This window comes from Ruegeria arenilitoris, from assembly GCF_013035425.1.
Lineage (GTDB): Bacteria > Pseudomonadota > Alphaproteobacteria > Rhodobacterales > Rhodobacteraceae > Ruegeria > Ruegeria arenilitoris_A.
In genome coordinates this window covers 1-114,080 of record NZ_WQHX01000001.1, presented here as the reverse complement: position 1 = coordinate 114,080, position 114,080 = coordinate 1, and the positions used below count along the sequence as shown (strand labels likewise).

The window sequence follows — 114,080 nt, the reverse complement described above, 5'->3', positions numbered from 1 at the left end:
CCTTGTTCGGTCTGCCGCTTTGGGGCTAGAAGACTTGCATGCGTCTCAATGAAATCATCTATAACAACGCAACCCCGGTTGACGGTTACGGACATGGCTTCTTCCGAATAGGCGGCCAGGTCCACGAGGGATCAATTTTGACCAGCGCTGAGGGCACTATAGGTTGGGGTGGTTATTCTGACATGGACCCGCTGCTGGCCCTTTCCGAAATTGTAGACGTTTTACTGATAGGAACAGGGGCAGAGTTGACGCATATTCCTGCTGACTTGCGCCATGCGTTGGAAACCGCTGGCATAGGAGTCGAGATCATGAACTCGCCAGCTGCCTGTCGAACATACAACGTACTACTATCCGAAGGACGTCGCATCGCGCTGGCCTTGATCCCGACATGACTGAACGTCTTTGTTCGCCGTTAAGAATTGTAGATTTTGTTTGGGTCAAAAATCATTCATGATGGCTCGTCTAAATGCCCTGCGGCAAATCCCTCCTTTTGCCACTGACCGCAATGGGATAATCGGACGTCATGACTCTAACCGTGACCGACCTTGCCATTGCCCGAGGGGGGCTTGCCCTGTTGGAAAGGCTGAACTTTGTTTTGGAACCCGGTAAAGCGCTGATTCTGCGTGGCCCCAACGGGATTGGCAAGACAACTCTGTTGCGTACGCTTGCGGGTCTTCAAGCGCCGTTGGCTGGCCAAATTCAAGGCGCCGAGGACCGGATTGCCTATGCTGCGCATGCCGACGGGCTAAAGCCGACCCTGACTGTGGCGGAGAACCTTTCGTTCTGGATGTCTGTATTCGGAACGCACAGCATCCAACCTGCGTTGGATAGATATGACCTAAATGAGCTGGCAGATCGCCAAGCTGGCAACTTGTCGGCTGGGCAAAAACGCCGTGCGGGACTTGCACGGCTGTTGGTTACAGGGCGTCCTATCTGGATGCTCGATGAACCCACAGTCTCATTAGACCGCAATGCCGTGACTATGTTCGCTGAAGCTGTTGAAGACCACCTGAAGTATGGAGGTTCGGCGCTAATTGCCACACACATCGACCTGGGCTTGGAAGCCAAAGTTTTGGACATAAGCTCGAACAAAGTCAAACCGAGACCAATCGAAGACTTTGACGGGGCCTTTCTATGATTGCCTTGTTGCTCCGAGATTTGAAACTGGCGTTTCGCGCTGGCGGTGGATTTGGCCTTGGGTTAGCTTTCTTTCTTATAGTCACGGTACTTGTTCCATTTTCGGTCGGTCCGCAGTCGTCCTTGTTGTCCATTATCGCTCCCGGCGTATTGTGGCTAGGGGCGTTACTTGCGTGCCTGTTGTCGCTTGATCGACTGCTGGCGCTAGACTGGGAAGATGGCTCGTTAGATCTATTGGCTACTGCGCCTCTTCCCTTGGAGGCAGTTGTGGCAGTCAAATCATTGGCGCATTGGCTGACGACCGGTTTACCCTTAGTCTTGGTGGCGCCATTGCTTGGTGTAATGCTCAATTTGCCGGAAACTGGTTTTACTTGGTTAGTTGTATCATTGCTGATTGGTACTCCGGCCTTGAGTGTGATCGGGACATTTGGTGCAGCCATCACAGTTGGACTGAAACGAGGCGGACTGCTTTTGTCTCTTTTGGTTTTGCCGCTATACGTCCCAACGCTTATTTTCGGTGCCGAGGTTGCCCGACGAGGAGCGACTGGGACGGAATTAGAGACGCCGCTATTATTGCTGGCAGGAATTACAACGGCCACAATTGCGTTGCTGCCTTTTGCCAGCGCAGCAGTATTAAAGATCAACCTGCGATGAAGCGCCACAACTTTGACTGAGGTCAATTGAGAACGACTCTGATACGGACTAAATAAGCCCCATGACGATCACAGCCAAAGCCAATTCACTGTGGGAATACGCTAACCCGCGCAAGTTTCTTGCAACAAGCGAGCGATTGCTGCCTTTTTTTTGGTTGGCTTCAACAACGTGTTTGGTCGTGGGGTTGGTCTGGGGGTTCTTTTTCACACCGGATGACTACAAACAAGGCTCAACCGTAAAGATCATCTATTTGCATGTGCCTTCGGCGTTGATGGCAATCAACTGCTGGCTAATGATGTTGGCGGCCTCGCTCATTTGGCTTGTACGGCGCCATCATGTAAGTGCTTTGGCGGCTCGTGCTGCGGCTCCGGTAGGAATAGTTTTTACGCTTGTGGCCTTGGTAACCGGCGCAATCTGGGGGCAACCCATGTGGGGTAGCTGGTGGGCTTGGGATCCGCGTCTGACGTCGTTTCTAATCCTGTTTTTATTTTACCTTGGATATGTGGCCTTATGGGAGGCGATAGAAGATCCGGACACAGCAGCCGACCTGACTTCGGTTTTGTGTCTGGTGGGATCTGTTTTCGCTATCCTAAGCCGTTATGCGGTGAATTTTTGGAACCAAGGCCTGCATCAGGGCGCGTCAGTTATGCGGGTCGCTGCCGTTACAGGATCGGATACTGAAGAGAAAGTAAGCAACATCTACTTTTTCCCTTTGATGTTGTGTATTGTCGGGTTCGTTTTGCTATTCATCGCGTTGGTCTTATATCGCACGTGTACTGAAATTCGCGCGCGCCGGATCAAGGCGTTGTTGGCGCGGGAAAGGGCAAATGCATGATCCCTGATTTAGGCAAGTACACTGAAACCGTTCTTTCGGCTTATGGGATTTCTATCGTCCTTTTGGTCGCGTTGGTTGTGTTGAGTGTGATGCGCGGTCGAAGGGTGCGGACTGAATTGAAGAGTGTCGAGCAAAGGATGTCGCGCGATGGCTAAAATCTCTCCTTTGATGATTGCGCCGCCTCTAATCTTTGCTGCCTTTGCTGTATTGGCTGGAATTGGAATGTTCCGCGATGACCCAGATGCTTTGCCATCTGCGCGCGAAGGCCAGCCTGCTCCGCCCGTTGCTCTGGTCGAATTTCCCGGAAAGCCGCTGTTCGACGATGCGACTTTGCGTGACGGGGAGGTAAAGCTGGTCAACTATTGGGCCAGCTGGTGCGCGCCATGTCGCGCTGAGCACCCAAACCTCGAAGCACTGTCTGAGGAAGGCGTTCCAGTCTATGGGATCAACTACAAGGATAATTTAACCAATGCCGAGGCTTTCCTGACCGAGCTGGGCGACCCATATCAAGCCATAGGACGGGACGAGCAGGGTCGCATGGCGTTGGACTGGGGCCTTTATGGCGTCCCGGAAACCTATGTAGTTGACGGTGAAGGCACAATTGTTTTGCGCTTTGCAGGGCCAATCACTCAGCGTGTAATCGAAAGCACTATCCGGCCTGCGTTGGAAAAGGCAGCAGAAAACTAAGCACGCGCAGTGAATAAGAAATAACCAACTGTTCCAAAAACACTTCGATCGCGGGCGAGAGCTTCCAATCCGTCTGACCAACTGCTCAATTCTGTATCCGTTACGGCTCCTGCCGTGTACGCTCTTTTTCCGACACTGTCGAAATATCCGTACGCCAATTCTTGCGGCATGACCACAACGCGGGTTGCAATGGAATAATCCGGCAGGTTCCGTAGTGAAGCATCAATTGTTCCGGGTAAGGCATTGTGTTCAACGGCGGTCTCGACCTCATATGTTAAAATCTTTCGGGCCAATTTGCGATCGGGATGGTTGATGTTTGTAGAGGAAAAATCGGGTTCGATTACCGCGAGACAGGCACCGTCGGAGGCGACTCGTTGAATTTCACGCAACGCCAATTCGGGATCTTTAAGGTAAATCAGGACGCGCTCCGCTCGCACATAATCAAAGGAGTTGTCAGCAAACGGCAACCGCTGCGCATCACCCTTTTCAAAAGCGATTTTTAAGCCGGCCTCATTGGATCGCCGCTTAGCTTCCGCCAAGAAATTGGCGCTGACATCAAGCCCGCAAACTTTAGCTGAGGATGCAAGGCGTCGTGCAATTCTGAGTGTTTCCAACCCAAATCCACAGCCTACATCCAGAACTTTTGGGGCCTGCGGCAGCACGAGGCTTTTTTGTTCGAGTTGTTTTAGTTCCTGAATTTGGACAGCACTATCAAAGGCCTCAAGCGCCGCTATATATGCGCGGGTGTCAGCGTCGACCGAGTGGCCCTTGAATTTGCTTAACGAAAAACTGTCCACAACACCTTCCTGTTCGACCCTTTTTGAAATTTAGTGCCGCAATGCGCTCTCGTCCAAAAAAAGACTTTCATAGTCTATAACCACCTGTCACGCCCAAAACTTCCCCAGTAATAAATCCCGCGTCATCAGAGACCAAGAATCGCACCACTTTGGCTATTTCTTCGGGAGTGCCTATGCGGCCCAGGGCAGTGTCTTTGACGAAAATCTCCGTCAGGTCGTCGGAACGCGGTGCTTCCGGGATGTTTATCGCGCCGGGTGCGACGGCGTTGACCCTTATGCCCGCAGGGCCCAATTCTTTGGCCATTGCGCGGGTCCACAGATTGAGCGCGGCTTTGCTGGCGCCGTACGTAGCTGCGTCCCGAGGGGGCACGTTGCATTCATGGAAGAGATGCTGACAATTGATGCCCCAGTGTTCAGATGGGGCAGGGCCGCCGCCAGCAGTGCTGCTGGTGCCAAAAGGTTGAGATTCAATATCGCTGTGTGATCCTCCGCAACGAATGTGTCTTTGGGTGTCGAGCGTACAAGGCCAGCATTATTCACAATCGCGTCCAGACGCCCAAAACGGGAAATGACTTTTTGAATGACGCGTGCCGGTTCGCCGTTTTCTCTTAGGTCAGATTGAACCGATAGGGTGCTGCATTGCTTCAACTCTGCTGACGGTTCAGTTGCCAGCCAAGTAAACGCAATTTGGTGATCTCGCCTCAGGTTCTCTACAATCGCGCGCCCGATCCCACGCGCGCCGCCAGTTATCAATGCTACTTTATCCATGGCGCTCACAAGATCGGCAATTTCAGCGTTGTTCAATGCTGATTTTGTTGAAAGGCAGCACTGTGTAGGCGCTTGCTGTTCGTTATCTGCGCACCAAAATCCAAATCATTGCTGCGATGAAAGCAAAAGTGACCAGATTCATCAAAGTGTCGGTAAGATCACCGATTAGCATTGCTTTTTCCTTCCTCCCTTAATGCTCGGAAAAGGCAAACCATCAGCAGTACCGAGATGAACACAAAGGGCAAAGCCCCAAGCGAGATTAAAATTTTTACCGAGTCGACTGAGCCTGAAAGGATCATTGCAACACTCAATAGTCCTAGCAGTGCCCCCCATATCAGGCGAACCCTTGGAGGCGGGTTTTCGTTCCCTCCCGAAGAGAAAGTCCCTAGAACGAAGGCTGCGCTTACAACGCTTGTCACTATGAAAAGAAACGCGGCAAGTACCGTCGCCAACGTGGTGATCAGGGAAAGTGGCAACCGTTCGAGAAGCGCGAACGTGACACGTTCGATATTTGATTGGGTCAGTAACAAAAGCTCACCCGCGCCGTTAAGGGCCTCGAACAGTCCAATGCCGCCGAATGCTCCAAACCATAGAATAGAAAATAAAGTAGGGGCGAACAGCACCCCAATAACGAACTCACGGATGGTCCTGCCCCGAGAGATGCGGGCGACGAATACGCCAACAAATGGACCCCACGCTATCCACCAGACCATATACGTTAGGGTCCAATCGCTGAACCACTTGGCAACATCGTCGCCAAAGAAGGTGAAGGTTTGAAAGCCCCTTGGAATGACATTTGTAACGTAATCACCAAACCCCTGGACCACCGTGTTCAATAAATATTCTGTCGGGCCAAGGACCACCGTGTATGCCACAAGGCTGATGGCAATTAACATTGCAGCGTTTGAAAGGCGTGCCATACCCTGACCCAGATCGATGAGAAGCGCCGGTATGTAGGCTGCGACCATGGCTGCGAAAACCAAGCCAATCAGTAGGGCCCCGACCGTGTCGCTTCCACCTAGTACAGCGATACCGTCTGCTACCTGGAAAACGCCCATGGCCATCGAACCACCGACACCGATCGCAATTGCCACGATGGCCATGAAGTCGGACAGCCATCCGACACGCTCGGCCCATCGCTCACCGGGAAACAAGCTTTTAATAGGTGCGCTGACCATCATTCCGGTGCCGCGACGAAAGCTGAAGTAAGCGATCGTCAATGCGGTAGAGCCGTATATAGCCCAAGCATGCAACCCCCAGTGAAAATTCGTTGCAAGCATTGCCTGCTGAGCGGCCAGAAAGTCCGGCGCCATGCCCGAAATGAAATTGAAGTGGGTCAAAGGCTCTGCCACGGCCCAAAACAACAATCCGACACCCATGCCAGCAGAAAACAGCATCGAAATCCAAGTGACGGTTGAGAACTCTGGTTCTTCATCATCCCGACCAAGGCGAATGTTGCCATAGGGAGAAAAGGCCAGAACAAGGCAGCCAATCAGCATACCCGAGGCTGCGAGCATCACAAACCAACCTCTGCTGTGGAAGGTTTGCTGAACTATGCCATTTGCCCAGATCACCAAACTCTGAATATCAACAACGCCCCAAATCCCGATTACCGCGATCACACTCAACGAACAAACAAGCAGGGCGTTGGGTTGTTTCATGACTTTGTTCTTTCGCACTGAGCCTGAACCAAACAGTTTCAGAATTTCGAATGAATGGCCAGAAAACAAAAAACCCCCGGCCGTTTGGCCGGGGGTTCTATCAGCTTGTTTTGCGTTCGATTTACGATGCTTTTGCCAAGTTCCGCAGAACGTATTGAAGAACGCCGCCATTCTCGATGTACTCGATCTCGGGCGCTGTATCGATGCGGCATTTCAATGTGATGGTCTTTTCAGTTCCGTCACCGTAGACGATTGTGCAGGGTACTTCCTGAAGCGGTTCAACCGAGTCCAGACCGTCGATCGATACGGTTTCGTCCCCTTTCAAACCCAATGTCTTACGGGTATCGCCTCCGGTGAACTCGAAGGGGATAACGCCCATGCCAACCAGATTCGAACGGTGGATACGTTCAAAACTTTCGGCGATAACGGCTTTTACACCTAGCAAAGCGGTACCTTTGGCGGCCCAGTCACGCGAGGAGCCTGCGCCGTACTGCTCACCACCAAACACGACCAGCGGGGTGCCTTGTTCCTGATAGGCCATCGACGCTTCGTACACCGATGTTTGTTGTCCATCTGGGCCTTTTGTATAGCCACCTTCAACGCCGTCCAGCATCTCGTTCTTTACGCGGATATTTGCGAAGGTGCCGCGCATCATGATCTCGTGATTACCTCTGCGAGAGCCATACGAGTTGAACTCACGCGGCTGAACCTGTCGATCAGTCAGATACTTACCCGCGGGGGTTGTTGTCGCAAACGATCCAGCAGGCGAGATGTGGTCGGTTGTGATCATATCACCAAGGATAAGCAGAACCTTCGCGCCTTCGATGTTTGAGATTGTACCGGGTTCCGCACCCATACCTTGGAAGTAAGGCGGGTTCTGAATGTAAGTCGATGTTGGAGGCCAATCATAGGTCTCCTGCTGAGGCACCTCGACGTCTTGCCACTTCTCGTCGCCTTTAAATACGTCGGCATATTTCGATTGGAACGCTTCGCGTGTCACAGTCTGTTCGACCAGCTCGGCGACTTCCTGGCTCGAGGGCCAAATGTCTTTCATGTAAACATCGTTGCCGTCTTTGTCCTGACCGATCGGTTCTGAAGTCAAGTCAATATCGAGGGTTCCGGCCAGAGCGTAAACCACGACCAGAGGCGGCGAGGCAAGATAGTTTGCCCGAACATCCGGTGAAATACGGCCTTCGAAGTTTCGGTTGCCCGACAGAACCGAGGTGGCGACCAAATCGCCTTCGGCAATTGCCTCCGAGATTTCCTGCTGTATCGGGCCCGAGTTACCAATGCATGTTGTGCATCCATAGCCCACCAGGTTGAAGCCAATTTTGTCCAGATCTTCTTGCAGGCCGGCGGCCTCAAGATAAGCGGACACAACCTGCGAACCCGGCGCCAGCGAGGTCTTAACCCAAGGCTTGCGGTTCAGACCCAGTTCGGCGGCCTTACGCGCCACAAGGCCCGCGCCGATCATTACGTAAGGGTTCGATGTGTTTGTGCATGATGTGATCGAGGCGATCACGACCTTGCCCGATTCCATGGTGTAATCTTCGCCTTTGACGGCGACTTCTTTGCCCATCGGACGTTTGAAGGTCTGCTCCATCTCACGCGTAAATGCAGCTTTGGCATCTGTCAGGGCAACATAGTCCTGAGGACGTTTCGGGCCAGAGATCGCGGGAACAATTGAACCCATGTCCAGCGACAGTGTGTCGGTGTAGACAGGTGCATAGTCAGCGCCGCGCCAGAAACCGTTTTCTTTCGCATACGCCTCGACCAGCGCAATGCGGTCTTCGTCTCGACCAGTATTGCGCAGATAGCGCAGCGTTTCATTATCGATCGGGAAAAAGCCGCAGGTTGCGCCGTATTCAGGTGCCATGTTGGCGATGGTTGCGCGATCTGCCAATGGGAGGCGATCGAGACCTTCGCCATAGAATTCGACGAATTTGCCCACGACGCCTTTTTCTCGCAACATCTCGACAACTTTGAGAACCAAGTCGGTGCCTGTTGTGCCTTCGACCAGTTCGCCAGTCAGTTCAAAGCCGATAACTTCCGGGATCAGCATCGAGATCGGTTGACCCAACATCGCGGCTTCGGCCTCGATGCCGCCAACACCCCAACCCAGAACGGCCATACCGTTGACCATAGTGGTATGGCTGTCGGTGCCGACAAGCGTGTCGGGGTAGGCGACTTCTTCTCCACGCTGGTCAGTATCAGTCCAGACAGTCTGCGCCAAATACTCAAGGTTCACCTGGTGGCAAATTCCAGTTCCGGGGGGCACAACGCGGAAATTATTGAATGCGTTTTGGCCCCATTTGAGGAACTGATAGCGCTCCATATTACGTTCGTACTCACGGTCGACGTTCATCTGAAAAGCGCGCGGGTTACCAAACTCATCGATCATGACTGAATGGTCGATAACAAGATCAACCGGGTTCAGCGGGTTGATCTTTTGCGCATCGCCGCCTAGCCCTTTGATGCCGTCACGCATGGCTGCCAAATCGACCACTGCAGGCACACCTGTAAAATCCTGCATAAGAACACGGGCAGGGCGATACGCAATCTCGCGTGGGTTCTTGCCACCGTTCGCTCCCCATTCACCAAAGGCTTTTATGTCATCAATCGAGACTGAAAAGCCGTTGTCTTCGAACCGAAGCATGTTTTCCAGCACCACTTTAAGCGCTGCTGGCAACTTCGAGAAATCGCCCAGACCGGCCTCTTGCGCGGCGGGGATCGAGTAATAGGAAATGGACTTACCATTCACGCTCAGGCTGCGGCGTGTCTTGGCGGTATCCTGTCCGACTTTGATGGGCATCTGTGGCCTCCCTCTCAAATGACGTGGATTTTGGGATTCGCTGAGGGCTATCTGCATTACCAGCGGCTTTGGTTCAAGGTCCAAGAGGCAGGGTGCGGCAATTTTTGTATACCATTGCACACATTTTTGCCGATTTGAACGAACAAGGTCTCAAGAAACCTTGATTGGTGATTTGAATATTTCCGGACTAAACACTCAGGACACTCTGTCAGTTAGAGATGATTCAATGTTCAAATCTTCCTTATTAGGAACTGCTCTTTCTGTGTCCATCGCCGCTTTGGCCATTGCTGACGATGATCCGGTCGTGGTCGAATTGTTTACGTCGCAGGGATGTTCGTCCTGTCCTCCGGCTGATCGCATCATGCACGAATTAGCCAAGCGTGAAGATGTAATTGGTCTGGCCTTGCACGTGGACTACTGGGACTACATTGGGTGGAAGGACGAATACGCTAATCCAGACCACGCACTGCGCCAGAGAGCCTACGCGCGCCAAGGCGGGCGATCAATGATCTACACTCCTCAGATGGTGATTAATGGGCAGCATGATGTTGTCGGCGCTAAATCGAGGGATTTGGATAGGATCATTGACTTGCATTTGACCTCTGAGCCCGAAGCCCAAGTCAAAGCCAATCGTTCTGGCAACGAAATAGATGTGGAAGTAAACCCGATCGAATTGCCCGAAGGCGAAGCGTACGACATACTTGTTGTTCAATATTCCCCTCTGCGACACGCGTCTATCCGCCGCGGAGAATTGGCGGGTCACGAACTGGATTACGCAAATGTAGTCGAAAACTGGCAATTTGCCGGTCAATGGAACGGCAGAACACCTGAAAATTTCCGAGTATCATTGCCACTTGACCTACCGGCCGTTGTGCTGGTGCAGAAGGCTGGTCATGGCCCGATAGTCGCGGCAACTCGTGTCAAATAAACTATTGCGATCGCAAGCCTTCGATCAGGGCATATCCTCTGGTTGAACGCCAAGACCTTTCCAGGCTTTCCAGCGACGGTGTATCCAGAACCATTGTCCCATATGTTTGCGCACCATGACCTCAAGATCGTCGTTGGTATATTGTGTCATTGTCTTGGGATCAGAATGTGGGACCGGCTCGTGTAGTACGATTTCGAAATCGATTCCGTTGGGTTGACGCACAGCATAGCAAGGGATCATTACGGCTTTGTACTTTAAAGCCAGTTCCGCGTTCAGAACGGATGTCACCGCCGGTTTGCCGAAAAAAGTCAGCTCTTCACCGCCTATTGCGTGCAGATCGGACACAATGGCGATAATTCCGCCGCTCTTCAAGGTGCGGACCATTTCGACCATACCTCTGCGTCCCTGTTCAAACATGGGCGAACCGGTTTCATAGAAAGCTTCGACGTACATGTCGTTGAAATACGGATTGGCCATACGGCGATACAGACAACCAATTGGCTGACCGCTTCTGTGTTGCAGGGCAATGCGAGCCGCAAGGTAATGTCCAAAATGAGCCGTTATCATCATTACCGGCTTTCCCTCAGCGACGGCGGTATCAAATGACGCGACCCCTTCGCCTGAAACCTTAGCCGTGCTCTGCCGAGCAATGAAATCCTCTGGTGAAAAATGCTCCATAATTGCGCGCCCAGCGTTGTCTGGAACCGCACGGCAAATACGGTTGATCTCGTTCTCGGGAAGATCGGGGCGCGTGAGTTTTAGATTACGACGCACGCGGGCGCGGAATCCGACAATCGGAGCGAGCCCGCGCACGATCGCGCCCATCGTGGCGATCCGTCGCTCGTAAGGTAGCAGACGCATTCCACCAATGACGCCCCTAAGAAAAAGATTAGCAAGATAGTATTTCCCAAGCTCGAAACGACTTAGCTTGGACTTTTTGGCTGGCATGGACGTCTAACCGGAATCTGTGAGATGCCGGATCACTCATACTACTGCGACCTTTCGATCTCAAGTACCTGCCCAAGCCAGATGAATGCACAGAAATTTCAACCTTATACGTTACGGTTCGTCGCTATCTTCCTGTTCGACCAGGGTTAATGCGCCTGCGTCCTGCAAAGTCCGGATCGCTCCGACGATCTGGGACATTGCTTCTTCCGCTTCAGGTTGTTTAACGCGTCCGCGCTCTTCCATTTCGTCGCGCAAGCTGTCAGCCATTCGCGAGGAAATACTTCTCAAAATGAAATCTGCGGCTGCTCGATCTTCACCACTTGTCGCACCGGCAAGGGCGTTCACAAGAACGGGTTGTTCCACTTCACGCAAAATGGCCTGAACGTCGCGGGACATAATACGCTCTGGGATATGAGCAAATGTAAAGATCGACTGGCGGACAACCGTTGCGAAGTCTGCGTCTTCTTCGTCAAGTGCCGTCAATAGTCCGTCTCTGGTCGTGGCTGCCGATCGGTTCAGAATCGCCCCAATACGTTCGCCGGGTTCGTCCTGAAATGCTGGGATCGGACGTTGATCCAGTTGGGCCGCCAGTGACCATCCGATGCGTTCGACGGCTTCGGGGGTGACATTCGCCGTTTTTGATACTGCGTAAGTAATCCTGCGCGCGACTGGGCCAGGTAAATTGCCCAACAGTTGAGCAGCCTTCGCAGTCTCCAATTTGGAAAGCATTACCGCAGCCACCTCGGTACTTTCGGCTTGGGCCATTTTTGCTAGGTCTTGGGCCGGAACTTCGCGCAAACGCTCCCAAGGGTCGCCGACCTGCCTGACACCGGCCACCTTGCGTAAACGGGCCGCTGTTGAGGGCGCTATTTTACCGTTCACGGCATCCAGAGCACCGGCCAATCCATGTGGAAAAGACAACCCAACGCTGTCAAGTGCGTCTGCAAATTCGCCGGCTACAGCCGCCAAAGTCACACGGTCAACAAGCCCCATTCGGCCCAATTGATGCGTGAGTTTTTCTTGTAATGCATCCGGCAGTTCTTCGAGCGGGATGTCTGCCCCTTCGTTCAGTAGAAGCCGAACGATAACTGCGGCCTTTTCTTTATTGGACAATGCGCGCGGGACAACCCGTGCCGGTTCATCAATTGTGTCTACGACTGGCGCTTGCGCGCCAGGCGTCATCTGTATCAGTGCCTGAGGGTCCTGCATATGCCTGCCATGCCAATATCTTAAGTCCCAGGCAGAATAAGGAGAGTCGGGTAAAGAAACCCTGAAGCCTAGTAATTGTAAGTCAAGCCGGTGCTAATCGCTTCGCGTAGTGAAACCTCAGCCCAGGTTCCTTCACCACCACGAGCCTTGATTTCGCGCCACTGTTCAATGGCCTGATCTGTCTTTCCTTCGGTAACAAACCCCTGGCCCATGTAGCTGCGCGCCAGAATGTTATTGGGGTTGGTTGAGATTGCGTTTTCGTAAAAGACGTTCGCAAGCTCAAGTTCACCTAATTTTCGGTAGGTAAAGCCCCAATAGGTTAGAACGCGGTCGTCATCCTGATCCATTATGCGAAGAATTTCCTGCGCGTGCTCGAACTGACCGTCGTAGGCCAATTCCCGAACCGCGTCGTATAGTTGATCATCTGTAAAGTTTGTTCTGTTTGGCTTTACGCACCGTCCCGCGGCTTCGTCGTAGACTCGACCAAATAGGCATTTCTTTGTCGTATTGGTGGGTTTTGGAGGGTTACTGTCGCCACCCGCGGCATGCACGATTGGGGCAAAGGCAAACGCTTGGAATGCGATTGCAGAAGCTAGTACGAGACGCATTTTCCTACTCCGTTTTCTAGGCTGCTCGACATAACAATAGTGCGGTCTACGAAAAATCTAACGTCGAACCGCCCCATATTATTCACGAGTAGGAAACTTTTCGTCAGCTATTGACCAGTTTCACGCAAGTTTGAGCTTCGCTGTCCCAAATTGTACCGGGTGCGCAGGACTGATTTTGACTTGCATGGCCAGTGCATGCCAATCCGGCTGATGCTGTCATAAGCAGCGCGAAGCTGCAGAGTAGGGCGCGGATCATTGCGTTTCTCCCATTAGGAAATCCATGAGCACCATAGCTGAAAACAGCGATTCAGGCAAAGAAACTCAACCCGGGTCCGAAACACGGGCAGAGCCTTTCCAGAACAAATTGAATTCAGAAGTTATTCTCCGAAAACGCGTTCGAATATCGTATCGACGTGTTTGGTGTGGTAACCCAAATCGAACTTTTCTTCGATCTCTTCTTTGGTGAGCGCAGCAGTGACTTCGGCATCGCCCAGCAATTCGGTTTTGAAGTCCTTGCCTTCTTCCCAAACCTTCATGGCGTTACGCTGGACAAGGCGATAAGCATCTTCTCTGCTGACGCCGGCTTGGGTAAGGGCCAATAGAACACGCTGGCTCATGACCAAACCACGAAACTTGTTCATGTTGGCCATCATGTTCTCAGGATAGATAACCAGCTTGTCTACGACGCTAGTCAGCCGCGACAGTGCGAAATCCAGCGTGATGGTGGCATCGGGGCCGATGTTTCGCTCGACCGAGCTATGGCTGATATCGCGTTCATGCCACAACGCCACGTTTTCCATGGCGGGAACCACAGCCATACGTACCAGTCGCGCCAGACCGGTCAGGTTTTCGGTCAGAACCGGGTTGCGTTTGTGCGGCATCGCGGACGAACCTTTTTGACCCTTTGAGAAGAACTCTTCGGCCTCGAGTACCTCGGTTCGCTGCATATGGCGGATTTCGATGGCGATGTTCTCGATGCTGCTGGCGATGACGCCTAGTGTGGCAAAGAAGGCAGCGTGGCGGTCGCGCGGGATTACCTGAGTACTGATTGGCTCGGGCACCAGACCTAGCTGGTCGCAGACATGCTCTTCGACACGCGGATCGATATTGGCAAACGTGCCAACCGCGCCGCTGATTGCGCCGGTGGCGATCTCGGCACGAGCATCGCGCATGCGGGACAAGTTGCGGTCCATCTCGGCGTAAAACCGGGCGAAGGTCAGACCCATTGTTGTGGGTTCGGCGTGGATACCATGGCTGCGGCCAATGCGAACAGTTTCCTTGTGTTCGTAAGCACGACGTTTCAGGGCGGTCAATAATCCTTCAAGATCTGCAATGAGTATGTCTGCGGCACGGGTCAATTGCACGTTGAAGCATGTGTCCAAAACATCGGAACTGGTCATACCCTGATGCACGAAACGGGCTTCTTCGCTGCCGATGTGTTCGGCTAAGTGGGTAAGAAAAGCGATGACGTCGTGTTTGGTCACAGCCTCGATCTCGTCAATGCGGGCGACGTCGAAATCAACATCCTTTGCCTTCCACACTGCTTCGGCGTTTTCGCGCGGAATAACACCCAAATCTGCCATGGCGTCACATGCGTGAGCCTCGATTTCGTACCAAATCCGGAACTTGGTTTCCGGCGACCAAATGGCAACCATATCGGGGCGGGAATAACGTGGAATCATTGGCAGCGGCACCTTATTGTGTTTTGGCATGAGGCGATGCGGCGGGGTTTAAACCCGCTCAGCCAAAGGAACAAGGCGTGAGTGCAAAGATGAGACGGTTTGCCCTGATTTTGGGTCTTGTGCCCAGTTGGTTGGGGGCAGAAGAATTTAAAACTCTAACAGGTGACGAGATTCTGTTAGTGCTTTCCGGACAAAAGCTAAATTACGGTGAGGGAGCCTGGCAGACTTTTGATGACACGATGTTGACCCAATATTTTTTTGGGCAGCCGTCCTCTGGTCGTTGGACAGTGCGCGAGGATCAATATTGTTCATTGTTGCCACCATCGGATTTGTGGGTTTGTTACGATGTGCTCCAAGCCGGCCAGACCATACGATTTGTTGATGACCGGGGTGGCGCCACCGACGGAGTCTTCGAATAGTGATTTTGCCAGGTAAAATTTCCGATTTTGCTGGTGAATGGATACTGTTCCGCACCATACGCGACGCAAAGGCTGGGCAGGTCGTCGAGGCAGATGGAACCGCACGCCTGCGCCCCGATGGTAACGGGCTAATCTATGATGAAGAGGTTATCCTGCGAATCCCCGGTCAGAAGGAAATGAAAGGAACCCGGCGATATCTTTGGCGAGCAATTGGGGATAACATCGAAATCCAATTTGACGACGGTCGGTATTTTCATTCGCTGAACTTAGGTCTGCCAAATGCCTCTGACCATCATGATTGTCCGCCTGACAGCTATGATGCGGCTTATGATTTTTCGGCTTGGCCAGTGTGGTCAGTTAGATGGATTGTTTCCGGACCACGAAAATCCTATGAGATGGACACCAAATATAGGTTACGATAGCGTAATCATCTTGCAGCCGAGGCCCGAAACGGGCATTTCTGCAGCCGCAAAAAGTCCGAACACGGAGAAAAATGAAAATGAGTGCGAATGTTCTGGTCGAAGCAATCGGCCCGCGTGAGGGAACTGCGCTGCGTCTCAAACAAGTTGCCTTGGTTGCCCTGGGTATTTTGGCGCTTGCCATTGCCGCAAAAATCAAGGTTCCCATGTGGCCGGTTCCGATAACAATGGGCACTTTTGCCGTTCTGACCATTGGTACCGCGTATGGCGCCCGTTTGGGTCTGATCACCATGGTAGGTTATCTGCTGATTGGTGCGCTTGGCTTTGATGTTTTTGCCGGTTCTTCGGCTGAAAAATTTGGCCTGACCTATATGATGGGTGGCACTGGCGGTTACCTGGTTGGGTACCTTCTTGCGACAATCCTGCTGGGCGCGTTGGCCGCACGTGGTTGGGACCGCTCGGTTGGGAAGCTGGCATTAGCACTGTTTTTGGCAAATGTGGTCATTTATGTACCGGGCCTCTTTTGGCTTGGCCAGCTTTACGGCTGGGACAAACCGATTCTGGAATGGGGTTTGACACCTTTCCTTATTGGGGATGCGATCAAACTGGCTATGGCGGCGTTGTTGGTGCCCGCCCTCTGGAAACTTGTGGGTAGCGCCCGCACTTAACCAGCCAAGTTTTGCGAAACTTCAACCCGCGTCAGGAGGAACCCCGGCGCGGGTTTGTCGTTTTTGGCCAAAGCGAAGCTGGACAAACCCAGTTCGTACAGGCCAACCTGATATGGAAGAAATCATCAGGTTATTTTGATATGCGCGTTTTGTTTTCAAAGATATTTTTCATCTGTCTCGCGGTTTGGTTTGGCTGTGCGCTTCCCGCGGCTTCAGATACCCCCGTCACGTATACTGATCGTGGTCAAAAGTTGTTCCGATTTGTTGTTCCCGATTTCTGGGCTCTTCGTGTCGGCGGACCTCGGAGTATTGAGGATACGAATGTTGGCGATCCTCGAGCGGTTGCGCGTGTGATGGGTATGCGCCCAGTTACGGATGATGCGGTCTGGATGGGCTTCGTCTCACCCGAAGGGGTAGAGACAATTGAGGACGGTGTTCAATACTTGCAGGACATTGACAAATTTCTGGTCAAGGACGCGAAGCTAACTGAAAGCGTCAGGCAATCGATTGGAGGATTGCCGGCGCATGTGTTTCGCGGAACCGGTCGTAGGGATGGGCGCGGGGTGAACTTTACAGCAACTGTAATTGACCTTCCACGAGGCCGTGTAGCCGTAGCGGTAGCGGTTTTGCAGGATGGCGCTGATCCTGCCTACGTCGAAGACCTGAACGCGATATTCGACTCTTTCCGAGCGATGCAGTGAGGATAAGTTTATGACATTTAAGATTGTTAAGCGGACTTTGCTGGCATTTGGCCTTGGGGCAACGGCACTTACCCTGTCGGCATGCGACGGTGTAACGGTTGGAGTGGGGTACGGGTACGATCCGTATTATGACTCAATGCTTTGGAATGACTACTATCGGCGCGATGTCGATGTCGACATTGATGTCGACCGACCGGACCGTCCGGATAGACCCGACCGGCCTGATAGGCCGACCAGACCAGACCGCCCTAAACCTCCGGCTGGTAAACCGCCATCGCGTCCGCGCCCACCTGCTGCAAGACCGCCGACAGCCAGACCACCGATACACCGTCCCGCACCGCGACGTTGAATACTCGGGTGCTTACCCAGAAGGCAAAAGCTCGGTCGTGATGTGAGCGGAACCTTCCAGTGTGCGGTGGACAGGGCATTTGTCGGCGATTTCCCGCAATTTGGCTTGTTGGTCCTTGGATAATGGCCCGGAAAGCCTGATTTTGCGGCGGAAGTGATCCACTTTGCCTTCGCTGGCCAGCCCTGCGTCCTGAGCGTGAACTTTGTTGTGGCAGACATCGACGGTTATTCCGTTCAGAGGCCAACCCTTGCGACGCGCATACATTCGGATCGTCATCGACGTGCATGCCCCCAACCCCGAAGATACAAAGCCATAAGGCGACATTCCTCGGTCTGTTCCGCCGTAAGAGATCGGTTCATCGGCCACCGCATGATGTCGCGGACCGGATTGAATATCTTGCAGGAATCCTTCTGGGTCTGCCTCAGTCACGCGTACTACTCCTTCGGGTGCGCCAGGAGGCGGGGCCGGAGGGTTCAGTTCAACGTATCGTGAGACCCATGCAGCGATGACATCAGCAGCGTATTCCGCGTCCGCCGCGCGAGTGATCAGGTGATCGGCGTCATCTAGCGTTACAAAACTCTTCGGATGTTTGGCCGCCAGATAAATCGTGCTGGCGTTGTTGATACTGACGGTTTCGTCCCGTGGTGCGTGGAGGATCAGCAACGCGGCACGAAGGTCGGCGATTGCGGGAATTAGGGCTGTTTCTGAAATATCGTCAACAAATGCTTTGCCGATACGAAACGGACGACCGCCAAGTGTCACCTCTGCTGCCCCTTGTCGTTGAATATCGGGCAGCGCATCTTCGAAATGGTGCGAGACATGACTGGGATCAGCCGGAGCGCCCAATGTAACGACCGCCTTGACTGACGGGATGTCCGCGCGAGCCCTAAGAACGGCAGCACCGCCGAGCGAGTGGCCGATCAGCAAGGCAGGTGCCATTTTCCTCCCGGTTAAGTATTTCGCTGCTGCGATCAAATCCTCGACGTTCGAGGTAAAGGTTGTATTGGCGAATTCTCCAGCCGAATGGCCAAGGCCGGTGAAGTCAAAGCGCAAAACCGCAATTCCCATTGCCGCAAGCCGCGCGGAAATTCGCCTTGCGGCCGGAATGTCTTTGGAACAGGTAAAGCAATGAGCGAATAGAGCGGTTGCCAGTACGGGCCCATCAGGCAAATCAAGTCGCGCTGCAAGTTGGCTGCCGTCATGTCCGGCAAAGGTGATGCGTTCCGTGGGCATGGCGGCTCCTTCAGCTACTTAGGGTCCTCCAATACTGTGTGCATCAACGTTCTGTCTCAACCCATGTGTCAGAAGCGTCACGGTAAGGTGAGCATGTGAGTGAAAGTGGAACATGCTTCAAATCGCTCAAGCGAAAACAATGTAATCGCGGATGTTCCAATTATTTTCTTTATTTTCGGTTTCTCAGAAGTGCATTTTGATCAGCATAGGCCAAAGAGTGAAGTCACCGGCGTCGAACATGCCGAATCCGCGACTGAGGGCTGGCACGGCAATGTGATGCAGTCCGGGTCGTCGCGCTGAGCTGATAATTCAAGCTAATCCCATCAGGGCACTATCAAACGGGTATTTGGTCAGGTTTTCATAGCCGTACTCGGTAATCAAAACCTGATCTTCCAACTTGATCGAAAAATCCCCGCCTACTTCACCAACAGCTGCCTCGACGCACAATACCATCCCGGGTTCCAATGGGTAATCATAAGCACCTTCGACCGCTTTGTCTGGGTAAGCCACCAGCGGCCACTCGTCACACAATCCGACGCCGTGCATCAGGCAGCCATATTTTTGGGCCTGATATTTGTCGTCAAGCTTGTGCGCGTTGGCCGTCAACTCGGGGATTGTTACTCCGGGTTTGAGCATTTCCATGTTGGTCATGATGTGTTCATGCGCATGCTGCATGGCATAAATCATATCTGGGCGTGGCTTCTGATTTCCAATCCACCAAGTCCTAGAAATATCTACACAAATACCATAACAGCCGATCAAATCGGTATCGAACGCTACAATCTCGTTCCGCTGCGTGATGCGTGGGCCGCATTCTTGAAACCAAGGGTTTGTGCGCTGTCCCGATGCCAACAACCGGGTCTCGATCCATTCACCGCCGCGGCGTATATTTTCGGCATGCAGGACGGCCCAGATGTCATCCTCAGACGTTTTGCCGTCACCCACATTTGCTCGGGCAAAATTTTCCATCGCTGCAACTGCCGACTCGCAAGCGTGGCTCGCACAGCGCATTGCGAGTATTTCGTCTGCGCCCTTTATGGCGCGGGTCTTTTCGGTGACCTCCTCGCCATCCATAATTTCAAAATCTTGGGCCTCAAGAGCGCGAAGGCCGTGCAACATTATCTTGTCCACAGCCAACCTTTTATTACCGCCGGCATGTTCTTCAATAAGAACGCGCACTTCGTTTGAGAACACGTCTGCAGCCACATCAATTTTGTCACCACGGTCGAAATAAAACAGGTCCGCACCTGAACGCTGTTCGCGCACCAGCGGGTTGAAGGTCGTCAGGAACGGAGAGTTTTTGTAGTCCCAAATCACCATGTGACCGTCTGCACACAACAGAACAGCCCGGAATGGGTTATGGGTGTTCCAAAGCTGCATATTAGTGCTGTCGGTGGCATACCGGATGTTCAGCGGATCAAACAGTAAAAGCCCACCATAGCCGCGATCCACAATCGCTTTGGTTAGACGCGTCCAGCGAAATTGGCGCATTCTTTCTAGGTTAGGCAAACTCAGTCCTGCCCCCGCCCATTCGTCAAACGCAAGTTGGGTTGGGCCGATCTCTATCCGGTCATTGTCATTGGGGGAGCCGTCGCCCAGTGTGGCTCCGCGCGTCGGGTCAATCTTACGGCTTTCACGATAGGGTATATTCACGTTTTGCCTCCCTGCTTTAAATTTCAGATTGATGCGCCCAAAACGTTGCGTCGCAATGATTTGCGACTGTCGTCACGTCGCTTTTGGACCGACATATCCTGACCCGGGTGATACATGGAGCCAATGAACATTATTTTGCAGGAAAACATACCCTACGATCCACTGGTCCATAACCCCCTGCCTGGGATCAAACCTGCCAGCATGGAAGACTGGCTGCAACGAGATGACGCCTTTGACGCGCAAATGGCATATCGAAGCAGGTTGTTGGCGGAAAGACCTGGCGAAGTATTGGCAATGGATCAAATGGCACTAGCCCCCGCACAAGAGCTTTTGGAGCTAGTGTTGGAGCAGGCCTATAATGGCCAGAGCGAGCGTGTCTATAGGCCTGATGGCTTGAAAATTGATGTTGATCGCTCGCGACCTTTGGAAACGCTTTGCAATCTTGTGCAAGAGGACTTGTGCATACTGCAAAAAGTCGAAAATGAACACGTCTTGACCGGAGCCATTTTGTGTTTTCCTGCGAGTTGGAGGTTATCCGAGAAATTCATGCGGCCGCTTGTCGCCATTCATGAACGCATTGCCCCCTATGATTCCAATGTCGCACGTCGTGTCCAAAGGTTGTTTGATGGTATACAAGCTGACCGCCCTTTGTGGAGGTTCAATGCTCTTTGGTATGACGACGCTCAGTTATTTCAACCGAGTAGTATTCAGAACCCGCGCAAAGTTCGTGATCGTGGAAATGCGAAGTACTTACGCAGTGAACGACAGACATTGTTGCGTTTGCCAAATTCACGGGCGGTTGTTTTCTCTATTCACACCTATGTTTTGGCCGTTGAACGCCTGCTGGAAATGGAAAACCCCGCCGATTAGCGGGGCCTTCCTAGGAGGGTCTTTAGTGGGGTTTTACATTCCTATAGCGCTTGCTACTCCAGCAAATGCATTTGTGGCATTCAGAGCGAATATCGCAACGGTCAGTGACAGAACCTGGGTATTCAGACGGAAGTCTTCACCGCGAATGAGGTTCACGGCCGCCAACGAAACGGCGACTGGACCCGAAATGCTGGCAATTGCCCCTGTCATGCCCCAACTAGTCAATCTAAGTATGTCGCTTGGGGTTTCTTCCGCCTCGGGGGCCGCGTTTTCGCTGTATGCCTCGGCTGTCGGTTTTGTATCTTCTCGGAATGCGAGGCTTAGTAACTGCTCATCAGTTAGTTTGATTGGGCGTGCTGTAGTTTCGGATTGATCGATATCGCCATCGTCAGATAGGTCAAGACCTGTAAACTGTCCCGAGATAGCATCAAAAGCTTTCTTACGATCCCGCGGCTTGCGCGGCGCGATGGAATCGAAGGCACTCATGAATTGCTCGACGGTAAGTACTGTATTGGGTGACAGCCATTCGATCCGCAAGGTCGAACAAATGTCAACCATGCGATATAGTATCACTACCAGCATAAGCTCTGAAATTTCACTGTCATCCATCAGGTCCGAAACCGGACAGATCGTTATCTTCAAACGGTTTGGCGGCAGTGTCGTGCTTTTTCGACTGATCGTTTTCAGGCCTACAGTTCTATCAAGAGTTTCATAACGGTCGCATGCGACTTCCTCTTTGACCTCCAAAGTCAAGCGAACCAAATACTGGCTGGTTACAATGCTCGCTTCTTGCGGGCTTAGTAACTTCTTGCGCTCAATAAGGTGCCCGTAATCCTGCAACGTAGTTGCCGCGATATGACCGAACCGCTCCAGCGCGCCATCCGGCTTGCCGTTGAATTGAAGACCACCATGGTAACTGCGCTTTGCCGTCACAGCGTGTTCCTTTTAAGTACAGGTTCCGAAATCAATTTTACGCATTGATCTGGGATGAATTTTGACGGAACGGAAAAAAACCAAGAATTCCGGAGTATTGATTACGCTTTGGAAACCAAGCAGCTATGAGGTCGATTAAATCTGTGTGGCGAGAATGTGGCCAAAATTCGGTTGTTTAGTCGCGCCGTTCCTCTGAGGTCAGTTGTCGATTCGCCAACCCATTATCGCGATGGATTGTTGATAAACCGAAGCTGCGTTCCACTGTTGTATAACGGCGAAATTCGGCTCTCCTGGTTGGTAGCCGCGGCCTGGTTTCCAGCCTTTCTTGCGCAAGAAGTTGGCGGTCGAGGCCAGAGAGTCAGTCATATTGTAAAAGTCCACCCTACCATCGCCGGTTGCGTCCACACCGTAGGTTAACGCATTGCCAGGCAAGAACTGGGTGTGTCCCAACTCGCCATGTTTTGCCCCTTTTGTCGCCACCGTGATGCTGCCATTGTCGACCAACTTTAAGGCACCGATAGCGTGCGGAATGAAAAACTCGGATCGTCGGCAGTCATAGGCCAAAGTGGTTATGGCGGAAACGACTTGACTGTCTCCCATGAAATTTCCAAACCCGGTTTCCATGCCGTGTATTGCGATAAGTACACCAGCCGGGACGCCATATTGCCGTTCCAACGCAGCGTAGAACTGTGGATTGCGTGCTTTGCGCTGACGTCCTTGGGCGACAATTGTGCTCGCGCCACGCACTTGCATGAATTTGTCCAAAGAATACTTGAAGCTCTTTTGGTTTCGGTCTGCAGTAATTGTGCGATTGGCGTATTGAGTTTGAGCCAGAGCTTGTAACCCTTTTTTCTTAACTCCAGCACGTTTCGCGGTTTTGGCAAAATCGGCTTTCCACGCCTCGAAACCGGCGCTTGTGTTTCCGCAAGGTGCAGTATGACCTATCGCGGGCAGTGATAATGCAATGGCTGTTATAAGAACAGTGCGCAGCATGAAGTTAAACCTGTCCAACAATTGACGAGCTCAGAGTAGGCCGCAAAATCAAAACCGCAATTCCTTTAACTCTTATCAATAAAGATCCAACTCACCTGTTTCTTTTAAGTGTTCGAACCATTCATCCGGAGTAGCTTTGATTTTGGCGTGTTTGACCATCATTGCATTCATGTTGGGTAGATGCGAAGAGTCCGGCCATTCGCCTGGTTCCCACAGGTGAGAACGGATCACACATTTGGGACAATGTGCAAACACTGTCTGCACGTGTACGAGCATGGCAAGTTTGGGAATGTGTCCATCAACTGACATATCGTTCAATAATTTTTTGTCTGTGCACAGTTTGGCGGTTCCACGTATGCGCAGTGTTTCCATCTTGCCGGGAACTATGAATATCAAGCTGACTCGTGGATCATTTAGAATATTGTGAAATGTGTCCACTCTCTTGTTGCCCGGACGGTCAGGCAAGGCGATAAGATTGTCCGTTAGGACGTGTACAAATCCTGCCGGATCGCCACGTGGTGAGATATCCAGATAACCGGATGGGTTGGCTGAAGCGATCAGGCAAAAGGGCGATGCGGCAATGAAGTCCCGGCACATCTGATCCAGCGAAGTCAATTCTTTGGCGATAATTTGAGGCAAAGGTTGGCCACAAATGCTCTCCAACTGGTCTGCGGAAGTCACAAAATTTGAGTATCCGGAAAAAGGTGAAGTGCTAGTTGGCATGCTGTTTCTCCGACCGGTAACCATTGTGAAAGTCTGAAAGATTAGGCGCGATGGGTCAAACCCAGCTTGCTCAACAAAAAAAGGGCGCCGACACGGGCGCCCTTTCGATTATAACATTACCGCTCTGATCAGCAGCTATAGTACATTCCGTATTCAACCGGATGCGGGGTGTGCTCGTAGGTCTCAACTTCTTCCATCTTCAGAGCGATGTAGCCATCGATCTGGTCTTTTGTGAACACGTCGCCCTGAAGCAGGAAGTCGTGATCTGATGCAAGAGCTTCCAGAGCTTCGCGAAGCGAACCGCAAACTGTTGGGATGTCGGCCAGTTCTTCTGCCGGAAGATCGTACAGGTTTTTGTCCATCGCTTCACCCGGGTCGATCTTGTTCTTAATACCGTCCAGGCCAGCCATCAGCAGAGCGGAAAACGCCAGATAAGGGTTGGCCGCCGGATCAGGGAAGCGAGCCTCAACGCGCTTGGCTTTAGGGCTTTCAGTCCATGGAATACGAACACAGCCCGAGCGGTTGCGGGCTGAGTAAGCGCGCAGAACGGGTGCCTCAAAGCCAGGGATCAGACGCTTATAGCTGTTGGTCGAGGGATTGGTGAAGGCGTTAAGGGTTTTGGCGTGCTTTAGAATGCCGCCAATGAACCACAGCGCCTCGTCCGAAAGATCTGCGTATTTGTCGCCGGCGAACAGCGGCTTACCGTCTTTCCAGATTGACATGTTGCAGTGCATGCCGGTTCCGTTGTCACCAGCAATCGGTTTCGGCATGAAAGTGGCTGATTTGCCGTAGGCGTGCGCCACGTTGTGAATGACGTATTTGTACTTCTGCAGTTCGTCTGCCTGACGGGTCAGACTGTCAAAAATCAGGCCGAGTTCGTGCTGACAAGACGCAACCTCGTGGTGGTGCTTGTCAACCTTCATGCCCAAACGCTTCATGGTGCTGAGCATTTCTGAGCGAAGGTCCTGGCTCTCGTCGACGGGGTTGACAGGGAAGTAACCACCCTTAACGCCCGGACGGTGACCCATGTTGCCCATTTCGTATTCGGTGTCGGTGTTCCATGACGCGTCAGTTGCATCAACTTCGTATGATACTTTATTGATACTGTTGGAGAAACGAACATCGTCAAACAAGAAGAACTCGGCCTCAGGCCCAAAGTATGCGACGTCACCAACACCCGAAGATTTAAGGTAGGCTTCGGCTTTTTCCGCTGTGCCGCGTGGGTCACGCTCATAAGCCTCGCCGGTGTCAGGTTCCACGACCGAGCAATGAAGGCAGATTGTTTTTTCAGCATAGAACGGATCGACATATACGCTTTCAGTGTCCGGCATCAATTTCATGTCGGATGCTTCGATCGACTTCCAGCCCGCGATGGACGAGCCGTCAAACATAAAGCCTTCTTCCAGAAAGTCTTCGTCGACCTGATCGGCCATGACGGTCACGTGCTGAAGCTTGCCGCGCGGATCGGTAAAGCGGATGTCGACATATTCGGCATCCTCATCCCTGATCAGCTGAAGAACTGCGTCCTTGCTCATTCTAATATTCCTCTGATTTGCAGATTTGACTTTTAAAGCGCGTCCGAGCCGGTTTCCCCGGTTCTGATGCGAATGGCTTGTTCAACCGGCGAGACAAAAATTTTGCCGTCGCCAATTTTGTCGGTTTTTGCTGCCGAAACGATAGCGTCGATCGCAGCGTCAACTTGATCATCGTCCAGAACGACCTCGACCTTTACTTTGGGGAGGAAGTCGACGACATATTCGGCGCCTCTGTAAAGCTCGGTATGACCTTTCTGACGACCGAAACCCTTGACTTCGATCACGCTTAGGCCTTGCACGCCCACGTCCTGCAATGCCTCTTTAACTTCGTCCAGTTTGAACGGCTTGATGATCGCTTCGATCTTTTTCATCCCGGCTTACCTCGCATGGTTGTCAGAAGTGGACTGATCACGTCTAAGATCGGGCGGCAATCCGAATGCAATATTCGGCTAAATCGGAACGGGCAAAAAGGGGTAGTCGGTTAAATTTTGACCGAATTGCACAAAAAGTAATCGAAATTGAATCGCGAGGGTGAAGGATGATTGAATTGCTGACAGCGGGGCAGATGCGGACCATCGAACAGACAGCAATTGCTTCAGGTCAGGTTTCGGGACTTGAATTAATGGAGCGCGCCGGACAGGGCGTTGTCGACGCAATTTTTGAAAAGTGGCCGGATCTGAAGCAGGTGCCAACTTTGTTAGCCTCTGAAGTAACTGGACCAGATCATCTTAGTTCGTCGCGCGCTGTGGTTCTTTCTGGTCCAGGGAATAATGGCGGCGATGGTTTCGTTGTGGCCCGAATTTTGCGTCAGCTTGGTTGGGATGTTGACGTTTATCTTTTTGGAGATCCAAGAAAGTTACCCCCAGATGCACGAACAAATTATGATCGGTGGACAGAAGATGGTGCGGTCAGGAATGTTACTGAATTCTCCGCGACTATTCCGACAGACGCTCCGACTTTAATTTTGGATGCGCTGTTTGGAACTGGGCTGGTTCGGCCAATTGATGGTTTGCTTGCGGATGTCGTTGCCTGCATCGATAACCAACGAAATCAAAGCAAATCCAGAGTTGTCGCGATCGACATCCCTTCCGGCTTGTGTTCGGACAGCGGTAAAGCGCTTGGGGCGTGTGTCACTGCGGACCTGACTATATCATTTCACCGGGGCAAACGAGGCCATTATCTTGAGCGCGGCCCTTCACGATCAGGGTGCCTTGTTGTCAAAGGGATTGGGCTGGATACGCAAGGGCAGGCGCCTTTCGAAAACACTGCTTCGCTTTTAGTGAGTGCCCCCGCGGGAGATCTTGGAAAAGGTGTTGATTTAAATAAGTATTCCTTTGGTCACGCGCTTGTTCTTTCGGGTGGGCCCGGTAAAACGGGGGCGGCGCGTCTGGCCGCTAGGGGGGCATTGCGTATTGGTGCCGGGCTGGTAACGCTGGCCACTCCTCTGGCGGCACAGACAGAGGTTGCGGCGCAGATCACATCCATAATGCTCAGTTCGGTCGAAGGTGGCAGTGACTTTTCTGATACACTTTTGGACAAGCGACTTAATTCCTTCTGTCTGGGTCCTGGCATGGGGATACAACGCGCGAATGATCTTGTCCCAATTGCGTTGGCTGCCAAACGTGCGACCGTCTTGGACGCCGATGCCATCACAGCTTTTGTCGAAAACCCGTCGAACTTGTTCAAGCAGCTACATGAACGCTGCGTGCTGACCCCCCATGGTGGAGAGTTTGCCAGATTGTTTCCGGACATCGCGGAAAAGCTGGCGGCGAAACCTGTGACCGGCCCAGCATATTCAAAAGTAGATGCGACATGCGAAGCTGCCAAAAGGGCGGGGTGCGTGGTTCTGTTCAAAGGACCGGACACTGTGATTGCCGCGCCGGATGGGCGGAGTGCAGTTAACTCTGCCCACTACGAACGATCCGTGCCCTGGCTGGCGACAGCGGGTTCGGGCGACGTGTTGGCCGGGTTCATAGCGGGTTTGTTGGCCAGAGGCTTCGAACCGCTTAAAGCCGCAGAAACAGCAGCGTGGATGCACGTCGAGTGCGCGCGCCTTTTCGGACCGGGTTTGATCGCCGAAGACCTTCCCGAGCATTTGCCCAAGGTCTTTCAGCATTTGAGCTCCTGAAGCTTGCGCGGAAAATGGCCGCTTTTACCCAATTTCGGCGAAATTTAGCCGGTCTTGGTCGCAAAGTCGTAAATATGCATGTCAAACTTTTGATTGACGCAGGGCTGAGTGGCAGACTTGGATTTGCAGTTCCGATGTTCTGCGGGGCTGTGTGAACAAGGTGTTGATATAACTGTTATTTTCTATCTGCTCATTTTTTGGTTGAAAGCAGGACTTCCGGATCTGAACAGGTTGGATCAATTCGCTTAGGCGCTGTCACATAAAATCAGCACATTGTCAGTATCCAAAACCAAAACGTTAATGGTGGTTAAAATGACAGTGACATTGAGAAAACCCTCGGTTGCCGCGCTTCTAGTCGTTAGTACGGCGATCCCCGCCGCCGCTGAATTGAAGTACGACAACAATAGTGGCGGCTATGTTGAGTTATATGGACAATTCAACCCAGCAATTGTTTCGGTCGAAGATGGCGAGGAAACCGAAACACGTTTGCTGGACAATGACTTGTCGAACAGCCGCGTCGGGCTGTTCTTATTTCAGCCCTACGGCAGCAACGAGTTTACTTTCCGTTTCGAATCCGGTCTGGGTTTGCCAAGTACTGCGACGGCCAATCAGGACGGAACGAACACCAACGGATGGACACGCGAAGATATTCGGCACATAGATTTCGCTTTGAAGGGCGGATACGGAAAGTTTTCGGCCGGTCAAGGTAGCATGGCCTCTGACGGGGCGGCTGAGGTTGACCTGTCTTATGTCGGCACGGCTTTGTATTCTTTCACGAACGATGAAAACGGTGCTTTCTTCTATCGTGAACCGGATGGCGTGCTAAGTGACATTACGGTAGGCGACTCGGCAAGTAACTTCGACGGCGGGCGCCGAGGCCGAATTCGTTATGACACTCCCGATTTTAATGGCTTTTCGGCCGCTATTGCCTATGGCCAGAACATCCTGTCCAGCAGCGACGATGATGACTATTACGACATCGCAGTTAGGTACAAAAACACGTTTTCCGGCGGTGTCGAGTTTGCTGCGTCCTTGGCTTATGCCGTGCGGGACTTTGACGATGGTTCGGGCGAGCGAAAGGATACGATCGGGTCGGCATCGGTTCTGTTTCCAAGCGGCTTCAGTTTTACAGCTGCCTTGGGATCACGCGATGATACAGCCGACGGAGCCAGCGACCCGGACTATTGGTACGCTAAGCTAGCTTACGAAGGCGACTGGGTTTCGTGGGGTAAAACCGGCGTTGGTATCGACTATTTCGATGGATCGGATTTCGAGAATGACGGTTCCAGCACCAAGTCGTGGGGTATCGCAGTGGTGCAACGCATCGACAGCATCAACACTGATGCCTACCTGAAATACCGTAACCATGACTTTGACGACACGGTTGATTTTGACAAAAACGAAGCATGGGTTTTGGGCGCGCGTTGGCGTTTTTAGTCCGGTTCGCTTGTGATGCCCCGCATTGAAGGTGAATAGGCACCTTTTTATAGGCTTTTACGTGGGCAAAAATGGGTTGATTTGGGCTTTGCCCCTTGCACGCAGGCTGCATGGCAAATAGAAGGCGTCAAATTTGCCTGGCGCGCCGTTTTGCGCGCCCCGAATCCTATGGGGAATACCATAATGCAGGTTACCGAGACGCTGAACGATGGTCTGAAACGCGGCTACAATATCGTAGTATCCGCAGCCGAGCTGGACGATAAGGTCAACGAAAAACTGACTGAAGCGCAGCCGGAAATCGAGATGAAGGGTTTCCGCAAAGGCAAGGTGCCGATGGCGCTGTTGAAAAAACAGTTTGGTCAGCGCTTGTTGGGCGAAGCAATGCAGGAAACCATTGACGGAGCGATGAACAAACACTTCGAAGACAGTGGCGAGCGCCCCGCGTTGCAGCCCGAGGTCAAAATGACCAACGAGGACTGGAAAGAAGGCGACGATGTCGAGGTCGCAATGTCCTACGAAGCGTTACCGGAAATCCCTGATGTGGACCTGAAGTCGGTTGATCTGGAAAAGTTGGTGGTCAAAGCAGATGACGCGGCAGTTGAAGAGGCGCTGAGCAATCTGGCCGAGACTGCTCAGGATTTCAAAGCGCGACGCAAAGGCTCGAAAGCCAAAGATGGCGATCAAATCGTATTTGATTTTGTTGGCAAGGTTGATGGGGAAGAATTCGAAGGCGGATCAGCCGAAGACTATCCGCTGGTGCTGGGATCCAACAGTTTCATCCCTGGCTTCGAAGAGCAGCTGGTCGGCGTAAAAGCCGAAGAGGAGAAGGAGGTAAATGTCACCTTCCCTGCCGAATACGGAGCCGAGCACCTGGCAGGTAAGGATGCCGTTTTTTCCTGCACGATCAAAGAAGTCAAAGAACCGGTTGCTGCCGAAGTCAATGATGAGTTAGCCAAGAAATTCGGTGCCGAAGACCTGGCTGCGCTGAAAACTCAGATATCCGAGCGTTTGGAGGCCGAATATGCTGGCGCATCGCGTGCGGTGATGAAGCGTGCATTGCTGGATGCGCTGGACACCAAAGTCGCGTTCGACTTGCCGCCGTCATTAGTCGAAGCAGAGGCCAAACAAATCGCGCATCAGCTTTGGCACGAGGAAAATCCCGACGTCGAAGGCCACGATCACGATCCAATCGAGCCAACAGACGAACACACTAAACTGGCCGAGCGCCGCGTGCGTCTGGGGCTGTTGTTGGCTGAACTGGGCCAGAAAGCGGAAGTTGAGGTAACCGACGCTGAAATGACGCAAGCGATCATGAACCAAGCGCGTCAGTACCCGGGTCAAGAACGTCAGTTTTTTGAGTTCGTGCAACAGAACGCTCAGATGCAGCAACAGCTACGCGCGCCACTGTTTGAGGACAAGGTTGTCGACTATGTCTTTGAGCTGGCAAACGTCGAAGATAAAGAAGTCAGCAAAGACGACTTGCAAAAAGCTGTCGAGGCGCTCGAAGAGGAATAGTCCTTTTCGTTACGTTTCCTGAGAAATCTCAATTCGGAGCCGCCTTAACAAAGGCGGCTCCGAGAGGGGGCTTTTGTTCAAAGAAAGCAAGTGAGTCAAGCTTCATGAACAAAAGCACGAGGGTTTCGAAGCAAAGCAGTTTTTCGCTCGGCTGAAAATCCTGTCGCCAAAGCTGTTACGAGCCTAAAAACATCCTGACGCTCACTATCAGTGTTCGACGCGTTTAATTGTTCCAGAAAGTATCTTTCAAGATCGGTAATTGGTTTACGATCTTGATTTGCCGGTAAATGTTTCGTGGAGATTTTGGAATTTAAAAGCTCCAATGCGGTTTGCTTCGCAATAAAAACATCACCGTGAATACCGGCAAACTCGCGAACTGCCGATATCCTTTCTTCGGTGCAATCCAACAAAGCCGCCAAGGCGGAAACTTTGCCCATCGGAACCGTCCTGCCAACGTAATCGTAGGGCGCGCAATTTGAACGTTTTAGTACGCGGTCCATAACCGGGTCGATCACCGTAATGATGTCGCTGATACCCGCGCTGCGGGCATATTCAAGCGATCCGATCATCAATTCACACGTTGCGTATGAGACCGAGTTCTTACCCTTGCTACGGGTCAATCGATTTGTGTCGACGCAAAAGCGGGTAGATTCCCAAAGTGTCGCGCTGCGAATGGGTGCCTGACCGTCCATGATCGCAGAAAAAACATCTGCCAGCATGTGTGAGCCAGTTGTTTGAAGAGCTCGAACAGCCGCGACGACATTTCCCCCGTCGTCCAGCCCTATTACATATGCCGGGTCCAAATGATCAAATTCGTCAATTTCTCGGCCGTTTTCGATTTTGACATCCCAACCAAGGCGCCCTCCAAACACTCGGGCTCGTAGCCTGAACATGTCATCTAGTACATCTCTGAACTGATGTCGGTTTAACCCGTCAACTACCAAGATCATAGTTTCCCCCTAAGAGTGGTGTGTCGGTAACCAATGGTTCACCCTTTCTCACACTGAATCTATTAGGGGTTTCCCGTAGTTTGCCGCATTTCGGGGGCTTATCCTGGGTAGATTAAGCCGATTCCAATGGCACGACCTACCGCTTGCGGGGTGGTTAACGCATTAAGCTTTCGCCGTGCAGAACGCAAGTGAACTTCAACCGTACGATGAGAAATAGATAAGATATCGCCGATGTCCTGTTGGGATTTTCCAGCGGCTGACCATTGAAGAATCTCAAGTTCCCGATTGGACAAAGAAGGCTGGTACAACATCCGGCTTACCGTGTCGGACGACATAACGTTGTCGTGTATATGAACTGCAAGGGATTGCAGATCCGTTATCACGTTGCCAATCAGTTTTTTCCATTCTTCCGGAGAGCAATTACGCGTGGCACTCAGTAGGCCGATGTCGCCGTAAGGACCCCGAACGGGAATTGTAACCCCCTGATCAGGTATTCCAAAGTCATGTGCGTCGCTAAAAACGCGTTGAAAGTCCTTGCCTCTTTCCAAACGACTCCAATCTACGGGTGCGATACTTCGCTGCGCCCTGTGGAGAGTCGGGTCTATCAAGTGCAGGCCGTGCTCCTGATAGTGAACCTTCCATTCGTCGCTGTATGTCACGTGGCCATGGATCGAACCCGCTGCGGGATTGATACCGGCATACGCCGCATGATCCATTTCGTATTTCTCGCACACCTGTTTGAGAAACTCATCGTACTGAGCGTCCTCATCAGGCAGAGTGCTGAGATCGACTATTTCCATGTATCAATGACCCATCGTCCCGCGCGTCAGCGGCCACCTCCTTAGGGTTGAAAGGCCCCCTAACTTGCCTAGCGTCATGCAAGACTTCACGCTTGCCAAATTATGACAAGAAGATGGGGCAATTGTGTGTCATTTTGGGCGGAAAATGCGGATGTCGCAGGTTTTAGGTGTGGAAGTCGAGAATTTTGAGCGATTTCATGCCGTTTTTGCGAAATTCAGAGGCTAGGATATTGTGCGCCCAAATGGAAACTGAGCTGGAAATGCACTAATTTGCCTCGGGAACAAGGCCAGTTTCAACAAGCATTCCTCTCTTTTTCGCCTCAGGGTAGTATCCCTTGGCGTATAAGAAAATCGCGCGTTGCTGATCCCCATCAGACAAAAGCCAAGCGCCTCGCAGATACTTTCCGGCAAATTCAAGGTTTGTGTCAGCGTCCAACAGCCCTTGGGCGTTGCCTGTGTAGCCCATGGAACGCGCCGTTGCCGGCAGAATTTGCAGTAACCCGTAATAGGGGCGGTTCACTGCCCAAGGCCGGTGGGTGCTTTCGCGTATCGCGAGTTTGTGGAGCAGTTCTCTTGGCATCTCGTAATGATCAGCCCATTTGTTGATGGAAGCACGGAGTTCTGGCGTCTCGTTCGGGTAAAGTGGAGGTTCATAAAATTCAGCGTTGCGGGTTGGCGTATCCGGACCACCGCAGGCGGCCAGGGGTGCGGCCGACAGCAAGATAAGAACATTACGACGCAGAAGATTTGTCATATGATTGCTCCAAAACTCAGGCGCGAATGATATTGATCGGATTAGGGACTGCAACCTTACGTTGGAAATGCGGCCAAATTTTGCTGGCTGACATCAGGACGGAAAAAGGGCCGCGCAAGTCGCACGACCCTTGGGTGTTAAAAATCAAAAGCTTTAGGCTTTAGCTTCGTCTTCCTCCGCCGGAGCTTCTTCAGCAATAAGCTCTTCGTCCTCTGAGGCGGCTGAGCCGATGTCGTCAAACAGTTCTGCAATTTCGAACTCAGCGGCGGCCTCTTCTTCGGCAGCCAATTCTTGAATCGATTTTCCAGAGGCTTGCAGTTCGGCTTCTTCCTCCGAACGGGCAACGTTCATCTTGATCTCGACTTCGACTTCGGGATGCAATCTGACGGCAACCGAATGAAGGCCCAGTTCTTTGATCGGCGCGACCAAAGCAACTTGTTTCTTGTCGACAGTGAAACCTGCCTCGGTTGCGGCTTCGGCCGCGTCCCGGGGCGTAACGGATCCGTAGAGAGCGCCAGCATCAGAAGCGGAACGAATGACCACAAATTGCTGACCATCCAGCTTTTCGGCCAGAGCTTCAGCTTCTTTCTTGGTTTCTAGGTTATTAGCTTCGAGTTGCGCTTTTCTGGCTTCGAATGAGGCGATGTTTGCCTCAGACGCACTCAGCGCTTTGCCTTGGGGCAACAGAAAGTTGCGGGCAAATCCCGGTTTGACGTCGACGACGTCGCCCATCTGCCCCAGTTTCGCAACGCGTTCCAAAAGGATAACTTGCATGTCAGTCTCTCCTTACTTCACGGCGTATGGCAGCAGGGCGAGAAAGCGTGCGCGCTTGATCGCGCGTGCGAGTTCGCGCTGCTTCTTCGCCGAAACGGCAGTAATGCGCGAAGGAACGATCTTGCCACGCTCAGAGATGTAGCGCTGTAGCAAGCGGGTGTCCTTGTAGTCGATTTTCGGCGCATTTTCACCCGAGAACGGGCAGACCTTGCGGCGGCGGAAAAATGGTTTTGCGGCCATGGTTTTTTGTCCTTTCGTCAGGCGTTGATCAGCGGCGCTCGCGGCGGCCTTCGCGCTCGTCGCGCTTCTGCATCTGGACCGAGGGTCCTTCGGCATGCTCGTCGACCTTGATGGTCAGTACGCGCATAACGTCTTCGTGCAGGCGCATCAGGCGCTCCATTTCCTGAACGGCACCAGCAGGGGCGTCGGTTTTCAGGAAGGCATAGTGGCCCTTGCGGTTCTTGTTGATCTTGTAAGCCATCGTCTTGACGCCCCAGTATTCGCTGTCGACGACGTTGCCGCCATTGTCAGCCAAAACGGTGCCGAAGTGTTCGACAAGGCTTTCTGCCTGCGCGTTGGACAGGTCCTGACGCGCGATCATTACATGCTCATAAAGTGGCATGTGCACTCCTGTTTCTATCAAGGCGCATTTCAAAGGCGGGGTCATTTTGTCCTTCGCGACCCTGCCACGAGAGGCTGCGCGATTCATGTATCTTGCGAAGGATGGCCCCGTATACACGTTTACGCGCGCGGGGCAAGCCCTGCTGCTTGCGCCATTGAGAAGCCGCCCAATTTCCTTTGTGGCGCCCAATTCATGTCGCTTTTCACCCCGAGGTTGTTCATGAAGCCGGGAGAACCCCGGGGGATGGAAAAACTGACAGGGCGAGACAATGGCCGTGATGAACACAAATACTTTCGAACAGGCGGCGCCAGCAGCAGCCTTTGAAAAATCGGTACCAGTACTGATCACCTTTGCGCCGAACTGGAAGGCTCGAATGGTTTTATCGAGGGTAATTGGCGCCTTTCTGGTCTTATCGGCGTTTTCGATGTGGCTGATGCCGGGATCAGTCATGGGCGCAGAAGTTTGGCCGATCAAGTTGGCTGCCTCACTTATGTTCCTTATCGTGGGTGTCAGCCTTCTTACCATCGAAGTCATGGACAGTCGCCCAGACGCTTATTTTGACCCGATCCGCCGCGAAGTCCGGATTTTGCAAAAGAACGAAAATGGCCGCCCCCAAACGGTTCTGCGTCGCGAATATGACTCGTTGGGTGGCGCGCGTTTCGAGGATAATCAGGTCGAACTATTTGATGTAGACGGCAGCCTATTAATGAAACTGCCGCTGGAATCGGCTGACGTCAGCCGTGCTCTCAAAGGGCAGCTGAGCCAAAACGTCACTATTTTCAGCTAAACTTCGATCTGTTCAAAAAAGAACAGAGTTTGTGAATCCTTTGGTCTTGTGTGCTGCCTTCGGGCAGCACATTTTCATTTTCGGGCATCCCCTTCGGGCTGCATCCAAACATTTGCGGAGCTTGTTTATGAAATCCATCGTTTTTGCTGCTGCTCTGGCTGTTTCGGCAGGTGCGGCGTTCGCCAGCGCAGAGAGGTACGTTCTGGACCCCAGCCACAGCCAGGTCGTATTCAGCTATAACCACCTGGGTTATTCAACTACAACCGGCATGTTCTCGGGGTTTGAGGGCGAGATTATGTTTAACCAAGAAGACCCGGCCGCGTCGAGCGTCAGCGTTTCGATGCCCGTAGTCGCGATGATCACAGGTTGGAAACCTCGCGAAGACCATTTTATGACCGAGGACTTCTTTGGTGTTGCCGAGGAGGACTTGATCACGTTCAACTCCACCAACATTGAGGTGACAGGCGAGAACACTGCGAATATCACTGGCGATCTTACAATGAACGGAGTGACCAAGTCGGTTGTTTTGGATGCCAAGTTGAACCAGTTTGGCGAACATCCGATGGCCAAAAAACCTTGGGCGGGATTTGATGCGACCACCACTCTGGTGCGCAGCGAGTTCGACCTTGGCCAGTTTGCGCCATTCGTTGGTGATGAGGTTGAGGTCAAAATTTCCGTCGAGGCACAAAAAGCCGACTGAACCAAAACCTCTTACGTTAAGAAACCGCCGGGATTTCTAAGCCCGGCGGTTTTATTTTTGCTATCCCCCTGACTTTGAGGCGGTAAGTTCGACCGAGATTGTGACACCGAAAGCCAGAGAGTCTTCGGCGGGCATGGATTTCCCAATGCCAAAGTCCAGGCGGTTGACTTCCAATACACCCGAAACGGTCGCGATGCCGTCCTGCACCGCCAAGTCAAACGGCAAAGTAATGTCGATAGTTTCACCGCGGATCGTGAGGGGGCCACGTGCCTCATAACCGACGTCCGTTTTATAAATATCAGCGTCGAAATTTGCAGTTGGAAATTGAGCGCTGTCAAAAAAGTCAGAGCCCATGGCCTGATCTGTAACTGTCCCCAGGCTAAGCGAGCCTATCGCGATATTAACATCGACGGATCCAGCAAGACCTGGCTCGGGAGGGTCATCAAAAGTAATGGCAGCGGTCCAGTCCGCGAAGGTGCCAGTTACTGGGCTGCCTAGTTGTGTGATCGTGAATGACAATGTGCCTTCCTGCACATTCCAGTCGGATTGCACCTCGGTCAGTTCAGTGGTCTCAGTTCCGGCTGTTGAATGATGTGTGAATGCGCCGGCATACCAACCACCCGTCAAGACCGCAGTCCAGACCGCCAAGGCCGCAAACGCTGGAGTTGCAGAATGATGCTGTGCAGGAGGCTCTGCTACATCTGATCGTCCGGGAAGCATTCGGCGCAGTGTCCCATCCCGATCAATGATGTGGTGCTTTAGCGCCCCCGCGATATGCATCAACAGAGACCCCGCCAAGATCAGAATAAATAACCAGTGCAGCCCTGCAGTGACTTCAGCCAACGTAGCCGATTTTGGAATCAAGGGCAGGTTCTGGCCAAAAGGCCACAATATGGGTGCGAAACCTTCGGCTGCTGCGTGGTGCACCCAGCCCGACAGCGGGACCAGAACCAGCGACCCATATAAAAGCCAGTGCACAGTTTCGGCAGCAAAGGCCTCGGGTTTGTTTTCGGCGTTCAAAAGACCGGGTTTCGTCTGGGTGGCTGCCCAAAGAATGCGGGCCAACGCAACAAAGAAAACGGCGATCCCAACCGTCTTGTGCAATGAAAACATGCCTGCCGCCTGAGCGATGTCCGCCTCGGTAGAGGGGATGGACGGGTCATAGATGGCCTTGGCAAGGTTGTTCGCGAACCAGCCTAATGGCAGGGCAGTGAAAATTAGAAAAGCAGTCAGCCAGTGAAATGTCTTTGTGACACTGCCATAGCTGGCGAAAGTGTTGCTTGAGGCCATAGGTCAAACGCTCCGGAACTGATAGGCTGTGCCCAACCTAGGGACCCCACGCACAGACACAACAGCAGGTTATGCACAATGACGGTGCCCTGATGCAGATCGCAGGCAATGCTTGTGCCGCGTGGCTTGTCGGTTTACACCCCGCCGAAACTTGATGTTACACATGAGGTTGCAATGACACTCGCGTTCGTTTTTCCGGGGCAGGGCGCCCAAACCATTGGAATGGGCAAGGCGTTGGCCGAAGCCTACCCTGCCGCTCAAGCGGTTTTTGACGACGTAGACGAAGCGCTGGGCGAGAAGCTGAGCAATCTGATCTGGGATGGCGAAATAGAAGAACTGACACTGACACAAAACACGCAGCCCGCCTTAATGGCGACCTCGATTGCCGCGATGCGCGCCCTCGAGACAGAGGGCGTTTCGATTGCGAAGGCATCCTTCGTTGCGGGGCATTCGCTGGGGGAGTATTCAGCGCTTGCCGCAGCTGGTGCTTTGTCGGTCGCAGATACGGCTCGTTTATTGCGTACGCGAGGTCTGGCTATGCAAAGTGCCGTTCCCGTCGGTGAAGGTGCGATGGCGGCAATTCTTGGCCTAGATCTTGATGCAGTTCGCGCTGTTGCTGAAGAGGCGGCGCAAGGCGAGATTTGTCAGGCCGCAAATGACAATGACCCGACTCAGGTTGTTGTTTCCGGATCGAAATCTGCTGTGGAGCGTGCAGCCGAAATGGCTAAGGAAAAGGGCGCCAAACGTGCGGTGATGCTTCCTGTAAGTGCCCCATTCCATTGTGCGCTGATGCAACCGGCTGCGGACGCCATGGCCGAAGCGTTAGCTGCAGTTGAGATTCAGGAACCCGTAGTTCCGCTTGTGGCCAATGTACGCGCTGAAGCTATAACCGACCCTGACCTGATCCGGCGGTTGCTTGTGGAACAAGTCACTGGTTCAGTTCGGTGGCGTGAAAGCGTTCAATACATGGGTAAGCAGGGTGTTACCGAGACATGGGAAATCGGTGCTGGCAAGGCTTTGACGGGTATGATCCGCAAAATTGACAGAACTATCGTTGGCAAGGCCGTCGGAACTCCGGAAGATGTGCAAAAGGTCCTGCAAGCCGAAACTTAAAAAACAAAATCTAACCCATTCCGGGTGCTGGACGAGGAACAAAGAATGTTTGATTTGACTGGTAAGAATGCACTGATCACCGGAGCTTCGGGTGGGATAGGCGGCGACATCGCGCGAGCTTTGCACGGCGCAGGCGCGACGGTCGGCTTGTCCGGAACGCGGGTAGAACCGTTGAAGGCGTTGGCCGAAGAATTGGGCGAGCGCGCTCATATTTTGCCCTGTAATCTAAGCGATCCGGAAGCTGTAGATGCGTTGCCAAAACAGGCGATAGAGGCGATGGGGTCAGTTGACATACTTGTCAATAACGCGGGTATAACGCGCGACAACTTGTTTATGCGCATGTCTGACGAAGATTGGCAGAGTGTGATCGACGTTAACATGACTGCCACAATGAAGCTTTGCAAAGGCGTGATCCGAGGCATGATGAAGGCGCGATGGGGTCGTATAGTGAATATCTCTTCCATTGTCGGTGCAATCGGAAACCCGGGTCAGACCAATTATGCTGCGTCGAAGGCTGGTATGGTTGGATTTTCCAAAGCCCTTGCGCATGAGGTCGCTACACGCGGCATAACGGTAAATGCCGTTGCCCCAGGCTTCATTACAACTGCCATGACCGAGAAACTGACAGAAGATCAAAAGGCAGGTTTGCTGCAGCAGGTTCCCGCGGGCCGGATGGGTGACCCTAATGAAATCGCCGCCGCTGTACTCTATCTTGCCAGCCCCGAGGCAGGCTATGTCACCGGAAGCACCTTGCATGTGAATGGCGGTATGGCCATGTTATAACTGCAACTCGCGGCCGATGCGAAAGCGTTTGCCTTGTGCGTAGTCTGTGCTATAGGCGGCGCATATGCACAGAGACCGGTCAGGTTGGCCGGTTTTCTTACTTTCCCGGGCATCCGGGACCCAAACCGCCCGGAAAGGGCAAATCAGAGCCACCCCGAGCGGGCATGGGCAGAACCGGGCACACCGCCCTGATAAGGAATGAGGAATAGACATGAGCGACGTCGCAGATCGCGTAAAAAAGATCGTTGTTGAGCACCTGGGCGTAGAAGAAGACAAGGTGGCTGAAAACGCTTCCTTCATCGACGATCTGGGTGCAGACAGCTTGGACACAGTTGAGCTGGTTATGGCCTTCGAAGAAGAGTTCGGCATCGAGATTCCCGATGACGCCGCCGAAACCATCCAAACTTTTGGCGACGCCGTCAAATTCATCACAGAAGCATCCTGATCGCATTGATCCCGATGAAAACGGCGCTTCCGGGCAACGGAGGCGCCGTTTTTTTGCGTTTATGTTCAATTCTAGCTTGCGAGAGGTAAAAGGTGTTCGCACTGTGGTGACGAGGCATAATTCGAGCGGGCAAGGGCATGATAAGATCCACCCCGATGATAAACACGGCGCGATTGACGCTGTGCGCACTGCGACCTGAGGACTTTGAACGGTACGCAGAAATATGGAGCGACCCAAACGTGGTACGCCACATTGGCGGTTCTCCGCGCAGCAGAGGTGAGGCTTGGGACTCTTTTCTGCGAAATGCTGGGCACTGGCAAATGACCGGATTCGGCCAGTGGGCCGTCGTATTGCAATCGAATCGCAAGTTAATAGGCCAGGCCGGGTTCTTTTTCGGGAATCGATCACTTGGGTCAGATTTTGACCAGTATCCCGAATCCGGATGGGTTTTGGCGCCCGAAGGTCAGGGTCAAGGTTACGGTTTCGAAGCAGCACAGGCAGCGCATGATTGGTTTGACCGAGTTATCCCAGGCCCGCTTGTTGCTTTGATCGATGCGGACAATTCAGCATCGCAAAACTTAGCGGTAAGGCTGGGATACTCGATGCTGCGCGAAGCAGAATACCGGGAAACTCCGGTTTATCTGTTTCGCAGAAATGGTCCTCCTTCAAAAGTTTGAAACGCTCGTTCAGCCACGATGACGCAAAATGCGCTTCGTTTGCCGAAACTGGGTGAAACACCGGTTTCAGCGACATGTATGCTATCCTAGGATTTCAGAGCGAATGGGCGGAGGAGCAAGCTCATGAGGATTTACCCTACGATGGAATTGCAGAACGGGCGTTGTGTTACATTAGACAAAGGGCGCCTGGACGAAGCAATGATCTGGCATGTAGACCCGGTTGAAACGGCCCGTAGATGGGCCGCCACGGGCGCTGAATGGATGCACCTGACTGATTTTGATGCGGTTGAAGGTCGCGATACTAACTCAGGTTTGGTGGAAGAAATAATTCGCAGCGCGGAAATCCCCGTTCAACTGGCCGGTGGAATTCGAACCCGCGAGAATGTCGAGTACTGGATCGACAAGGGCGCAGGCCGGGTCGTAATCGGCACAATGGCGGCCAGGGACCCCAATCTCGTCAAGGAACTTGCTAAGCTTCACCCTGATCAGATCGTCTTGGCGGTGGATGTCTGGCGCGGATACGTTATGACCGAAGGGTGGCGCACGCAGAGCGCGTTTACCCCCGAAGCATTCATTGACGCCTTCGCAGACACGCCTTTCGCCAGCATATTGGTCACGGACATCGATAGTGACATGGAAGACGTAGAGGCGCAGCTTGGTTTGATTTCAGGTCTGGCGCAGCATTCCCGAACGCCAGTGGTGGCCAGCGGTGTTGTTCGCAAGGTCGATGACATTTCCAGGTTGGCGTACATCCACAACATTGCCGGAGCTTTGGTAGGGCGCGCATTGTTCCGTAAGACGGTCGATCTGGAGGAGGCTTTGAATGTGGCAACTGCTGCGCACGAACCCGTCGCACAGTTCCAGTAGGTGAATTCGTTAACCTTTTGCCTGCCCCTTTTCACGAAAACAAAGGGGCGGGTTTTATTTTGGCGATTTCATCCGATAACTTGGATCGTTTATCAAATGGTCAATGTATCTTGGCGCGGAATTTGCCGTTCCTCTTGCCCCCGGGGGGCGGAGCGGGGTATGGACGTTTCGCATAACAGGAAGCAGGCAAGAGGCACTTCATGCGCAGAGTCGTTGTTACCGGGCTAGGATTGGTCACTCCTTTGGCCAGCGGAGTCGAGGAAAGCTGGTCGCGGCTTTTGGACGGAGAATCCGGCGCTGGACCTATTACCTTGTTCGATGCCGAGGCAAGCGGAGTTTCCACGACTTATGCTTGTGAAGTTCCACGTGGAGACGGAACGAACGGAACATTCAACCCTGATGATTGGATGCCACCGAAAGAGCAGCGCAAGATTGAGGATTTTATACTTTATTCAATCGCTGCCGCTGAAATGGCTTGTAAAGATGCCAACTGGACGCCCGAGGACGAAGAGGACCGCTTGCGCACTGGGGTGCTGATCGGATCAGGTATCGGTGGCTTGGGATCGATTGCCGAAACAGCCAACTTGATCAGGGATAAAGGACCACGCCGAGTATCGCCGTTCTTTATTCCCGGAGCACTGATCAACCTGGCGTCTGGGCAGGTTTCAATCCGCTTCGGTTTCAAGGGCCCGAACCATTCGGTTGTGACGGCATGTTCAACAGGCGCGCACGCAATTGGCGACGCCAGCCGTATTATCCGATCAGGTGATGCCGATGTTATGATTGCTGGCGGTGGCGAAGGCTGTATTTGCGAAATCGGTATCGCTGGTTTCAACGCGTGCAAGGCCCTTTCTACCAAGTACGCCGATAATCCCAAGGCAGCCAGCCGACCATATGACGTCGACCGCGACGGGTTTGTTATGGGGGAAGGTGCAGGTATCGTCGTGCTGGAGGAGTACGACCATGCAATAGCGCGAGGCGCAAAGATTTATGCCGAAGTTCTTGGCTATGGCATGTCCGGAGACGCCTATCACATTACTGCCCCTTCCGAAGATGGTGACGGAGCAGAACGCTCAATGAAAGCCGCATTGCGTAGCGCTGGGCTAGAGCCAAAAGATCTTGATTACATCAATGCTCATGGAACTTCGACCATGGCGGATACAATTGAACTGGGCGCTGTAGAGCGGCTGTTGGGGGACCACGCAAGCAATGCGACTATGACGTCGACCAAGTCCGCGACAGGTCACTTACTGGGCGCTGCTGGCGCTATTGAGGCAATTTTCTCGATTCTTGCTATTCGAGACCAGGTGGCGCCTCCGACGATAAATCTGGATAATCCTGCAGTGGAAACACCCATCGATCTGGCGCCAAATGCCAAGCGGGAACGAGAAATCAACGTGGCTTTGTCTAACTCGTTCGGTTTTGGCGGCACCAACGCAAGTGTGATCTTCGGAAAGGTCAGCTAAATGTGGCGAGGTCTTGCGTCAAACATGCTGACCATTCTGGTGGTTGGCATGTTTCTAATTGGTGGCGTGATATTGTGGGGTCAGTCGCAATACAGAGCGGATGGGCCGTTGGAAACGGCAATTTGCCTGCAGGTGAAAAGCGGTTCGAATATGACACGGGTTAGCCGCGAACTTGAAGATCAAGGCGCGATCAGCAACGCAACGATCTTTCGCATGGGAGCGGATTACTCTGACAAGTCGCAGCAGTTGAAAGCCGGGAGTTTTCTGGTTCGGGAAGGCTCATCCATGGAACAGATCGTGGAGGACATCACAAAAAGCGGTGCCAGTACATGCGGGACAGAGATCGAATACCGTATAGGTGTGACCAGAACGCAGACGCGAGTCCGTGAACTGGACCCGGCTACGTTGGACTTTGTTGAAATCGCAATGTTCGAGACAGACGTAGATGAAACGCCGGATATTTACGGAGAAAAACGCAACGACGCGGATACTCGATATCGTATTTCGTTGGCGGAAGGGGTTACCAGTTGGCAAGTCGTTGAGGCGCTGAAGTCGGCCGATTTCCTTGGTGGTGAGGTCGCGGAGATTCCGGCAGAAGGAATGTTGGCACCTGATAGCTATGAAGTGACGTCAGGAACAGACCGAAATGAAGTATTAAGCGATATGCAGGCGAAGCAGCAATTGAGGATCAACGCCGCTTGGGAGAGACGGCAGGACGGTTTGCCTTTGAGCAATCCAGAAGAAATGCTGATCCTTGCTTCTATCATCGAAAAGGAAACTGGTGTGCCAGAGGAGCGCGGTCAGGTGGCCAGCGTTTTTGTGAACCGATTGAATCAGGGTATGAAGTTGCAAACGGATCCGACGGTTATTTACGGCGTAACTAAGGGTCGCGGCGTTCTGGGCCGTGGTTTGCGCCGCAGCGAACTGAATCGACCAACCCCTTGGAATACTTACCAGATCGATGGGTTGCCACCGACTCCGATTGCCAACCCAGGACTCGCTAGTCTTGAGGCGGCTGTAGCGCCGGACGATACGGATTTTGTGTTCTTCGTGGCTGACGGAACAGGCGGCCACGCGTTTGCTGAAACGCTTCAGGAGCACAACCGTAATGTCGCGAAGTGGCGTGAGATAGAAGCGGAGCAAAACAACTCCAACAACTAAACTTTGTTTCGGCAAATGCCGGCGCAAGGATCTTATTGTTTCCCGTCGCTGTCATAGCGACAGGAAACAATATTTTTAATGTCCGACGAAGTCAGGCAGCCTTTCTGCGTCTTGGGCGGCGTCTCTTTTGCGCCGCTGGTTTAGCACCGCCTAAGTTCTGATTGCTGCTTGGACCGCGGCGACCTTTGCCTCGGTGTCGCGCCTGCTTTGTTTTTTCTACTGCTTCCGGCATCGAGCCGCTTGCAACTGGTATTTCGGCTTTCATCAACTTTTGAATTTGCCGAAGTTGATCAACTTCGTCCTTGGTGCAGAATGAGATAGCCTCTCCTTCGCGCCCTGCGCGTGCTGTACGGCCGATGCGATGGACGTAATTGTCTGGTACCGTGGGCAGGTCGTAGTTGATTACGTAGGCTACGCCAGGAATATCGATACCACGCGCGGCGACATCGGTTGCAACCAAAACGTTGATTTCGCCTTGTCGGAATGCCTTGATCGCACGATCACGTTGACCCTGAGTTTTGTTGCCGTGAATTGAGGCAGCATTGAACCCTTCTGACACCAGTCCTTTCATCAGTTTTTCGGCGCCGTGTTTTGTGCGTGAAAACACTAGCGTCAGAGCGCCAGCGTCCTTGGACAAAATTTCGCGCAATTTGGCAGGCTTTTCGGAACGAGCCACAAAGTGTACGGACTGCCTGATCTTGTCTGCGGCTTTACCAGGAGGGGAAACTTGCACGCGTTTGGGATTGCTGAGATAGGCCCGGCTCAGTTCTTCCATTTGTTTTGGCATTGTCGCTGAAAACAGCATCGTTTGCCGTGGTGTGCCAAGTTCTGGCGCGATGCGGCGCAAAGCGTGAATAAAGCCCATGTCCAGCATCTGATCAGCTTCGTCCATTACCAGATGTTTGACCGAGCTAAGATCGACTGCGCCACGATCCATAAGGTCAATTAGTCGGCCCGGAGTGGCCACCAGAATGTCTGTGCCGCGCGCAAGAAACATGACTTGTTTGTTGATGGACTGGCCGCCAACCACGGTTGCGACCCGAATTTTTGTCTTATGCGTCAAGGCGCGTAAACTGTCGGCGATCTGATTGACCAATTCGCGCGTGGGGGCAAGGACCAGCGACTTGGTCGTCTTGGGCGCCGGCTTGCCGGGTTGCGCTAGAAGGTGGTCAATCAACGGCAGGCCAAATGCCAGCGTTTTTCCGGTACCGGTCTGTGCCAATCCTAAGATATCTTGGCCATCCAACGCCAATGGAATTGCCTGATTTTGGATCGGTGTAGGCTGGGTGAGTTTTGCGCGTTTTAGTGCTTGGTTCAGTTCTGGCGCAAGCCCGAGCATGTCGAAATCGAACAAGTAATATTCCTTCATTTTCTGCGGGATTGTCCCACAGACGAGTTATTGCAGAGCACGCAGTATGCGTGGTCAGCAGGGGTTGTGCGCGACCTCGGGAAGAACGGAAATACCCCGCCACATGTGGTCGTCGCTTCAAGAACCCTGCGTGATGGGGAACTGGAGGTTATAGGGCGCTGCAGGACCAGCTCAATTGGCCCTTTGTTGCTCACGCGTTAGCGCTGTTTTGCGAGGCAAATGCGTGTTGAGGAAGAGAATGTCAAGACCGAGCTCGGTGGAATGGACTTCTTGTCTATGGTCAGTATCATTTTCGGAATAATATTGTATCGCGAGTGTTACACTGACGGGAATTGGCTTTAATGGTTACGCTTGGACGCAACAATTTTCCTGTGATGTTAACGATTTGTTAAAAACTTTTTTTTCAATGCTGTTGGTTCCGAGTTGCATTCCAAAAGTAATTGGGCACGAGTGCAATCCATCAAAGTAACGACCTAAGAAATTGGACCGGTAATGACCCAAGGAATCACACAAAATCGCGACATTCGAACAGCCAGCATAGCGCTGGTGTGTGGAGGAATGCTGTGGGGTCTTTATTGGATTCCAGTCCGATTTTTTTTGGAAATGGGTCTGGATGGCGCCTGGCCGGGGATCGCGATGTATACAACTGCGCTTGTCGTTCTGATCCCGATTTTGTGGAGAAGTCGACAGGCTTTGGCTCAAGAATGGCGCGGCCTAGTTTTCAGTGGTGTATTCACAGGGGCAGCATTCAGTCTGTATTCGATCAGCTTGGCCTACACAGAAGTCGCCCGATCTATCCTGCTTTTCTATTTGACGCCAATTTGGGGCACTGTCTTAGGATTTGTGTTCTTAGGCGAGAGATTGGGTCCCCTCCGGTTACTTAGCCTATTGTGCGGGGTTTGCGGGCTTTTTGTAGTTCTAGGCGGTGAACAATCGATTCCTTGGCCGCGCAATGTGGGCGACTGGTTAGCGCTGATTTCTGGCATGACATGGGCCGTTGGGACGCTCGGACTATACCGAACCAAGTCGGTGCCGGTTGGGGGGCAAATTTTCGCTTTTCTATTCGGCGCACTGATCCTGTCAATTGTTAGCTTATTCCTTGGGGCCGGAGCTTTGAGGTTGAATGGCAGCAACGGCGTCTTAATGGACGTTTTGCCATTCGCCGCCCTTTCCGTTCTTTATACTCTTCCGATGATTTATCTTACGATTTGGCCTTCTACAAAGCTCACTCCAGCGCGAGTCGGCCTGTTGTTGATGAGCGAGGTTGTGGTTGGACTAATGTCTGCAGCATTGCTGTCCGGAGAACCGTTCGGCATGCGAGAGTTCTTTGGCGCTACACTTATCGTAAGCGCGGCGTTTTTGGAGATTGCGCGAGGATAGATTTAGTTTCAACAGAGCCTGCTGAAATGGATTTTTCTATGATGTTGCGCTTGATAGGTTCGATGGTCGTTGCGATCATGTTGCGTAACATATTGACTTCACGCGCTTTACAATTTTAAATTGTGCCATGCTAGAAGAAGTGTGAAGCGGCCCTGGGGCGACCTGGAGGTCGCTTTCGTTTCTCTCGTACGGAGATCACTCACGCATGAGGTCACAGGCAAATATGACTTTGATAACCCCGGAAGAGCGGATTTCACAGACTGCAGATCTTTTGCAGTCGCTCGAGAGGTCCATTCGCAATCTGCGCCAAGCAGCGGAAGAACTGCACAGGCGGATTGGAGCCGGGGAGGATGCAGATTTTGCTGGTTCAGCGAAACAACTTGGTCAGCTAGAGGGGCTGATCCGAAGTTGCCAGAAAGTGGAGATAAGCTTTGTCGAACAACATCACAGGCAAGCCGGAATTGCCCAAGGAGGTTACGCGCTCGACCTTGAACGGGCGCGATCTGAGATTGGGTGCAGGCTGGCTCGCCTCCGCGCCTGCTGCGGTGCAGGACAGATTCCTGAGTGAGATTGGGGAGGGAGGGCTGTGCGCCCTCCCTTTTCTATTCGAGTTTTGGGCAATGCCACACCAGCTGCCACCAGAAGGCGATTGGCGGTCATGGGTGATTATGGGCGGACGCGGTGCAGGTAAGACGCGAGCAGGTGCCGAATGGGTACGCTCGATGGTCGAGGGTGCAAACCCGATGGATTGCGGCGAAGCCAGACGGGTTGCGCTGGTTGGTGAAACTTTCGATCAGGTTCGCGATGTGATGATCTTTGGCGAAAGCGGGATTTTGCGGTGTTCACCGCCAGATCGCCGCCCAATGTGGAAAGCTACCGAGCGAAAACTAATCTGGCCGAATGGAGCAGAAGCACAGGTGTTTTCTGCGTATGACCCGGAAGGTTTGCGAGGGCCACAATTCGATGCGGCTTGGGTGGATGAGCTGGCGAAATGGAAGAAGGCAGGTGAAACTTGGGATATGTTACAGTTCGCCTTACGGCTGGGCGAGCGACCGCGCGTCTGCGTAACGACGACACCGAAGAATGTTAAAGTTTTGAAGGATCTTTTGGCGTCACCGTCGACGGTACAAACGCATGCAAAAACCGAGGCGAACCGCGCTAACCTGGCCGGATCGTTTTTAGAGGAAGTGAGGTCACGATACGCGGGTACGCGGTTAGGACGCCAGGAATTGGACGGCGTTTTGCTGTCAGATGCCGAAGGCGCGCTATGGACAGTGTCGATGCTGGACTCAACGCGAACTGACTATGTGCCCAATTTGGACCGCATCGTGGTCGCTCTGGATCCAGCAGTTACGGCGGGTTCAGATGCGGATGCTTGCGGAATCGTAGTGGTAGGTGCCCAGATGGAAGGATCGCCGGAAGATTGGCGAGCATTCGTACTGGCGGACAGAACAGTGAAAGGGCTTGGCCCAGCGGGATGGGCGCAGGCGGCGATTGACGCGATGGATGAATTCGGGGCTGAACGGTTGGTGGCCGAGATCAATCAAGGCGGAGATTTGGTTGAAGAGGTCGTTCGGCAAGTAGATCCTCTGGTCCCGTTCCGAGCAGTGCGGGCATCTCGCGGCAAGATCGCGAGGTCAGAACCCGTAGCGGCGTTGTATGAGCAAGGGCGGGTTGTTCACGTGACGGGGCTGGATGCGCTTGAAGAGCAGATGTGCCAGATGACCACACGGGGATTTGAAGGGAAGGGCTCGCCCGACCGGGTCGACGCACTGGTCTGGGCGCTGCATGAGCTGGTGGTGGGGCCTGCGACGGCATATCGGCGACCAAGGGTCAGGGTGTTATAATCGTTTTTGTATTTGAGTTGGCCAATTGTGACTGTTTAAAATCCGAAAAGTTCGGAAAACCCGTTTGCAAGCGTGATTCCAGGAGGGTTGCCATCAAACAGTCTTTGCGCGACCATCGGAAAACGGAGGCCGCGCCATGAATGTCAGGTATGTTTTGCTAGGCAACATTACTGCCGCAATTTTCTTTGTCGCAGTTGCGTCGGTCGCGGCGCAAACCACAGACTTGCCAGAGCGGAGGACACCAAGGCCGGAAACAACCGATGGAGTGCCCCATGTCCAGATTGGCGTTTCGCCTGCTCCAGAATTGATCGAAGACCTATTGAGCCGAGTCGAAAACATTCCAGATGTGGAAATTCGCGAAACAGTTGTTTCATTACCAGGAGCAAAAGGTTTCTGGTTGGCAGACGAACTGCCGCTCAAACATCCAGAGGTAATAGTTGGTGGCCGAGAGTTCGCGCATGTGCACCCTGATGGATCTCTGCATGCGTCACTCGACCCCAAGATTGCGCGGCAAGCGATAAAGGCCGGCTGGGCAATTGCTCATCCTTGGTCGAAAAAACGTCCAGGCTGGGAGGGATTTGTGATGATCTACACACCTTCCTCACAACAGGAATTGGATGTTGTTTTTCAGTTGGTTTTGGCTTCTTACAACTATGTTACCGGAAGATCGCTAAGCGCTGGTTAAAGGGCTGCAGCAAAGCAGGTAAATCTTGTACAACAGCGTGTTGCAAAACGGCCGAACGCTTAATTCCGAAGCCGTCAACCTCTTTCAGTCATAACTCCTTTCAACAAGCCGGGCAGAGCGGCGGCAGAAAGGAGCATCTGAACATGGTATTCGATTTCTTGCGTCGTGGAACGGCTAACGAGGCACCGGAAGCCAAGGCAAGCGCGGCAGGTCCCGTCGTGGCATGGCAGACTGGTGGCCGTGCGTCATGGAGCCCCCGGGACACCGTCTCGTTGACGCGGGTGGGTTTTTCGGGAAACCCGGTGGGGTTCCGGTCGGTAAAGCTGGTGGCTGAGGCGGCGGCGGCGTTGCCACTGGTGTTGCAGGATCAAGCGCAACGGTATGACGTTCATCCAATCTTGAGCCTGATGCAACGACCTAATGCGGCGCAGGGACGCGCGGAATTGATGGAGGCCCTGTTCGGTCAGCTGCTGCTGTCAGGGAATGCGTATGTCGAGGCCGTTCAGGCCGAGGCGGGACTACCGAGCGAGCTACACGTTCTGCGCTCGGACCGGATGCGTGTGGTACCGGGAGCAGACGGGTGGCCTAAGGCCTATGATTATACCGTTGGCGGTAGGAAACATCGGTTTCCGACAGAGTTCATCTGCCACATCAAGTCGTTTCACCCGCAGGACGATCATTACGGGTTTTCGCCCATGCAGGCAGCTTCGATGGCGGTTGACGTGCATAACAGTGCTTCTCGCTGGTCAAAATCGTTGTTGGACAATGCGGCCCGGCCCTCTGGGGTCTTGGTATGGAAGGGAGGGGACGGTCAGGGTCGCGAACATTGGCATCTGTTGTTTCCGAAATCTGTTTTCGAGCAGGTGTTCGGGACATAGACGTGTCTGGGCTGCATGGGGTTGTGCGTGGTTACGCGATTGAGGATGTACTGGATGGCCGCCAAGCTCTGCAGCCGCTGATGATGCGATACGGGTTCGACGCTATTGAGCGCGACGGTAAGCTGGTGTTCCGGATGCGTGGTGGTCTTAAGGCCTTTGACGTAAACCCAGACGGATTTGCGATCAACTCTGATGTCGAAGGCACTGTTGAGTATCGGCGTGAAGCCGAGGCAGAGATGGCCGGACGGGTCCGACTACGCTTTGTTCAATCCGACGCAGATCACGATATCGTTGCCGAAGAAGCGGTGCTGCCGGATGATCGTACTCATGCAGTTGCAGTGAACGAAATGGCTCTGTCAATGACCCGGGGCGAGGGACGTCAAACTGTCGAACGGTGGCTCAGCGAGTCTCGGATGTCGCGCGAAACCGCGCGCTTCGCCTTGCCGCCGTCTCAGCTGAATCTTGGCGCTGGTGACGTTGTTCGCTTGAAAGGCATGGATCAGCAGGACTTCCCGAGTTTTCGTATTGACCGGATTGAACAGGCTGAAATGCAGCTGGTCGACGCGGTTCGGATTGAACCCGACGTTTATGCCCCCGCCGAGATCACTGACGATGGCGTCAACGCCAGACCTTTTATCGCGCCGACACCCGTTTTACCGGTACTTATGGATCTACCGCTCATTACAGGGGCAGAGGCCGCACATGCGCCCTATCTTGCTTTGTCGGCAGACCCGTGGGCGGGCAATGTAGCTATTTATGTCGCTGCGCAGGACGAAGATTATGCCCTGCGACAAGTTATTTCGGATCAGGCGGTAATAGGTTTCACAGAGTCACCGCTTTGGCGGGCCAGCTCCGGAATTTGGGATGAAGGCAGGCCACTTCGGGTCAACTTGATCGACGGCTTCCTGGAATCACGACCGCGAGAAGCTTTGCTGAACGGTGCCAACTTGGCTGCCATTGGTGACGGCACTCTCGATAATTGGGAAGTAATCCAGTTCTCTGACGCAACATTGGAAGAAGGCGGAATATTTAACCTTTCAGGTCGGTTGCGCGGCCAATTGGGAACAGATTCAGCTATGCCTGAAGTTTGGCCTGAGGGCTCTGTTTTCGTTTTGCTCGATGATCGTATCAGCCAACTCAACTTGCTCCGCAATGAACGACGCGTTTCAAAACATTATCGGATCGGTCCCGCATCGCGTGGGTATGAGGATCCAGCTTTTGTTCACCAGGTCGAAGCATTTGACGGCAACGGTTTGCGCCCATATGCGCCGGCTCATCTAAAAGTCGTGTCAAAGACCGACGCTGACAGCTTTTCGTGGGTGCGCCGCACGCGGGTGGATGGAGATGACTGGGGCGGCTTGGATGTTCCATTGGGTGAAGAGACCGAAGCTTATTTGGTTCGAGTTCGCTCAAACGGGGTACTATTGCGCGAAGAGACGACCGCGACTCCAATTTGGTCTTACTCGGAAACAGCGAAGGCTGCAGATGGTGTAAGCGGGACTTACGTTGTCGAAGTTGCTCAAGTTTCAGCGATCTTTGGCCCAGGCCTTTTCGCATCTTGCACTGCAAGTTAGTCCATCTTGCGTACTGTTTTGCATGGTGATGTAAGTGCAGCGGCGCGGGCCTTGTTGGCCGCGCCGCCTTCCGAGCGGGAATCCATATGCTTACAAATGTTTAACGAGGCGCAATTGGCGCACGAATACACTTCGGATATGGGCCGTTTACATCCTAAATACGGGAACGGATCCCTGATGGCTGTCGCGTATATTCGTCGATTGGCGGATGAGCCCAGTTTCAACGACCTGCAATATTGTGAGTGTTTCGAGATAGTTCTACGTAATCTTATCCGGTTTAATATCAGTCAGAGGCACAACTGACGCACTTGCTTGCCGCAAGGTCCAGTTCCAGACGCCCCCGAGCGATTAAGTCTCCGCAATCTTCGCAATAGCCGTACTCGCCTTCGGCAATTCGGCTGAGCGCGGTCTGAAGCCGGCGCGTTTCTACATCCCTGCGGGCCTGCTGGGCCTTTGCCATCGCCTGGTTTTGTAACGCATCCATGCGGCTGAGGCGTCCAACGGCCTGCTGATCAAGTTCGACAATCGCTTGTGCGTCGTGGCCTGACGCTGACTCCGCCTCGAGAGACGCCAACCGAACTTTGATAAGTCGTTCAAAATATCGGTGATCATGTTCGTTCATTTTTTGTTGTATAACACATCAGGGGTTTGCGTTTGGTGATTTTGACCTTAGATGGCTATTCTAGGCGCAGAAAAGGATCAAAAGCCATGTTCGAAAAGCGCAGTCAAATCACCAACGTCGATCCTGTTTGGGATCGCATAACGGCAGAGGCTCTGGCGGCCGTGGAAAAGGAACCACTTATGGGTGGTCTGGTTCACGCCTGTATCCTGCATCACCGCAGTCTCGAGAGGGCTTTGTCCTATCGCATTGCCGCCAAGTTGTGCTCGAACGAGATGTCGATGATGGTCTTGCGTGAAATCGTTGAAGAAGCCTATTCGGACGACGCCTCTTTGCTAGAAGCGGCGCGGGCGGATCTGATGGCGGTATACGAGCGTGATCCGGCCTGTCACCGTCTGCTGCAGCCAGTGCTCTATTTCAAAGGATATCAGGCGATGCAGGCTTATCGCGTAGGTCATTGGCTGTGGCGAAAAGGCCGGCATGACTTGGCGTATTTTGTTCAGATGCGTTCGTCTGAGATATTTGGAATTGATATCCATCCGGCTGCGAAAATTGGCAAGGGGATTATGATCGACCACGCCCATTCAATCGTGATCGGCGAAACTGCCGTTGTAGGTGATAATGTTTCGATGTTGCACTCCGTGACGCTGGGCGGGACAGGTAAGGAAGAGGAAGATCGTCATCCCAAGATCGGAGATGGAGTACTGATTGGGGCTGGTGCAAAGGTTCTTGGGAACATCACGGTTGGCCATTGCAGCCGCATCGCAGCCGGATCTGTGGTGTTGGAGGAGGTTCCAGCCTGCAAGACGGTTGCGGGCATTCCCGCGAAGATTGTCGGTGAAGCAGGGTGCGATCAGCCCTCGATTTCAATGGATCATATGCTGGGAAAGAATCACCAGGATCCAAGTTAAGCTTGTCGCATCGATGCGAGAACAGTCTTTGAACTCTTGAGTTGATCGGAAACTAAACGCCGCTTTTAGATCATTACAAATCTTGGCCCCGCCCGATTTCCGTTCGGGTGGGGCTTTTTGTGAATTACATCAAGCCAGCATCACCATCGGGTTTTCAAGATTTTCGACAATGGCTTGCAGCAATTGTGCGCCAAGCGCTCCGTCGATAACGCGGTGATCAACTGACATTGTGACGGACATGATCGTGGCTACTGTCAGTTCTCCGTCATCTCCGACAACGGGTTTTTTCAGTCCAGTTCCGACCGCCAAAATGCCGGCGTGGGGTGGATTCACGATTGCATCGAAGTTGTCGATACCGAACATGCCCAGATTGGAAACGGCAAACGTACCGCCCTGATATTCATGCGGAGCCAACTTACGTTCCCGGGCGCGACCAGCAAGGTCTTTCATCTCGGTCGACAAAGCAGAGAGCGATTTGGTATCGGCGTCTTGCAGTACAGGTGTGAACAAGCCGCCTTCGATAGCGACGGCAACAGCTACATCCGAAGGTTTCAATTGTAAGACCCTGTCTCCGGCCCAAACAGCATTGCACTCGGGTACTTGTTGCAGGGCGTTGGCAACGGCTTTGATGATAAAGTCGTTAACGCTCAGTTTCACTCCGCGACCTTCTAGCTGTTTGTTCAGCTGGCTTCGGAACTTCAACAGTGCATCCAGCTTGATGTCACGACGCAGATAGAAATGCGGAATGGTCTGTTTGGCTTCGGAAAGTCGGGCGGCGATCGTCTTGCGCATTCCGTCCAGTTTAATTTCTTCGAATTCGCGACCTTCGTACATCTTGGCAACTGCGTCAGCTGAAGGACCCGCTGGGGCAGCAGCAGAGGGGGGGGCGGTTGTAGCGGCCGGAGCGATGGCTGGTGCGCTTGCTGTCGCGCCTTCGACATCCGCCTTGACGATCCTGCCATGCGGACCGGAACCGTTAATTTGCGCCAGGTCGAGGCCTTTTTGCGCTGCAATTCTTCGTGCCAAAGGCGAAGCGAAGATACGGCCTCCATCAGCCTTTGCAGGGGCGGCTGGAGCAGGGGCAGGGGTCTCGGATGTCGCGGGCGCGGCTTCATCGCCCGCCGCCGTGTTTGGCGCGGCCGCAGGGGCAGGGGCTGGCGACGTCGAGATATCATCAGCGCTTTCGCCATCTTCCAACAGAACCGCAATAGCGGTGTTTACTTTTACGCCTTCGGTTCCTTCCGGGATTAGGATTTTGCCAACGACACCTTCGTCGACCGCCTCGAACTCCATCGTGGCTTTGTCGGTTTCTATCTCAGCCAGCAAGTCGCCGGAGGATACAGTGTCGCCTTCTTTGACAAGCCATTTCGCAAGCGTGCCTTCCTCCATAGTGGGAGACAGAGCAGGCATCAGGATTTCGGTGGGCATTTCAGCGCTCCTCAATCAAAGTAATTTGGTCAAAAGGCGCCCGTGGGCGCCCGGTGCCGCGTGCGAGTGTCGCTATCGCCGCTTCGATTTTTTCTTTGTTTTCAGCCATCCAGACGTAGGCTGTTTGGTGAGAGGGCCGAGAACCGATCAATCGCATATCAGCCGCCAAACGCTCAGGCACAAGGGCCGTGATCGTACGATCGTCAATTACCAGATCGACACGGTAGCATTCGGTTGCTGGATCGCGGCCCCTGATATCCATTCTGTTACCGATAAGTCACCTGTTTGACAGCCGAGATCACCTCATCGGTCGTAACCAGCGCCAGTTTTTCAAGGTTGGCGGCATACGGCATCGGAACATCCTTTCCGGTACAAGTGATGACCGGCGCGTCAAGGTAATCGAACGCCTCCTGCATAACGACTGATGAGATATAGCTACCCACAGAGCCTTGGGGCCAGCCTTCTTCCACAGTTACCAGACGGTTGGTTTTCATTACCGAGTTGATAATCGCGCCAGTGTCCATCGGGCGGATTGTGCGAAGATCGATCACTTCGGCGTTTATTCCTTCCTCGGCCAATTTGTCAGCGGCTTCCAACGCGAATTGCATACCGATACCAAAGCTGACGATGGTCACATCAGAGCCTTCGCGCCAGATACGAGCCTTGCCCAGTGGGATGGTCAGGTCATCCACCTGTGGCACATCAAAAGATCGACCATACAGGATTTCGTTTTCTAAAAAGACTACCGGGTTAGGGTCGCGGATTGCCGATTTCAGCAGTCCTTTCGCGTCGGCTGCCGAATACGGCATAACAACTTTCAATCCGGGAACTTGCATGTACCAAGCGGCATAGTCTTGCGAATGCTGTGCCGCTACACGCGCCGCAGCACCATTAGGTCCGCGAAACACGATCGGACAACCCATTTGCCCGCCAGACATATACAGAGTTTTGGCGGCTGAGTTGATGATCTGGTCAATTGCTTGCATGGCGAAGTTGAACGTCATGAACTCAACAATCGGTTTCAACCCGCCAAAGGCTGAACCAACCGCGATGCCGGTAAAACCGTGTTCTGTAATTGGCGTATCAATCACACGTTTAGGCCCGAATTCGTCCAGCAGACCTTGTGAGATTTTATACGCACCCTGATACTCGGCGACCTCTTCGCCCATCAGATAGACATCCTCGTCGCCGCGCATTTCTTCGGCCATCGCGTCGCGGAGCGCCTCGCGGACCGTTTCAGATTTCATCTCGGCGTCGGCAGGCCAGTCCGGCGACAGGTCCACAACGGGCGCGGCAGGGGCAGCGGCAGGAGCGGGGGCATCAACTGCCGCCGGGGCGACCTCGGTCACTGATTCGGGCGCTGCCGCGGGAAGCGCGGAGGCGTCTTCGCCTTCTTCCACCAACACCGCGATGGGTGTATTAACCTTTACCCCTTCAGTACCTTCGGCGATCAGGATTTTACCGACGATACCTTCATCGACGGCTTCGAACTCCATCGTCGCTTTGTCGGTTTCGATCTCGGCCATGATATCGCCCGAGGATACGGTGTCGCCTTCCTTGACTAACCATTTGGCTAACGTGCCCTCTTCCATAGTGGGCGAAAGGGCGGGCATGAGAATTTCGGTTGCCATGTCTTGATCGTCCTCTCAGGCGTAGATATCGGTCCAAAGCTCGTCCAACGACGGCTCGGGGCTTTCTTTCGAGAATTCGGCGGCCTGATTGACGATCTCTTTGATTTCTTTGTCGATCGCCTTCAGATCGTCCTCTGTCGCGTGTTTTCCTGTTAGCAAAAGCTCACGCACATGTTCGATCGGATCGCTCTGTTCACGCACTTTCTGAACTTCTTCACGCGTGCGGTACTTGGCTGGGTCTGACATTGAATGACCGCGATACCGATACGTCTTGATCTCAAGAATATATGGACCTTTTCCTGCGCGGCAGTGGGCTACTGCTTTTTCGCCAGCCTCTTTAACGGCCAGTACGTCCATTCCGTTGACGATTTCGCCCGGAATGCCGAACGCCTCACCTCGGTGGAAAATTTCTTTGGTTGAGGTCGAGCGGGCTTGCGCTGTGCCCATGGCGTACTGGTTATTTTCGATGACGAAGACGACGGGCAAATCCCACAGCGCCGCCATATTGAATGTTTCGTAAACCTGACCCTGATTAGCTGCGCCATCACCAAAATAAGTAAACGTGACCCGGTCGTTTCCCTTGTACTTATCAGAAAAAGCCAATCCCGCGCCCAACGGTACTTGTGCGCCGACAATGCCGTGGCCACCGTAAAAGTGTTTTTCCTTGGAGAACATGTGCATCGAGCCGCCTTTGCCTTTGGACAGACCACCAATGCGCCCGGTCAATTCGGCCATCACACCTCCCGGTTCCATGCCGCAGGCCAGCATGTGGCCATGATCACGGTAGGAAGTGATACGCTTGTCTCCATCGTCTGCCGCAGCTTCAAGTCCTACGACGACGGCTTCTTGTCCTATATACAAGTGGCAGAATCCACCGATCAGGCCCATGCCATAAAGTTGCCCGGCCTTTTCTTCGAATCGGCGGATCAACAGCATTTCCCGATAGTATGTCTTAAGTTCCTCCGCAGAAACATTTGGTTTCTTTGTGGTTTTTCGCGCAGCCATAGCGGCGATCTCCCCCTTCCGGCAAGATAGTTTAGCGTTAAACTATCTCATAGAGCATTTCGCTTGATCTGGCGAGTGTAAATGTTACGCAGCGGCAGGACGCGCAGGATTTGACCGGCGATCTAGGCAGGTGTCCCCTGGCCGAAGAGTTTCGATAATGCGTAACGTTATTGGATTACGATCTCGTCAGAACGGATCATACCTAAAATTGACCGTGCCTGTTGATCCAGAAGGTCGAGGTCCAGATAGGTATCCGACAACCGGCGAGTTAGGTTTTCCATCTCAGATATTTCGGAATTCAGCTTGGCGAGGTCGCGCGAAAGAGCGTCCCGTTCCGCAGCTATCTCCACTCTGCGGAAAAGACCATAATCGCCCTGCACGGCAGCAAAGGTGAAATACACACCCAGCATAAAAGCTACCGTGAAAAAGACGATTGCGCCCAATCTGGGTCTATTGGAACGGGACACTCTGATGACCGCCGTATGAATTCTGCCTCAAGAAACGTGCCCTTTTTGGGCATCTCGAAGCACTATGTCATAGGTGATTCGGGATGTGAATCCCCTGATTCGCAAAAAACTCAGTGTGAGTCCAAAACGACCAATCTACTTGGTTCAGGTCTCTAGAGCGGCAACCCCAGGCAGTGTTTTGCCTTCCATCCATTCAAGGAAAGCACCACCTGCGGTCGAGATATACGTGAAGTCGTGTGCCGCGCCCGAAGCATTCAATGCCGCGACCGTATCGCCACCACCTGCGACCGAAATTAGTTGTCCTGATCGAGTAAGCGCCGCAGCCTTGAGAGCTGCAGCATTGGTGGCGACATCGAACGGCTCAAGTTCGAATGCGCCTAGCGGTCCGTTCCAAATCAACGTTTTGCTTTGGGAAAAGGTATCCGAAATCGCAGCCACACTATCGGGGCCCGCATCCAGGATCATGCCATTCTCGGGGCACTCGTCGGCAGGCAGTATTTGATGCGGTGTGTTCGCTTCAAACTTTTCAGCAACAACGATGTCTGACGGAAGAACGATATTGCAACCGGAGTGTGCAGCTCTGGACAGAATGTCCGATGCCGTATCTGCCATATCGCGCTCGGCCAACGATTTACCGACGCTAATTCCTTTTGCCACCAAAAAGGTGTTCGCCATCCCACCGCCGATTACAAGGTTGTCGACTTTGTTTATCAGATTGCCCAACAGTTCCAGTTTGGTTGAAACTTTGGCGCCACCGACCACTGCTGTCACTGGGCGTTTGGGATTTCCCAGTGCGCTTTGTAGAGCCTCCAATTCGGCCTGCATCAAGCGGCCTGCGCAAGCGGGAAGCAACCGTGCAATGGCCTCGGTAGAACTGTGTGCGCGGTGGGCGGCCGAAAATGCGTCGTTGCAATAGATATCCCCAAGTTGCGCCATTCCTGCCGCCAGATTTGGATCATTCTTTGTTTCCGCGCTGTGAAAACGGGTGTTTTCCAGTAGTAGCACCTGACCGGGTTGCAGCTCCTGCGCAGCCAGTTCAGCTTCTTGTCCCACGCAATCGGCTGAAAAAAGAACCTCGGCGCCAAATGCAGTCTCCAGAGCAGGGACCAACTGTTTGAGCGATAGGTTTTCGCGCCGTTCGCCACCGGGACGCCCAAAATGGGCCAAAAGAATGGGTTTGCCCCCAGCGGCCAAAATATCGCGGACGGTAGGGACAATGCGTTCGATACGAGTGGCATCTGTTACCATTCCGTCCACGACGGGCACATTGATGTCCACGCGCACCAGCACGCGTTTGTCGTTCAGGTCCATGTCGTCCAGCGTTTTCCAGCCCATGGCGCAATCCTCGGCACTTGAGTTCGATATAAGCGGTTCTTTTCCTGCATTTTGCCCTCAGGTCAATGCGTCACTTGGCTTTCGTCCGCGTGGCGCATAGGTATTTGCGCAAGACTAATCCACAGGAGGGCCACATGGCCGAGATCAAAGATCCCGAAAACACAATCATCATTGAGCTCAAAGATGGAAACGTTGTCATTGAGCTGCTGCCAGACGTGGCCCCGTTGCACAGCGAGCGGATGAAAGATCTGGCACGTGGCGGTGAATACGACAATGTGGCCTTTCACAGGGTGATCGACGGTTTCATGGCGCAAACGGGCGATGTTCAGCATGGCGATATGGAAGATGGTTTCAATCTGCGCATGGCCGGTACCGGAGGTTCGTCATTGCCGAATGTCCCGGCTGAATTTTCTAAATTGCCCCATGATCGCGGTACTCTTGGTGCCGCGCGGTCAGCCAACCCTGACTCTGCGAATTCGCAGTTCTTTATCAACTTCAAAGACAACCATTTTCTAAACGGTCAGTACACCGTCTATGGGCGTGTTATCGATGGTATGGAGCATGTGGACGCGATCGTCCGGGGTGAGCCCCCTGCGAGCCCGGACCGTATGATCAGTGTGAAGGTGGCAGCCGATGCGTAAACTTGTTGCGGCATTCACCCTGTTGGCCAGCCCCGCGGTTGCAACCGGGCTTGAGATCGAAATTGAAGGGGAGGGCGCCAACGGCACAGTGGTCATAGACCTGTTCGAAGATCTTGCGCCCAAACATGTTGAACAGATCACGGCACTTGCCGCTGCAGGGCAGTATGACGGAGTGGTTTTCCACCGCGTGATCGATGGCTTCATGGCCCAAACCGGCGATGTCGAGCACGGCCGTATAGGAAGCGATCTGCGGCGTGCGGGTACGGGCGGTTCGGACCGTCCTGATCTACCGGCTGAATTTTCGGACTTTAACTATGATCGTGGTGTAGTGGGAATGGCGCGGGCACAAGATCCCGACAGTGCCAACTCACAATTCTTCATAATGTTCGAACCTGGCCCGTCTCTGAATGGAAAATACACAGTAATCGGTCAGGTCACAGACGGCATGGATGTTGTTGACGCTATTAAGAGAGGCGATGGTCCCAACGGCGCTGTCATAGGCCAGCCCGACGCAATGAAAAAGGTTACCGTAACCGAATAATATTGAGCCCGGCGCCTTAACAGGCGCCGGAGCTGTTTTTTGCTCAATCCTCTGGCGACATAACTTTCCAAATAAGTGCGCCCAATGCGCCACCTATGAGTGGTGCGACCCAGAAAAGCCACAGCTGAGCCAAAGCGGGACCGTCGGCAAACAATGCAACGCCTGTCGAACGGGCGGGATTGACCGACGTGTTTGTGACCGGGATCGAAATCAGGTGGATCAGTGTAAGCGCAAGACCGATTGCGATTGGGGCAAAGCCTGCAGGCGCTCCCTTTGAAGTCACTCCCAGAATGATCAAAATGAAAAACGCGGTCAGCACAACTTCGATCACAAGGGCAGACATCATCGAATAGCCCTCTGGCGAGGCATCGCCGTAACCGTTCGATGCAAACCCGCCAACCCCTTCAAAGCCCGGTGCGCCGCTTACAATCACGTAAAGGACAATAGCGGCGACAATCGCGCCAACAACCTGGGCGACCCAGTAGGGCAAAAGGTCTTTTGCCGGGAACCGTCCGCCAATCATCAGACCCAGGCTAACAGCCGGGTTGAAATGCCCGCCTGAGATGTGTCCTACAGTGTAGGCCATTGTCAAAACGGTCAGACCGAACGCGAAAGCAACGCCAAGCCAGCCGATGCCCACATCTGCAACGCCGGCCGCTAAAACCGCGCTGCCGCAACCGCCAAGAACCAGCCAGAATGTGCCGAAAAACTCGGCCATGAGTTTAGAAGACATGATTAACCCTCCGGAACAAATCGGCTTAAGTGTATATCAAAAAAACATTTTTTGTGAATTTCAGTCCAATTTTGCCCACTTGTTGGGCGATTAGAGTCTTGCCTGTTGCTAATCGGTCAAGATATTCGGCCATAAAAAGTCTTGCGGGCGCTTTCGGATAGGGAAATGCCCGGTTCGGCGTTATATGCCAGCACGGCTAGAATTCGCGTTACATCGCCTTCGTTCGGGGCGACACGGTGCATTGAGTTTCGACCACGAAAGAAAACCAACGTTCCCGCCCGAGCATTCAGAGTTTCAACCGGTGTAATCCCATCCAATGCTTCAGCAACACCAGAATAGTTCATTTCGCCTGAGTCGGCGTCTCTGACGTCCTTGATGTACTCGAATTGGCCACCCTTTTCAGGTGCTTGAATCATCAGGGTAATGGCAAATGAAGAGTTGTCGAAATGCCATCCGAGTTCTTGACCTTTTTCGGCGAAATGCAGATTTATTGAAGACAGAGGGTCGGCGTATTCGAACAATGCGCCCTCTTCCAAAACGGCACACAGAAACTCTCGAAAAAGTTCTGCATTATAAAGCGTACGCAGCGCCGACCCTTGCGGAATCAGATCGTCGGTCAGACACCCCTTTGAGGACTGCACCAGTCGGTTTCGCGGATGTTCAGGTGGGAATTGCGGATCCTGTGGGCTCAAATACACTGTGTGTAGCTCAGTTTTTGCGTAAATAGCTTGAGAGTTAGTCAAACCTTCCGCGCAAATTGATTTAACGGCCTCGTCTTTTACGAAGCCAGGCATCTCCAACACCCCGTCCAGATCGAAGGTTCGCTTGCAGGCATTGCGAAAATTGCGGTCACCGATTGGGTAGGATTCAAGATCGATAATGTTATCCAATATCATGAAAGGTCCCTGTCATCGCCAAAACGGTTCAATGCGATAACATTATCGCTGTTGGTAATAATGTGGAGCACTCAATAACGAACGCCGCGAGATTTCTCGCGGCGCTCAGCTCCCAACCACTTTGACCGGGGTTACTGTTTGACTTCTGCGGCAGGGTTAGCGCCAGATTTAGAACTGCGGCCAGGGTTCAAAGGATCGTCCTGACGTTGCACCGAACCTTCGAAATGCGCTCCGCTTTCAATGGCGATCGTCTTGTGGATGATGTCGCCCTCGACACGGGCTGTTGAAGTCAGGCGGACCTTAAGGCCGCGCACTCGACCAACGATTCGGCCGTTGATCACAACGTCGTCGGCTGTAACTTCGCCTTTGATGGTGGCGGTTTCGCCTATTGTCAGAAGATGGGCGCGAATATCGCCTTCGACGGTTCCTTCAACCTGAATATCACCCGAGGTTTTCATGTTACCCGTTATGTGAAGGTCGGAAGACAGAACAGATGCAGGAGGCTTAGGTTTAGGTGCCGTGTTGGTCTTGGACTCTGCAGGTGCAGGGGATGCCGATGTTGCCGGTGCGGCGGGTTTTGACGCCTCAGCTTCTTTGGATCCGGGCTCGTTAATTTTGCTCTTAGAAAACATTTCTCGCAGCCTTGATATAGGTCATAGGGTTCACGGGTTTTCCGTTTACGCGCACCTCATAGTGCAGATGCGTACCGGTCGACCGTCCGGTGCTACCCATATCAGCAATATGATCCCCGCGCGAGACCCTTTGACCAACCTTAACGCGGATCTTGGTGTTATGAGCGTAAAGTGTCTCAATACCGAAGGCGTGCTTGATCTTGACCAACCGGCCAAAACCAGACTGCCAGCCTGCGTGGGTAACAACGCCATCTGCGGTCGCAAATATGTCGGTGCCGTTAGAGCCCGCAAAGTCTGCACCGTTGTGCATACGGCTGCCACCGGTCTTCGGGTCGCGGCGTTTGCCGAAACCGCTGGTATATCGCACTGCTGAATTAACCGGGCTGGCAAAAGGGGCCTTTTCGGCAGCAATTCGATACAGATTTAACTGATCCATTTGCTGCAGCAGTGCATTCGCGCGGATTTCGTCGGGGGTCAGTTCCTCACCGCGCGTGCTGAATGAAATTGGGGTAAGCGGCCCGCCCATGCCGCTGTATCCTCGTCGGACTTCTTCAATAATGCGATCTGTTGGCATTCCTGCCTGCCGGAACATCTTGTCCAGAGGTTCGACCGAGATCACCATCGCGTCTTCCAATTGCCGGAAAATCTCGTCGCTGCGTTCCTGCATCAGCCGGATTTCTAGCTCAAGTTCGTCCCGCTGATCCAGCGCACCCTGCGCATTCGCAGCGATCATATCGCGCTCTTGCGCAGTGCGAACCAGAGCGTCGGTCATAAACGCCATATGGGCAGGGTTCGACGACGCCTTAACGTCCGACGTTCCGTTTTCCGAAGCCTGCTGCAATTCAGCCAGCTCGCTGCGGGCTTCTTCTCGTTGCTTCATAGTCGTGCGCAGAGTTGTCTGAATGACTTCGATTCCAGTCTCCAGCTCGCGACGTCTGTTCTCGGACTCCAAAAGCTCCGATTGCATTGACGAGACTTGTTCCAATGCAGCGTTGAAACGTTCGTGTGCTGCCAGCGCTTCAGCCGCACGCGCATCGCGTTCGGCGGATAAAATATTCAGACGGTCCTGGTAGGTTGCTTGATCCCGTTTCGCCTGTTCGCGGAAATTACCCGACCCGATGCTGTCCATAAGAAGGATCGCCGTTGCAACGGCAGTCCAACCGACCATGACTGCGACCCCAGCAAAGGCCGCAAGCTGTGTCTCCGAACTCAGTCGAATGAATCTGGTGTCGTTGTCGGATTTCAAAAAAACCCGGCGTTCCGGAAAGTACCGCTCGAGAAGTGCGTGAAATTTGATTGCCAGACGTGTTCGCACGCGTCGTACCTCAATTGTCCCCGTATGCAAGGCCGGTCGTGAGTGTCTCGCCGCCTCTTGGGCCGACTGCATAAAGGGACGAAACCCATAGGGCAACATTCTTGACTATATTCGCCGTAAAATTGCGGGATTACCGCTGGGTATCGGCGGGAAGTTGCCGAAACTGGCTGGTGTTACCGGTCTGACGCCGTTTTATTTGAAGGCATTTCTTCCGTCAGTGGCCAGTAGAAATCTGGCGGCAGCCCTGCTTCTGCACGCTTTTCCTCGTTGAAAGGCGGTTTGAGCACGCCGTGGAAGTATTTGCGTACCAGCGCATGGAAAACGTCCTTCGGATCGACATTCTCGCGACCGCACAAGAAATGAAACCACTTGGAACCATAGGCTACATGCGCAACTTCTTCGGCATAAATGACCTCGAGCGCTGAAATAGCCTGTTCTGCTTTCGCATTGCGAAAAATGTCTATCATTCCGGGTGTTACGTCTAGACCGCGAGCCTCGAGAACCATTGGAACAACAGCCAGACGTCCCATCAGATCTTCGGCCGTATCTTCGGCGGCGCGCCACATTCCGGCATGGGCCGGTAATGCACCATAATGGCTGCCCATTTCTTCAAGACAGTCGCAGACCATCTCGAAATGACGAGATTCTTCTTCAGCACATTTGACCCAGTCGTCGTAGAACCCAACCGGCATCGGAACATGACCGAAACGGGCAATGATGTCCCAATGCAGGTCTACTGCGTTCAATTCGATATGCGCGACTGCATGTAACAGCGCAATGCGGCCTTCCTCTGTGCCCGGTCGACGTTTGGGTACTTCCCGTGGCGAAAGAAGCTCGGGTTTATCGGGTCGGGCAGGCGACAAGGGCGGCGTCGCTGTCCCAACTATGATCTCAGGGGCCTCGCCTGTGCGCGAGGCGAACCACGTTGCGGCATGACTTTTAGACAGATCTGTTTTGGCGCGCCCATCAGCAGTTGTAAGGACTTCGGTCGCCATCTGGGTTAGTGTTTTAGACAAAGGATCGCTCCGCCTGAGTAATATTTCAGCGGGACATAATCTGAATGTTGTCGCGGGTCGAGGAGGATTATAATGAGCGGACGGCTTCCAGTACTTCCTCGACGTGACCGGGCACCTTAACCTTGCGCCATAATCGGGCGATGCGACCGTCTGCATCGATAAGAAATGTTGATCGCTCAATCCCCATCGATTTGCGCCCATACATGTTCTTTTCGACCCAAACTCCATAGTCCTCGCAAACGGTTTGGCCTTCATCGGACAGTAGCGGTGTGGTTAGACCGTGTTTGGCGACGAATTTGTCGTGCTTCGCAACGCTGTCGCGAGAGATGCCGAAAACTTGAGCGCCGGCGTCGGCAAATGCCTGCAGTTGTTCTGAGAAACCGATGGATTCCTTGGTGCAGCCCGGCGTATCATCACGGGGGTAGAAAAATAAAACGACTGGATGGCCGCGGTGCTCTGCAAGGCTGACCTGGCCTCCCCCGTCTCGGGGCAGCGTGAAATCGGGTGCAATGTCTGAAACCTCGGGCATGTGCGATCTCCGGTTAATATTATTTTCGGTATCCCAATATCATAGGGCATGCCGGGCGGGTTAAAAGGTGTGGAAAGCAAATTGGTGCAATCAGAACGGCAATTCGACAATGAAGTGGGTAAGAAACCACGTCGCCGCTCGCGCCGCCGTACTGCAGGGCTTTGGGCCATGCGGGGCGTATTTGTTCTGGTTCTGCTTGCCTTAGTAACCGCGTTCATGGTCGTCGGACAACGGGTGCATGCGCCGCTTTGGTTGCGCGACAGGGTGGAGACCCGGCTGGATGAAGCACTGGGCGGATTTCAAATACGCTTCGGCGACGTCAGCCTGATAATACATGAAGGTTGGCGACCACGTTTACGCCTGACAGATGTCCAGATAAGCGATGCTGCCGGCCAGCAAATCGCCGAAGTTTCAGATATGAGGGCCAGCCTTGCCATGCGCCCGTTGCTGCGTGGTCATGTGAGGCCAAAACGCATCATTTTGCAAGGCGCACAGATCGCCTTGTCGCGCGGCGTTGACGGAGCTTTGACAATGACAGTCGGAACCGACAGCGCACCGGTTGGCCGAGCGCCAAACATGGCCGAATTGATCGAGGCTTCGGACAGTATGTTTATGTCCCCGGCTTTGTCGGCGCTGACTTCGGTCGAACTGGATGCAATTACTCTGGATTACAGCGACCTCAGACAAGGTAGGTCTTGGATCCTGGACGGCGGTCGTATTCAGATGACCCGTAGCGCGCGCGAGGTCAGACTGGCCACCAGTTTTTCAGTGCTTGCAGGTCGAGATTACGTCAGCGAAATCGAGGCAAATTATACCAGTACGTTAGAAAGTGCCGAGGCTAGGTTTGGCATCACGATTACCGATCTTCCGGCCGAGGACATAAGCGGGCATAGCCCAGCACTGGCTTGGATGCAGGTTCTTAAATCTCCAATTTCTGGGGCCTTGCGTGGAAGCATTGATGCGGATGGCAATCTTGGTTCAGTCTTTGCCACACTTAATCTTGGTTCGGGCGCAGTGCAGCCAACGCCCGAGACGCGCCCAATAAATTTTGAATCAGCACGCACATATTTCACTTATGACCCTAAACGGCATGTGTTGGATTTTAATGAAGTTTCGATCAATTCAGCGTGGGGAAATGTTCAGGGCGATGGCAAAGCGTTCCTGCAAGGTGTCACTGCCGCCGGGTTGGAAAGCATGGACGGGCAGTTCCGGCTGAGCGGTATTCAAGTCAATCCCGCCGATTTGTTTCCTGAACCATTGACCTTAACGCATGCAGACGTGGACTTTCAGATGAAGCTGGCTCCGTTTAGGGTCAAGCTGGGACAAATGCGCGTTGAGGATGGCGATCATCGACTGCGGTTAAGCGGTGATATTGCTGGACTGCCCGATGGTTGGGTTGCGAATATCGACGGCCAGATCGATCAAATGCGGGTCGACCAAGTTCTTGGGTATTGGCCGCAAAAGTTGGCGCCAAAGCCGCGTAAATGGGTGGACGAAAATTTGTTTGAGGGCCAGATGTCTGATCTCGAATTTTCTCTGCGCGCGAAGCCAGATATACCACCCGACATTTTTGCAAGTTTCGACTTTGACAAAACGGAAGTTCGGTTTGCTAAAACGATGCCTCCGGTCAAGGATGCGCAGGGTCAGGTCAATTTTTTGAATGGACGTTTTACTGTAACTGCTCAACAAGGATTGGTGTTCGCCGACCAAGGCGGCGCTGTGGATGCGTCGGGTACGTCTTTCATAATCCCGGATGTAAGCATTAAGAAACGAACCCCCGGCATTGTCCGCTTGAAGGCGAACGGAAGCGTGACAGCCGCGCTTTCGCTGTTGGACAGGCCGCCTTTGCAGGTAATGACCAAGGCCAATCTTCCGGTTGACTTGGCTGAGGGCAGGGTGCGTCTGGAGGGCACGCTTTCGCTGCCTTTAATTAAGAACCTGAAACTTGAGGACACAGAATTTCACTACGCAGGTGATGTTTTCGATGTTCAAAGCGACAAGCTTGTTCCTGACGCAGTGGTAAAGGCTGCGCAGCTAGCTTTGACCGGAGATCAAACTCAGGTGTCGATTGGCGGGAATGGGTTTTATGGAGATGTCCCAGTACAAGCCAAATGGACCCAACCGATCGGAGGTGGTGCACCGCAGCGAAGCCAGTTAACCGGTCAGATCGAGTTATCCGACCGATTGATGAGGCAGATCGGTGCCGGCTTGCCGCAAGGGATGTTGACAGGCAGCGGACAGGCGGATTTCGCTCTGGGAATTGGCGCTGGTGATCCGCCCAATCTGACAGCACAGTCTGATTTGTTAGGAGTCGGTCTTGCAATACCAGAATTAGGATGGCGGAAGTCCGAAAGCGGTGAAGGTACGATGTCGATTGAGGCGACATTGGGTGAACAACCAAACGTCCAATCACTGCGATTGAACGCTGCAGGTCTTCGCTCCAGCGCATCGATTTCATTTCGTGACGGAGATTTTGATCGTATCCGTTTCAGCTCGTTTGAATTGGGTGATTGGTTGGCGGTGCCTGCCGAATTGATCGGACGTGGGGCAGGGGTTCCGGACATTCGCGTGTTGGGCGGTGTGTTGAATTTGGGCAAATCCACATTTGGGTCCGGCAGCGGAGGTGGTTCGGGTCCCGGTCCAAATTTGGAGGTCGCGTTGGATCGGTTGCAGGTCACGCAATCAGTAGCTTTAACAGGTCTAAAAGGGAACTTCAGAACAACTGGCGGTCTAAACGGTGCATTTACTGCCGCAGTTAATGGAGGAGCAGCGGTCAGCGGGCAAGTTTCTCCACGTGATGGGCGGAGCGCAGTTAACCTGAGTTCAGATGATGCAGGCGCTGTATTGCGCTCGGCCGGTGTCATAACCCAAGCCCGCGGCGGATCATTGGCTTTGCAGTTGGATCCAGTGGCCGAAGCGGGGAATTACGATGTGACCCTTAGGATGGAAAATACGCGCATCAAGGATGCCCCAGCGATGGCGGCGTTGTTGAACGCCATAAGCTTGGTCGGTCTTGTGAATGAAATGGCAGGCCAAGGTATCTTTTTTTCTGCCATCGATAGCAAAATGCGGGTAACTCCAACCGAGATTAAGGTACTTAGCGGCAGCGCAGTTGGCCCTTCGATGGGTCTTTCCTTCGATGGGACAATCGACACAGTCGAAGGTCTGCTGGACCTGCGCGGTGCAATATCGCCGATCTATCTGTTGAATGCTGTGGGAAGCGTTCTGACCCGCAAAGGAGAAGGCGTTTTTGCCTTCAATTATACTCTCAAGGGTCCACTGGCCGGACCTGCTGTTTCCGTGAACCCATTATCTGGGCTGGCTCCGCTGTTTCTTCGAAATCTGATGCGCGCCCCTGCGCCAACTGTCTCTGATGGGCCGAATGCTACATTGAACAAATCGATTCAGGATCACCCGGCCTCGCATTCCAGAGGTGAGGACCGCTGAGTGTGAGTGGTGGAAGAATCTTTTTCGCCGATGTATGGCGCGGCTATGAAACTCAGCGATTTCGACTTTGACCTACCTGAAGAACTTATTGCGACGCGGCCAGTAAACCCGCGGTCGTCTGCTCAGTTGTTAGTAGCACAGGGTGACACCCTTACTGATCAGCATGTATTCGACCTTCCAAATTGGCTGCGTCCCGGTGATCGCCTGGTTTTGAATGATACAAAAGTAATTCCAGCGCGACTGAATGGGCGTCGCTATCGCGACAGTCAGCAAGGTCCCGTATCCGCTCGAATTGAGGCCACTCTGCTAGACCCACAAGCCGATGGCAGTTGGTCTGCGCTGGTCAAACCGCTAAAGAAGGTGAAATTGGGCGAAGAAATAATATTTTCCGAAAGGTTGAGCGCCACGCTTCAACGGATTGAAGACGGTCAGGCTTTGCTGCGCTTTAACGTAATGGGTGAGGATTTCGATCAGGCGCTGGAAAGTGCGGGTGCAATGCCGTTGCCGCCCTACATTGCGGCCAAGCGGCCCGCGGACGAACAGGACAAAACGGATTACCAAACAATCTGGGCGCGCCATTCGGGAGCGGTGGCGGCGCCGACTGCATCACTGCATTTTGACGAAGCCTTGTTGGGCGCGCTTTCTGCGCAAGGTGTATCTTTTTCCCATGTGACGTTGCACGTTGGCGCGGGCACCTTTCTGCCAGTAAAGGTTGAGGATGTGACCACCCATAAAATGCATGCGGAATGGGGTCAGGTCAGCGAAACGGCGGCAGCCGAGATTCGGGCGACAAAGGCTGAGGGTGGACGGGTCATTCCTGTGGGTACAACGGCGCTTCGGTTGATCGAAAGCGCGGCCAAAGGAGGAGAGGTTCAACCTTGGGAAGGCGAAACCGACATTTTCATCTATCCCGGCTTTGATTTTAAGGTGACCGACGGCCTTGTGACGAATTTTCACCTGCCTAAATCAACATTGCTCATGTTGGTATCCGCCTTGATCGGGCAGGATCGCGTCCGAGCGGTTTACAGGCATGCAGTTTCAAACAAGTACCGTTTCTTTTCCTATGGTGATGCGTCGCTTTTGATCCCGTGAAAGACGTGTTTTCAGGATCATTTCGAGACAATGTCGTAGACAAGCGCGACCAAGGCGATTTTTGATCGCATCTAGTGGCAAATCGAATGATGGCTCCAGGAGACCGGGATGCTTCAGGTAATTTCAAGCGCATGGGCGCTTTTGCTCGGTATGGGGTTGTTGATGGTCGGAAACGGCCTGCAGGGAACGCTGCTGGGTGTCCGTGGCGAAATTGAGTCGTTTTCCACATTTCAGATTTCGATTGTGATGTCAGCGTACTTTTTAGGGTTTCTGGGAGGTTCGAGGCTTGCACCAGAGATGATCCGAAGGGTTGGGCATGTCCGCGTGTTTGCAGCACTTGCTTCGTTTATCTCGGCTGTAATGATCATGTATCCTTTGCTTACAGACCCGATTGCCTGGGCTTTAGGACGGGTGGTAATCGGGTTTTGCTTCTCAGGAGTTTATGTAACGGCAGAAAGCTGGCTGAATAATGCTGCCAGCAATGAAAACAGAGGTCAGGCATTATCCCTTTATATGATCGTTCAGATGACGGGGATCGTCAGCGCACAGGCCTTGATGCTTGTTGGTGATCCAGCTGGGTACGAAACCTTTGTGATTGCCTCGATCCTGGTCTCGATCTCGTTCGCACCAATTTTGCTGTCGATTTCTCCGACTCCGGCGTTTGATACCACCAAGCCCATGACCCTTCGGCAGCTTCTAGATACTTCGCCGCTGGGATGCGTCGGAATGTTCCTTTTGGGGGGAGTATTCAGTGCCCAGTTTGCGATGGCTGCGGTATACGGCGCACAGGCTGGTTTGTCGCTTGCTGAAATTTCGACCTTCGTAGCTTCTTTCTACATTGGTGCGCTGGTACTGCAGTACCCGTTAGGCTGGGTTTCAGACCGGATGGATCGCCGCCTTTTAATCATGTTGGTTGCAGCAGTCGGCGCAGTTTCTGCAATGGTGGGCATGATTTTTGGCGTGACATTTCCCGTTCTGCTGATCTCAGCCTTTTGGATCGGTGGAATGTCGAACCCGCTTTATTCATTGTTCATCGCTTACACCAATGACTATCTGGAATATGACGATATGGCTGCTGCATCTGGTGGGCTGGTGTTCATTAACGGGTTAGGCGCAATTGCTGGCCCGGTTATTACCGGTTGGTTGATGGGAAGTGCTATATTTGGGCCACAGGGCTTTTTCCTGTTTATTGCAGCTTTGATGTTCGTAATGGCGATTTACGCGGCCTACAGAATGACTCAGCGTGCTTACGTGCCGGTGGACGAAACCGGAGCAATTGCACCAGTTTACCCCACGGCTTCACCTGTCGCCATGGAGGTTGCGCAGGAGGTTGCTATCGAAGCCGCGCAGGATGAAATTGATGCGCAAGAAACTGCCTAAGCGCCGGATTTATGTCGCCAGTGTTGCAATATGTTACTGTAACAGTTCTGTAAAACGGCCTTATATGACCTTACGTCCCTGGGGAGGGCATAAACGGAGTTTTGGGCATGGTTGGTCCCGAAGAAGTACTGAGTTTTTGGTTAGACGAAGTTGGTCCTGACGGTTGGTATATTCAGGACGAGACATTAGACACCTCAATCAGGGAACGGTTTTTGCCAACATGGAAAGCAGCCTGCGAAGGTCGGTTTTCTATGTGGTTAACGTACCCCAGTGGGTCACTGGCTTACATCATTCTGATGGATCAGTTTCCGCGCAATATGTTCCGGGGCAGCAAACAGGCGTTTGCGACTGACCGCGCTGCTCTTTCTGCTGCGAAATGCGCCGTAGATAAGGGCTGGGACATGAAGATTGACGAACCTGCGCGGCAATTCTTTTATCTTCCGATGATGCATTCAGAAAATCTGTGCGATCAGGAACGATGTGTTCGCCTGATGTGCGAAAGAATGCCAGAGTTTGGCGCCAGCAATTTGCTGCATGCCAGGGCTCATCGCGAAGTGATCAGACAATTTGGCCGTTTCCCTTACCGCAACGAAGCGCTTGAGCGCGCTACTACCGAACATGAAGCCGCTTACGTCAACAGCGGCGGGTATGGATCGACGTTCCGAGATTTGCAGGCGGCTGGTTAAGACGGCGGCTCGCAACCCCGAATAGCCACAATCTGTTTGCCAACGGCTTCGGATGAAGTGGTAATTGCGTGGTTGATCAGGTCTTCGGGATTTTCGACAAGACCCGCTAGTCGGGTCTGTGTCTCTTCCAGTTTGGCTTCAATATTGCCAAGGCGATCCAATGCGCCGTTAAGTTTTGAGCGTGTAACTGTATCCAGTACATCGCCCTCTTCGCGAAATGTCGCGAGATCGCTGCGCAGACCAGCCATCTCTCCTGCAATACCTTGCATCTCATCACGTAGCGGAGCGACTATCTTGAGGTTCTCAGTGAAACCCGTACGAATATTTTCGACAGATTGTGCCAGCTTCCATCCTAAAAATAGACACAACGCCAACAGGATAAGCGTTGCATTCAGTAGGGCGAGCAATAAATCCTTGAGCGTTTTTGCCATTACAATTCCCTCGACTATTAGTCAGTTCGGAAAACCCTAAGTGTTTTGCGTCTCAGTTCTAGCCTTAGCCGCACTAGGGGTATAGGCTGAATTCAGCGCAAATGCGCCTTTCTTATCCTGCGCCTCATATGTCGCGGAGACCATTATTGAAGCGTTGGAAAAAATAGTTTAACGGTAAACTAGTTTAAAACAGACCCGCGCCGAGAGGAACACATGGCAGCACAATCCTTTGATCTGATCGTAATAGGGGCAGGCCCCGGGGGCTATGTTGCCGCCATTCGTGCCGCACAACTGGGAATGAAGACAGCAGTTGTGGAACGTGAACACCTTGGTGGAATTTGTCTGAACTGGGGTTGTATTCCGACTAAGGCGCTGCTGCGCTCGTCAGAGGTGTTTCACCTTATGGAACGAGCCAAGGATTTCGGCTTGGCGGCAGACAAGATAAGCTATGATCTGGATGCAGTGGTCAAACGATCGCGTGGCGTGGCCAAACAACTAACAAGTGGCGTTGGGCATCTGCTAAAAAAGAACAAAGTCACCGTGGTCATGGGCGAGGCGACGATCCCCTCGAAGGGAAAAGTCAGTGTCAAAACAGACAAAGGCTCCGAAGAGTTGACTGCGAAAAACATTGTCTTGGCCACTGGCGCGCGGGCGCGTGAATTGCCGGGTCTCGAGGCGGATGGCGATCTCGTCTGGACCTACAAACACGCTTTGATGCCACCCCGGATGCCAAAGAAGCTACTGGTAATCGGCTCGGGTGCGATTGGCATAGAATTTGCAAGCTTTTACAACACTTTAGGATCTGACACTACTGTCGTCGAAGTGATGGACCGCGTGCTGCCCGTAGAAGACGCTGAGATAAGCGCATTTGCCAAAAAAGCCTTTACGAAACAGGGCATGACCATAATGGAAAAGGCTATGGTCAAACAACTGGATCGCGGCAAAGGCAAAGTCACCGCTCATATCGAAGTCAACGGAAAAGTCGAAAAACACGATTTCGACACCGTTATTTCAGCGGTTGGAATTGTCGGTAATGTTGAAAACCTCGGGCTCGAGGCGCTGGGCGTCAAAATCGACCGCACCCATGTTGTTACGGATGAATTCTGTCGCACGGGTGTCGATGGACTGTACGCGATTGGTGACATAGCCGGTGCACCATGGTTGGCGCATAAAGCCAGCCACGAGGGGGTCATGGTGGCAGAATTGATCGCGGGCAAGCACGCTCATCCGGTCAAACCAGAAAGCATCGCCGGCTGTACTTATTGCCAGCCGCAGGTGGCGTCTGTTGGTTACACTGAGGCGAAGGCCAAGGAATTGGGTCACGACGTTAAAGTTGGCAAGTTCCCTTTCATCGGAAATGGCAAGGCTATCGCATTGGGTGAGCCAGATGGTTTAATCAAGACGGTTTTTGATGCCAAAACGGGTGAACTGCTAGGCGCCCACATGATCGGCGCCGAAGTCACCGAACTAATTCAGGGCTACGTTGTTGGTCGGCAGCTTGAAACTACTGAAGAAGACTTGATGAACACGGTCTTCCCGCACCCAACCTTGTCAGAGATGATGCATGAAAGCGTTCTCGACGCTTTCGGGCGCGTAATTCATATGTGAAAATGGATTGCTAAATAAATAAGGCACCGCCAAAAAAGCGTTGCCTTATTTAGCTCATTTGTTCAAAGCATCCAAAATGCGCGCCCAGGACCGAATTCCCTTGTGGAAGCTTTTTACGTCGTACTTCTCGTTTGGCGAGTGGATCGCGTCGTCATCATTAGCGTAACCGACCAACATAGAGTCCAAGCCAAGAAGCGTGTCAAAATAACCGACCACAGGTATGGAACCGCCCATACCTGTAAAGACAGCTTCTCGATTCCATTCATCGGACAACGCACCGCGTGCAGCTTCGAATTCCGGTCGATCAAGGTTCATGACTGAGGCGGGCGAGCCTTCCAAATCGTTGTCCCAGACGATTTTAGCGTCGGTGGATAGTCGAGCTTCCACGTGTTTGCGGATTTTGTCTCGTAAATCGTCAGGGTCCATTTCGCCTACTAGTCGGCAGGTTATCTTGCAATGCGCCTCGGACGGGATGACGGTCTTGGAGCCAGCGCCATTGTATCCGCCCCATAGGCCGTTTACTTCTAACGTTGGCCGCGCCCACTGTTGTTCGAGCGTTGAGTAACCTTTTTCGCCATGCGGCTGAGTATAACCCACCGAGTTCAGGTACTCAGCTTCGTCAAATCCGCAGTTTTCCCATTGACGTAACTGCTCTTCAGGCACTTCGTGAACGCCTTCATAGAACCCATCCACCGCCACTCGACCTGTCTCTTCGTCATAAAATGAGGCGACGATTTTTGACATTTCACGCAGCGGGTTCAGGCCAGGGCCACCGTAATGACCGGAATGCAGATCGATACGGGGGCCGATGATCGTGAATTCGTCCTTTAGCATGCCACGCAACTGCGAAGAGATTGATGGCACCCCGCGGGAAACCATTGATGTATCGCAGACCAGCGCCAGATCCGCCTTCAGCTCTTCCTTGTTGGCTTCTAGGAAAGGCACTAACGACGGGGACCCGGATTCCTCCTCGCCCTCGAAAAAGAAAGTGATGCGGCAGGGAAGAGTGCCATGAACCGCTTTCCAAGCGCGACAGGCCTCGACGAAAGTCATCAGTTGTCCTTTGTCGTCCGAAGAGCCGCGCCCGCGAATGACTTGTCCGTTTTCAGTTTCTTCCAAAGCTGGGTCAAAAGGTTCACGGTTCCAAAGCTCTAAAGGATCCACCGGTTGAACGTCATAGTGGCCGTAAAACAAAAAATGGGGACCGATGCCATCCTCGCCGACATGACCGACGACCATTGGATGGCCGGGTGTGGATCGTTTTTCGGCTTTTATCCCTATGCTTTTGAGGTCGGCAACCAACCAATCTGCCGCCTGGTCGACCTTTTCTTTGAAGGCCGGATCAGTGGAAATCGACGGGATGCGTAAAAACTCCATCAGACGGTTGATTGAGGTGGACAGGTCAGAGTCGATCCTGCTGAGAACAGCGTCTAACGACATGGGTTTCTCCTCAAAGTCTTGAACTGGCGCGGAGCCTATCAGCGCAGGCGGCGCCGTCCAGTGCGTATCTTTAAGAAATGAGGTATACTATCGGAAACGTTGAGACTGCGCTGCTATTGCCTGCGTCGTTTCCTCGCGTCTGATAGCCGTAACTATACTTGTCGAAAGGAGATAACAGAGATAATTGATGCAAATCAATGATGCGACTCTGGATTTCTCGCTAGGCACGGTTATCAAAGGGATGCAGATCCGCACGCACGGCTTGCGCTGTTACCTGCGGCTAAAGAGTGGTCCGGTTATTACAAGAACGAAGCCGGGCGCAGAAGGAGAAACCGTTGGACTATAATGCTAAGCTCGACTCAGCAATTGCAAGGCTGCACGAGGAAGGTCGTTACCGGACCTTCATCGATATCGAACGCCGCAACGGTCATTTTCCGCACGCTGTACGTACTTGCCCAGATGGGTCGCAACAGAACATAACTGTCTGGTGTGGCAACGACTATCTGGGTATGGGCCAGCATCCAGTTGTCTTGAACGCAATGCGCGAGGCGATTGATGCGGCCGGCGCCGGTTCGGGCGGCACTCGCAATATTTCGGGCACCACTGTTTATCACAAACGCCTCGAAGCCGAGTTGGCTGATCTGCACGGCAAAGAGGCCGCTTTGCTGTTTACCAGTGCTTACATCGCTAACGATGCGACGCTTTCGACGTTGCCCAAGTTGTTCCCGGGTCTGATCATTTACTCCGACGCATTGAACCACGCTTCTATGATCGAAGGAGTGCGCCGCAACGGCGGTGCCAAAAGAATTTTTCGACACAACGACGTTGCCCATCTTCGAGAGTTGCTTCAGGCCGACGATCCCTCTGCGCCCAAGTTGATCGCGTTCGAATCTGTTTATTCGATGGATGGTGATTTCGGTCCTATTGAGGAAATTTGCGATCTGGCAGATGAGTTTGGTGCACTGACCTATATCGACGAGGTTCACGCAGTTGGCATGTATGGCCTCCGAGGCGGCGGTGTAACCGAGCGAGATCGTCTGGCGCATCGTATCGATATTATTAATGGGACGCTCGCAAAGGCATATGGCGTTATGGGTGGCTATATAGCAGCCAGCGCCAAAATGTGTGACGCAGTAAGGTCATATGCGCCAGGCTTCATATTTACGACCTCGCTACCGCCTGCTGTCGCAGCCGGCGCAGCAGCATCTGTTGCATATCTCAAGGGTGCAACTGAGTTGCGGGAAAAGCATCAAACGCAAGCCAAGGTCCTCAAACTGCGGCTCAAGGGCATGGGTTTGCCGCTAATTGATCACGGCAGCCACATCGTTCCGGTTATCGTCGGCAACCCTGTTCATACAAAGAAGTTGAGCGATATGTTGCTGGACGATTACGGAATTTACGTTCAACCGATCAACTTCCCAACGGTACCTCGGGGAACTGAACGCTTGAGATTTACCCCTTCTCCCGTTCACGGACCGGGCGAAATGAACCGTCTGATCCAAGCGATTGACGAACTTTGGTCACATTGTGCGCTAAATCGCGCCGAACTTGCAGGTTAACCTAACGCCAAAGTGTGCAACGTGTATGTCGCGTGTTAAGCTTACGCTAATAAAATTGGTGGACGAATCGTTTTGGGGATGATTCGCCATTGGCGTGTATCGCGCAAAAAGGCAGAATGGGGCAGCAGGAATGATTGGGCGCAGATCACAGCGCGATTCCGACGAAGAAACCGACGTCAGACCAAAGGGTTTTGACGATTACGAGTTGCGTCTTGGCGATGTCATGCGTGGTGAGCGTGCCACGATGGGCAAATCTCTTCTCGATGTTCAGCGAGAGTTGCGGATCAAGGCCAACTACATTGCTGCCATTGAAAACGCTGACCCCGACGCATTTGACACGCCTGGCTTTATCGCGGGATACGTGCGTTCCTATGCGCGCTACCTGGGCATGAATCCTGACGAAACCTTTGCTACGTTCTGCGCGGAAAGTGGTTTCGAAGTAGCCCATGGCATGTCGGCCGAGGCATCTGTTGTCCGCAAGCCGACCGGCGAACTTCCATCGCGCGTGCCGAAAGCTCGCGATCCATTTGTTTCGCCGAACACGCCATATCTTCCCGGCAGGGAATCCTTCGTCAGTCAGATCGAGCCTCGTGCGATAGGATCTTCGCTTGTTCTTTTGGCGGTTATTGGCGGTATTGGCTATGGCGGATGGTCCGTTCTGAACCGTATTCAGCAGGTTCAGGTCAGTCCAGTAGAACAGGCACCGGTTGTCCTGACGGATTTGGACCCGTTGGACGCTGCAAGTATTCAAGTTGACGATACTGAGATTGCCAGCGTTGACGCGCCAAATGCTCAGGCGCTGGATCGTTTGTATCGACCGCAGGCCCTTGATGTTCCAGTTTTGGTTGCCCGAGACGCGCCGATTTCGACATTGGATCCACGCACCGTTGGCACTTTCCGTCCGCCGGAACCTCCTCAGGTTGAGGTTGCCGAGTTTCACACCGTTGAGCGCCCTGCATTGCCCCAAGTGGTCGAGCAACTGGACACAACTTTGAAAATTGTCGCTGTCAATCCTTCCTGGATGCGGGTTACGGCCTCGGACGGCAGTGTCATATTTGAGGGCACGTTGGGCACTGTAGAGCAGGGCAGCACCTTCGAAGTGCCTCTGACAGAAGAGCCGCCCCAATTGCGTGCTGGAGCCTCGGGTTCTGTCTATTTCGCGATGAATGGCGAGCATTTTGGCCCCGTTGGTGCGCCGGGAACAGTAACCAAGGGGGTTATCCTGTCCAAGGATGCTGTGGCAGAGCGGTTCGAAGTTGCTGACCTTGAAGCGGATCAAAACAGTGCGCTCAAGCAGTTGGTGGCCGAACTTAATACTCAGGTAGTAGAAGAACCTGCAGAGTAATACCGGCATTGCGATACTTGGCGGGCCGAACTATCTAAAGCGCAACGCAGGTAACGCCGGAACAGCCCATATGTCCCTCAATCACGTGCGCCCGTGGCGCGACATTTATCGCCGCAAGTCCCGTCAGATTATGGTTGGCGATGTACCCGTCGGCGGTGATGCTCCGATCGCGGTGCAAACTATGACGAACACGCTTACAACCGATGTCGCCGCAACCGTGGCGCAGGTACAGGCTGCGGCAGAAGCAGGTGCAGATATCGTCAGGGTCTCTGTCCCGGACGAAGCGTCTTCAAAGGCACTTTATGAAATCGTTCGGGAAAGCCCGGTTCCGATCGTTGCGGATATTCACTTCCACTACCGGCGCGGTATAGAGGCGGCTGAAGCCGGTGCCGCCTGTCTTCGCATCAATCCTGGAAATATTGGTGACGAAAAGCGTGTGAAAGAAGTTATCAAGGCCGCGCGTGACCACAATTGTTCAATACGTATCGGCGTCAACGCGGGCAGTCTGGAAAAACACCTACTTGAGAAATACGGTGAGCCATGCCCCGAGGCGATGGTCGAAAGCGGGCTGGAACATATCAGGATCCTTGAGGACAATGACTTCCATGAATTCAAGATCAGCGTAAAAGCCAGCGATGTTTTTCTGTCAGCCGCCGCTTATCAGGGTATTGCCGAGGCTACCGACGCTCCCATCCATCTGGGCATAACCGAGGCAGGCGGACTGGTATCCGGCACCATCAAGTCGGCAATTGGTTTGGGTAATCTGCTTTGGATGGGCATTGGTGATACGATCCGCGTAAGCCTGTCCGCCGATCCCGTAGAAGAAGTTAAGGTCGGTTTTGAGATACTGAAGTCGCTCGGTCTACGTCACCGTGGCGTCAATATCATCTCTTGCCCATCCTGCGCGCGCCAGGGGTTTGACGTGATAAAAACCGTAGAAGTACTTGAACGCCGATTGGAGCATATTAAGACACCCATGAGTCTTTCGATCATCGGGTGCGTTGTGAACGGTCCGGGCGAGGCATTGATGACCGATGTTGGTTTTACCGGCGGCGGAGCGGGGTCCGGAATGGTTTATTTGGCAGGCAAGGCTAGCCACAAAATGTCGAATGAAAAGATGATTGACCACATCGTGGAAGAGGTCGAGAAAAAGGCGGCAGAGCTTGATGCAGTTCAGGCGGCGGCAGAGTAATTCTCCACTAACGTTGTGACACAGCTTAGTACGCTTTGAACGCTACCGCCTCGAAGCCTGAATCTGGCATCCGACGAATAAAAGGGATTACCTTAGCTTTTGTCCGCCCTTACGCCATCCGCGATCTGCCGCATCTGGTCCGCTGGCAGGAATCCCCGCAGCATTTCGGTTCCCAGAACAAATGAGGGCGTGCCAGAGATATTCATCTTCCTGGCAAGCTCGCGCGTCTGATTGATCTCAGCCGTGACGTCGTCGCTGTCCATGGCCACGATAATCGCATCGCTGTCCAACCCTAAACCGTCCGAGATACGGCGCAAAGTAACTTCGTTGGGTTCGCCGCTGAACTCCAACAGGGCGTCGTGTACTTGTTTATACGCGTCGTCTCCGGCAACCTGTTTCGTCGCTACAGCAAAGCGGGATGACATAATTGATGCTTCACCCAGAATGGGCAGCTCTTTTATCACAAGGCGAATGTTGCCGTCAGATTCTAACAGACTGGCCACTTCGGGCACCGCGCGGCGGCAATAGCCGCAACGATAGTCCATAAATTCGACCAGAGTTATGTCACCATCAGGATTGCCGCCAACCCAGCTATAACCGTCGTTGAACAGTTCTTCTTGGTTGGCAGCCACGAGCTGTTTATCGGCCTCGGCTTCGGCTACGGCGTTGCGCTGTTCCAGTATGTTTATTGCCTCGATAATCACTTCAGGGTTTTCGAGGAGGTATTCCCGAACCTGCGCGCCAAATTCAGCCTTCTCGTCGTCGCTGAGTGCGCTGAGGTCGAGCGCGAGCACAGGACCGGTAATCAAGGAAAGCCCCAGAAGGGCGGGTGCAACATGTCTGAGGATCATTTCCTTCTCCTTTTGTTTTTCTCAGCGCGTTCCGAAGCAATCAGCACATCCTGCGCCCTTTGCCAACCCGGAGATCCTTCGGGCAACTGCGCAACGGCACGTTTCGCATGAATGCCAGCGTCTGCCAGACGGCCCTGCAATGCGTATTTTTCCGCCGTAACGGCCGAAGCCATACCGTTGTTTCCTAGCTGCGCGTAAGCGACGCCCAAATCCTGCATTAGTCTTAAGTTTCGGTAGTCCCTGGCGCGTGCTTTCTCAAGTGCTTTTAAAGCCTCTTTCGTCTGGTCGTCGGCCAGCAAGGCGCGCCCATAGCCCGCAAGTATCAACGCGTCATGCGGCGCCATTTCTACAGCGGCGCCATATGCTTCAATAGCGTCTTTTACCTGTCTGTTTTCCAATAAAATTTGCCCTTTCAGTTCATAATAAAATGGATCGTCTGGGCGAAGTTGCAGGGCAGCGTTGATGGCCTTGCGGGCTTGGCTTAAATTGCGGTTTTGATGATAGGCTGACGCCTCACGCATAAGCCTTATGTCCTGGTGGTTTTCTTCGGCCGCTCGACGCAGGGTCCAACCGGGCGCTCGTAAAAAAGCAGACAACTTTCCCTTGATGCGGGCGAACCAGTAATCCGCATTTGCGCTGCGCGTGGCTTGATCGCCGAACTCTTCCAAAAAAGCTTCTGCCGCGCGGAGTCTTTCGCGGCTAGTCGGGTGCGAACGCATATAAGGGTCCTGATTATACGTAGTCAGCAATTCCTGACCGGCGAATTTTCTGTGCAAGTTGACCATACCGCTTGGTGAAATTCCGGCCCAACGCAGATAGCTGGCGGCACTGCGGTCTGCTGCTGCCTCTTCGGCGCGGGTGTGCCCAAGAAAACTACGTAAAGCCGACGAAGACGTCCCCACTGCAATGCCCGCTGCAGCTTCACCGCCGCCAGCGAGGGCAGTAATCAGGGCGAGCGCTGTACCGAACTGCGCATTCCGTTGAGCTGCTCGCAGGTTTTCTGCGCGCCTTGCCGGATGACCGTTGGCGATATGGGCAGCTTCGTGTGCGATCACTGCCTGCAACATCTCTGGACTTTCGCTTGAAAGGATCAGGCCGTAGTTCAGGTAGATCGCGTTATAGTCGATGACAAATGCATTGAAGGTCGAGTCGTTGACCACAAAAATCCGCACTCTGTTTGTGTTTAGGCCAGCCGCCCGCAAAAGAGGAAATGCCAGTTCCCTCAACCCATGTTCGATATCCGGGTCACGGATCAGGCTTTGAGCACTGGCCTGAGCAAGACTTGATATCCATGTCGCTGCCACCAACAACAGGGTCGGGATTGACGCCAGCCTGGATAAGCGTTCAAAAGCCATGTCTGCAACATGGGAGATGGGCATGAGAAACTCAACCCGGTCCGGGGTCGATCCCTTTATCGTGATGGATGTGATGGAAGCGGCGCGCCGAGCGGAAGAAGCAGGGCGTCACATCATCCACATGGAAGTTGGCCAGCCAGGAACGGGTGCACCCAAAGGTGCTGTTGATGCTTTGGCAAAAGAAATGTCCCAAGGTCCATTGGGTTATACGGTTGCCTTGGGTTTACCAGCCCTGAGAAAGCGGATCGCACAGTTGTATGGCGATTGGTACAACGTGGACTTGAACCCGGAAAGAGTTGTTGTAACCCCCGGATCGTCGGGCGCATTCCTACTAACGTTTAGTGCCTTGTTCGACAGCGGTGATCGCGTCGGAATTGGTGCGCCGGGATATCCATCGTATCGTCAGATTCTCAAGGCTTTGGGGCTGGTGCCCGTCGATTTGCAAACCGCTCCGGAAAATCGGTTGCAACCGGTTCCAGGGGATTTTTTGGATAAGGATTTACAAGGACTAATGGTCGCTTCGCCTGCGAATCCGACTGGAACGATGCTAAATCACGGTTCAATGGGCGCATTGATCGAAGCTGCGCATAGTCAGGGCGCATCCTTTATCAGTGACGAAATTTACCACGGGTTAGAATATGAGGCCAAAGCCGTTACAGCGCTGGAGTTGACCGACGAGTGCTATGTCATCAACTCTTTTTCCAAGTACTTTTCGATGACTGGCTGGCGTGTTGGTTGGATGGTTGTCCCCGAAGATCAGGTGCGTGTCGTCGAACGCATTGCGCAGAACATGTTTATCTGCGCTCCTCATGCCAGCCAGGTGGCGGCACTGGCGGCGATGGAGTGTGACGATGAGTTGCAAGCCAATCTGGACGTTTACAAGGCAAATCGCGCGTTAATGCTCGAGGGGCTCCCAAAAGCGGGTTTTACTAATATCGCGCCGCCAGATGGGGCATTCTACGTTTATGCCGACGTTTCCGAGTTAACTGATGACAGTCTCGCATTTGCTGCTGAGATTCTGGATGAAGCTGGGGTCGCCGTGACGCCAGGGTTGGATTTCGATCCATTACGAGGTCATACAACGCTACGTTTTTCTTATGCTCGTTCATCTGCCGACATAGAAGAAGGGTTGAGTCGCCTGCGTGAATTCATGGCAAACCGAGGTGCAGCCTCATCTGCGGGCTAGAGCGTTCACAAACGCCCTTCCGTGCTGTAAGGTGGGGCAAAAGAATCTCAAAAAAACTTGAGGCCATGAGCAGGATAATTTTCGCCATCGCGCTTATCTGGTCGTTTAGCGGCGCTGCGTTTGCGCAGAGCTTTAACGCGCTAGCACGCATATTACCGGAACAATCCCGAATAACCGATCAGGGCAGGGCGGGAGTCCGTGTTGAATTGGCGCTCAGCCAAGGTGTGCCTTACCGGATATTCACTTTGCGCGATCCCTACAGGATGGTTTTGGACTTTCAAGAGGTGGACTGGACAGGGTTGGATCGCGACGTGTTTTTACAGACTGGTCGCGTCAGCGATGTTCAGTTTGGGGCTTATGTTCCCGGTTGGTCGCGGTTGGTTTTGGAACTGGGCGCACCACTAGCAGTCGAGACTTCCGATTTGCGGGTCGATTCTGCGACAGGCGGCGCAGTGCTGACGCTAAACCTCATGGGAACGGACTTCGAAACTTTTGCTGCCGGCGCTGGCGCGCCGCGTCAACCGGGATGGGATCTACCGGAACCTTCAGTTTCTTCAGTTGCGCCAGGACTAGATGCCAAAGGTCCGGTGCGCGTGATGCTCGACCCAGGTCATGGTGGTATTGATCCCGGTGCAGAAGTGGGTGGTGTCGACGAGAAAACCTTGATGCTGACATTCGCGCGCGAGCTGCGTGAAGTACTCCTGCGGTCTGGTAGCTACGAAGTCGTTTTGACCAGAGTGGACGATCACTTTGTTTCTCTGGAGCGCCGCATTGCGCTTGCCCATCGGGCCGGCGCAGACATTTTTATCTCGTTACATGCAGATTCACTTTCGGAAGGCCGCGCTCACGGAGCAGCCGTTTATACTTTGTCGGCAGAAGCTTCAGATGTTGCCAGCCTGAAACTCGCTGAACGACATGATCGCGGTGACCTTATTTCGGGTGTCGATTTGAGCGGATCGGATGATCAAGTGGCTGACATACTTTTGGACATGGCTCGCCGCGAAACCCAACCACGTACACAAGCTTTGGCGAGAGCCATAGCAGACGGAATGGCCCAGCAAGGCGGGCCTATGAACAGCAAACCAATCCGCACAGCATCTTTTTCTGTACTCAAAGCGGCGGATATCCCCTCTGTTCTGGTTGAACTGGGGTTTTTGTCCAGCCCCCGTGACCTTGAAAATATCCGAAATCCGGAATGGCGCGCCGGGATGGCGCAGGGAATTTTTAATGGACTGGAAAGGTGGCGTAAGGAAGATCTGGTAAAACGATCCCTGATCGGTCAGTGACCTGACGGCGCAAAACGGCTAATGTAGCCTTTCGTGTTTTGACCCGCGGGCAGGGCGGCACTATATAGGCGGCACCGCGAGAAAAAGGCAGTAACGTGATCCGGTTTATTCTTTCTTTTTTCGGGGCAATCTTCAGCCTCGTGACTTTGGGAATCTTTATGACCGCGCTGGTGATTGGCGCGATCTTCTGGATGTATGGGCGCGATCTGCCCAGCCACGAGTCGCTGGCTCAATACAAACCGCCGACCATAAGCCGAATTTATTCCGGCGAAGGTCAGTTGATAGACGAGTTTGCCCAAGAACGCCGCTTGTTCACGCCGTCCGAAGAAATTCCGGACCTCGTGAAACAAGCCTTCATCTCTGCGGAAGATAAGAATTTCTACACCCATCAGGGCTACGATCCACGCGGTATCGTGGCCGCCGGCGTCGAGGCCGTACGTACCAAAGGTGAAACCGTCCGCGGGGCGTCGACAATCACGCAGCAGGTGATGAAGAACTTTTTGCTGTCGGGTGACAGACGGGCAGAACGCAAGATCAAGGAAATAATCCTTGCCACCAGGCTTGAGGATACGTTGGACAAGGAACAGATTCTCGAACTTTATATGAACGAGATTTTTCTGGGCCAGAATTCGTATGGCGTTACGGCTGCTGCGCAGACTTATTTCAACAAGACGCTACAAGAACTGGCTCCGCATGAGGCTGCAATGTTGGCCGCGATGCCCAAGGCGCCGTCAGATTACCATCCTGTCAGACAGAAAGAACGCCTGCTGGCGCGACGTAACTATGTCCTGCGGGAGATGCAGCAAAACGGATACATCGATCAGGCGACCTATGAGGCAGAGGTCGATATGCCGCTTCGCTCGGTCCAAAATGGCGACTTTGAAAGCTTCCGCACCGCGCTTCCACCTCGTGATTACTTTACCGACGAAATCCGCCGCCAACTCAGCGAGGATTTTGGCGAGGGCGAATTTTTTACAGGTGGCTTTACAGTCCGTGCCTCAGTTGACGAGGAAATGCAGGTCGAAGCAGCCCGAGCCTTACGAGAAGCCTTGCAGAAATATGACCGATCACGCGGAAGATGGCGCGGAACAGGTGAAGTCATACCGGAAGACAAACTCGGAGATGAAGCTCAATGGCGCGAGGCGTTATCCGTCATAGAAATTCCCCGCGACGTTCTATTGCCGACGCTGTGGTATCCAGCCGTTGTACTGAATGTGGCCGAGCAATCGTTGACCGTAGGAATCGAAAATGGTCCGGCGGATGGAGTTATCCCGCGATCTGATATCCAGTGGATCCAGGGTGATTTTGCGGCCAATTTCAAACGGGGTGACGTCGTCCTTGTTGTAGCTGGCGAAGAAGGACAGTGGTCCGCCCGTCAGGTGCCCGAAGTACAGGGCGCCTTTGTCGCGATGGATGTAAACTCGGGCCGTGTTCTTGCGATGCAAGGCGGGTTTTCCTACCAAGACACTGTTTTCAATCGCGCTACCCAAGCACAACGCCAGCCTGGGTCCAGTTTTAAACCTTTTGTCTACGCCGCCGCCTTGGATAGTGGATACAGCCCTGCAACAATCGTTGTGGATGCTCCAATTGAGGTCAACACGCCTCAGGGTCTTTGGAGGCCCAAGAATTCGTCCAACAAGTTCTATGGACCTACGCCGCTTCGGACTGGAATTGAACAATCGCGGAACCTGATGACCATCCGTTTGGCTCAGGAAGTAACCATGCCTGTGGTCGCGGGATATGCAGAACGCTTTGGCGTATATGACCGCATGGGCGCGTTCCTTGCCAACTCTTTGGGGTCTGAAGAGACAACTCTATATAAAATGGTCGCAGCATACGCGATGTTTGCCAATGGCGGCGAACGCGTCGACCCCACCTTGGTCGACCGGATTCAAGACCGTTTTGGCAAAACGATATACCGGCACGACGATCGCCAATGTCTTGATTGCAACTCAAGTTGGCTGGAACCGAATGAGACTCCGCAGATCGTAACCGATCGCGAACAGGTTATGGATGCAATAACCGCCTATCAACTTACGTCCATGATGAAAGGTGTGGTTGATCGCGGCACTGCGGCGCGTCACGTCAATCTGCCTGTGCCGACGGCTGGCAAAACCGGTACTACCAACGACTCTAAGGACGCTTGGTTTATCGGATTCACCTCGAACATCGTGGCCGGTTGTTACATTGGATATGATCGCCCACGCGCAATGGGGCGTGGGGCATATGGTGGCACAATGTGCGGCCCTGTTTTCCAAAGCTTTATGGAAAAGGCTGTTGAAAAATATGGAGGCGGTCCCTTCGACGTTCCCCCCGGTGGTCACTTCATTAAAATCGATCGCTTTAGCGGTGCGCGCCTGCCGGATGACGCCGCGGGTGAATACGTAGTTGCCGAATACTTCCGCGATGGCGTTGATGGTTTTATTGACCGCGTCTTCGACGGTGGCTTTGCCATGGGGTCTGATCTGCCCTTGTTTGAAGAAGCTCAGGGATCGGCTCGCCAAGTCACGACTTCAACTGGCGAGAGCATTATCGTCGGTCCCAATGCCAGTCAGGGTGAGCTACAGGGCGGTGGGCTTTATTGATCTACGATCTCAAGCAGCAGATGCAGTAAGTCGGCCTCGTTGTCGTGCTTGATCTGTCCGTCGGAACGCCAGAGTATCGACAGTGCGCATTTTGCAGCGGCCCATTGCGCCAGTCGCTCAGAGCTTACGTTCATCGCACTGGAATAGAGTGTAAGGCAACGCTCGATCTGACTTCGTTGTCGCACCAGTTCGACCATGCCTTTCGGATGGCGCAGGGCATTCGCGAGTTCAAACGCGGGATCACCCAGATACCCTTTGGCGTCGAATACCCGTGGGCCATCATCTGTTAGAATGACATTGTCAGGATGCAGGTCTCCGTGCAGCGCGGTCGCAATCGGTTGGCTGGTCAGCAGGGTTCGCGCCAGATGCATTGCTCGAACCATATCCCTCCGAAAGTCGCTTGGGCAATTAAGTGAGAATTGGCAAGAGAATATGGGGTCAAAAACCTCATGCAGAGGTTTCAATTCAGCGTCCTTAACGACCGGCGCATGATGGAGGCGACCGGCGATTTTGGCCAGCACGGCGAGTGCAGCATCAGGCCTGCCGGCCCGCGCCAGATCACCAAGAGATGGCCCATCCAACCAATCCATAAGTACTGCAGATTTTTCATCTTGGACAATTCGAACCGCACCGCGACTTTGCCATAACCGTAATAAGCTGGACCCGTGCGCCTCGTTGCCGCGATCCGAACGACGATACAGTTTTAGCGCGGCAAAGCGACCGTCAGCTTGTACAACCCTCCATACCTGCGCCTGATCGGTTTCAGCGACCAGAACTGGAAAGGTCAGTTGCCATTTGGCAAGAAACTCGTCTCTTGGATCAGTCATAACATTCCGGCTCGTCTTGTGGTGGCCCAAAGCTCTTGCTATCACGCAGGCCTGATTGAGCAAGTTGGGACCTGACCATGCGCGCCGAAACCCAGAATGTAGTGACGGAAATCGAAAAGTCGCTGGAGCTTTTGGCGCAGCGTATGGACTATGAGACGGCGCCCCACCGATTGGAGGAGTTCAACGCTCGCGTCGAGGATCCAAACCTTTGGGACAACCCTGAAAGCGCCCAAAAACTGATGCGCGAACGTCAGTTATTGGTGGACGCCATCGAAATTTACGATTCGATCAAAACTGATCTCAACGACAACGTCGAACTGATTGAACTGGGTGAGTTGGAGGAAGACGAGGAGGTTGTTACCGACGCCGAAGAGGCACTGACCAAACTGAAGGCGAAGGCTGCGAAAAAAGAGCTGGAGGCACTTCTGGATGGTGAGGCGGACGGCAATGACACGTTCCTCGAAATCAACTCGGGTGCAGGGGGTACGGAAAGCTGTGATTGGGCTTCAATGCTGGCGAGGATGTATGTTCGTTGGGCGGAGAAAAAGGGTTACACAGTCGAGCTCCAATCCGAAACGGCTGGCGAGGAAGCGGGAATTAAGTCCGCAGCCTACAAAATTTCCGGGCACAATGCCTATGGCTGGCTAAAGTCCGAAAGCGGAGTACATCGGCTGGTTCGTATCTCGCCGTTCGACTCGGCTGCAAAACGGCACACGTCTTTCAGTTCGGTTTGGGTATACCCTGTGGTCGACGACAATATAGAGATCGATGTAAACCCCGCGGATATCCGTATCGATACGTACCGATCATCTGGTGCAGGTGGGCAGCATGTTAACACGACCGACTCGGCGGTGCGGATCACACACATTCCAACTGGGATTGTTGTGACGAGTTCAGAAAAGTCTCAGCATCAAAACAGGGACATCGCGATGAAAGCCCTGAAATCGCGCTTGTACCAGCAGGAACTTGACCGTCGCAACGCAGAAATCAATGCAGCTCACGAAGCCAAAGGGGACGCAGGTTGGGGCAATCAGATCAGATCCTACGTTTTGCAGCCCTATCAAATGGTCAAGGATCTGCGGACGAATTTTGAAACCTCGGACACCAAGGGAGTTTTGGATGGCGATCTCGATGGTTTCATGGCCGCGACGCTGGCACTAAATGTTGCGGGCAAAAGCAGGTCCGAAGCGCAGGGCGACTAAACAGCCTGCAGAATATTCAATCATATCTCCATGCCGAAATCACTCGGGGGTAATTCGGGCCAGACAAAAATGCGTGTAGGGCAAAACAGGAAAAGATGTATTCAAACTGCGTGTTTAAATGATGATGCGCCCCGGATAGGCTGAGTCAGGATACCCACAACAAGAGCCTTTTCTGCCTTATGGATTTAGCCCAAACATCGGCCACTTCATTGCAGCGCGAACTGTCATCGGGGCGCCTCAGCGCACTTGAATTGATGCGCGCAACGTTGGAACGGATCGGGGAAGTGAACGGGCGCGTGAACGCCATCGTCGCCCTTCGGGAACCTGAGGTTTTGCTGGCAGAAGCGCGGTCGATGGACGAAGGCGCCAACAGGGGGCCACTTCACGGAATACCGATCGCGGTCAAGGATCTGGTCAATGTAGCCGGAGTTGTTTCGACTCAGGGATCACCTATCTTTCGAGATCATGTTCCCAAAGCAGATGACCTGCTTGCGTCTCGCTTACGTAAGGCAGGTGCAATTTTGATTGGAAAAACGAATACTCCGGAATTCGGACTTGGGTCGCATACCTTCAACCCTGTATATGGGGCGACAAGAAACCCTTACAACCCGTCGCGATCCTGCGGGGGATCGTCAGGCGGCGCGGCAGTAGCACTAGCAACAGGCATGGTGTCACTTGCGGATGGTTCTGACATGATGGGCAGCCTACGCAACCCAGCGGCATGGAACAACGTCTATGGATTTCGACCCAGTTGGGGTCGGGTTCCTTCCGAACCCGTTGGCGACAGTTTTCTTCATCAGTTGTCTACGGCTGGTCCAATGGCGCGTTGTCCCGAGGATTTGGGGCTATTGTTGGATGTTCTGTCAGGGCCTGAACCAAGGCAGCCGCTCAGCCGTGCGAGCCTTCCAGTGAGCCCATTGGCTGACACCGATTTGTCCGAGCTGCGGATCGGATGGCTTGGCGACTGGGGAGGGGCCTTTCCATGCGAAGAAGGGGTGCTTGATATTTGCAAAGATGCATTGCGAGCGTTTTCCGATTTGGGTGCGGTGGTCGAGGACTTGGCGCCGCCTTTCGCTGCAGACCGGATTTGGGACAGCTGGATCACTTTACGATCCTGGAGCGTTGCAGCAGGATTGATGCCGTTGGCCAATCGCCGGGAGTTGCTGAAAGACAGCGCACAGTGGGAACTTTCGCGAGGAATGAACTTCAGCGCAATGGATGTACACAATGCCAGTGTCGTCCGGTCCGAGTGGTTTCGGCAGGCTGTGGAACTGTTTGCGGAATTTGATGCGCTTGTCCTGCCAGCTGCACAGGTATGGCCTTTCGATGTCGATATTCCGTATCCAACAGAAATCGCCAGCAAGCCTATGGACACTTATCATCGCTGGATGCAGGTCGTGACACCTGTCAGCTTAATAGGGCTGCCGTGTTTATCTATGCCTGCTGGTTTTGGGGCGCAGGGTTTGCCGATGGGAATTCAGTTGCTTGGCCCGCGGGAATCCGATGCGAAATTGCTGTCAATTGGAGCGGCCTATCACGAAGCGACGAAGTGGCCGCAAACCAGACCTGCTGCGTGACAACAACTTTCGGGAGGAGAACCGAAGAATGGAAAAACCCTTCGGCGTGCCGACAATGAAATCAGCGGATCCGGCGATGCTACGGAAGGCCCTGGGCATGGCTTGGCAGGACTATCGCCAAGCGCCCGTTTTTGGACTTTTGTTCGCGGGTTTCTATGTAATCGCTGGCTGGATTATGGCCTGGATTACGGTGAAGACGGGAACTTCATTTTGGCTGGTTCTGGCAGCGATTGGATTTCCTTTGTTGGGGCCATTTGCCGCTGTCGGGCTTTATGAGGTGTCACGCCGATTGGAACAGGGCGAACCGCTGAGTTTCAATGCGATCTTCGGCGTGGTGCTTCAGCAAACCAGTCGGCAATTACCCTCGATCTGCGCTATCATAGTTGTCATGTTTTTGTTTTGGTTTTTCCTGGGGCACATGATCTTTGCATTGTTCTTGGGCCTTTCAACAATGACAAATATCTCGTCTTCGCCCGAAGTTCTTTTGACCCTAAACGGATTGACCATGTTGGCATTCGGCACGGCGGTGGGTGCGGTATTCGCGTTAATTTTATTTATGGTATCGGTGTTGTCGATACCGATGCTGTTGGATCGAGAGCTGGACTTCGTGACTGCAATGATCGCCAGCTACTCTTACGTCAGGACGAATTTTTGGGTTATGCTAATGTGGGGTGCCTTTATCTCGACAGTCACATTTTTATCGATGATACCTTGGTTCTTAGGTCTATTGGTGGCCCTGCCAATATTAGGGCATGCCAGTTGGCACCTTTATCGCTTGATAACAGAGGGCGACATTTCGAATTCACCGAGTTCGGCTGGTGACTGATAATACATGTCGCAGCAGACAGGCTAACCATCGGTAACTGAATCCAATTTCGGGTGGCCACGTTCTGCATGCCCTGAAACTTTTGACGAAGCCCGAGACAGTTTAATCGCCATTGAGAGGTTATCCCCCAAAAACAACAGCTTGGTTGGGCGAACGACCGAAGGGCGATCATCAGTTCCGGACAAATACGACGTATAGCCGAACCATATAGAGGTGCTTTCACCTAGCTGTTCCGAGACAACCATGACGCGGCTGTCTTGTCCTCCGCGTCGAGACATCAAAACACAAACCTGTGCGTTTGCATGACAAACAATGCCCTGAAGTTCACGCAAATATGTCGGTGTGCCCGGCATTATCTGCCTTGATTCATAACCTCTTAACACGGTCGTCTGGCCGACCCTGCGTATGAATAAAAGCCGACTACACTCTTCTTGTTTGGCGCTTGAATGGGTCTCTGTCATCCAAAAAAAACCCGGCGGTAAAGAAGGTTGAGCCTTTGATGTCAGGAAGTTCTCAAACACTTCTGCGGACGGACAACTCAGTTGAGGATCTATGTCGTCCAAGGGCTTCAGCAGAATTCGGGCATCTACTTCGAAAAATCGGCATATTCGGTCAAGCACATCTGGTCGGGGAAAGCTTTCCCCTGAAAGGTACCGGTTAAACTGGGTACGATTTATGCCAAGTTGTCGGCACAAAGCGGCGACAGAAGGATAAACCTGCGCTAGGCGCCGTAAGTTAGCCCCAAACATATTGCGCAATTCTTTAGGGCTGCGAATGGTATCGGCCATGTCCGTCCAAAATTTTCTAACACTGCAGGAAAACACGACCGCTCGGACAAAATGACCGAATAACAGTCATAATCATAAAAAAGACTACATAGGACGTCAGATTCGCCACTTTGCGGTACATAAGCTAACGACCAAAATGGCAAACGCAATAGGCTTTATGGTGTTTTGCATAAACAATTTCATGCATTTGTTAGGCTAGAGTCATTAGGCCCCCAGCAAGACTACTGGGTGAAGATCAAAACGAACATATTGCAACTACAACTCGGCCCGCCGGATATATTCCGAACGGGACAAGGTGCGTCGAGAATGATCAATCGCCGCGAAGAAGGGCTGCGACACCAGTTCTGGCGACCTCGACTAAACCGAGTGGGCGCATGAGGTCCGCAAATGCATCGATCTTGTCCGGCGCACCGGTAATCTCGAAAATAAACGAGTTCAGCGTGCTATCTACAACATTAGCGCGAAAAATATCCGCCAGGCGCAGGGCCTCGACCCGTTTGTCGCCTTCGCCAACAACTTTGACGATGGCTAGCTCGCGCTCGACCGACGGCCCTTCGACGGTCAGATCGTGTACGTCATGCACAGGCACAATTCGACCGAGTTGCGCTTTGATCTGCTCGATAACTTGCGGTGTACCGGTGGTAACGATTGTGATCCGGCTCAGGTGGCCAGTATGATCGACCTCGGCTACCGTAAGGCTTTCGATATTGTACCCCCTACCGGAAAACAATCCGATCACACGGGCCAATACACCAGGTTCGTTTTCGACCAGCAAAGCAATTGTGTGTCGTTCTTGTTCATCCGAAAAGGTCGGTCGCAGGTTGTAGGCCGAATGGCGGTTGGAACCTTTGACGATGTTGAGCGGGGTCATGGGTGTTCCTCCAGATTATCAGGCGTAGAACCAGCCGCGCCCAAGCGGTGGATTACGGCCCAGAAACAGGTTGCAAAAGCCAAAAGCACAATAGGTGCAAAAGAATAGCGAAAAGACGGTTCGAAACCGAACACGACCAGCAGCAAAGCAGGGGAAAGCCCAAGCCACATTGCAGCGCTTAGCAACAATCCCAGCAGGTTGGGTTTCAGAACACCTGCTCGAAGTAAGAAAAGAGCGGCAGGGGCCAAAAGCGCGGACTCATAGTACCAGAGATAAGGTGTAGACAATAATATCGCTATGATGAGGACAGCAGCGCGCAAGTCGAACCCAACCGCAGGGCTACGCCACGCTATGGCGACTGTTGCTGCGGCTACGGCGGTGAAACACCACTGAATCGTTAGTGCAGTTGAAACCTGCATCCCCAATCCGGCGAGTATGCCAAATGGGCTGACCATAAGATCATTCACTGCACTTGTGCTTTTAATGACGCTGAAATGAATCTCCATCATTTCGCGTAGCTCGGACCAATACTCTACACCAACAATTAGCGTCGCGCCGACGGACAGCATTATGGTGGTCACAGAAGCTGAAACAAATGTACGCCATGCGCCGCTGGCGATCAGTGCGATAGGGATAAGGATACCTAACTGAGGCTTTAGGGTAAGCAAGCCGATAAGGACGCCTGCGATAACCGGCCTATTGTCTTTTATTGCAGCCAAGGCAGCCAAAAGGCCCGCCGCCCAAATCAAACTGTTCTGCCCCATAAACAGGGGCGGCAAATAGGCTGGGGCGAAAGCAAAGGCCAACCAAACCTGGGGATGACCTTTGGTGAATGGGCGCGTGGCGGCAGCAATAGCCAGCATCGACAAAACGCTGAAAACGCCCCAAGCCAAAGGAAAGGACATCATCCCCAAGGGCATCAGCGCGACCAGATAGGATGGCGGATACGACCACGGCATCCATCGTCCATCGCTGACGCCGTGCATTTCTGCGAGTTTGTCTATGTCAAAAGCCGCTAAAGGGGTGTCAACGATTGCCAGCCGTGCTGCACCCCAGAAAATGCGGAAATCATTGTTGAACGATGTTACATCAGCGTCGATGATGCTTGCTAACCCGCTGAAAATCCAGGTGACAAACATCGTCAATACAAACGCGGGCACTAAAATACCTAACTGCCATCCCCGACGCGTATCGAAGACTTGCAGTCGTAGCGAGGCCTCGTCCACCTCCTGTGCGTCTGCGATTCCCGTGTGGGCCATCACTTTTACCTTCTATTTGTGCACTTTGCAGGCCGCGTCACACTCACCTTCATTGGCCGGATCATACGAGAACAGCACCACCCGCCTGAATAACGCCTTGTGTCTCTGCCTCGCCCAAAAGCATCTCGTTATGTGCTTTGCCTGACGGTATCATTGGGAAACAATTTTCGTGTTTTTCAACAACGCAATCAAAGATGACCGGGCCATCGTAATTGATCATTTCCATGATCGCTTCGTCCAAGTCCGCGGGATCAGAACATAGAATACCCTTTGCTCCAAACGCCTCGGCGAGTTTTACAAAATCGGGCAGAGCCTCTGACCAGCTGTGCGAATACCGCTCGCCGTGCAACAACTCCTGCCACTGACGGACCATGCCAAGGCGCTCATTGTTGAGTATGAACTGCTTTACCGGCAGGCGATATTGCACAGCGGTGCCCATTTCCTGCATGTTCATCAGCCACGATGCTTCGCCCGCAACATTTATCACTAAGGCGTCCGGATGCGCCATTTGCACACCTATTGACGCAGGAAAGCCATAGCCCATGGTCCCGAGCCCGCCGGATGTCATCCAGCGGTTTGGATCTTCGAAACCCAGATACTGTGCCGCCCACATTTGGTGTTGCCCAACCTCAGTCGTGACATAACGGTCGTGTTTTTTGGTCAACTCCTCAAGGCGTTGCAGCGCATATTGTGGCTTGATCGACTTTTCACTGTTGGTAAATGCAAGGCAGTTGACCTTCCGCCATTCCGCTATCTGGTTCTGCCACTTTTTTACATTCGCTGAGTCTGTTTTGCGGCCTCGTGCTTTCCAGACTTTAAGAATGTCTTCCAGAACATGTGCAACGTCACCAACAATCGGAATGTCTACGCGGATCACTTTGTTGATCGAGGACGGATCGATATCGATATGTGCCTTCTTGGAGTTGGGTGAAAACGCATCGATGCGCCCGGTGATCCGGTCGTCGAAACGTGCGCCAATATTGATCATCAGATCGCAGTCATGCATCGCCAGATTGGCCTCATAAAGGCCATGCATCCCCAGCATCCCAAGCCAGTTTTCACCAGAGGCAGGGTAGGCACCCAACCCCATGAGTGTCGACGTGATCGGAAATCCCGTGCTGTCGACAAGTTCGCGCAAAAGCTGACTTGCGGCAGGGCCGGAATTGATAACGCCGCCGCCAGTATAGAATATTGGCTTCTTGGCAGTTTCTATTGCCGCAACAAGTTCGGTGATTTCTTCAAGATCGCCCTTCAGTACCGGCTGGTAGTGCGAGGTCGAAGGTTTTGGCGCAGCGTATTCGCCTGTGGCGAATTGAACGTCCTTGGGGATGTCGATCAAAACAGGACCCGGGCGACCAGACGTGGCAACGTGGAATGCCTCGTGCATGGTTCCTGAAAGAGAATCTGTGTCTTTTACCAGCCAATTATGTTTGGTGCACGGGCGGGTAATGCCGACCGTGTCAGCTTCTTGAAACGCGTCAGAGCCAATCATGAAGGTCGGAACCTGACCAGTCAGGACCACAATCGGGATCGAGTCCATCAACGCGTCAGTCAGGCCGGTAACGGCATTCGTAGCGCCCGGGCCTGATGTAACAAGGGCCACGCCCGGCTTGCCGGTCGATCTGGCATAACCTTCGGCTGCATGAACCGCGCCCTGTTCGTGCCGTACCAGAATGTGCCTAATGTCGTTTTGCAGAAATATCTCGTCATAGATCGGTAGGACGGCGCCACCGGGGTACCCGAATACCGTATCCACGCCCTGATCCTTGAGGGCCTGAACAACCATTTTTGCGCCGGTCATCTCACGTGTCATCTGCTTTGCTCCGTTCGCGACATGTGTCTTGCATTCAGCAAAAAAAAAGCCTCCGAGGTCTTCGGAGGCGCATGGGGTCGATTATGGTTTACCGTTACAGGCCCATGCGCTTGTTTCCTACGATTACGACTAGCGCTCTCATCGCCAGAGGCTCCTTCTTAGCTTGCAGGCGACATTATGTTCGGGGGCAGGGGCCGTCAACAGGCAATCGACCCAATTTCCTAACGGAAAAGATGATTTTTGCGACATTTTATTGCGTAAAGTGGCCTGTGTTGGGAATTTCCGCGAAATTTGAGCCTCTTTTGATTGCGACCCGTGGGATTTTTCAGGTCTGAAAACGTCAGGTCTATGTCCGAAACGGGCATGATCGACATGTCGTGTTCAGACAATCTGAACCTGACAGCGAAAAAAATGGAGGAGCGGATCATGCTGCAGGATCTGGTTGACCTCGGGCGATACCCAATCGATCGTCCGGATTCGTGGGGTTACACTCAGATGATCAATGATCTTCGCCGTGATCTAAACGAGGAAGGCTGCGCAGTCTTACCTGGTTTCGTGCATGAGAACGGCCTTAATCATATATTGAGCGAGGCAGACGGGGTCTCTGACAAGGCGCACCGTTCCTTTAATCGCACGAACGCTTACTTTACCAAAGACGATACGCGTTTCGGGGTCGGGCACCCAATACGCCGTTTTTATGAACGCTCCAACGCGTTTGTGCCTGCAGATAATTTTGCCAAATCTGGTCCGCTGCGCCGTATTTACGAGGATGCATCATTTTTACCTTTCATCCGGGCAACGCTAGACGAACCGAAAGAGCGTTTTTTTCGGTACGACGATCCGCTGGCTGACGTAATCATTAATGTCGTGGAAAAAGGGCAAGGATTCCCATGGCATTTCGATACGAATAATTACACTGTAACCTTGGCCATTCAGAATGGTGAAAAGGGTGGTGTGTTTCAATATGTGCCCAACCTCCGCACTTCCAAAGAGGAAAACTTTGACGCAGTAGCTTCTGTTTTAGACGGAAACATGAGCCAGGTCCGGCATCTGGATCTGCAGCCTGGCGATTTGCAGATATTCAAGGGCCGATATTCATTGCATCGTGTTGCGCCGGTCGAAGGCGAACGGAGACGCTACGTTGGTATTTTCTCATTTGTCGAGGCCGAGGGAATGTGCGGGGGTGTCGAGAGGACCCGACAACTATACGGTCGCGTTTTACCACAACATTATGAACGGGAAGGTATTCGGAAAGACCGACTTCTGGATTAGACGGTCGCCGAAAAAGTTGCGCTCGTCACTTACTATGGAGGGCCACGTGTCTGAAATTGTGCAGCTGACGCCGTTTGTTTTGTGTTCTTCGTTGCAAAACCAAATCGACTTCTATTGTGACCGCCTTGGATTTTCCTGTACCTTTAGACAGGAAAATTACGCATTTCTCAGAAATGGGAGTGTCGCGATCCGCCTTCTTGAATGTCCGAAACGACCTGACGGGCGACCGTTGGGGGATAATCAGTCATTTTACATCGATGTTATTGGTATTGATGAGCTGTACGCACAATTGGAACCTAACTTGTCCGATTTGCCACCGGGTCGCGTTCGACCGCCATTCAATCAACCCTATCATCAGCGAGAGTTTCACGTAATCGACGAAGATGGCACTTTGGTTTTCTTTGGGCAGGCCGTTGGCGCGCGACCATCGGCGTAATCGCTGCCCTTGTCTTGAGAGCCGCAAGCAATCCTGTCAGAAACTATGGCCGGTTCCTTGCAGCATTCCGTGTTCCAGTGCGTATCGGGTCAGGCCAGCAGTCGATGAGATGCCAAGCTTACGCTTTATGTTCTTTCTGTGCGTCTCGACCGTGCGAACTGAAATATCCAAACCCAACGCAACCTCTTTGTTGGATTTACCCTGCGCCAGTTCCAGCAGGATGGTTTGTTCACGCCCAGTCAGAGCTTCTCGTGCATTATCCTGCTTGGGTTTCAGCGAACCGCTGGCCCCGGTGCAAAGGTATTTGTCACCTCGCATAACCGCGTCGATGGCCTGTTTGATCTCATCCGTAGGGACATCTTTGAGTACATAGCCGCGGGCACCATGGCTCAGCGCGGTCGAGATATATTCCGGGCTGTCATGCATCGACAGGATTAGAACGCGCGTTTCCGGCAGGCGCTCTAAGATGATTTCGGTTGCGCTCAGCCCTCCAAGGCCTGGCATATTAAGGTCCATCAGGATTACATCTGGCAATAAAGTAGTTACCTGATCTACGGCCTCTTGCCCGTTAGACAGGGTGCCAACGACCTCAATCTCGTCATAGCTTTCCAATAAAGATTGGATCCCTTCGGCGACCATGGGGTGGTCGTCTACGATCAGGACTCGGATCGCGTTCGTCATCAGGAACCGGCCTTTCGTTTCGGAGTTGCATCTTCTTCCTGTGGAGAAAGCAAGTGACTCAGTGGTAGGCTCACTTCGATTACCGTGCCGCCGCGTGCCCCGCGGGATGACAGAATACGCAGTGATCCGTCAAGCTGTTCGATTCGTTCTTGCATGTTTCGCAGGCCGATGCCTGTGCTGACGCGATCCGGGCCGTTGGGTAAGCCATGACCGTTGTCGGTGATCCGCATGGTCGCGCCCTTTTTGTGACCACGCAAATCTATAGTTACATGTGTCGCACCGGAATGGCGCTCAATATTGGTCAAAGCTTCTTGGGCAATCCGATAAAGGGCGATCTTGCTGTCCTGATCCAGCCTGTTACGGAATACGACCGTCGAAAATTCAGTTTCGATCCCGGTTCGTTCGCGAAAGTCGTCGGTCAGAGCTTTGAGCGCTGGCCCAAGGCCCAAATCATCCAGAACACCAGGGCGTAGGTCTCTGCTTATGCGCCGAACTTCCGTGATGGCGCTGCCTAAGTTTTCTATACCTTTGTCCAATGGCACCCGCGCACCTTCATCATCACCCCGCGAAAGTCGTCGCCGGGCGTTGTCCAGCGCATATCTGACGCCGACTAATATCTGGCTGATACCGTCGTGCAGTTCACGTGCCACTCGACCACGTTCTTCTTCTTGTGCATCGAAAACGCGTTGGGTCAGTTCTTTGAGTTTGGCGTCAGCCAGCCTGCGCTCACGGAAGTTCAGCAACATGCCCGAGGCGAAAACGATCAGCACCGCAGCAAGTACGATTCCGCCGATATATAGGAATGTTCGCTGAACACGGGCTTCGACTTCGGCGCGTGCGTTTGCCACCGTGGCGACGATGTCATCAATGAACACTCCGGTTCCAACCACCCAGCGCCAATCCTGCAAACCAACGACGTACGCGATCATTTGTGCTTCTTCCCCGGTCGACGGTTTCTGCCACATGAAACTGTGCCATCCTGCGCCTTGTCGGGCGAGGCGGATGAATTCGTCAACGACAGGTGTTCCGTCACTGTCCGTCAAACCAACCCAATTTCGGTTGATAAATTCAGTCTGGCGAGGGCTTACGAGGTTGTTGCCTTCATAATCATAAACGAAAAAAAAGCCGTCCTTTCCGTAAATCATGGCAGACAGAATTTGAGTGACCAGAGTTTTCGCAGCCTGATCTTCAGGTGAGGCCCGCCCGTAAATATATGCGAATCCGTTACGCGCTTGTGTCACGTAATTACGCAACTCGATTTTCTTCGCTTCGACCAATCGGCGCTCTAACGCCTGAATTTCCCTTTCGGCGGTTGCACGGGCTTCGTACGCGACAAAAAACGCAATAGCTGCCACTGCCACGATCAGGGGGATTGCTGCCACGAGCGACAGCTTCTGTCCGTAGGTCAGCGAAATTAAGTTACGAAATCCCCTCATAGACGAATCGATACGCAAGCCAGCGGAAAATTGCAAAAAGATTGGGCGAATCCGGTGTCAAAGAACTGAAGACTGGGGTTACAAAACGCAAAACAGCCCTGATTTTCAGCGTTGAGTGGCAAAAAACAGGCTCAGCTACGTAGTTCTTGGTATTCACTTTCAATCGAGTGTCAGTAGGCTGGCGCGCACTGAGATCAATTGGTCCGGGCTTCGCTCGGGTCGTGAATTATGAAGGGGAGGATCACTCACATGGATCGCCGTAAGTTTCTTAAAACGTCAGCACTTGGTGGATCTGCAGCCGCAGCTACAGCGCTGGCAGCACCAGCCTATGCTCAGGGCAAGCGCACTTTGACAATGGTTACCTCGTGGGGTCGTGGCCTAGCAGGCGTTTTCGACAGCGCTCAGCGCTGCGCCGACAGCATCACCGCGATGTCGGATGGCAACCTGACAGTTGATATCAAAGCGGCTGGCGAACTGGTCGGAGCATTCGAAGTATTCGACGCCGTGTCGTCTGGACAGGCCGATATGTATCACGCGGCGGACTACTACTTTGTCGGTCAGCACCCAGGATATGCATTCTTTACAGCTGTTCCTTTCGGAATGACCGCTCAAGAGCTGGTAAACTGGTACTACCACGATGGCGGCATGGAACTGCATGACGAGCTGGGTCAGATTTTTGGCCTTAAGTCTTTCCTTGCCGGTAACACTGGTGCTCAGGCAGGCGGCTGGTTCTCGAAAGAGATCAATAGCCCCGATGATTTCAACGGCTTGAAGTTCCGTATGCCTGGTCTGGGTGGCAAGGCTCTGGGCAAACTTGGGGCGTCGGTACAGAATATTCCGGGCTCGGAAGTTTATCAGGCTCTGTCATCAGGCGCGATCGACGGAACCGAGTGGATCGGTCCCTGGGCAGACGAAAAGGCCGGTTTCCAGGAAATAACAAAGACTTATTACACAGCGGGCTTCCATGAGCCGGGTGCGGGTCTTTCGCTGGCGACCAACCGAGAAGTCTTTGACAGCCTGACACCCGCTCAGCAAAAGATTATCGAGATCGCGGCAGGCGAAGCGCACCAGTGGAACCTAGCTCAATTCCTGGCCAACAATGGCGCTGCATTGCAGCGTCTGCAGGCGGGCGGCGTTAAAGTCATGGAATTCCCGGATACTGTCTGGGACGCGTTCGGTACCGCAAGCCAGGAAGTTCTGGACGAAAATATGGGCGACGAACTGTTCAAGAAAATTCACGACAGCGCCATGGAGTCAATGGCTGCTTCGTCGGCATGGTTGAACCTTTCGTCGGGTGCCTACACCGCGCAGCGCGATCGCGTTCGCGGCTAACACTCATAACCAAAAACTAACTGGTTTCTCCGCGGACGCGGGGAAACCTTACCCGTTGCACATGCTCGGACACGACCATACCACGATAAACAGCAGTGCAACCGAGACGACCTGGGGACAACATGCAGGACGATAACGGCATCTCGTTTTTCGGCGCCCTGTGGAATGGACTGATATGGTTCATTCAGAACATTGCCGAAGCCTTTTATAATTTTGGATACGCCATTACGCATCCGCAGCTCTGGCTGAATTGGTCGGACAAAGAAGCAATCATGCGCTTTGTCTACTACGGTGGTTCGGTAGAGTTTTTCTTTGTTGTGTTCACACTTTTTTTGGTTCTGACGGCAATCGGCCTCTACTACCGGAATTTCATGTGGGGCATGGTCCGCGGCCTCGAAGGCTTTGCCAACACCACGGGACGTTTCTTTGCATGGGCTGGCCTTTTGATGGTTATTCAGCAGATCGTGATCGTTTTCATGCAACGCGTGTTTGCACGGCCAGACATGGCGTTTGGTCTGGGTATCCCGTTTCAAATGGATATCAGTTGGTATGCTGAAGAGCTGAAACTTTATAATGCCATGGTCGTCTGTCTCTGCTGCACCTACACATTCGTGCAGGGAGGTCACGTTCGCGTGGACCTGATCTATGCCGGGGTCAGTCATAGAACCAAACGTGTCATTGATATGCTGGGATCGGTTCTGTTCATGATGCCAATGGCTGTTCTGACTTGGATGTACGGCTGGTACTTTATGTGGCGCCACTTGATCGTTCCGAAACCCTCGGCCAGCGATACGTTGGATCGCCTTGTAATGAAGTCTCGTGCCTTGCGCTGGAACGTTGAAACCATTGGCTTCAGCCCAAACGGTTTCAACGCATACTTCATTTTCAAGATTCTACTGGTCGCGTTTGCGGGCATGGTGTTCTTGCACGCCATTGCATTCCTTTACAGATCCTATCTGGAATATGTTGAAGGGCCTGAAAGCGTTGGAAAATACCTCGACAAAGACAGCCTTGGCGATGGTGAAGAAGCCTACGAAGGCGCACATTAGGGACGGAGACCAAGACAATGCTATTCGGACTTGATGGCGTCGAGATAGGCCTGATTATCGTATTTTTCTGCCTCTTTGGTGGTATTCTTTCTGGGTTCCCAGTGGCATTTGCCATTGGTGGAGCGGGTGTTATTTCTTTCGGAATAATTGCGGCGTTGGACAGCGCTGGATTGCTCGTCCATCAGGCGATTGACACAGGCTCGCAAGCCTACCGAGACCTTGTGAATTCAGGGGTCAAACCGGACATAATATCCGTCTTCCGATATCCGGACTTGCCAAGAATCGGCGAGCCGGTGTTCCCGGCTGGATGGGAAACTGCACTGGACCGCAACGTCTCGTTCATTGTGAACCGAATGAATGAGCGTGTGTTGGCCGGACAATCCATTGAAACACTTCTGGCGGTTTTGATGTTTGTCCTGATGGGCATCACTTTGGAGAGGTCTAAGATTGCCAACGACCTATTGACCACGATGGCGCGGGTTTTTGGCCCACTGCCGGGCGGACTGGCCGTGTCAATTGTGGTTGTGGGTGCTTTCTTGGCGGCATCGACCGGAATCGTAGGCGCGACCGTTGTGACCATGGGTCTGCTCGCCTTGCCAACCATGTTGCGCAACAACTACTCGCCAGAGTTGGCCACAGGTGTCATTGCCGCCTCGGGTACGCTTGGGCAAATTATTCCACCTTCGATTGTGATCGTACTGCTGGGGACATTGGCTGGCGATCTTTATTCGACGGCGCAAGAAACCCGCGCGGTCGAGGCTGGATGTACCGACGCATTAACATACCTTGGTGAGCCAGCCGTGGTATCAGTTGGGACTTTGTTCCAGGCAGCTTTGTTGCCGGGTATAATGCTGGCGCTGCTATATGCGCTTTATGCGTTTGGCTATGCATTGTTAAACCCAGAGAAAGCTCCAGCAGTTGAACTTTCAGGAGGAACAGGCGAACCCATCACCCGTTCCGAAGGTCTGACTTGGCTGTTGGGAATACCGGTCGCGATAATAGTCGGTGCGGTTCTGCTTGGCAGCGCGGGTGTGATTGGCAGCCAAAATATCTCAGTTTCAGCCTTTTCAGACGTTTCTGAGGGCGCATCGCTGCGTACCAACGTGTCACCCGAGTGTCAGGCGTCGATGATCGAGCTTCATGGCCAATCCGCGTGGGATCAGGCCGTCGCTGAGCAGGAGGAAATTGACGCCGCAGGAGGTGCCGCCAGCGCTGAACGTCTGAGCGAAGAAGAATTGGTGGCGGCTCGCGAAGCAAAAATTGCTTCGGCAGCGCCGATCGGAAACGGCGTGGCTGTTGTTGTCGTATTGCTTGGGCTCATGCTGGCGATGGCCAGAGGCATCGCACCGTCGCGCGCTGCACAACCGCTGATCGTCGGAGCCATCGGTCTGGTGCTGATGTTGCTGTTTGACATATTGTTGATATCGCCGACCACATCATCGGGGGCGACATTCCTGTTGCTGGCTTTGCCTTTTGCTTTGGCTGCATACGGCTGCAAAGAGGCAGCGGCACGCTGCGCGACCAATGACTTGATCAGGGTGGTTTTCCCACCGCTGGTTCTGATCATCGCTGTGCTTGGTTCGATACTTGGCGGCATAACCAATCCGACACCTGCTGCAGCATTGGGCGCTGGTGGGGCAATCATGCTCGCGGCATATAGGAAACTGCAAGATCAAGGCCGATCTGGTAAAGTCATCATCTGGTCAACCTTTGCAGTGATCATCGCGTTGCTGATGGGTGTGAATTTTGACCTTCGCATCAATCAGGGTGGCGTGACCGTAGAAACCTGGATTGCGTTTATCGTTGCCTACGCCGCTTACATCTTCGCGTTGTTCGGCCTGCTATTCGGCTGCTGGGTTCTGTTCTCTAGCGGAGTGCTCACTCCGGTCGTACGAGAAACCGCCAAAGTGACATCGATGGTCTTTACCATCTTGATTGGATCACAATTGCTGAACCTCGTGGTCATATCGTTTGGAGGCGAGCATTATATCCAGCAGTTCCTCAAGAGTTTTGACAACGAGTTCACAGTCTTCCTGATCGTGATGCTTGTACTGTTCATTCTGGGGTTTGTACTGGATTTCCTCGAAATCATATACATCGTGATACCCATTGTAGGCCCGGTTATCTACGGCGGGTCGTTTGACCCCAAATGGGTAACTATCATGGTGGCAGTGAACCTTCAGACTTCGTTCCTGACGCCACCATTTGGGTTCGCGTTGTTCTACCTCAGAGGCGTGGCACCTAAAGAGGTAACAACTGGCCATATTTATCGGGGAATAATTCCGTTCGTGGTCATTCAAGTGGTTGGAATTGCCATCTTGTGGTTCTTCCCAACGATCGTGACAATTGTTCCGGATCTGATCCCGAACTGATCGGAGGAATGAAAATAGGGCCAAGAAAAGGGGGCGGCGCGCGCCCTTTTTTCATTGATGTCTGTTGATACGCCGATGGAAATGACTCAGTCGAGATTTCCGTCAGGTTTAATTAGGTAGACTAAAAATTCTCGGTCGACGAGATAGTAAAGTAGTTGAGACGCGAAAGAGCATTGTTATAAGCTAACTTGTTGATACCCTTTGTGAAGCCCATCGATTATTTGCGAACTTGTGTCACGCTCCAGTTCAATATGAATGGTAGCTTTTAGCGACAGAACAAGCAGAGTTCAAAGTTATACTTAGTCATTAAACTCAATCAGGTCCCAGCGGTTACCAAATGGGTCTTTCCAGACAGCTACGGTTCCGTAGGGTTCGTGACGGGGTTGTTCCTCAAACGTCACTCCGAGGCTTCGCATTGCTTTGTAGTCGCGTTCAAAATTGTCAGTTTCAAGAAAGAAACCCACTCGCCCGCCGGTTTGGTTTCCAATTGAGGCGAATTGTAGGTCGTCATCGGCCCGTGCCAACAATAGTGAACCTCTGCAGGATCCTGGTGGAGTTACCAATACCCAGCGTTTTCCACTACCGAGGTCGATATCTTGACTAAGGTTAAAGTTCAAAACACCGGTGTAAAAGTTAATTGCGGCGTCATAATCCGGCACCACGAGCGTAACCGCATGAAGGTTTTGCCTCATCCAAAGTTAACCTTTGGTCGGGTGACGATCTGGTAACTGGATATTGGCGACTTGCTCGGCGATTGGCGGCGAAGACAGTGGGTGATGCACCGTATCCGTAAACCGCTCGGGTTCTCTTATCTTCTGCCAATCTCCCATAAAATAAGCTTGGAAACCAGAAAACTTGGCTTTGTATCCCATCTTAGGACTGCCCGGTACCCAGTAGCCCAGATAGACGTAGGGCAATCCTGCTTCGCGGGCGATCTCAATATGATCGAGGATCATGTAAGTGCCCAGAGAATCCTGCTGTTTCAGCGGGTCGTAAAAGGAATAAACCATACTAAGCCCGTCATCCAAGACGTCGGTCAAACTTACCGCGATTAATGCACCCGTCTCAGGATCGGCGTATTCAACCACGCGGCTGCGGATAGGTGTCTCTTCGATCATGGCCGCGAACTCGAAAACATCCATATCAGCCATGCCGCCATCAGCGTGACGAGCATCAAGATAACGGCGGAACAAATCAAACTGCTCGTCGGTTGCCCAAGGCGAGGTCGCACGGCGTTTCAGATAAGCGTTACGCTTGATCACCCGGCGTTGGCTTTTGCCGGGACAAAATGCCGAGACGTCAATCCGCGCCGACAAGCATGCAGCGCAATCGGTGCAAGAAGGTCGGTACAACACGTTTTGCGAACGGCGAAACCCTTGCTGTGAAAGGCAGTTATTCAACTGATCAGCACCTTCACCCTGAAGCGCTGTGAACAGCTTACGCTCCATCCTGCCCTCAAGATAAGGGCAAGGCTGTGGTGCCGTCACATAAAATTGTGGCGCTATTGGCAGCGTGTGTCGCATGAGGGTCCCGTGTCTCCCGCGACGGGATGATAGCAATGCTTTTGGAACGCGCCAAGTGATTCACGCAAAGTATGCTTTAAGCGCGCTGATTGATCATAACCGTGCCGAGAAATGCGTCGGTCAAGCCCTGACAGCGGGCACTGGTTAACATCATGATAACCGAGATAATCTGTAGCACTGGAAAGGCCATGCTAACGAAATAGCCTGCAGTGTGGGCCACAGCCTTACCCGTATCCATGCGTGAACCGAATGCGTCACGCAGTTCGATACCCATAAACCGCATTCCCAACGTGGCTGAACCGTTCGCAATCGTGACGACGCGATAAACGAAACTAACCACCGCGTAAATCAGCGCAAGGACAAAAAAACCAAGACCAAAGGTCAGCAAAATCGCAACGGTGCAAAGCAACGAAACGAACGCTATGTCGAATAGCCACGCAAAAAAGCGTTTGGTCGCCACTGATTGATAGAATTCTGGCTGACTGTCAGGATCGGGTAGATGGGTCATTAGGGTAAGTCCAAGTGTGAAATCTATTTCACCCTGTCCCGAAGTACGGGACAGGGCAAGACTGGGTCAGGCTCGCTCACCGCTATCCGGTTCATCATGATTTTCGCGAGCGCGTTCGTTCATGAACTGGTCAAACTCTGCCTTGTCCTTGGCGTCACGCAAGCGGCGAAGGAAGGCCTCGAACTCTTGTTGCTCACGCTCCAAGCGGGCCAGAGTGTCAGCTTTGTAGGCATCAAAGGCTGTGTTGCCAGAGGGTTTCATCGCGCTCATGTGACTGTTCCAAGAAGAACGACGGCTACAGGACTTGCTGAACATGCGTTTACTCCAGATCATATAAGCCAAAAGGGCAAGGCCGACGGGCCAAAAAAAGATAAAACCAAGGACCATCGCAGCGATCCAGGCACCTTTTCCTTTGCTGTCCATCCAGGTTTCGGCTCGGTATATCCATCCCGGGTTTTTCGGGACGGCGGTGTCGGAAAGTGCGGTCATTTGTTGTCTCCGGGTTGATGTAAATTCTGTTTACATTCTCTAAATGGGGAGCGAATGACACGTTGCAAGGGGTGAATGTGAAAAAGATTTACATTTTCGATCTGCGACCAGAATGGTTGACGTCCCTAGGTATCAGGCGCACTTTCCGATCATGCAAAATATTGATAGCAATTCACCTCCGTCACTGAACGAAATTCTTGGCTTAGAGAAAAGGGTTTGGACTGCGCTGGTCGAGGGAGACGCCCAAGCAGACCGAGCGCTTTTGAGTCCGGATTTCCTTGGGGTTCACCCTACTGGTTTCGCCAATAGGGATGATCATGTTGGGCAATTCGCAAATGCACCTACCATGGCGAGTTTCGAACTTAGCGAGGCTCAGTTGCGCGTTTTGACGAATGACGTCGTATTGCTGTCTTATCGGGCCGATTATGAACGTCCCGGTGCCGTTATGACCGAGGTGATGCTGATTTCATCCTTATGGGAAAAGCGGCATGAGGTCTGGGTTAACAGTTTCAGCCAAGATACCCCCTTGGAGCGCCAATGAACTCAGCGTTGTCCATTGAACGGCTCCCCCGTGCCTACGATGTGTCGCTGGGTGAAGAAATTCGCGCTGCGCTTCAGGGTTTAACGCGCGAACAGTCAGACTTGATTGCAGGTGCAGCAGGCTCCAGTCCCTATTTGAAAGGGTTGATCGAGCAAGATGGCGACTGGCTGTCCGAGGCGTTGCAGAGGCCTGATATGGCTTTAGCCGATGTTATGACGGCAGTCCGCGACTTACCTTCAGATCAATTAAAGCCTGGTTTGCGTCTGGCAAAACGACGCGTTGCTGTGTTAACAGCGTTAGCTGACCTTGCGGGAGCATGGCCACTGGAAAAGGTCACGGCCGCGTTGACTGACTTTGGCTCCATTGCTGCTGATGTTGCCGCGAAAACTGAGATTGAGAAATTGATCCAGCGTGGCAAGTTGCCCGGTTTGTCGCCAGACGACATTAAGACGGCCGGCGGGATGGTAATTCTGGCTATGGGCAAAATGGGGGCGCACGAGCTCAACTACAGCTCAGACATTGATCTGATAGTGTTGTTCGATGAAACCCGCTTTGACCCGGACGACTTTTACGAGGCGCGGCACGGCATGGTACGAGCCACGCGAAATTTCTGCGCTACGCTAAGTGAAAAAACCGCTGATGGTTACGTTTTTCGAACAGACTTGCGCCTGCGGCCGGACCCGGCAGTAACCCCGGTCTGTCTGGCCATGGAAGCGGCAGAGCGATATTATGAAAGTCTGGGCCGAACTTGGGAACGAGCCGCTTACATCAAGGCACGACCATGTGCAGGCGACATTGCCGCAGGCGAAAGATTTCTGCAGGCGCTGCGACCCTTTGTGTGGCGTCGGCATTTGGATTTTGCGGCCATACAGGACGCCCATGACATTCGGCTTCGAATCCGCGAAAGCAAAGGTACCGGGGGGGCAATCTTGGTTCCGGGCCATGACATGAAGTTAGGTCAGGGCGGAATACGTGAGATCGAATTTTTCACTCAGACTCGGCAACTGATCGCAGGAGGGCGCGACCCGGACCTACGTGTTCGGGGTACGGTTCCGGGCCTCGCGGCATTGGCGGCCAAAGGTTGGGTGCCTGATGAAGTGGCTGAGAAACTAACTGACCATTACCGCGCCCATCGGGAGGTCGAACACCGCATACAAATGGTTCACGATGCGCAAACCCACAAGATTCCACAAGCCGAGGACGGGATCGAGCGGATCGCCTGTCTCATGGGTGTCAGTAGCTCAGAACTAATCTCGGGCATAAAGCGGCGACTGACGGAGGTGCACGAGTTGACCGAAGGGTTCTTTGCCCCTGGTCACAGCATTCCTACACCTATTAATACGGAGGTCGAATTTGACAAAAGCGTTCTAGCGAGATGGCCGACCTATCCGGCGCTGCGTTCGCAACGTGCACGGCGCATTTTTGAGCGCCTCAGACCTGAATTGTTGACCCGGCTTGCCAAGACTGCACAACCCTCCGAGGCGTTGATGGCACTTGATGGGTTTCTCGCGGGGCTTCCCGCAGGTGTGCAGCTATTTTCGTTATTCGAAGCCAACCCTCAACTCATTGATTTATTGATCGACATTGTGGGTACGTCGCATGCTTTGGCTTCTTATCTGTCAAGAAATGCGTCCGTCTTTGACGCGGTCATCGTCGGAAGCTTTTTCTCCGATTGGCCCGGCTGCGAGGTTTTGGAAGCCGAGTTGTCTCAGGCGTTGAAGAACGAAACCGATTATGAAAATCAACTGGACTTAGCCCGTCGTTGGAGCAAGGAGTGGCGTTTCCGTATTGGCGTTCACCACTTGCGTGGATTGATAGACAGCGCGAGTGCGGGGCAGCAGTATGCCGACCTGGCTCAGGCTGTTATTGCGGCAATCCTTCCCGTTGTCGCGGCTCAGTTTGCGACCAAGCATGGTCCTGCACCGGGGCGCGGCGCGGCGATTCTAGGAATGGGCTCGTTGGGGGCAGGGCGGATCAACTCTCAATCCGATCTGGATGTAATCGTGATATACGATCCACTAGATCAAGAAATGTCCGAAGGACCGCGACCGCTAGCAACCCGAACCTATTATGCCCGTTTTACCCAAGCATTCATCACCGCATTGTCGGCGCCAATGTCTCAAGGTCGGCTTTACGAGGTGGACATGCGCTTGCGTCCGTCAGGAAATCAGGGTCCGGTTGCAACGAGTTGGGCAAGTTTCACCAACTATCAGCAGAACGACGCATGGGTATGGGAACATCTCGCTCTGACCCGCGCTCGTGTTGTCGCGGGAGATTCAGAATTGGTGGCAGACATCGAAGATTTCAGAGCCGAGTTTCTTTCGCGGCCTCGTGATCGCAGAAATGTCTTGCGCGAAGTTGCCGAAATGCGTGAAAGACTGGCCGCCGCAAAGTCGCCCTCTGGCATTTGGGATTCAAAGAATGGCGCAGGCCGGATGATGGATATCGAACTAATCGCCGAAACAGGAGCTTTGCTCTCGGGCTGTGATCAGCGTGATGTGCATTCTGGTCTAGACGGCGCCGTCGCTGCCGGATTGCTGGAAGTCGCGCAGGGACAGACACTTAAAGAATGCTATGATTTATGTTGGTCCCTACAATGTGCCGCGCGACTTTTGTCCGGCGAAATGATCGAGGCTGACAAGATTGGTGAGGGAGGAGTGGCGTTTCTTTGCCGTGCCACCGGCTTTGACGAGGTGGGGCAACTACAGGCCGCGCTGACTAACGCTTATGACACAGCAGCAGCACTTATCACGGCCGTGTTTGAGGAGGGCAAGGATGGGACGCAGTGATGACCCGAACGACCCAAAGGGGCTGATACAGGAAGCTTATCGCATCGAAGGCATCGCTTTGCCGGAATGTCGTAGTATCTTTCTGGATTGGGCACTGGGATTTCCAGAAAACCGCGACCAGAAACAAGCCTTGTCGGAACTACACGATATTTATGCAGCCCAGTATGAGAACCATCCAATGACGCAAGTTTTGCGCGAAGGATTGGAGACCGCACGGGCACCCAAACGACGCGGCGGGTGGCGCGGCAGATCGCGGTGAGGGGGTTTCCCATCCGCAGCTTCCCTACTATTAGGGCGTTATGAGTGAACCCGCTAATCGACCGAGAATTCGCCTGAAACCCAAGGCAAACGCGAAAGGCCTGCGCCACGGCTTTCCGTGGGTCTACGCCAGTGACGTAGTTACGGATCGCCGGACCCGCAAAATCGAACCAGGATCTTTGGCTGTTCTGGTGGATGATAGACGGAGCGAGATTGCGTTAGTTGCCGTCAATCCGGCATCGAAGATCATGTGTCGTGTTTTGGATCGCGACGTGGATGCCGAGTTAACTTCGGAATGGTTTGAGGCACGATTGAAGCGCGCGCTGGATATGCGCGAACACCTATTTGAAGATCCATTTTATCGCCTTGTACACGCCGAGGCAGATGGATTTCCTGGCGTTATCATCGACCGCTTTGGTGACGTCTGTGTGATCCAACCCAACGCAGCGTGGGCTGAAAATCACCTTGAAGTTCTCACTGCCACGTTGGTCAAAGTTACCGGTGTTAAAACTGTAATCAAAAACGCCTCGGGCCGCACGCGCGGACTAGAAGGATTGGACGACGTGAACACAACGCTTCACGGCCAAACACCGGAATCTCCGGTACCGGTGCCAATGAATGGCGCGACCTACATGGCAGATTTAACAGGTGGGCAGAAAACCGGCTTGTTTTTCGACCAGCGTGCGAACCACGCCTTTGCCGCAAGACTGACGAAACCCGGCTCACTAGTTTTGGATGTGTTCTGCCATGTTGGTGGATTTGGTCTTGCAATGTTGGCCGGCGGCGCTGGGCATGTTTTGTCGGTCGACGGTTCCTCTGCTGCTTTGGCCCTAGCTGAGAAGGGCGCGGCAGTCTCAGGATTTGCGGGGCGGTTTCAAACCCGTCAGGGCGACGCGTTCGAAAATTTGGCAGAGTTAAATGAAGAAAAGGCCGCCTTTGACGTTGTGATTTGCGATCCTCCGGCCTTTGCGCCTTCGAAGCAGGCCTTGGATGCTGGTTTGCGGGCTTATGAAAGGATTGCCCGGCTTGCAGCACCTTTGGTTAAACCGGGCGGGTATCTCGGGTTGTGCTCGTGCTCGCATGCCGCTGACCTGAGTCGCTTTCGAGACGCTTCCGCGCGTGGTATTGGGCGCGCGGGAAGGCAGGCTCAGTTAATTCACACCGGCTTTGCTGGACCTGATCATCCACAGCTGCCGCAATTAGCCGAAAGCGGGTACCTAAAAGCTGTTTTCTTTAGGCTATGAAAGCGGTTCTCGATACCTGTGTAATCTACCCTACGGTGATGCGAGAGATGCTATTGGGCGCTGCAAAACAAGGGCATTTTACCCCGATCTGGTCTACTAGGATTTTGGAAGAATGGGCTCGTGCAGCTCGCAAACTTGGAGCGGCTGGAGAAGTACAGGCACGCGCCGAAATTGCACTAACGCGGGCACACTGGCCCAATGCCGAACAACCGCCCTCAGCGAACATCGAACAAAAACTTTGGTTGCCCGACAGTGCAGACATACACGTATTGGCGACCGCCGTGGTTAGTTCGGCTGATGCGATAATCACTGTCAACGCCAAGGACTTTCCCAAGAACATCTTGGCCGAGGAAGGTCTTGAAAGATGCGACCCCGATACTTTTTTACTCGGATTTTACAATGAGGACCCTCAAAGTATGGGTAATGTCGCCATGGGCATTCTTTCTGAAGCCAATCGGCTGTCTGGTGACCGATGGACGATGCGCAGTCTTTTTAAAAAAGCTCGGTTGCCAAGGTTGGGCAAAGCTCTCACAACCTGAGCCTGACCGCTGCAAAGTCGTCAATTTGATTACACGGCATGAAAGGCTTGTCCGTGCCTACTCGAACCTATGAGCTAGTGCCCCAACGCTGTTCCAGTGCCTCTAAGGCAGCAATTCTTTCATTGGTTTTTGGATGGCTCATTAACCAGGCTGGAACAACGCCTGCGCGTTGTTGGGTAAGGCCTTCGAGCTTATGAAACAGCGATTTTTGCGGTTCAATTCCGATTCCTGCTTTGGTCAGCAAGGCAGCCGCATATTCGTCTGCTTCATATTCATCCCCCCTTGAAAGGCGCGACGCCAACAGGGCGGTCAATGCGTTGGCTATCCACGCACCGATAAACGGAATAAATCGGTTCAGAAGCATCATCAGTGCGGCGCGCATAGCGTTTTGGCCTGAAAAATCGATCATCCTACGGCGGGCGTGACCTAATGCAACATGCCCTAACTCATGTGCGATTACACTGGCCATTTCTTCTGCGGAAACCTCACCGTTTCTGAACTTGCGGTAAAAGCCTCGGGTTATGAATATCCGCCCGTCCGGAGCAGCCAATCCGTTCACAGGATCAATTTCGTAGATATAAACCGGAACACGTTCGATATCTAAAGCCACCGCCAACCTGTCTGTCATGCGTTTTAAAGCTGGGTCGGCAAGCTCAGTCGATTTCGCGTCCAATTCTCGATGTGTTCGCCAAACCGAAATCCGGTACATCGCGATCGCATAGAGAACGGCCAGCAGAATAGGTGTGATGCGCAACATGCTTTAGATATGGGCGGAATGATGTGGCAGGGCAAGGTTGCATCAATGCACTTTTTTGCAAAACCAAAGAGTCATCATAAGCGCCCGTTGAGACCTTGATATTATGCACCAACATTGCTGCCAGCTTCCCGAATTTTTTCAGTCCAGTATATCAGGACTCAGTCGGCCGGGATCGGCAGTTGCAAGTTGCCGTGCAATTCCGCAAGCGAGTCTTCGGTTAAGACGGTGCCACGAGAAGCTTCGAAAAAGGCGTGTTCAGCTTCTTTCTGAGCGACCAAAGTATCAACTCGCAAATCCCTAACGTCGGAGCGCAAGTAGTCACGCGCGTCTTCATAATCTAACGCGTCGCGCAACTCTTCTTCCAGGCTGTCCAGGGTGTCGTTGTAATCCGGGTCGGTAGGGTCTAGCGCGGCGATGTCATCGGCGATCTCTTCGCTGCTGCGCCCGTCGTAACTCTCGTTCAGTTCGCGCAGGTCTCGGCGGGTGTCGTACAGGTCTTCGCGCAGGTCATAATATTCCGACGCCGCCTCCTGATAGGTGGCGATCTTTCCGACATTACTGTTTGCGGATGCATTCTGGAACGCTGCCGCCGCCGCATTTGACGCGTTCAGGTTCCGAAGCTTGTCCGACCCGTACGGATCCGTGATCGCCGCAACAAGCGGATCGCGATCATAACGCCGCTGACCATGTCTGTTTGGGCGACGGTCCAGTTCTTCTTCCAAGACGTCGTCCAGATCATCAAAGATTTCGTCGACATAGCGCTCTGGATATGCGTCCTCGGCAGGCAGGTTTTCCACGCTCAGATCGCCTCTGTACCGGTCCCTCGGTTGCGGTAAATCCAAGTTTTCATGGAACTCACCCAGAGCGTCCCTGGTGAGCGTGCGGCCCTTGGAGGCGTCAAAGAAAGCTGCTTCGGCGTCCTGTTTGGCCTCGTAAGCATCGCGTCTGGCGCGAATGATATCCTCGCGCAATGCGTCGCGCTCTTCCTCATAGGCCTCAGCGTCGCGTAACTCTTCTTCCAGGCTGTCCAGGGTGTCGTTGTAATCCGGGTCGGTAGGGTCTAGCGCGGCGATGTCATCGGCGATCTCTTCGCTGCTGCGCCCGTCGTAACTCTCGTTCAGTTCGCGCAGGTCTCGGCGGGTGTCGTACAGGTCTTCGCGCAGGTCATAATATTCCGACGCCGCCTCCTGATAGGTGGCGATCTTTCCGACATTACTGTTTGCGGATGCATTCTGGAACGCTGCCGCCGCCGCATTTGACGCGTTCAGGTTCCGAAGCTTGTCCGACCCGTACGGATCCGTGATCGCCGCAACAAGCGGATCGCG

112 protein-coding genes and 2 pseudogenes (1 of these 114 running past the window's edge) are annotated in these 114,080 nt (G+C 53.1%); 61 read left to right on the top strand and 53 right to left on the bottom strand.

Annotated elements, in window-relative coordinates:
* The 7 genes from GOV45_RS00570 to GOV45_RS00540 form a co-directional block, all read left to right on the top strand.
* Window positions 1-29, top strand: partial view of a sulfite exporter TauE/SafE family protein gene (locus tag GOV45_RS00570; RefSeq protein ID WP_170472821.1) — the 3' end only. Its footprint begins 724 nt before the window's first position; only the last 29 of its 753 coding nucleotides appear in the window; the start codon falls outside the window, past its left edge; its stop codon occupies window positions 27-29.
* 9 nt (window positions 30-38) lie between these two features.
* The gene (locus GOV45_RS00565; protein WP_170472819.1) at window positions 39-392 is read left to right on the top strand and encodes an Mth938-like domain-containing protein; all 354 of its coding nucleotides are present in this window, start codon (window positions 39-41) and stop codon (window positions 390-392) included.
* 131 nt (window positions 393-523) lie between these two features.
* The gene (ccmA, locus tag GOV45_RS00560) at window positions 524-1,138 is read left to right on the top strand and encodes a heme ABC exporter ATP-binding protein CcmA (protein ID WP_170472817.1); all 615 of its coding nucleotides are present in this window, start codon (window positions 524-526) and stop codon (window positions 1,136-1,138) included.
* On the top strand, window positions 1,135-1,791 hold the full coding sequence (gene ccmB / locus GOV45_RS00555) for a heme exporter protein CcmB (RefSeq protein WP_170472814.1): 657 nt from the start codon (window positions 1,135-1,137) through the stop codon (window positions 1,789-1,791). The genes ccmA and ccmB overlap by 4 nt, the downstream gene beginning before the upstream one ends.
* A gap of 61 nt (window positions 1,792-1,852) precedes the next feature.
* Window positions 1,853-2,626: a heme ABC transporter permease gene (locus GOV45_RS00550; RefSeq protein ID WP_170472812.1), complete on the top strand. Its 774-nt coding sequence runs from the start codon at window positions 1,853-1,855 to the stop codon at window positions 2,624-2,626.
* Window positions 2,623-2,781, top strand: coding sequence for a heme exporter protein CcmD (ccmD, locus tag GOV45_RS00545; protein ID WP_170472810.1), 159 nt, complete (start codon window positions 2,623-2,625; stop codon window positions 2,779-2,781). The genes GOV45_RS00550 and ccmD overlap by 4 nt, the downstream gene beginning before the upstream one ends.
* Window positions 2,774-3,313 (top strand): DsbE family thiol:disulfide interchange protein, encoded by a 540-nt coding sequence (locus GOV45_RS00540; protein ID WP_170472808.1) that lies wholly within the window; start codon window positions 2,774-2,776, stop codon window positions 3,311-3,313. Before ccmD ends, GOV45_RS00540 begins: the two co-directional genes overlap by 8 nt.
* On the opposite strand, the gene GOV45_RS00535 is transcribed toward GOV45_RS00540, so the two are convergent.
* The 4 genes and pseudogenes from GOV45_RS00535 to acnA form a co-directional block, all read right to left on the bottom strand.
* Window positions 3,310-4,110: a methyltransferase domain-containing protein gene (locus tag GOV45_RS00535; RefSeq protein ID WP_170472805.1), complete on the bottom strand. Its 801-nt coding sequence runs from the start codon at window positions 4,108-4,110 to the stop codon at window positions 3,310-3,312. The two genes, GOV45_RS00540 and GOV45_RS00535, sit on opposite strands and share 4 nt — an antisense overlap.
* A gap of 67 nt (window positions 4,111-4,177) precedes the next feature.
* A pseudogene (locus GOV45_RS00530) lies at window positions 4,178-4,878 on the bottom strand (SDR family NAD(P)-dependent oxidoreductase).
* Between the two features lie 158 nt (window positions 4,879-5,036).
* Window positions 5,037-6,539 carry a BCCT family transporter gene (locus tag GOV45_RS00525; protein ID WP_170472802.1) on the bottom strand — a complete coding sequence of 501 codons (1,503 nt, stop codon included), beginning with the start codon at window positions 6,537-6,539 and terminating at the stop codon, window positions 5,037-5,039.
* Window positions 6,540-6,660: 121 nt separating this feature from the next.
* Window positions 6,661-9,351, bottom strand: a complete 2,691-nt coding sequence (acnA, locus tag GOV45_RS00520) for an aconitate hydratase AcnA (protein WP_170472799.1) — start codon at window positions 9,349-9,351, stop codon at window positions 6,661-6,663.
* A 226-nt stretch (window positions 9,352-9,577) separates the two neighbouring features.
* Between acnA and GOV45_RS00515 the strand changes: the two genes are divergently transcribed.
* Window positions 9,578-10,279, top strand: a complete 702-nt coding sequence (locus GOV45_RS00515; protein WP_170472798.1) for a DUF1223 domain-containing protein — start codon at window positions 9,578-9,580, stop codon at window positions 10,277-10,279.
* Between the two features lie 24 nt (window positions 10,280-10,303).
* On the opposite strand, the gene GOV45_RS00510 is transcribed toward GOV45_RS00515, so the two are convergent.
* From GOV45_RS00510 to purB, 4 genes are all read right to left on the bottom strand, one after another.
* Entirely contained in the window at window positions 10,304-11,227 is a 924-nt protein-coding gene (locus tag GOV45_RS00510) for a lysophospholipid acyltransferase family protein (RefSeq protein ID WP_170472796.1), read from the bottom strand.
* 111 nt (window positions 11,228-11,338) lie between these two features.
* Window positions 11,339-12,436, bottom strand: a complete 1,098-nt coding sequence (locus tag GOV45_RS00505; RefSeq protein WP_254447871.1) for a flagellar motor switch protein FliG — start codon at window positions 12,434-12,436, stop codon at window positions 11,339-11,341.
* A gap of 68 nt (window positions 12,437-12,504) precedes the next feature.
* The gene (locus GOV45_RS00500; protein WP_170472793.1) at window positions 12,505-13,044 is read right to left on the bottom strand and encodes a tetratricopeptide repeat protein; all 540 of its coding nucleotides are present in this window, start codon (window positions 13,042-13,044) and stop codon (window positions 12,505-12,507) included.
* 377 nt (window positions 13,045-13,421) lie between these two features.
* Window positions 13,422-14,726 carry an adenylosuccinate lyase gene (purB, locus tag GOV45_RS00495; RefSeq protein ID WP_170475301.1) on the bottom strand — a complete coding sequence of 435 codons (1,305 nt, stop codon included), beginning with the start codon at window positions 14,724-14,726 and terminating at the stop codon, window positions 13,422-13,424.
* An 89-nt stretch (window positions 14,727-14,815) separates the two neighbouring features.
* On the opposite strand from purB, the gene GOV45_RS00490 reads away from it, so the two are divergent.
* The 5 genes from GOV45_RS00490 to GOV45_RS00470 all read left to right on the top strand — a co-directional run bounded on the left by GOV45_RS00490 (window position 14,816) and on the right by GOV45_RS00470 (window position 17,282).
* Window positions 14,816-15,145: a hypothetical protein gene (locus tag GOV45_RS00490; RefSeq protein WP_170472790.1), complete on the top strand. Its 330-nt coding sequence runs from the start codon at window positions 14,816-14,818 to the stop codon at window positions 15,143-15,145.
* Window positions 15,145-15,567, top strand: coding sequence for a DUF6314 family protein (locus tag GOV45_RS00485; RefSeq protein WP_170472788.1), 423 nt, complete (start codon window positions 15,145-15,147; stop codon window positions 15,565-15,567). The genes GOV45_RS00490 and GOV45_RS00485 overlap by 1 nt, the downstream gene beginning before the upstream one ends.
* A gap of 77 nt (window positions 15,568-15,644) precedes the next feature.
* Window positions 15,645-16,232: a biotin transporter BioY gene (locus GOV45_RS00480; protein ID WP_170472785.1), complete on the top strand. Its 588-nt coding sequence runs from the start codon at window positions 15,645-15,647 to the stop codon at window positions 16,230-16,232.
* 11 nt (window positions 16,233-16,243) lie between these two features.
* Window positions 16,244-16,933 carry a hypothetical protein gene (locus tag GOV45_RS00475; protein ID WP_254447870.1) on the top strand — a complete coding sequence of 230 codons (690 nt, stop codon included), beginning with the start codon at window positions 16,244-16,246 and terminating at the stop codon, window positions 16,931-16,933.
* Between the two features lie 10 nt (window positions 16,934-16,943).
* A complete protein-coding gene (locus GOV45_RS00470; protein WP_170472782.1) occupies window positions 16,944-17,282 on the top strand; it encodes a hypothetical protein in 339 nt (112 codons plus the stop codon).
* A 12-nt stretch (window positions 17,283-17,294) separates the two neighbouring features.
* On the opposite strand, the gene GOV45_RS00465 is transcribed toward GOV45_RS00470, so the two are convergent.
* Window positions 17,295-18,515, bottom strand: coding sequence for a bifunctional alpha/beta hydrolase/OsmC family protein (locus GOV45_RS00465; RefSeq protein WP_170472779.1), 1,221 nt, complete (start codon window positions 18,513-18,515; stop codon window positions 17,295-17,297).
* 99 nt (window positions 18,516-18,614) lie between these two features.
* On the opposite strand from GOV45_RS00465, the gene GOV45_RS00460 reads away from it, so the two are divergent.
* Window positions 18,615-18,815: a hypothetical protein gene (locus tag GOV45_RS00460; RefSeq protein WP_170472777.1), complete on the top strand. Its 201-nt coding sequence runs from the start codon at window positions 18,615-18,617 to the stop codon at window positions 18,813-18,815.
* A gap of 9 nt (window positions 18,816-18,824) precedes the next feature.
* Here the strand turns inward: GOV45_RS00460 and dddP are convergent, their stop codons facing one another.
* Window positions 18,825-20,168 carry a dimethylsulfonioproprionate lyase DddP gene (gene dddP, locus GOV45_RS00455; protein ID WP_170472774.1) on the bottom strand — a complete coding sequence of 448 codons (1,344 nt, stop codon included), beginning with the start codon at window positions 20,166-20,168 and terminating at the stop codon, window positions 18,825-18,827.
* Between the two features lie 123 nt (window positions 20,169-20,291).
* On the opposite strand from dddP, the gene GOV45_RS00450 reads away from it, so the two are divergent.
* Window positions 20,292-21,038, top strand: coding sequence for a heme-dependent oxidative N-demethylase family protein (locus GOV45_RS00450; protein WP_170472772.1), 747 nt, complete (start codon window positions 20,292-20,294; stop codon window positions 21,036-21,038).
* Between the two features lie 33 nt (window positions 21,039-21,071).
* Here the strand turns inward: GOV45_RS00450 and GOV45_RS00445 are convergent, their stop codons facing one another.
* The 5 genes from GOV45_RS00445 to GOV45_RS00425 all read right to left on the bottom strand — a co-directional run bounded on the left by GOV45_RS00445 (window position 21,072) and on the right by GOV45_RS00425 (window position 25,593).
* On the bottom strand, window positions 21,072-21,971 hold the full coding sequence (locus tag GOV45_RS00445; RefSeq protein WP_170472769.1) for a hypothetical protein: 900 nt from the start codon (window positions 21,969-21,971) through the stop codon (window positions 21,072-21,074).
* A gap of 198 nt (window positions 21,972-22,169) precedes the next feature.
* On the bottom strand, window positions 22,170-22,964 hold the full coding sequence (locus GOV45_RS00440) for a lytic murein transglycosylase (protein WP_170472766.1): 795 nt from the start codon (window positions 22,962-22,964) through the stop codon (window positions 22,170-22,172).
* A 75-nt stretch (window positions 22,965-23,039) separates the two neighbouring features.
* Window positions 23,040-23,687 carry an MSMEG_1061 family FMN-dependent PPOX-type flavoprotein gene (locus GOV45_RS00435; protein ID WP_170472763.1) on the bottom strand — a complete coding sequence of 216 codons (648 nt, stop codon included), beginning with the start codon at window positions 23,685-23,687 and terminating at the stop codon, window positions 23,040-23,042.
* Between the two features lie 128 nt (window positions 23,688-23,815).
* Window positions 23,816-25,222 (bottom strand): type I glutamate--ammonia ligase, encoded by a 1,407-nt coding sequence (glnA, locus tag GOV45_RS00430; RefSeq protein ID WP_170472762.1) that lies wholly within the window; start codon window positions 25,220-25,222, stop codon window positions 23,816-23,818.
* Between the two features lie 32 nt (window positions 25,223-25,254).
* The gene (locus tag GOV45_RS00425) at window positions 25,255-25,593 is read right to left on the bottom strand and encodes a P-II family nitrogen regulator (RefSeq protein ID WP_170472761.1); all 339 of its coding nucleotides are present in this window, start codon (window positions 25,591-25,593) and stop codon (window positions 25,255-25,257) included.
* Between the two features lie 167 nt (window positions 25,594-25,760).
* Between GOV45_RS00425 and GOV45_RS00420 the strand changes: the two genes are divergently transcribed.
* From GOV45_RS00420 to tig, 3 genes are all read left to right on the top strand, one after another.
* Complete coding sequence (locus GOV45_RS00420; RefSeq protein ID WP_170472760.1) at window positions 25,761-27,350, top strand: NAD(P)H-hydrate dehydratase; 1,590 nt, start codon at window positions 25,761-25,763, stop codon at window positions 27,348-27,350.
* A 312-nt stretch (window positions 27,351-27,662) separates the two neighbouring features.
* On the top strand, window positions 27,663-28,787 hold the full coding sequence (locus GOV45_RS00415; RefSeq protein WP_170472759.1) for a porin: 1,125 nt from the start codon (window positions 27,663-27,665) through the stop codon (window positions 28,785-28,787).
* 183 nt (window positions 28,788-28,970) lie between these two features.
* Window positions 28,971-30,302, top strand: a complete 1,332-nt coding sequence (gene tig / locus GOV45_RS00410) for a trigger factor (RefSeq protein WP_170475298.1) — start codon at window positions 28,971-28,973, stop codon at window positions 30,300-30,302.
* A gap of 95 nt (window positions 30,303-30,397) precedes the next feature.
* Here tig and GOV45_RS00405 read toward each other — a convergent pair whose 3' ends face one another.
* The 6 genes from GOV45_RS00405 to rpsF all read right to left on the bottom strand — a co-directional run bounded on the left by GOV45_RS00405 (window position 30,398) and on the right by rpsF (window position 34,202).
* On the bottom strand, window positions 30,398-31,252 hold the full coding sequence (locus GOV45_RS00405) for an acyl-homoserine-lactone synthase (protein WP_170472758.1): 855 nt from the start codon (window positions 31,250-31,252) through the stop codon (window positions 30,398-30,400).
* A gap of 98 nt (window positions 31,253-31,350) precedes the next feature.
* On the bottom strand, window positions 31,351-32,052 hold the full coding sequence (locus GOV45_RS00400) for an autoinducer binding domain-containing protein (RefSeq protein WP_170472757.1): 702 nt from the start codon (window positions 32,050-32,052) through the stop codon (window positions 31,351-31,353).
* A 265-nt stretch (window positions 32,053-32,317) separates the two neighbouring features.
* Window positions 32,318-32,806 carry a lytic transglycosylase domain-containing protein gene (locus GOV45_RS00395; RefSeq protein ID WP_170472756.1) on the bottom strand — a complete coding sequence of 163 codons (489 nt, stop codon included), beginning with the start codon at window positions 32,804-32,806 and terminating at the stop codon, window positions 32,318-32,320.
* A 153-nt stretch (window positions 32,807-32,959) separates the two neighbouring features.
* Window positions 32,960-33,580 carry a 50S ribosomal protein L9 gene (gene rplI, locus GOV45_RS00390; RefSeq protein WP_170472755.1) on the bottom strand — a complete coding sequence of 207 codons (621 nt, stop codon included), beginning with the start codon at window positions 33,578-33,580 and terminating at the stop codon, window positions 32,960-32,962.
* 12 nt (window positions 33,581-33,592) lie between these two features.
* A complete protein-coding gene (rpsR, locus tag GOV45_RS00385; RefSeq protein ID WP_005608650.1) occupies window positions 33,593-33,820 on the bottom strand; it encodes a 30S ribosomal protein S18 in 228 nt (75 codons plus the stop codon).
* A 28-nt stretch (window positions 33,821-33,848) separates the two neighbouring features.
* Complete coding sequence (rpsF, locus tag GOV45_RS00380; RefSeq protein ID WP_170382745.1) at window positions 33,849-34,202, bottom strand: 30S ribosomal protein S6; 354 nt, start codon at window positions 34,200-34,202, stop codon at window positions 33,849-33,851.
* Window positions 34,203-34,479: 277 nt separating this feature from the next.
* Between rpsF and GOV45_RS00375 the strand changes: the two genes are divergently transcribed.
* Window positions 34,480-34,989: a hypothetical protein gene (locus GOV45_RS00375; RefSeq protein WP_254447869.1), complete on the top strand. Its 510-nt coding sequence runs from the start codon at window positions 34,480-34,482 to the stop codon at window positions 34,987-34,989.
* 127 nt (window positions 34,990-35,116) lie between these two features.
* Window positions 35,117-35,689, top strand: coding sequence for a YceI family protein (locus GOV45_RS00370; RefSeq protein WP_170472753.1), 573 nt, complete (start codon window positions 35,117-35,119; stop codon window positions 35,687-35,689).
* A gap of 60 nt (window positions 35,690-35,749) precedes the next feature.
* On the opposite strand, the gene GOV45_RS00365 is transcribed toward GOV45_RS00370, so the two are convergent.
* Window positions 35,750-36,979 (bottom strand): cytochrome b/b6 domain-containing protein, encoded by a 1,230-nt coding sequence (locus GOV45_RS00365; protein WP_170472751.1) that lies wholly within the window; start codon window positions 36,977-36,979, stop codon window positions 35,750-35,752.
* A 174-nt stretch (window positions 36,980-37,153) separates the two neighbouring features.
* Here GOV45_RS00365 and fabD point away from each other — a divergent pair, with 174 nt between their 5' ends.
* The 7 genes from fabD (at window position 37,154) to mltG (ending at window position 43,491) form a co-directional block, all read left to right on the top strand.
* Window positions 37,154-38,092 (top strand): ACP S-malonyltransferase, encoded by a 939-nt coding sequence (gene fabD, locus GOV45_RS00360; protein ID WP_170472748.1) that lies wholly within the window; start codon window positions 37,154-37,156, stop codon window positions 38,090-38,092.
* Window positions 38,093-38,137: 45 nt separating this feature from the next.
* The gene (gene fabG, locus GOV45_RS00355) at window positions 38,138-38,875 is read left to right on the top strand and encodes a 3-oxoacyl-[acyl-carrier-protein] reductase (RefSeq protein WP_170472745.1); all 738 of its coding nucleotides are present in this window, start codon (window positions 38,138-38,140) and stop codon (window positions 38,873-38,875) included.
* A gap of 211 nt (window positions 38,876-39,086) precedes the next feature.
* A complete protein-coding gene (locus tag GOV45_RS00350; RefSeq protein WP_039529899.1) occupies window positions 39,087-39,320 on the top strand; it encodes an acyl carrier protein in 234 nt (77 codons plus the stop codon).
* 137 nt (window positions 39,321-39,457) lie between these two features.
* Window positions 39,458-39,997 (top strand): GNAT family N-acetyltransferase, encoded by a 540-nt coding sequence (locus tag GOV45_RS00345; protein ID WP_170472742.1) that lies wholly within the window; start codon window positions 39,458-39,460, stop codon window positions 39,995-39,997.
* A 123-nt stretch (window positions 39,998-40,120) separates the two neighbouring features.
* Window positions 40,121-40,864 (top strand): HisA/HisF-related TIM barrel protein, encoded by a 744-nt coding sequence (locus tag GOV45_RS00340; RefSeq protein ID WP_170472739.1) that lies wholly within the window; start codon window positions 40,121-40,123, stop codon window positions 40,862-40,864.
* A gap of 200 nt (window positions 40,865-41,064) precedes the next feature.
* Window positions 41,065-42,330 (top strand): beta-ketoacyl-ACP synthase II, encoded by a 1,266-nt coding sequence (gene fabF / locus GOV45_RS00335; protein ID WP_170472736.1) that lies wholly within the window; start codon window positions 41,065-41,067, stop codon window positions 42,328-42,330.
* A complete protein-coding gene (mltG, locus tag GOV45_RS00330; protein ID WP_170472733.1) occupies window positions 42,331-43,491 on the top strand; it encodes an endolytic transglycosylase MltG in 1,161 nt (386 codons plus the stop codon). It abuts the gene before it with no gap.
* A 91-nt stretch (window positions 43,492-43,582) separates the two neighbouring features.
* Here mltG and GOV45_RS00325 read toward each other — a convergent pair whose 3' ends face one another.
* Window positions 43,583-44,845, bottom strand: coding sequence for a DEAD/DEAH box helicase (locus GOV45_RS00325; RefSeq protein ID WP_170475296.1), 1,263 nt, complete (start codon window positions 44,843-44,845; stop codon window positions 43,583-43,585).
* Between the two features lie 507 nt (window positions 44,846-45,352).
* Here GOV45_RS00325 and GOV45_RS00320 point away from each other — a divergent pair.
* The 7 genes and pseudogenes from GOV45_RS00320 (at window position 45,353) to GOV45_RS00290 (ending at window position 51,527) form a co-directional block, all read left to right on the top strand.
* On the top strand, window positions 45,353-46,240 hold the full coding sequence (locus GOV45_RS00320; RefSeq protein WP_170472730.1) for a DMT family transporter: 888 nt from the start codon (window positions 45,353-45,355) through the stop codon (window positions 46,238-46,240).
* Window positions 46,241-46,463: 223 nt separating this feature from the next.
* On the top strand, window positions 46,464-46,808 hold the full coding sequence (locus GOV45_RS00315; RefSeq protein ID WP_170475295.1) for a hypothetical protein: 345 nt from the start codon (window positions 46,464-46,466) through the stop codon (window positions 46,806-46,808).
* A gap of 52 nt (window positions 46,809-46,860) precedes the next feature.
* The gene (locus tag GOV45_RS00310; RefSeq protein ID WP_170472727.1) at window positions 46,861-48,087 is read left to right on the top strand and encodes a DNA-packaging protein; all 1,227 of its coding nucleotides are present in this window, start codon (window positions 46,861-46,863) and stop codon (window positions 48,085-48,087) included.
* A 136-nt stretch (window positions 48,088-48,223) separates the two neighbouring features.
* Window positions 48,224-48,772, top strand: coding sequence for a luciferase domain-containing protein (locus GOV45_RS00305; protein ID WP_170472724.1), 549 nt, complete (start codon window positions 48,224-48,226; stop codon window positions 48,770-48,772).
* Window positions 48,773-48,915: 143 nt separating this feature from the next.
* A pseudogene (locus GOV45_RS00300) lies at window positions 48,916-49,590 on the top strand (phage portal protein); the annotation flags it as partial.
* Between the two features lie 62 nt (window positions 49,591-49,652).
* Window positions 49,653-51,224 (top strand): phage tail protein, encoded by a 1,572-nt coding sequence (locus GOV45_RS00295; protein ID WP_367648640.1) that lies wholly within the window; start codon window positions 49,653-49,655, stop codon window positions 51,222-51,224.
* Between the two features lie 6 nt (window positions 51,225-51,230).
* A complete protein-coding gene (locus GOV45_RS00290; protein ID WP_170472718.1) occupies window positions 51,231-51,527 on the top strand; it encodes a DUF7742 family protein in 297 nt (98 codons plus the stop codon).
* Here the strand turns inward: GOV45_RS00290 and GOV45_RS00285 are convergent.
* Window positions 51,508-51,846, bottom strand: coding sequence for a TraR/DksA family transcriptional regulator (locus GOV45_RS00285; protein ID WP_170472715.1), 339 nt, complete (start codon window positions 51,844-51,846; stop codon window positions 51,508-51,510). The two genes, GOV45_RS00290 and GOV45_RS00285, sit on opposite strands and share 20 nt — an antisense overlap.
* An 86-nt stretch (window positions 51,847-51,932) precedes the next feature.
* On the opposite strand from GOV45_RS00285, the gene cysE reads away from it, so the two are divergent.
* A complete protein-coding gene (cysE, locus tag GOV45_RS00280) occupies window positions 51,933-52,754 on the top strand; it encodes a serine O-acetyltransferase (protein ID WP_170472712.1) in 822 nt (273 codons plus the stop codon).
* Between the two features lie 129 nt (window positions 52,755-52,883).
* Here cysE and GOV45_RS00275 read toward each other — a convergent pair whose 3' ends face one another.
* The 6 genes from GOV45_RS00275 to GOV45_RS00250 form a co-directional block, all read right to left on the bottom strand.
* A complete protein-coding gene (locus GOV45_RS00275; protein WP_170472710.1) occupies window positions 52,884-54,182 on the bottom strand; it encodes a pyruvate dehydrogenase complex dihydrolipoamide acetyltransferase in 1,299 nt (432 codons plus the stop codon).
* Window position 54,183: 1 nt separating this feature from the next.
* Window positions 54,184-54,444, bottom strand: coding sequence for a hypothetical protein (locus GOV45_RS00270; RefSeq protein WP_170472707.1), 261 nt, complete (start codon window positions 54,442-54,444; stop codon window positions 54,184-54,186).
* A gap of 4 nt (window positions 54,445-54,448) precedes the next feature.
* Window positions 54,449-55,813 (bottom strand): pyruvate dehydrogenase complex E1 component subunit beta, encoded by a 1,365-nt coding sequence (locus tag GOV45_RS00265; protein WP_170472704.1) that lies wholly within the window; start codon window positions 55,811-55,813, stop codon window positions 54,449-54,451.
* Window positions 55,814-55,828: 15 nt separating this feature from the next.
* A complete protein-coding gene (pdhA, locus tag GOV45_RS00260; protein WP_170472703.1) occupies window positions 55,829-56,818 on the bottom strand; it encodes a pyruvate dehydrogenase (acetyl-transferring) E1 component subunit alpha in 990 nt (329 codons plus the stop codon).
* Between the two features lie 167 nt (window positions 56,819-56,985).
* Complete coding sequence (locus GOV45_RS00255; RefSeq protein WP_170472700.1) at window positions 56,986-57,285, bottom strand: FtsB family cell division protein; 300 nt, start codon at window positions 57,283-57,285, stop codon at window positions 56,986-56,988.
* Window positions 57,286-57,429: 144 nt separating this feature from the next.
* Entirely contained in the window at window positions 57,430-58,620 is a 1,191-nt protein-coding gene (locus GOV45_RS00250; protein ID WP_170472697.1) for a phosphoglycerate kinase, read from the bottom strand.
* 134 nt (window positions 58,621-58,754) lie between these two features.
* Between GOV45_RS00250 and GOV45_RS00245 the strand changes: the two genes are divergently transcribed.
* Both GOV45_RS00245 and GOV45_RS00240 read left to right on the top strand, forming a co-directional pair.
* Window positions 58,755-59,261, top strand: coding sequence for a peptidylprolyl isomerase (locus GOV45_RS00245; RefSeq protein WP_170472694.1), 507 nt, complete (start codon window positions 58,755-58,757; stop codon window positions 59,259-59,261).
* On the top strand, window positions 59,254-59,802 hold the full coding sequence (locus tag GOV45_RS00240; protein ID WP_170472691.1) for a peptidylprolyl isomerase: 549 nt from the start codon (window positions 59,254-59,256) through the stop codon (window positions 59,800-59,802). The genes GOV45_RS00245 and GOV45_RS00240 overlap by 8 nt, the downstream gene beginning before the upstream one ends.
* A gap of 43 nt (window positions 59,803-59,845) precedes the next feature.
* On the opposite strand, the gene aqpZ is transcribed toward GOV45_RS00240, so the two are convergent.
* The 6 genes from aqpZ to GOV45_RS00210 all read right to left on the bottom strand — a co-directional run bounded on the left by aqpZ (window position 59,846) and on the right by GOV45_RS00210 (window position 64,923).
* Entirely contained in the window at window positions 59,846-60,535 is a 690-nt protein-coding gene (gene aqpZ, locus GOV45_RS00235; protein WP_170472689.1) for an aquaporin Z, read from the bottom strand.
* A gap of 116 nt (window positions 60,536-60,651) precedes the next feature.
* Window positions 60,652-61,431, bottom strand: a complete 780-nt coding sequence (locus GOV45_RS00230) for a HalD/BesD family halogenase (protein ID WP_170472686.1) — start codon at window positions 61,429-61,431, stop codon at window positions 60,652-60,654.
* Between the two features lie 131 nt (window positions 61,432-61,562).
* Window positions 61,563-62,063 (bottom strand): bactofilin family protein, encoded by a 501-nt coding sequence (locus GOV45_RS00225; protein WP_170472683.1) that lies wholly within the window; start codon window positions 62,061-62,063, stop codon window positions 61,563-61,565.
* A complete protein-coding gene (locus GOV45_RS00220) occupies window positions 62,053-63,378 on the bottom strand; it encodes a DUF5930 domain-containing protein (protein ID WP_170475292.1) in 1,326 nt (441 codons plus the stop codon). The genes GOV45_RS00225 and GOV45_RS00220 overlap by 11 nt, the downstream gene beginning before the upstream one ends.
* A gap of 173 nt (window positions 63,379-63,551) precedes the next feature.
* Window positions 63,552-64,394, bottom strand: a complete 843-nt coding sequence (locus GOV45_RS00215) for a ferritin-like domain-containing protein (protein ID WP_437436501.1) — start codon at window positions 64,392-64,394, stop codon at window positions 63,552-63,554.
* A gap of 67 nt (window positions 64,395-64,461) precedes the next feature.
* The gene (locus GOV45_RS00210) at window positions 64,462-64,923 is read right to left on the bottom strand and encodes a peroxiredoxin (protein WP_170472678.1); all 462 of its coding nucleotides are present in this window, start codon (window positions 64,921-64,923) and stop codon (window positions 64,462-64,464) included.
* Between the two features lie 48 nt (window positions 64,924-64,971).
* Between GOV45_RS00210 and GOV45_RS00205 the strand changes: the two genes are divergently transcribed.
* The 4 genes from GOV45_RS00205 to GOV45_RS00190 all read left to right on the top strand — a co-directional run bounded on the left by GOV45_RS00205 (window position 64,972) and on the right by GOV45_RS00190 (window position 71,528).
* Window positions 64,972-68,370, top strand: a complete 3,399-nt coding sequence (locus GOV45_RS00205) for a YhdP family protein (protein WP_170472675.1) — start codon at window positions 64,972-64,974, stop codon at window positions 68,368-68,370.
* A 45-nt stretch (window positions 68,371-68,415) separates the two neighbouring features.
* Window positions 68,416-69,462 (top strand): tRNA preQ1(34) S-adenosylmethionine ribosyltransferase-isomerase QueA, encoded by a 1,047-nt coding sequence (gene queA, locus GOV45_RS00200; protein WP_170472672.1) that lies wholly within the window; start codon window positions 68,416-68,418, stop codon window positions 69,460-69,462.
* Between the two features lie 108 nt (window positions 69,463-69,570).
* A complete protein-coding gene (locus tag GOV45_RS00195) occupies window positions 69,571-70,842 on the top strand; it encodes an MFS transporter (RefSeq protein ID WP_170472669.1) in 1,272 nt (423 codons plus the stop codon).
* A 107-nt stretch (window positions 70,843-70,949) separates the two neighbouring features.
* Window positions 70,950-71,528 carry a DUF924 family protein gene (locus tag GOV45_RS00190; RefSeq protein WP_170472665.1) on the top strand — a complete coding sequence of 193 codons (579 nt, stop codon included), beginning with the start codon at window positions 70,950-70,952 and terminating at the stop codon, window positions 71,526-71,528.
* Here the strand turns inward: GOV45_RS00190 and GOV45_RS00185 are convergent.
* A complete protein-coding gene (locus GOV45_RS00185; RefSeq protein ID WP_170472662.1) occupies window positions 71,525-71,959 on the bottom strand; it encodes a hypothetical protein in 435 nt (144 codons plus the stop codon). The genes GOV45_RS00190 and GOV45_RS00185 overlap by 4 nt on opposite strands.
* Window positions 71,960-72,172: 213 nt before the next feature.
* Here GOV45_RS00185 and lpdA point away from each other — a divergent pair, with 213 nt between their 5' ends.
* The gene (gene lpdA / locus GOV45_RS00180) at window positions 72,173-73,567 is read left to right on the top strand and encodes a dihydrolipoyl dehydrogenase (RefSeq protein ID WP_170472659.1); all 1,395 of its coding nucleotides are present in this window, start codon (window positions 72,173-72,175) and stop codon (window positions 73,565-73,567) included.
* A gap of 54 nt (window positions 73,568-73,621) precedes the next feature.
* On the opposite strand, the gene GOV45_RS00175 is transcribed toward lpdA, so the two are convergent.
* Window positions 73,622-75,007: a dipeptidase gene (locus GOV45_RS00175; RefSeq protein WP_170472656.1), complete on the bottom strand. Its 1,386-nt coding sequence runs from the start codon at window positions 75,005-75,007 to the stop codon at window positions 73,622-73,624.
* A 335-nt stretch (window positions 75,008-75,342) separates the two neighbouring features.
* On the opposite strand from GOV45_RS00175, the gene hemA reads away from it, so the two are divergent.
* From hemA to ispG, 3 genes are all read left to right on the top strand, one after another.
* A complete protein-coding gene (hemA, locus tag GOV45_RS00170) occupies window positions 75,343-76,566 on the top strand; it encodes a 5-aminolevulinate synthase (RefSeq protein ID WP_170472653.1) in 1,224 nt (407 codons plus the stop codon).
* Window positions 76,567-76,696: 130 nt separating this feature from the next.
* Window positions 76,697-77,911: a helix-turn-helix domain-containing protein gene (locus tag GOV45_RS00165; RefSeq protein WP_170475291.1), complete on the top strand. Its 1,215-nt coding sequence runs from the start codon at window positions 76,697-76,699 to the stop codon at window positions 77,909-77,911.
* 70 nt (window positions 77,912-77,981) lie between these two features.
* On the top strand, window positions 77,982-79,103 hold the full coding sequence (gene ispG, locus GOV45_RS00160) for a flavodoxin-dependent (E)-4-hydroxy-3-methylbut-2-enyl-diphosphate synthase (RefSeq protein WP_170472650.1): 1,122 nt from the start codon (window positions 77,982-77,984) through the stop codon (window positions 79,101-79,103).
* A 92-nt stretch (window positions 79,104-79,195) separates the two neighbouring features.
* On the opposite strand, the gene GOV45_RS00155 is transcribed toward ispG, so the two are convergent.
* A complete protein-coding gene (locus GOV45_RS00155) occupies window positions 79,196-79,954 on the bottom strand; it encodes a DsbA family protein (RefSeq protein ID WP_170472647.1) in 759 nt (252 codons plus the stop codon).
* Window positions 79,951-81,333, bottom strand: a complete 1,383-nt coding sequence (locus GOV45_RS00150) for a M48 family metalloprotease (RefSeq protein WP_170472644.1) — start codon at window positions 81,331-81,333, stop codon at window positions 79,951-79,953. Before GOV45_RS00150 ends, GOV45_RS00155 begins: the two co-directional genes overlap by 4 nt.
* Here GOV45_RS00150 and GOV45_RS00145 point away from each other — a divergent pair.
* The 3 genes from GOV45_RS00145 (at window position 81,332) to GOV45_RS00135 (ending at window position 86,366) form a co-directional block, all read left to right on the top strand.
* The gene (locus GOV45_RS00145) at window positions 81,332-82,495 is read left to right on the top strand and encodes a pyridoxal phosphate-dependent aminotransferase (protein WP_170472641.1); all 1,164 of its coding nucleotides are present in this window, start codon (window positions 81,332-81,334) and stop codon (window positions 82,493-82,495) included. The genes GOV45_RS00150 and GOV45_RS00145 overlap by 2 nt on opposite strands.
* A 65-nt stretch (window positions 82,496-82,560) precedes the next feature.
* Entirely contained in the window at window positions 82,561-83,781 is a 1,221-nt protein-coding gene (locus GOV45_RS00140; protein ID WP_170472638.1) for an N-acetylmuramoyl-L-alanine amidase, read from the top strand.
* A 95-nt stretch (window positions 83,782-83,876) separates the two neighbouring features.
* A complete protein-coding gene (locus GOV45_RS00135; protein ID WP_170472635.1) occupies window positions 83,877-86,366 on the top strand; it encodes a penicillin-binding protein 1A in 2,490 nt (829 codons plus the stop codon).
* On the opposite strand, the gene GOV45_RS00130 is transcribed toward GOV45_RS00135, so the two are convergent.
* The gene (locus GOV45_RS00130) at window positions 86,360-87,193 is read right to left on the bottom strand and encodes an aminoglycoside phosphotransferase family protein (protein WP_170472632.1); all 834 of its coding nucleotides are present in this window, start codon (window positions 87,191-87,193) and stop codon (window positions 86,360-86,362) included. The genes GOV45_RS00135 and GOV45_RS00130 overlap by 7 nt on opposite strands.
* Before the next feature lie 77 nt (window positions 87,194-87,270).
* Here GOV45_RS00130 and prfB point away from each other — a divergent pair, with 77 nt between their 5' ends.
* From prfB to GOV45_RS00115, 3 genes are all read left to right on the top strand, one after another.
* Window positions 87,271-88,395 carry a peptide chain release factor 2 gene (gene prfB, locus GOV45_RS00125; RefSeq protein ID WP_170472629.1) on the top strand — a complete coding sequence of 375 codons (1,125 nt, stop codon included), beginning with the start codon at window positions 87,271-87,273 and terminating at the stop codon, window positions 88,393-88,395.
* Window positions 88,396-88,574: 179 nt separating this feature from the next.
* Window positions 88,575-89,972 carry an amidase gene (locus GOV45_RS00120; RefSeq protein ID WP_170472626.1) on the top strand — a complete coding sequence of 466 codons (1,398 nt, stop codon included), beginning with the start codon at window positions 88,575-88,577 and terminating at the stop codon, window positions 89,970-89,972.
* 28 nt (window positions 89,973-90,000) lie between these two features.
* Window positions 90,001-90,798, top strand: a complete 798-nt coding sequence (locus GOV45_RS00115) for a DUF2189 domain-containing protein (protein WP_170472621.1) — start codon at window positions 90,001-90,003, stop codon at window positions 90,796-90,798.
* Between the two features lie 23 nt (window positions 90,799-90,821).
* On the opposite strand, the gene GOV45_RS23190 is transcribed toward GOV45_RS00115, so the two are convergent.
* The 4 genes from GOV45_RS23190 to GOV45_RS00095 form a co-directional block, all read right to left on the bottom strand.
* Complete coding sequence (locus GOV45_RS23190) at window positions 90,822-91,586, bottom strand: helix-turn-helix domain-containing protein (protein ID WP_254447865.1); 765 nt, start codon at window positions 91,584-91,586, stop codon at window positions 90,822-90,824.
* A 310-nt stretch (window positions 91,587-91,896) separates the two neighbouring features.
* Window positions 91,897-92,457: an acetolactate synthase small subunit gene (gene ilvN / locus GOV45_RS00105; RefSeq protein WP_170472618.1), complete on the bottom strand. Its 561-nt coding sequence runs from the start codon at window positions 92,455-92,457 to the stop codon at window positions 91,897-91,899.
* Complete coding sequence (locus GOV45_RS00100; RefSeq protein WP_170472603.1) at window positions 92,454-93,716, bottom strand: glycosyltransferase family 87 protein; 1,263 nt, start codon at window positions 93,714-93,716, stop codon at window positions 92,454-92,456. The genes ilvN and GOV45_RS00100 overlap by 4 nt, the downstream gene beginning before the upstream one ends.
* Before the next feature lie 61 nt (window positions 93,717-93,777).
* On the bottom strand, window positions 93,778-95,529 hold the full coding sequence (locus GOV45_RS00095) for an acetolactate synthase 3 large subunit (protein ID WP_170472600.1): 1,752 nt from the start codon (window positions 95,527-95,529) through the stop codon (window positions 93,778-93,780).
* A 426-nt stretch (window positions 95,530-95,955) separates the two neighbouring features.
* On the opposite strand from GOV45_RS00095, the gene GOV45_RS00090 reads away from it, so the two are divergent.
* A complete protein-coding gene (locus GOV45_RS00090; RefSeq protein WP_170475289.1) occupies window positions 95,956-96,801 on the top strand; it encodes a HalD/BesD family halogenase in 846 nt (281 codons plus the stop codon).
* Between the two features lie 46 nt (window positions 96,802-96,847).
* The gene (locus GOV45_RS00085; RefSeq protein ID WP_170472597.1) at window positions 96,848-97,237 is read left to right on the top strand and encodes a bleomycin resistance protein; all 390 of its coding nucleotides are present in this window, start codon (window positions 96,848-96,850) and stop codon (window positions 97,235-97,237) included.
* A 36-nt stretch (window positions 97,238-97,273) separates the two neighbouring features.
* Here GOV45_RS00085 and GOV45_RS00080 read toward each other — a convergent pair whose 3' ends face one another.
* Together GOV45_RS00080 and GOV45_RS00075 are read right to left on the bottom strand one after the other, a co-directional pair.
* Window positions 97,274-97,918, bottom strand: coding sequence for a response regulator transcription factor (locus GOV45_RS00080; protein ID WP_170472595.1), 645 nt, complete (start codon window positions 97,916-97,918; stop codon window positions 97,274-97,276).
* Window positions 97,918-99,354: a cache domain-containing protein gene (locus GOV45_RS00075; protein WP_170472592.1), complete on the bottom strand. Its 1,437-nt coding sequence runs from the start codon at window positions 99,352-99,354 to the stop codon at window positions 97,918-97,920. The genes GOV45_RS00080 and GOV45_RS00075 overlap by 1 nt, the downstream gene beginning before the upstream one ends.
* 249 nt (window positions 99,355-99,603) lie before the next feature.
* On the opposite strand from GOV45_RS00075, the gene GOV45_RS00070 reads away from it, so the two are divergent.
* From GOV45_RS00070 to GOV45_RS00060, 3 genes are all read left to right on the top strand, one after another.
* Complete coding sequence (locus tag GOV45_RS00070; protein WP_170472588.1) at window positions 99,604-100,686, top strand: TRAP transporter substrate-binding protein; 1,083 nt, start codon at window positions 99,604-99,606, stop codon at window positions 100,684-100,686.
* 122 nt (window positions 100,687-100,808) lie between these two features.
* A complete protein-coding gene (locus tag GOV45_RS00065; protein ID WP_170472585.1) occupies window positions 100,809-101,735 on the top strand; it encodes a TRAP transporter small permease subunit in 927 nt (308 codons plus the stop codon).
* 17 nt (window positions 101,736-101,752) lie between these two features.
* Window positions 101,753-104,107, top strand: coding sequence for a TRAP transporter large permease (locus GOV45_RS00060; protein ID WP_170472582.1), 2,355 nt, complete (start codon window positions 101,753-101,755; stop codon window positions 104,105-104,107).
* A 299-nt stretch (window positions 104,108-104,406) separates the two neighbouring features.
* On the opposite strand, the gene GOV45_RS00055 is transcribed toward GOV45_RS00060, so the two are convergent.
* The 4 genes from GOV45_RS00055 to GOV45_RS00040 all read right to left on the bottom strand — a co-directional run bounded on the left by GOV45_RS00055 (window position 104,407) and on the right by GOV45_RS00040 (window position 106,627).
* Window positions 104,407-104,799, bottom strand: coding sequence for a VOC family protein (locus GOV45_RS00055; RefSeq protein WP_170472579.1), 393 nt, complete (start codon window positions 104,797-104,799; stop codon window positions 104,407-104,409).
* A gap of 6 nt (window positions 104,800-104,805) precedes the next feature.
* Window positions 104,806-105,630, bottom strand: a complete 825-nt coding sequence (locus GOV45_RS00050; RefSeq protein ID WP_170472576.1) for an arginyltransferase — start codon at window positions 105,628-105,630, stop codon at window positions 104,806-104,808.
* Between the two features lie 76 nt (window positions 105,631-105,706).
* Window positions 105,707-106,138 carry an RDD family protein gene (locus GOV45_RS00045; RefSeq protein WP_170472573.1) on the bottom strand — a complete coding sequence of 144 codons (432 nt, stop codon included), beginning with the start codon at window positions 106,136-106,138 and terminating at the stop codon, window positions 105,707-105,709.
* A 66-nt stretch (window positions 106,139-106,204) separates the two neighbouring features.
* Window positions 106,205-106,627 (bottom strand): DUF2852 domain-containing protein, encoded by a 423-nt coding sequence (locus tag GOV45_RS00040; protein ID WP_170472570.1) that lies wholly within the window; start codon window positions 106,625-106,627, stop codon window positions 106,205-106,207.
* Window positions 106,628-106,778: 151 nt separating this feature from the next.
* Between GOV45_RS00040 and GOV45_RS00035 the strand changes: the two genes are divergently transcribed.
* The 5 genes from GOV45_RS00035 to GOV45_RS00015 are packed head-to-tail and all read left to right on the top strand — an operon-like array spanning window position 106,779 to window position 111,998.
* On the top strand, window positions 106,779-107,168 hold the full coding sequence (locus GOV45_RS00035) for a nuclear transport factor 2 family protein (RefSeq protein WP_254447864.1): 390 nt from the start codon (window positions 106,779-106,781) through the stop codon (window positions 107,166-107,168).
* The gene (locus GOV45_RS00030; protein ID WP_170472563.1) at window positions 107,165-109,957 is read left to right on the top strand and encodes a glutamine-synthetase adenylyltransferase; all 2,793 of its coding nucleotides are present in this window, start codon (window positions 107,165-107,167) and stop codon (window positions 109,955-109,957) included. The genes GOV45_RS00035 and GOV45_RS00030 overlap by 4 nt, the downstream gene beginning before the upstream one ends.
* Window positions 109,944-110,216, top strand: a complete 273-nt coding sequence (locus tag GOV45_RS00025; RefSeq protein WP_170472560.1) for a hypothetical protein — start codon at window positions 109,944-109,946, stop codon at window positions 110,214-110,216. The genes GOV45_RS00030 and GOV45_RS00025 overlap by 14 nt, the downstream gene beginning before the upstream one ends.
* A 40-nt stretch (window positions 110,217-110,256) precedes the next feature.
* Window positions 110,257-111,459 carry an RSP_2647 family RNA methyltransferase gene (locus tag GOV45_RS00020; protein WP_170472557.1) on the top strand — a complete coding sequence of 401 codons (1,203 nt, stop codon included), beginning with the start codon at window positions 110,257-110,259 and terminating at the stop codon, window positions 111,457-111,459.
* Window positions 111,456-111,998: an RSP_2648 family PIN domain-containing protein gene (locus GOV45_RS00015; protein WP_170472554.1), complete on the top strand. Its 543-nt coding sequence runs from the start codon at window positions 111,456-111,458 to the stop codon at window positions 111,996-111,998. The genes GOV45_RS00020 and GOV45_RS00015 overlap by 4 nt, the downstream gene beginning before the upstream one ends.
* A 67-nt stretch (window positions 111,999-112,065) precedes the next feature.
* Here GOV45_RS00015 and GOV45_RS00010 read toward each other — a convergent pair whose 3' ends face one another.
* Together GOV45_RS00010 and GOV45_RS00005 are read right to left on the bottom strand one after the other, a co-directional pair.
* Complete coding sequence (locus GOV45_RS00010) at window positions 112,066-112,755, bottom strand: M48 family metallopeptidase (protein WP_170472551.1); 690 nt, start codon at window positions 112,753-112,755, stop codon at window positions 112,066-112,068.
* A 158-nt stretch (window positions 112,756-112,913) separates the two neighbouring features.
* The coding region (locus tag GOV45_RS00005) for a hypothetical protein (RefSeq protein ID WP_170472548.1) at window positions 112,914-114,080 on the bottom strand (1,167 nt) is incomplete at its 5' end.

Coding starts and splice junctions, on each gene's coding strand:
- GOV45_RS00565 (WP_170472819.1), top strand. CDS start 39: ATGCGTCTCAATGAAATCATCTATAACAACGCAACCCCGGTTGACGGT.
- ccmA (WP_170472817.1), top strand. CDS start 524: ATGACTCTAACCGTGACCGACCTTGCCATTGCCCGAGGGGGGCTTGCC.
- ccmB (WP_170472814.1), top strand. CDS start 1,135: ATGATTGCCTTGTTGCTCCGAGATTTGAAACTGGCGTTTCGCGCTGGC.
- GOV45_RS00550 (WP_170472812.1), top strand. CDS start 1,853: ATGACGATCACAGCCAAAGCCAATTCACTGTGGGAATACGCTAACCCG.
- ccmD (WP_170472810.1), top strand. CDS start 2,623: ATGATCCCTGATTTAGGCAAGTACACTGAAACCGTTCTTTCGGCTTAT.
- GOV45_RS00540 (WP_170472808.1), top strand. CDS start 2,774: ATGGCTAAAATCTCTCCTTTGATGATTGCGCCGCCTCTAATCTTTGCT.
- GOV45_RS00525 (WP_170472802.1), bottom strand. CDS start 6,539: ATGAAACAACCCAACGCCCTGCTTGTTTGTTCGTTGAGTGTGATCGCG.
- acnA (WP_170472799.1), bottom strand. CDS start 9,351: ATGCCCATCAAAGTCGGACAGGATACCGCCAAGACACGCCGCAGCCTG.
- GOV45_RS00515 (WP_170472798.1), top strand. CDS start 9,578: ATGTTCAAATCTTCCTTATTAGGAACTGCTCTTTCTGTGTCCATCGCC.
- GOV45_RS00510 (WP_170472796.1), bottom strand. CDS start 11,227: ATGCCAGCCAAAAAGTCCAAGCTAAGTCGTTTCGAGCTTGGGAAATAC.
- GOV45_RS00505 (WP_254447871.1), bottom strand. CDS start 12,436: ATGCAGGACCCTCAGGCACTGATACAGATGACGCCTGGCGCGCAAGCG.
- GOV45_RS00500 (WP_170472793.1), bottom strand. CDS start 13,044: ATGCGTCTCGTACTAGCTTCTGCAATCGCATTCCAAGCGTTTGCCTTT.
- purB (WP_170475301.1), bottom strand. CDS start 14,726: ATGATTCCACGTTATTCCCGCCCCGATATGGTTGCCATTTGGTCGCCG.
- GOV45_RS00490 (WP_170472790.1), top strand. CDS start 14,816: ATGAGACGGTTTGCCCTGATTTTGGGTCTTGTGCCCAGTTGGTTGGGG.
- GOV45_RS00480 (WP_170472785.1), top strand. CDS start 15,645: ATGAGTGCGAATGTTCTGGTCGAAGCAATCGGCCCGCGTGAGGGAACT.
- GOV45_RS00470 (WP_170472782.1), top strand. CDS start 16,944: ATGACATTTAAGATTGTTAAGCGGACTTTGCTGGCATTTGGCCTTGGG.
- GOV45_RS00465 (WP_170472779.1), bottom strand. CDS start 18,515: ATGCCCACGGAACGCATCACCTTTGCCGGACATGACGGCAGCCAACTT.
- GOV45_RS00450 (WP_170472772.1), top strand. CDS start 20,292: ATGAACATTATTTTGCAGGAAAACATACCCTACGATCCACTGGTCCAT.
- GOV45_RS00440 (WP_170472766.1), bottom strand. CDS start 22,964: ATGCTGCGCACTGTTCTTATAACAGCCATTGCATTATCACTGCCCGCG.
- GOV45_RS00435 (WP_170472763.1), bottom strand. CDS start 23,687: ATGCCAACTAGCACTTCACCTTTTTCCGGATACTCAAATTTTGTGACT.
- glnA (WP_170472762.1), bottom strand. CDS start 25,222: ATGAGCAAGGACGCAGTTCTTCAGCTGATCAGGGATGAGGATGCCGAA.
- GOV45_RS00425 (WP_170472761.1), bottom strand. CDS start 25,593: ATGAAAAAGATCGAAGCGATCATCAAGCCGTTCAAACTGGACGAAGTT.
- GOV45_RS00420 (WP_170472760.1), top strand. CDS start 25,761: ATGATTGAATTGCTGACAGCGGGGCAGATGCGGACCATCGAACAGACA.
- GOV45_RS00415 (WP_170472759.1), top strand. CDS start 27,663: ATGACAGTGACATTGAGAAAACCCTCGGTTGCCGCGCTTCTAGTCGTT.
- tig (WP_170475298.1), top strand. CDS start 28,971: ATGCAGGTTACCGAGACGCTGAACGATGGTCTGAAACGCGGCTACAAT.
- GOV45_RS00405 (WP_170472758.1), bottom strand. CDS start 31,252: ATGATCTTGGTAGTTGACGGGTTAAACCGACATCAGTTCAGAGATGTA.
- GOV45_RS00400 (WP_170472757.1), bottom strand. CDS start 32,052: ATGGAAATAGTCGATCTCAGCACTCTGCCTGATGAGGACGCTCAGTAC.
- GOV45_RS00395 (WP_170472756.1), bottom strand. CDS start 32,806: ATGACAAATCTTCTGCGTCGTAATGTTCTTATCTTGCTGTCGGCCGCA.
- rplI (WP_170472755.1), bottom strand. CDS start 33,580: ATGCAAGTTATCCTTTTGGAACGCGTTGCGAAACTGGGGCAGATGGGC.
- rpsR (WP_005608650.1), bottom strand. CDS start 33,820: ATGGCCGCAAAACCATTTTTCCGCCGCCGCAAGGTCTGCCCGTTCTCG.
- rpsF (WP_170382745.1), bottom strand. CDS start 34,202: ATGCCACTTTATGAGCATGTAATGATCGCGCGTCAGGACCTGTCCAAC.
- GOV45_RS00375 (WP_254447869.1), top strand. CDS start 34,480: ATGAACACAAATACTTTCGAACAGGCGGCGCCAGCAGCAGCCTTTGAA.
- GOV45_RS00370 (WP_170472753.1), top strand. CDS start 35,117: ATGAAATCCATCGTTTTTGCTGCTGCTCTGGCTGTTTCGGCAGGTGCG.
- GOV45_RS00365 (WP_170472751.1), bottom strand. CDS start 36,979: ATGGCCTCAAGCAACACTTTCGCCAGCTATGGCAGTGTCACAAAGACA.
- fabD (WP_170472748.1), top strand. CDS start 37,154: ATGACACTCGCGTTCGTTTTTCCGGGGCAGGGCGCCCAAACCATTGGA.
- fabG (WP_170472745.1), top strand. CDS start 38,138: ATGTTTGATTTGACTGGTAAGAATGCACTGATCACCGGAGCTTCGGGT.
- GOV45_RS00350 (WP_039529899.1), top strand. CDS start 39,087: ATGAGCGACGTCGCAGATCGCGTAAAAAAGATCGTTGTTGAGCACCTG.
- GOV45_RS00345 (WP_170472742.1), top strand. CDS start 39,458: ATGATAAGATCCACCCCGATGATAAACACGGCGCGATTGACGCTGTGC.
- GOV45_RS00340 (WP_170472739.1), top strand. CDS start 40,121: ATGAGGATTTACCCTACGATGGAATTGCAGAACGGGCGTTGTGTTACA.
- fabF (WP_170472736.1), top strand. CDS start 41,065: ATGCGCAGAGTCGTTGTTACCGGGCTAGGATTGGTCACTCCTTTGGCC.
- mltG (WP_170472733.1), top strand. CDS start 42,331: ATGTGGCGAGGTCTTGCGTCAAACATGCTGACCATTCTGGTGGTTGGC.
- GOV45_RS00320 (WP_170472730.1), top strand. CDS start 45,353: ATGACCCAAGGAATCACACAAAATCGCGACATTCGAACAGCCAGCATA.
- GOV45_RS00315 (WP_170475295.1), top strand. CDS start 46,464: ATGACTTTGATAACCCCGGAAGAGCGGATTTCACAGACTGCAGATCTT.
- GOV45_RS00310 (WP_170472727.1), top strand. CDS start 46,861: ATGCCACACCAGCTGCCACCAGAAGGCGATTGGCGGTCATGGGTGATT.
- GOV45_RS00305 (WP_170472724.1), top strand. CDS start 48,224: ATGAATGTCAGGTATGTTTTGCTAGGCAACATTACTGCCGCAATTTTC.
- GOV45_RS00285 (WP_170472715.1), bottom strand. CDS start 51,846: ATGAACGAACATGATCACCGATATTTTGAACGACTTATCAAAGTTCGG.
- cysE (WP_170472712.1), top strand. CDS start 51,933: ATGTTCGAAAAGCGCAGTCAAATCACCAACGTCGATCCTGTTTGGGAT.
- GOV45_RS00275 (WP_170472710.1), bottom strand. CDS start 54,182: ATGCCCACCGAAATCCTGATGCCTGCTCTGTCTCCCACTATGGAGGAA.
- GOV45_RS00270 (WP_170472707.1), bottom strand. CDS start 54,444: ATGGATATCAGGGGCCGCGATCCAGCAACCGAATGCTACCGTGTCGAT.
- GOV45_RS00265 (WP_170472704.1), bottom strand. CDS start 55,813: ATGGCAACCGAAATTCTCATGCCCGCCCTTTCGCCCACTATGGAAGAG.
- pdhA (WP_170472703.1), bottom strand. CDS start 56,818: ATGGCTGCGCGAAAAACCACAAAGAAACCAAATGTTTCTGCGGAGGAA.
- GOV45_RS00250 (WP_170472697.1), bottom strand. CDS start 58,620: ATGGGCTGGAAAACGCTGGACGACATGGACCTGAACGACAAACGCGTG.
- GOV45_RS00245 (WP_170472694.1), top strand. CDS start 58,755: ATGGCCGAGATCAAAGATCCCGAAAACACAATCATCATTGAGCTCAAA.
- GOV45_RS00240 (WP_170472691.1), top strand. CDS start 59,254: ATGCGTAAACTTGTTGCGGCATTCACCCTGTTGGCCAGCCCCGCGGTT.
- aqpZ (WP_170472689.1), bottom strand. CDS start 60,535: ATGTCTTCTAAACTCATGGCCGAGTTTTTCGGCACATTCTGGCTGGTT.
- GOV45_RS00230 (WP_170472686.1), bottom strand. CDS start 61,431: ATGATATTGGATAACATTATCGATCTTGAATCCTACCCAATCGGTGAC.
- GOV45_RS00225 (WP_170472683.1), bottom strand. CDS start 62,063: ATGTTTTCTAAGAGCAAAATTAACGAGCCCGGATCCAAAGAAGCTGAG.
- GOV45_RS00210 (WP_170472678.1), bottom strand. CDS start 64,923: ATGCCCGAGGTTTCAGACATTGCACCCGATTTCACGCTGCCCCGAGAC.
- GOV45_RS00205 (WP_170472675.1), top strand. CDS start 64,972: ATGCCGGGCGGGTTAAAAGGTGTGGAAAGCAAATTGGTGCAATCAGAA.
- queA (WP_170472672.1), top strand. CDS start 68,416: ATGAAACTCAGCGATTTCGACTTTGACCTACCTGAAGAACTTATTGCG.
- GOV45_RS00195 (WP_170472669.1), top strand. CDS start 69,571: ATGCTTCAGGTAATTTCAAGCGCATGGGCGCTTTTGCTCGGTATGGGG.
- GOV45_RS00190 (WP_170472665.1), top strand. CDS start 70,950: ATGGTTGGTCCCGAAGAAGTACTGAGTTTTTGGTTAGACGAAGTTGGT.
- GOV45_RS00185 (WP_170472662.1), bottom strand. CDS start 71,959: ATGGCAAAAACGCTCAAGGATTTATTGCTCGCCCTACTGAATGCAACG.
- lpdA (WP_170472659.1), top strand. CDS start 72,173: ATGGCAGCACAATCCTTTGATCTGATCGTAATAGGGGCAGGCCCCGGG.
- GOV45_RS00175 (WP_170472656.1), bottom strand. CDS start 75,007: ATGTCGTTAGACGCTGTTCTCAGCAGGATCGACTCTGACCTGTCCACC.
- GOV45_RS00165 (WP_170475291.1), top strand. CDS start 76,697: ATGATTGGGCGCAGATCACAGCGCGATTCCGACGAAGAAACCGACGTC.
- ispG (WP_170472650.1), top strand. CDS start 77,982: ATGTCCCTCAATCACGTGCGCCCGTGGCGCGACATTTATCGCCGCAAG.
- GOV45_RS00155 (WP_170472647.1), bottom strand. CDS start 79,954: ATGATCCTCAGACATGTTGCACCCGCCCTTCTGGGGCTTTCCTTGATT.
- GOV45_RS00145 (WP_170472641.1), top strand. CDS start 81,332: ATGAGAAACTCAACCCGGTCCGGGGTCGATCCCTTTATCGTGATGGAT.
- GOV45_RS00150 (WP_170472644.1), bottom strand. CDS start 81,333: ATGCCCATCTCCCATGTTGCAGACATGGCTTTTGAACGCTTATCCAGG.
- GOV45_RS00140 (WP_170472638.1), top strand. CDS start 82,561: ATGAGCAGGATAATTTTCGCCATCGCGCTTATCTGGTCGTTTAGCGGC.
- GOV45_RS00130 (WP_170472632.1), bottom strand. CDS start 87,193: ATGACTGATCCAAGAGACGAGTTTCTTGCCAAATGGCAACTGACCTTT.
- prfB (WP_170472629.1), top strand. CDS start 87,271: ATGCGCGCCGAAACCCAGAATGTAGTGACGGAAATCGAAAAGTCGCTG.
- GOV45_RS00120 (WP_170472626.1), top strand. CDS start 88,575: ATGGATTTAGCCCAAACATCGGCCACTTCATTGCAGCGCGAACTGTCA.
- GOV45_RS00115 (WP_170472621.1), top strand. CDS start 90,001: ATGGAAAAACCCTTCGGCGTGCCGACAATGAAATCAGCGGATCCGGCG.
- GOV45_RS23190 (WP_254447865.1), bottom strand. CDS start 91,586: ATGGCCGATACCATTCGCAGCCCTAAAGAATTGCGCAATATGTTTGGG.
- ilvN (WP_170472618.1), bottom strand. CDS start 92,457: ATGACCCCGCTCAACATCGTCAAAGGTTCCAACCGCCATTCGGCCTAC.
- GOV45_RS00100 (WP_170472603.1), bottom strand. CDS start 93,716: ATGGCCCACACGGGAATCGCAGACGCACAGGAGGTGGACGAGGCCTCG.
- GOV45_RS00095 (WP_170472600.1), bottom strand. CDS start 95,529: ATGACACGTGAGATGACCGGCGCAAAAATGGTTGTTCAGGCCCTCAAG.
- GOV45_RS00090 (WP_170475289.1), top strand. CDS start 95,956: ATGCTGCAGGATCTGGTTGACCTCGGGCGATACCCAATCGATCGTCCG.
- GOV45_RS00080 (WP_170472595.1), bottom strand. CDS start 97,918: ATGACGAACGCGATCCGAGTCCTGATCGTAGACGACCACCCCATGGTC.
- GOV45_RS00075 (WP_170472592.1), bottom strand. CDS start 99,354: ATGAGGGGATTTCGTAACTTAATTTCGCTGACCTACGGACAGAAGCTG.
- GOV45_RS00070 (WP_170472588.1), top strand. CDS start 99,604: ATGGATCGCCGTAAGTTTCTTAAAACGTCAGCACTTGGTGGATCTGCA.
- GOV45_RS00065 (WP_170472585.1), top strand. CDS start 100,809: ATGCAGGACGATAACGGCATCTCGTTTTTCGGCGCCCTGTGGAATGGA.
- GOV45_RS00060 (WP_170472582.1), top strand. CDS start 101,753: ATGCTATTCGGACTTGATGGCGTCGAGATAGGCCTGATTATCGTATTT.
- GOV45_RS00055 (WP_170472579.1), bottom strand. CDS start 104,799: ATGAGGCAAAACCTTCATGCGGTTACGCTCGTGGTGCCGGATTATGAC.
- GOV45_RS00050 (WP_170472576.1), bottom strand. CDS start 105,630: ATGCGACACACGCTGCCAATAGCGCCACAATTTTATGTGACGGCACCA.
- GOV45_RS00045 (WP_170472573.1), bottom strand. CDS start 106,138: ATGACCCATCTACCCGATCCTGACAGTCAGCCAGAATTCTATCAATCA.
- GOV45_RS00040 (WP_170472570.1), bottom strand. CDS start 106,627: ATGACCGCACTTTCCGACACCGCCGTCCCGAAAAACCCGGGATGGATA.
- GOV45_RS00035 (WP_254447864.1), top strand. CDS start 106,779: ATGCAAAATATTGATAGCAATTCACCTCCGTCACTGAACGAAATTCTT.
- GOV45_RS00030 (WP_170472563.1), top strand. CDS start 107,165: ATGAACTCAGCGTTGTCCATTGAACGGCTCCCCCGTGCCTACGATGTG.
- GOV45_RS00025 (WP_170472560.1), top strand. CDS start 109,944: ATGGGACGCAGTGATGACCCGAACGACCCAAAGGGGCTGATACAGGAA.
- GOV45_RS00020 (WP_170472557.1), top strand. CDS start 110,257: ATGAGTGAACCCGCTAATCGACCGAGAATTCGCCTGAAACCCAAGGCA.
- GOV45_RS00015 (WP_170472554.1), top strand. CDS start 111,456: ATGAAAGCGGTTCTCGATACCTGTGTAATCTACCCTACGGTGATGCGA.
- GOV45_RS00010 (WP_170472551.1), bottom strand. CDS start 112,755: ATGTTGCGCATCACACCTATTCTGCTGGCCGTTCTCTATGCGATCGCG.